This is a genomic window from Acinetobacter sp. GG2, from assembly GCF_000292385.1.
GTDB lineage: Bacteria > Pseudomonadota > Gammaproteobacteria > Pseudomonadales > Moraxellaceae > Acinetobacter > Acinetobacter seifertii.
In genome coordinates this window covers 115,343-230,685 of record NZ_ALOW01000038.1, presented here as the reverse complement: position 1 = coordinate 230,685, position 115,343 = coordinate 115,343, and the positions used below count along the sequence as shown (strand labels likewise).

103 protein-coding genes, 2 pseudogenes and 1 riboswitch (2 of these 106 running past the window's edge) are annotated in these 115,343 nt (G+C 39.2%); of the genes and pseudogenes, 64 read left to right on the top strand and 41 right to left on the bottom strand.

Annotated features, from left to right (window positions below; genetic code table 11):
* Nucleotides 1-142, top strand: the 3' end of a protein-coding gene (locus tag B554_RS0114315) for a YcbK family protein (RefSeq protein WP_004704772.1). 539 nt of this gene lie to the left of the window's left edge; only the last 142 of its 681 coding nucleotides appear in the window; its start codon lies beyond the left edge, outside the window; its stop codon occupies nt 140-142.
* Between the two features lie 148 nt (nt 143-290).
* Nucleotides 291-1,556, top strand: coding sequence for a zinc metallochaperone GTPase ZigA (zigA, locus tag B554_RS0114310; protein ID WP_025465230.1), 1,266 nt, complete (start codon nt 291-293; stop codon nt 1,554-1,556).
* A 33-nt stretch (nt 1,557-1,589) separates the two neighbouring features.
* Here the strand turns inward: zigA and B554_RS0114305 are convergent, their stop codons facing one another.
* Entirely contained in the window at nt 1,590-2,702 is a 1,113-nt protein-coding gene (locus B554_RS0114305; RefSeq protein ID WP_019458591.1) for an acyltransferase family protein, read from the bottom strand.
* A gap of 354 nt (nt 2,703-3,056) precedes the next feature.
* Between B554_RS0114305 and hutC the strand changes: the two genes are divergently transcribed.
* The 10 genes from hutC (at nt 3,057) to murI (ending at nt 15,242) form a co-directional block, all read left to right on the top strand.
* Complete coding sequence (gene hutC / locus B554_RS0114300; RefSeq protein ID WP_005066641.1) at nt 3,057-3,809, top strand: histidine utilization repressor; 753 nt, start codon at nt 3,057-3,059, stop codon at nt 3,807-3,809.
* A complete protein-coding gene (locus tag B554_RS0114295) occupies nt 3,806-4,381 on the top strand; it encodes a HutD family protein (RefSeq protein ID WP_019458590.1) in 576 nt (191 codons plus the stop codon). The genes hutC and B554_RS0114295 overlap by 4 nt, the downstream gene beginning before the upstream one ends.
* 251 nt (nt 4,382-4,632) lie before the next feature.
* On the top strand, nt 4,633-6,309 hold the full coding sequence (gene hutU / locus B554_RS0114290) for a urocanate hydratase (RefSeq protein WP_002054061.1): 1,677 nt from the start codon (nt 4,633-4,635) through the stop codon (nt 6,307-6,309).
* Between the two features lie 87 nt (nt 6,310-6,396).
* On the top strand, nt 6,397-7,935 hold the full coding sequence (gene hutH, locus B554_RS0114285; RefSeq protein WP_019458589.1) for a histidine ammonia-lyase: 1,539 nt from the start codon (nt 6,397-6,399) through the stop codon (nt 7,933-7,935).
* Between the two features lie 64 nt (nt 7,936-7,999).
* Nucleotides 8,000-9,412 carry an amino acid permease gene (locus tag B554_RS0114280; RefSeq protein WP_004704780.1) on the top strand — a complete coding sequence of 471 codons (1,413 nt, stop codon included), beginning with the start codon at nt 8,000-8,002 and terminating at the stop codon, nt 9,410-9,412.
* A gap of 51 nt (nt 9,413-9,463) precedes the next feature.
* Nucleotides 9,464-10,669 (top strand): imidazolonepropionase, encoded by a 1,206-nt coding sequence (gene hutI, locus B554_RS0114275; protein WP_019458588.1) that lies wholly within the window; start codon nt 9,464-9,466, stop codon nt 10,667-10,669.
* 10 nt (nt 10,670-10,679) lie between these two features.
* A complete protein-coding gene (gene hutG / locus B554_RS0114270) occupies nt 10,680-11,600 on the top strand; it encodes a formimidoylglutamase (protein WP_019458587.1) in 921 nt (306 codons plus the stop codon).
* A 253-nt stretch (nt 11,601-11,853) separates the two neighbouring features.
* Nucleotides 11,854-13,680 (top strand): DUF885 domain-containing protein, encoded by a 1,827-nt coding sequence (locus B554_RS0114265; protein ID WP_019458586.1) that lies wholly within the window; start codon nt 11,854-11,856, stop codon nt 13,678-13,680.
* A 99-nt stretch (nt 13,681-13,779) separates the two neighbouring features.
* Nucleotides 13,780-14,418, top strand: a complete 639-nt coding sequence (locus B554_RS0114260; RefSeq protein ID WP_019458585.1) for an HAD family hydrolase — start codon at nt 13,780-13,782, stop codon at nt 14,416-14,418.
* Between the two features lie 23 nt (nt 14,419-14,441).
* A complete protein-coding gene (murI, locus tag B554_RS0114255; protein ID WP_019458584.1) occupies nt 14,442-15,242 on the top strand; it encodes a glutamate racemase in 801 nt (266 codons plus the stop codon).
* On the opposite strand, the gene B554_RS0114250 is transcribed toward murI, so the two are convergent.
* On the bottom strand, nt 15,229-15,852 hold the full coding sequence (locus B554_RS0114250) for a LysE family translocator (protein WP_019458583.1): 624 nt from the start codon (nt 15,850-15,852) through the stop codon (nt 15,229-15,231). The two genes, murI and B554_RS0114250, sit on opposite strands and share 14 nt — an antisense overlap.
* Before the next feature lie 186 nt (nt 15,853-16,038).
* On the bottom strand, nt 16,039-17,256 hold the full coding sequence (locus B554_RS0114245; protein WP_019458582.1) for a hypothetical protein: 1,218 nt from the start codon (nt 17,254-17,256) through the stop codon (nt 16,039-16,041).
* Between the two features lie 1,004 nt (nt 17,257-18,260).
* Here B554_RS0114245 and B554_RS0114240 point away from each other — a divergent pair.
* Nucleotides 18,261-18,492, top strand: a pseudogene (locus tag B554_RS0114240) (hypothetical protein).
* 268 nt (nt 18,493-18,760) lie between these two features.
* Here the strand turns inward: B554_RS0114240 and B554_RS0114235 are convergent.
* The 12 genes from B554_RS0114235 to B554_RS0114180 form a co-directional block, all read right to left on the bottom strand.
* The gene (locus tag B554_RS0114235) at nt 18,761-19,570 is read right to left on the bottom strand and encodes an HNH endonuclease (protein WP_019458581.1); all 810 of its coding nucleotides are present in this window, start codon (nt 19,568-19,570) and stop codon (nt 18,761-18,763) included.
* Nucleotides 19,570-21,177 (bottom strand): AAA family ATPase, encoded by a 1,608-nt coding sequence (locus tag B554_RS0114230; RefSeq protein WP_019458580.1) that lies wholly within the window; start codon nt 21,175-21,177, stop codon nt 19,570-19,572. The genes B554_RS0114235 and B554_RS0114230 overlap by 1 nt, the downstream gene beginning before the upstream one ends.
* Nucleotides 21,178-21,205: 28 nt before the next feature.
* Nucleotides 21,206-22,828 carry a restriction endonuclease subunit S gene (locus B554_RS0114225; RefSeq protein ID WP_019458579.1) on the bottom strand — a complete coding sequence of 541 codons (1,623 nt, stop codon included), beginning with the start codon at nt 22,826-22,828 and terminating at the stop codon, nt 21,206-21,208.
* The gene (locus B554_RS0114220; protein WP_019458578.1) at nt 22,825-24,363 is read right to left on the bottom strand and encodes an N-6 DNA methylase; all 1,539 of its coding nucleotides are present in this window, start codon (nt 24,361-24,363) and stop codon (nt 22,825-22,827) included. The genes B554_RS0114225 and B554_RS0114220 overlap by 4 nt, the downstream gene beginning before the upstream one ends.
* 241 nt (nt 24,364-24,604) lie before the next feature.
* Nucleotides 24,605-26,443: a glutamine--fructose-6-phosphate transaminase (isomerizing) gene (gene glmS / locus B554_RS0114215; RefSeq protein ID WP_019458577.1), complete on the bottom strand. Its 1,839-nt coding sequence runs from the start codon at nt 26,441-26,443 to the stop codon at nt 24,605-24,607.
* A gap of 12 nt (nt 26,444-26,455) precedes the next feature.
* Nucleotides 26,456-27,820 (bottom strand): bifunctional UDP-N-acetylglucosamine diphosphorylase/glucosamine-1-phosphate N-acetyltransferase GlmU, encoded by a 1,365-nt coding sequence (gene glmU, locus B554_RS0114210; protein WP_019458576.1) that lies wholly within the window; start codon nt 27,818-27,820, stop codon nt 26,456-26,458.
* Between the two features lie 8 nt (nt 27,821-27,828).
* On the bottom strand, nt 27,829-28,362 hold the full coding sequence (locus tag B554_RS0114205; RefSeq protein WP_019458575.1) for a phosphatidylglycerophosphatase A: 534 nt from the start codon (nt 28,360-28,362) through the stop codon (nt 27,829-27,831).
* Nucleotides 28,340-29,257 carry a thiamine-phosphate kinase gene (thiL, locus tag B554_RS0114200; RefSeq protein WP_019458574.1) on the bottom strand — a complete coding sequence of 306 codons (918 nt, stop codon included), beginning with the start codon at nt 29,255-29,257 and terminating at the stop codon, nt 28,340-28,342. Before thiL ends, B554_RS0114205 begins: the two co-directional genes overlap by 23 nt.
* Nucleotides 29,258-29,272: 15 nt before the next feature.
* A complete protein-coding gene (gene nusB, locus B554_RS0114195) occupies nt 29,273-29,722 on the bottom strand; it encodes a transcription antitermination factor NusB (protein WP_004704812.1) in 450 nt (149 codons plus the stop codon).
* Between the two features lie 3 nt (nt 29,723-29,725).
* Entirely contained in the window at nt 29,726-30,196 is a 471-nt protein-coding gene (ribE, locus tag B554_RS0114190; RefSeq protein ID WP_001007829.1) for a 6,7-dimethyl-8-ribityllumazine synthase, read from the bottom strand.
* A gap of 11 nt (nt 30,197-30,207) precedes the next feature.
* Nucleotides 30,208-31,329 carry a bifunctional 3,4-dihydroxy-2-butanone-4-phosphate synthase/GTP cyclohydrolase II gene (gene ribBA, locus B554_RS0114185; protein WP_019458573.1) on the bottom strand — a complete coding sequence of 374 codons (1,122 nt, stop codon included), beginning with the start codon at nt 31,327-31,329 and terminating at the stop codon, nt 30,208-30,210.
* 238 nt (nt 31,330-31,567) lie between these two features.
* The gene (locus B554_RS0114180) at nt 31,568-32,875 is read right to left on the bottom strand and encodes a hypothetical protein (RefSeq protein WP_077165321.1); all 1,308 of its coding nucleotides are present in this window, start codon (nt 32,873-32,875) and stop codon (nt 31,568-31,570) included.
* A 59-nt stretch (nt 32,876-32,934) separates the two neighbouring features.
* Between B554_RS0114180 and serB the strand changes: the two genes are divergently transcribed.
* From serB to B554_RS0114165, 3 genes are all read left to right on the top strand, one after another.
* Nucleotides 32,935-34,158, top strand: coding sequence for a phosphoserine phosphatase SerB (serB, locus tag B554_RS0114175; RefSeq protein ID WP_004704817.1), 1,224 nt, complete (start codon nt 32,935-32,937; stop codon nt 34,156-34,158).
* Between the two features lie 409 nt (nt 34,159-34,567).
* Nucleotides 34,568-34,903: a ciprofloxacin tolerance protein AciT gene (aciT, locus tag B554_RS0114170; RefSeq protein ID WP_004704819.1), complete on the top strand. Its 336-nt coding sequence runs from the start codon at nt 34,568-34,570 to the stop codon at nt 34,901-34,903.
* A 253-nt stretch (nt 34,904-35,156) separates the two neighbouring features.
* Nucleotides 35,157-35,636, top strand: a complete 480-nt coding sequence (locus tag B554_RS0114165; RefSeq protein ID WP_019458571.1) for a hypothetical protein — start codon at nt 35,157-35,159, stop codon at nt 35,634-35,636.
* Between the two features lie 45 nt (nt 35,637-35,681).
* Here the strand turns inward: B554_RS0114165 and dtd are convergent, their stop codons facing one another.
* On the bottom strand, nt 35,682-36,125 hold the full coding sequence (dtd, locus tag B554_RS0114160) for a D-aminoacyl-tRNA deacylase (protein WP_019458570.1): 444 nt from the start codon (nt 36,123-36,125) through the stop codon (nt 35,682-35,684).
* Between the two features lie 168 nt (nt 36,126-36,293).
* On the opposite strand from dtd, the gene pncB reads away from it, so the two are divergent.
* From pncB to B554_RS0114130, 6 genes are all read left to right on the top strand, one after another.
* Entirely contained in the window at nt 36,294-37,508 is a 1,215-nt protein-coding gene (pncB, locus tag B554_RS0114155; protein WP_019458569.1) for a nicotinate phosphoribosyltransferase, read from the top strand.
* A gap of 150 nt (nt 37,509-37,658) precedes the next feature.
* Nucleotides 37,659-38,507, top strand: a complete 849-nt coding sequence (locus B554_RS0114150; RefSeq protein ID WP_019458568.1) for a sulfurtransferase — start codon at nt 37,659-37,661, stop codon at nt 38,505-38,507.
* Nucleotides 38,504-39,355 carry an archaetidylserine decarboxylase gene (gene asd, locus B554_RS0114145; protein ID WP_004704831.1) on the top strand — a complete coding sequence of 284 codons (852 nt, stop codon included), beginning with the start codon at nt 38,504-38,506 and terminating at the stop codon, nt 39,353-39,355. Before B554_RS0114150 ends, asd begins: the two co-directional genes overlap by 4 nt.
* A 409-nt stretch (nt 39,356-39,764) precedes the next feature.
* Complete coding sequence (locus B554_RS0114140) at nt 39,765-40,985, top strand: acetamidase/formamidase family protein (RefSeq protein WP_019458567.1); 1,221 nt, start codon at nt 39,765-39,767, stop codon at nt 40,983-40,985.
* 130 nt (nt 40,986-41,115) lie between these two features.
* Entirely contained in the window at nt 41,116-41,535 is a 420-nt protein-coding gene (locus B554_RS0114135) for a hypothetical protein (protein WP_019458566.1), read from the top strand.
* Nucleotides 41,536-41,574: 39 nt separating this feature from the next.
* A complete protein-coding gene (locus tag B554_RS0114130; RefSeq protein ID WP_019458565.1) occupies nt 41,575-42,771 on the top strand; it encodes an alpha/beta fold hydrolase in 1,197 nt (398 codons plus the stop codon).
* Between the two features lie 67 nt (nt 42,772-42,838).
* Here B554_RS0114130 and phoR read toward each other — a convergent pair whose 3' ends face one another.
* The 3 genes from phoR to B554_RS0114115 all read right to left on the bottom strand — a co-directional run bounded on the left by phoR (nt 42,839) and on the right by B554_RS0114115 (nt 45,844).
* Nucleotides 42,839-44,197, bottom strand: coding sequence for a phosphate regulon sensor histidine kinase PhoR (gene phoR / locus B554_RS0114125; protein ID WP_019458564.1), 1,359 nt, complete (start codon nt 44,195-44,197; stop codon nt 42,839-42,841).
* A 9-nt stretch (nt 44,198-44,206) separates the two neighbouring features.
* The gene (phoB, locus tag B554_RS0114120) at nt 44,207-44,917 is read right to left on the bottom strand and encodes a phosphate regulon transcriptional regulator PhoB (RefSeq protein ID WP_000650776.1); all 711 of its coding nucleotides are present in this window, start codon (nt 44,915-44,917) and stop codon (nt 44,207-44,209) included.
* A gap of 255 nt (nt 44,918-45,172) precedes the next feature.
* On the bottom strand, nt 45,173-45,844 hold the full coding sequence (locus tag B554_RS0114115) for a TetR/AcrR family transcriptional regulator (protein WP_004704841.1): 672 nt from the start codon (nt 45,842-45,844) through the stop codon (nt 45,173-45,175).
* A gap of 194 nt (nt 45,845-46,038) precedes the next feature.
* Between B554_RS0114115 and B554_RS0114110 the strand changes: the two genes are divergently transcribed.
* Nucleotides 46,039-46,872 (top strand): SDR family NAD(P)-dependent oxidoreductase, encoded by an 834-nt coding sequence (locus B554_RS0114110; protein ID WP_004704843.1) that lies wholly within the window; start codon nt 46,039-46,041, stop codon nt 46,870-46,872.
* Between the two features lie 56 nt (nt 46,873-46,928).
* Here B554_RS0114110 and B554_RS0114105 read toward each other — a convergent pair whose 3' ends face one another.
* The 5 genes from B554_RS0114105 to B554_RS0114085 form a co-directional block, all read right to left on the bottom strand.
* Entirely contained in the window at nt 46,929-48,296 is a 1,368-nt protein-coding gene (locus tag B554_RS0114105; protein ID WP_019458563.1) for an MATE family efflux transporter, read from the bottom strand.
* A 105-nt stretch (nt 48,297-48,401) separates the two neighbouring features.
* Nucleotides 48,402-49,556, bottom strand: a complete 1,155-nt coding sequence (locus tag B554_RS0114100; RefSeq protein ID WP_019458562.1) for a pyridoxal phosphate-dependent aminotransferase — start codon at nt 49,554-49,556, stop codon at nt 48,402-48,404.
* A gap of 27 nt (nt 49,557-49,583) precedes the next feature.
* Complete coding sequence (locus B554_RS0114095; protein ID WP_019458561.1) at nt 49,584-50,894, bottom strand: DUF445 domain-containing protein; 1,311 nt, start codon at nt 50,892-50,894, stop codon at nt 49,584-49,586.
* A 13-nt stretch (nt 50,895-50,907) separates the two neighbouring features.
* Complete coding sequence (locus B554_RS0114090) at nt 50,908-51,471, bottom strand: CC0125/CC1285 family lipoprotein (protein WP_019458560.1); 564 nt, start codon at nt 51,469-51,471, stop codon at nt 50,908-50,910.
* Nucleotides 51,472-51,531: 60 nt separating this feature from the next.
* Nucleotides 51,532-52,071 (bottom strand): DUF924 family protein, encoded by a 540-nt coding sequence (locus B554_RS0114085; RefSeq protein ID WP_004704852.1) that lies wholly within the window; start codon nt 52,069-52,071, stop codon nt 51,532-51,534.
* 168 nt (nt 52,072-52,239) lie between these two features.
* On the opposite strand from B554_RS0114085, the gene gshA reads away from it, so the two are divergent.
* The 10 genes and pseudogenes from gshA (at nt 52,240) to B554_RS19020 (ending at nt 63,430) form a co-directional block, all read left to right on the top strand.
* Complete coding sequence (gene gshA, locus B554_RS0114080; protein ID WP_019458559.1) at nt 52,240-53,817, top strand: glutamate--cysteine ligase; 1,578 nt, start codon at nt 52,240-52,242, stop codon at nt 53,815-53,817.
* Nucleotides 53,818-53,831: 14 nt separating this feature from the next.
* On the top strand, nt 53,832-54,347 hold the full coding sequence (locus B554_RS0114075; RefSeq protein ID WP_019458558.1) for a disulfide bond formation protein B: 516 nt from the start codon (nt 53,832-53,834) through the stop codon (nt 54,345-54,347).
* Nucleotides 54,348-54,513: 166 nt separating this feature from the next.
* Nucleotides 54,514-57,538: pseudogene (locus B554_RS0114070) on the top strand (type VI secretion system Vgr family protein); the annotation flags it as partial.
* A gap of 3 nt (nt 57,539-57,541) precedes the next feature.
* Nucleotides 57,542-57,829, top strand: a complete 288-nt coding sequence (locus tag B554_RS19175; RefSeq protein ID WP_019458556.1) for a hypothetical protein — start codon at nt 57,542-57,544, stop codon at nt 57,827-57,829.
* Complete coding sequence (locus tag B554_RS0114065; RefSeq protein ID WP_025465228.1) at nt 57,822-58,385, top strand: hypothetical protein; 564 nt, start codon at nt 57,822-57,824, stop codon at nt 58,383-58,385. The genes B554_RS19175 and B554_RS0114065 overlap by 8 nt, the downstream gene beginning before the upstream one ends.
* Nucleotides 58,385-60,331, top strand: a complete 1,947-nt coding sequence (locus B554_RS19255; RefSeq protein WP_019458554.1) for a LysM peptidoglycan-binding domain-containing protein — start codon at nt 58,385-58,387, stop codon at nt 60,329-60,331. Before B554_RS0114065 ends, B554_RS19255 begins: the two co-directional genes overlap by 1 nt.
* Nucleotides 60,328-61,053 carry an SH3 domain-containing protein gene (locus B554_RS0114055; protein WP_019458553.1) on the top strand — a complete coding sequence of 242 codons (726 nt, stop codon included), beginning with the start codon at nt 60,328-60,330 and terminating at the stop codon, nt 61,051-61,053. Before B554_RS19255 ends, B554_RS0114055 begins: the two co-directional genes overlap by 4 nt.
* Nucleotides 61,054-61,440: 387 nt before the next feature.
* Nucleotides 61,441-61,902 (top strand): hypothetical protein, encoded by a 462-nt coding sequence (locus B554_RS0114050; protein WP_019458552.1) that lies wholly within the window; start codon nt 61,441-61,443, stop codon nt 61,900-61,902.
* A 147-nt stretch (nt 61,903-62,049) separates the two neighbouring features.
* Nucleotides 62,050-62,790, top strand: coding sequence for a lysozyme inhibitor LprI family protein (locus B554_RS0114045; RefSeq protein ID WP_019458551.1), 741 nt, complete (start codon nt 62,050-62,052; stop codon nt 62,788-62,790).
* Between the two features lie 112 nt (nt 62,791-62,902).
* Complete coding sequence (locus tag B554_RS19020) at nt 62,903-63,430, top strand: hypothetical protein (protein ID WP_025465227.1); 528 nt, start codon at nt 62,903-62,905, stop codon at nt 63,428-63,430.
* Between the two features lie 60 nt (nt 63,431-63,490).
* Here the strand turns inward: B554_RS19020 and B554_RS0114035 are convergent, their stop codons facing one another.
* Nucleotides 63,491-64,834 (bottom strand): hypothetical protein, encoded by a 1,344-nt coding sequence (locus B554_RS0114035; RefSeq protein WP_019458549.1) that lies wholly within the window; start codon nt 64,832-64,834, stop codon nt 63,491-63,493.
* Nucleotides 64,835-65,045: 211 nt separating this feature from the next.
* On the opposite strand from B554_RS0114035, the gene B554_RS0114030 reads away from it, so the two are divergent.
* Nucleotides 65,046-65,627, top strand: a complete 582-nt coding sequence (locus B554_RS0114030; RefSeq protein WP_019458548.1) for a YqiA/YcfP family alpha/beta fold hydrolase — start codon at nt 65,046-65,048, stop codon at nt 65,625-65,627.
* A 14-nt stretch (nt 65,628-65,641) separates the two neighbouring features.
* Nucleotides 65,642-67,525, top strand: a complete 1,884-nt coding sequence (gene parE / locus B554_RS0114025; protein WP_019458547.1) for a DNA topoisomerase IV subunit B — start codon at nt 65,642-65,644, stop codon at nt 67,523-67,525.
* Nucleotides 67,526-67,641: 116 nt separating this feature from the next.
* On the opposite strand, the gene B554_RS0114020 is transcribed toward parE, so the two are convergent.
* The gene (locus B554_RS0114020; RefSeq protein WP_019458546.1) at nt 67,642-68,145 is read right to left on the bottom strand and encodes an ureidoglycolate lyase; all 504 of its coding nucleotides are present in this window, start codon (nt 68,143-68,145) and stop codon (nt 67,642-67,644) included.
* Nucleotides 68,142-69,152, bottom strand: coding sequence for an allantoicase (alc, locus tag B554_RS0114015; RefSeq protein WP_019458545.1), 1,011 nt, complete (start codon nt 69,150-69,152; stop codon nt 68,142-68,144). Before alc ends, B554_RS0114020 begins: the two co-directional genes overlap by 4 nt.
* 199 nt (nt 69,153-69,351) lie before the next feature.
* Between alc and hpxO the strand changes: the two genes are divergently transcribed.
* Complete coding sequence (gene hpxO / locus B554_RS0114010) at nt 69,352-70,509, top strand: FAD-dependent urate hydroxylase HpxO (protein ID WP_019458544.1); 1,158 nt, start codon at nt 69,352-69,354, stop codon at nt 70,507-70,509.
* A 53-nt stretch (nt 70,510-70,562) separates the two neighbouring features.
* Here hpxO and B554_RS0114005 read toward each other — a convergent pair whose 3' ends face one another.
* From B554_RS0114005 to puuE, 5 genes are all read right to left on the bottom strand, one after another.
* Nucleotides 70,563-71,288 carry an outer membrane protein OmpK gene (locus B554_RS0114005; protein WP_019458543.1) on the bottom strand — a complete coding sequence of 242 codons (726 nt, stop codon included), beginning with the start codon at nt 71,286-71,288 and terminating at the stop codon, nt 70,563-70,565.
* Between the two features lie 121 nt (nt 71,289-71,409).
* Nucleotides 71,410-72,777: a nucleobase:cation symporter-2 family protein gene (locus tag B554_RS0114000; protein ID WP_019458542.1), complete on the bottom strand. Its 1,368-nt coding sequence runs from the start codon at nt 72,775-72,777 to the stop codon at nt 71,410-71,412.
* Nucleotides 72,778-72,800: 23 nt separating this feature from the next.
* Nucleotides 72,801-73,124, bottom strand: coding sequence for a hydroxyisourate hydrolase (gene uraH, locus B554_RS0113995; protein ID WP_004704888.1), 324 nt, complete (start codon nt 73,122-73,124; stop codon nt 72,801-72,803).
* Nucleotides 73,121-73,624, bottom strand: coding sequence for a 2-oxo-4-hydroxy-4-carboxy-5-ureidoimidazoline decarboxylase (uraD, locus tag B554_RS0113990; protein WP_025465226.1), 504 nt, complete (start codon nt 73,622-73,624; stop codon nt 73,121-73,123). Before uraD ends, uraH begins: the two co-directional genes overlap by 4 nt.
* 99 nt (nt 73,625-73,723) lie before the next feature.
* Complete coding sequence (puuE, locus tag B554_RS0113985; RefSeq protein ID WP_019458540.1) at nt 73,724-74,689, bottom strand: allantoinase PuuE; 966 nt, start codon at nt 74,687-74,689, stop codon at nt 73,724-73,726.
* A 252-nt stretch (nt 74,690-74,941) separates the two neighbouring features.
* Here puuE and B554_RS0113980 point away from each other — a divergent pair, with 252 nt between their 5' ends.
* The 4 genes from B554_RS0113980 to dsbD all read left to right on the top strand — a co-directional run bounded on the left by B554_RS0113980 (nt 74,942) and on the right by dsbD (nt 78,606).
* Nucleotides 74,942-75,292, top strand: coding sequence for an HPF/RaiA family ribosome-associated protein (locus tag B554_RS0113980; protein ID WP_004704894.1), 351 nt, complete (start codon nt 74,942-74,944; stop codon nt 75,290-75,292).
* Between the two features lie 158 nt (nt 75,293-75,450).
* Nucleotides 75,451-75,996 carry an ankyrin repeat domain-containing protein gene (locus B554_RS0113975; protein ID WP_004704896.1) on the top strand — a complete coding sequence of 182 codons (546 nt, stop codon included), beginning with the start codon at nt 75,451-75,453 and terminating at the stop codon, nt 75,994-75,996.
* 12 nt (nt 75,997-76,008) lie between these two features.
* Entirely contained in the window at nt 76,009-76,776 is a 768-nt protein-coding gene (locus tag B554_RS0113970) for a transporter (protein ID WP_004704898.1), read from the top strand.
* Between the two features lie 18 nt (nt 76,777-76,794).
* Nucleotides 76,795-78,606, top strand: a complete 1,812-nt coding sequence (gene dsbD, locus B554_RS0113965; protein ID WP_019458538.1) for a protein-disulfide reductase DsbD — start codon at nt 76,795-76,797, stop codon at nt 78,604-78,606.
* Here the strand turns inward: dsbD and B554_RS0113960 are convergent, their stop codons facing one another.
* Complete coding sequence (locus tag B554_RS0113960; RefSeq protein WP_019458537.1) at nt 78,607-79,800, bottom strand: sensor domain-containing diguanylate cyclase; 1,194 nt, start codon at nt 79,798-79,800, stop codon at nt 78,607-78,609.
* A 176-nt stretch (nt 79,801-79,976) separates the two neighbouring features.
* The gene (locus B554_RS0113955) at nt 79,977-80,888 is read right to left on the bottom strand and encodes an alpha/beta hydrolase (protein WP_019458536.1); all 912 of its coding nucleotides are present in this window, start codon (nt 80,886-80,888) and stop codon (nt 79,977-79,979) included.
* 149 nt (nt 80,889-81,037) lie between these two features.
* Here B554_RS0113955 and B554_RS0113950 point away from each other — a divergent pair, with 149 nt between their 5' ends.
* Complete coding sequence (locus B554_RS0113950) at nt 81,038-81,475, top strand: DUF2147 domain-containing protein (RefSeq protein WP_004704906.1); 438 nt, start codon at nt 81,038-81,040, stop codon at nt 81,473-81,475.
* Between the two features lie 39 nt (nt 81,476-81,514).
* Here B554_RS0113950 and B554_RS0113945 read toward each other — a convergent pair whose 3' ends face one another.
* Both B554_RS0113945 and B554_RS0113940 read right to left on the bottom strand, forming a co-directional pair.
* The gene (locus tag B554_RS0113945; RefSeq protein WP_019458535.1) at nt 81,515-81,865 is read right to left on the bottom strand and encodes an arsenate reductase; all 351 of its coding nucleotides are present in this window, start codon (nt 81,863-81,865) and stop codon (nt 81,515-81,517) included.
* A 456-nt stretch (nt 81,866-82,321) separates the two neighbouring features.
* The gene (locus B554_RS0113940; RefSeq protein ID WP_004704909.1) at nt 82,322-83,146 is read right to left on the bottom strand and encodes an exodeoxyribonuclease III; all 825 of its coding nucleotides are present in this window, start codon (nt 83,144-83,146) and stop codon (nt 82,322-82,324) included.
* A gap of 38 nt (nt 83,147-83,184) precedes the next feature.
* On the opposite strand from B554_RS0113940, the gene pyrE reads away from it, so the two are divergent.
* Complete coding sequence (gene pyrE, locus B554_RS0113935) at nt 83,185-83,835, top strand: orotate phosphoribosyltransferase (protein WP_005130591.1); 651 nt, start codon at nt 83,185-83,187, stop codon at nt 83,833-83,835.
* Between the two features lie 183 nt (nt 83,836-84,018).
* Here pyrE and B554_RS0113930 read toward each other — a convergent pair whose 3' ends face one another.
* From B554_RS0113930 to B554_RS0113920, 3 genes are all read right to left on the bottom strand, one after another.
* A complete protein-coding gene (locus tag B554_RS0113930) occupies nt 84,019-84,546 on the bottom strand; it encodes a hypothetical protein (RefSeq protein ID WP_019458534.1) in 528 nt (175 codons plus the stop codon).
* A 409-nt stretch (nt 84,547-84,955) separates the two neighbouring features.
* The gene (locus B554_RS0113925; RefSeq protein ID WP_019458533.1) at nt 84,956-87,148 is read right to left on the bottom strand and encodes a TonB-dependent receptor; all 2,193 of its coding nucleotides are present in this window, start codon (nt 87,146-87,148) and stop codon (nt 84,956-84,958) included.
* 226 nt (nt 87,149-87,374) lie between these two features.
* Nucleotides 87,375-87,587 carry a DUF1737 domain-containing protein gene (locus B554_RS0113920; protein ID WP_004704920.1) on the bottom strand — a complete coding sequence of 71 codons (213 nt, stop codon included), beginning with the start codon at nt 87,585-87,587 and terminating at the stop codon, nt 87,375-87,377.
* Between the two features lie 161 nt (nt 87,588-87,748).
* Here B554_RS0113920 and gshB point away from each other — a divergent pair, with 161 nt between their 5' ends.
* The 8 genes from gshB to lpxC all read left to right on the top strand — a co-directional run bounded on the left by gshB (nt 87,749) and on the right by lpxC (nt 96,986).
* A complete protein-coding gene (gene gshB, locus B554_RS0113915) occupies nt 87,749-88,693 on the top strand; it encodes a glutathione synthase (RefSeq protein WP_019458532.1) in 945 nt (314 codons plus the stop codon).
* A gap of 237 nt (nt 88,694-88,930) precedes the next feature.
* Nucleotides 88,931-90,028 carry an undecaprenyldiphospho-muramoylpentapeptide beta-N-acetylglucosaminyltransferase gene (gene murG, locus B554_RS0113910; RefSeq protein ID WP_019458531.1) on the top strand — a complete coding sequence of 366 codons (1,098 nt, stop codon included), beginning with the start codon at nt 88,931-88,933 and terminating at the stop codon, nt 90,026-90,028.
* Nucleotides 90,029-90,039: 11 nt separating this feature from the next.
* Complete coding sequence (gene murC / locus B554_RS0113905; RefSeq protein ID WP_004704924.1) at nt 90,040-91,488, top strand: UDP-N-acetylmuramate--L-alanine ligase; 1,449 nt, start codon at nt 90,040-90,042, stop codon at nt 91,486-91,488.
* 38 nt (nt 91,489-91,526) lie between these two features.
* A complete protein-coding gene (locus B554_RS0113900; RefSeq protein ID WP_019458530.1) occupies nt 91,527-92,453 on the top strand; it encodes a D-alanine--D-alanine ligase in 927 nt (308 codons plus the stop codon).
* Nucleotides 92,454-92,455: 2 nt separating this feature from the next.
* Entirely contained in the window at nt 92,456-93,310 is an 855-nt protein-coding gene (locus tag B554_RS0113895) for a cell division protein FtsQ/DivIB (RefSeq protein WP_019458529.1), read from the top strand.
* Between the two features lie 60 nt (nt 93,311-93,370).
* Nucleotides 93,371-94,633, top strand: a complete 1,263-nt coding sequence (ftsA, locus tag B554_RS0113890) for a cell division protein FtsA (protein ID WP_004704928.1) — start codon at nt 93,371-93,373, stop codon at nt 94,631-94,633.
* Between the two features lie 164 nt (nt 94,634-94,797).
* Entirely contained in the window at nt 94,798-95,973 is a 1,176-nt protein-coding gene (gene ftsZ / locus B554_RS0113885; protein ID WP_004704930.1) for a cell division protein FtsZ, read from the top strand.
* Nucleotides 95,974-96,083: 110 nt separating this feature from the next.
* Nucleotides 96,084-96,986 (top strand): UDP-3-O-acyl-N-acetylglucosamine deacetylase, encoded by a 903-nt coding sequence (gene lpxC, locus B554_RS0113880; protein ID WP_019458528.1) that lies wholly within the window; start codon nt 96,084-96,086, stop codon nt 96,984-96,986.
* A gap of 97 nt (nt 96,987-97,083) precedes the next feature.
* Here lpxC and B554_RS0113875 read toward each other — a convergent pair whose 3' ends face one another.
* Nucleotides 97,084-97,527: a DciA family protein gene (locus B554_RS0113875; RefSeq protein WP_004704934.1), complete on the bottom strand. Its 444-nt coding sequence runs from the start codon at nt 97,525-97,527 to the stop codon at nt 97,084-97,086.
* Nucleotides 97,528-97,634: 107 nt separating this feature from the next.
* Here B554_RS0113875 and B554_RS0113870 point away from each other — a divergent pair, with 107 nt between their 5' ends.
* The 11 genes from B554_RS0113870 (at nt 97,635) to recJ (ending at nt 111,472) form a co-directional block, all read left to right on the top strand.
* On the top strand, nt 97,635-98,327 hold the full coding sequence (locus B554_RS0113870; RefSeq protein WP_004704936.1) for a M23 family metallopeptidase: 693 nt from the start codon (nt 97,635-97,637) through the stop codon (nt 98,325-98,327).
* A gap of 250 nt (nt 98,328-98,577) precedes the next feature.
* Nucleotides 98,578-101,295: a pyruvate dehydrogenase (acetyl-transferring), homodimeric type gene (gene aceE, locus B554_RS0113865; RefSeq protein ID WP_004704938.1), complete on the top strand. Its 2,718-nt coding sequence runs from the start codon at nt 98,578-98,580 to the stop codon at nt 101,293-101,295.
* A 2-nt stretch (nt 101,296-101,297) separates the two neighbouring features.
* Entirely contained in the window at nt 101,298-103,244 is a 1,947-nt protein-coding gene (locus B554_RS0113860) for a 2-oxo acid dehydrogenase subunit E2 (protein WP_019458527.1), read from the top strand.
* A gap of 149 nt (nt 103,245-103,393) precedes the next feature.
* Nucleotides 103,394-103,666: a hypothetical protein gene (locus B554_RS0113855; RefSeq protein ID WP_019458526.1), complete on the top strand. Its 273-nt coding sequence runs from the start codon at nt 103,394-103,396 to the stop codon at nt 103,664-103,666.
* A gap of 36 nt (nt 103,667-103,702) precedes the next feature.
* A riboswitch (yybP-ykoY riboswitch) is annotated at nt 103,703-103,899 on the top strand.
* A gap of 15 nt (nt 103,900-103,914) precedes the next feature.
* Entirely contained in the window at nt 103,915-104,490 is a 576-nt protein-coding gene (locus B554_RS0113850; RefSeq protein ID WP_004704943.1) for a TMEM165/GDT1 family protein, read from the top strand.
* Nucleotides 104,491-104,760: 270 nt separating this feature from the next.
* Complete coding sequence (locus B554_RS0113845) at nt 104,761-105,558, top strand: MBL fold metallo-hydrolase (protein WP_019458525.1); 798 nt, start codon at nt 104,761-104,763, stop codon at nt 105,556-105,558.
* 91 nt (nt 105,559-105,649) lie between these two features.
* Nucleotides 105,650-106,015, top strand: coding sequence for a YkgJ family cysteine cluster protein (locus B554_RS0113840; protein WP_019458524.1), 366 nt, complete (start codon nt 105,650-105,652; stop codon nt 106,013-106,015).
* 135 nt (nt 106,016-106,150) lie between these two features.
* A complete protein-coding gene (guaB, locus tag B554_RS0113835) occupies nt 106,151-107,617 on the top strand; it encodes an IMP dehydrogenase (RefSeq protein WP_002121951.1) in 1,467 nt (488 codons plus the stop codon).
* Between the two features lie 149 nt (nt 107,618-107,766).
* On the top strand, nt 107,767-109,104 hold the full coding sequence (gene glmM, locus B554_RS0113830) for a phosphoglucosamine mutase (protein WP_019458523.1): 1,338 nt from the start codon (nt 107,767-107,769) through the stop codon (nt 109,102-109,104).
* Nucleotides 109,105-109,114: 10 nt separating this feature from the next.
* A complete protein-coding gene (gene pdxH / locus B554_RS0113825; RefSeq protein ID WP_019458522.1) occupies nt 109,115-109,771 on the top strand; it encodes a pyridoxamine 5'-phosphate oxidase in 657 nt (218 codons plus the stop codon).
* Nucleotides 109,772-111,472: a single-stranded-DNA-specific exonuclease RecJ gene (recJ, locus tag B554_RS0113820; protein WP_019458521.1), complete on the top strand. Its 1,701-nt coding sequence runs from the start codon at nt 109,772-109,774 to the stop codon at nt 111,470-111,472.
* Nucleotides 111,473-111,513: 41 nt separating this feature from the next.
* Here recJ and B554_RS0113815 read toward each other — a convergent pair whose 3' ends face one another.
* The gene (locus B554_RS0113815) at nt 111,514-112,281 is read right to left on the bottom strand and encodes a putative porin (protein WP_004704957.1); all 768 of its coding nucleotides are present in this window, start codon (nt 112,279-112,281) and stop codon (nt 111,514-111,516) included.
* Between the two features lie 391 nt (nt 112,282-112,672).
* On the opposite strand from B554_RS0113815, the gene prfB reads away from it, so the two are divergent.
* The 3 genes from prfB to B554_RS0113800 all read left to right on the top strand — a co-directional run.
* Nucleotides 112,673-113,768 (top strand): peptide chain release factor 2 gene (gene prfB / locus B554_RS0113810; protein ID WP_099143691.1). Its coding sequence is split into 2 segments (ribosomal slippage): nt 112,673-112,744 and nt 112,746-113,768, totalling 1,095 coding nucleotides; the frame shifts between segments, so codons are not numbered across the junction.
* A gap of 199 nt (nt 113,769-113,967) precedes the next feature.
* On the top strand, nt 113,968-114,270 hold the full coding sequence (locus B554_RS0113805; RefSeq protein ID WP_002053977.1) for an ArsR/SmtB family transcription factor: 303 nt from the start codon (nt 113,968-113,970) through the stop codon (nt 114,268-114,270).
* A gap of 28 nt (nt 114,271-114,298) precedes the next feature.
* Nucleotides 114,299-115,343, top strand: the 5' portion of a protein-coding gene (locus B554_RS0113800) for an alkene reductase (protein ID WP_019458520.1). Its footprint extends 14 nt past the window's final position; 1,045 of the gene's 1,059 nt are visible here — the first part of the coding sequence; it begins with the start codon at nt 114,299-114,301; its stop codon lies beyond the right edge, outside the window.

Here is a 115,343-nt window from a genome sequence, read left to right as displayed (position 1 = left end):
ACTTTGTCAGTTCTGGGAAACCAAGGGACAAGCTCTTAATATGGGTCTGGGTGTTTATGCTTCGGGACAAATTCATATTGATAGCCAAGGCTTCCGATCATGGGGACCTGACCATCACTATAGAACCTCGATTTGTCAGTGACTATAAAAGCAATTCTTTCAAAGACTAAATGAGTTGGTTTGAATAAAAGCAGAATAAAAACTTGATCAATAGTTATGTTATAACATAACATTATTGTGGTTTAGAAATAGATTACGCCTGTGATCTGGCCATATTTCAATGGCCAGCCATGATCAGTTTAAATATTATTCGAAGAGATCAAGCCATGCACACTGCAATCGCCAACTCATTTGCCAAGCTTCCAGTTACCGTTTTATCTGGCTTTTTGGGTGCAGGAAAGACCACATTACTTAATCATATTTTAAATAATCGTGAAGGCCGCCGTATTGCCGTGATTGTTAATGATATGTCTGAGGTAAATATTGATGCGGCATTAGTACGCGAAGGTGGGGCGGAGCTTTCAAGGACAGATGAAAAACTGGTTGAAATGAGTAACGGCTGTATCTGCTGCACGCTACGAGAAGATTTACTGGTTGAGGTGAGACGTTTAGCCGATGAAGGGCGCTTTGACCAATTGGTGATTGAGTCAACAGGCATTTCAGAACCACTGCCTGTTGCAGAAACCTTTACCTTTGAAGATGAAGATGGAAACTCACTCAATGAGTTTGCTCGACTCGATACTATGGTCACAGTAGTCGATGCTTTTAACTTTCTTAAAGATTACAGCTCAGTCGACTCACTGCAACAACGTGGTGAGTCATTAGGTGAGCAAGATGAGCGAACTGTAGTTGACCTTCTGATTGATCAGATCGAGTTTTGTGATGTGATTGTGCTGAATAAAATTGACCTGATTAATCAGGCGCAGCAAGACCAGCTCATCGCAATTTTAAAAACGTTAAACCCGCGTGCCCGAATTGAAATTGCTCAATTTGGAAAGGTTGCCTTAGATAAAATTTTAAATACACAGCTATTCGATTTTGATGAAGCCGCACAAGCACCGGGCTGGTTAAAAGAGTTACGCGGCGAGCATACGCCAGAGACTGAAGAGTATGGCATTAGTAGCTTTGTTTACCGCGCACGTCGACCTTTCCATCCAGAGCGTTTTTATGATTTGGTTCAGTCAGAATGGCCAGGAGTCGTACGTTCTAAAGGCTTTTTCTGGTTGGCTGCTGACCCTACCTTGGCTTATTCATGGTCGCAAGCGGGTGCAATGGCTCGACACGGCCTAGCAGGTTATTGGTGGGCTGCTGTTTCAGAAGAAGATTGGCCGAGTGACCTAGCCAGCATTGAGCAAATTAAGAAAAATTGGGACGCTCGTACAGGTGATGCACGTCAGGAACTGGTTTTAATTGGTATGCAAATGGATGAGCAAGCTTTAATACAACGCTTGGATCGTTGCCTGTTAAGTGATGAAGAAATGGCTTTAGGGCCACAAGCTTGGCAGAACTGGTCGAACCCTTTTAAGCAAGATGATGAAACCATGTTGATCGCTTAATTAAAAAAGCCCCTATTTTCAAGGGGCTTATTTTTATGATTTATCTTTAATGAAAATCTTTCGAATATAGCTGTTAAGTGGGGTCGAATAATATTTTTCAATCGCTGCGCTAATAACAAAAGTTAGAACTAGATAGCCAATTAAAAGCATAATTTTGATGCTAGCGTCGGTTTGAGCCGGAACAAAGGCAACTTTCATAAGACCTAGCACAACCAGATGGAACAGATAAGTCTCATAACTTCGTTGCCCCAACCAGACCATCACCTTGGTCAATAGGTTATGCGCCTGTGTTTCGGAAGGATGCTGAAAACACAAAATCAGTAAGCCTGTAGCAAAAGCAAATAAGCTAATACCCCATGTACTCACTTCTTTAATTGGCGCATATAAATATAGCGCGGTCATGCTCAAAATAAGCAACCAAGAAAAAGGCTTTTTATAAGTCCAGTTTGGTCGGTAGGTATGAGAAAAAATCGCCGTTAAACAGCCAATCGCTATGCCATCAAAACTTGAAAAATAATGATATAAATAGGCGCCGCTTTCTTCTCCAAAATGTAGAGATCTGAAATACGGCCCGTATAAAATTACCCCAACCAGTACAGCAATGAAGACCTTATTACTACGTGTGAACAAGCACAATAATGGAAAAACAAAATAGAAAACTTCTTCTACAGAGAGTGACCACAACACACCCAAAGCATAGTTTACCCAACCGAATTTAATAATCAGGATATTCATCCAGAAGGTTAGAGCTGCAAATATGGTTAAGGGATAGGAAACCTCAATGCCATTGGGTGCTTGGTTGATAAAGGGTTTTAAGTCAAATGAACCAAGTATGCTTACCCCTAAAATGAGTAATATCAGACACGGTAAAATACGCGCCGCCCGTCGGATATAAAAATGCTTGAGGTTAATTGCGGAAAACTGTTTGTCTCGTTTTAACGTGTGATGGGTAATTAAAAAACCCGAAATCACAAAAAACATGGTGACGCCATAATTTCCGTTTCTTGCGATGACTGTGCTAAATGCTTCACCTAAGAAATCAAAACCTAACCATGTATCTTTAAGTTTATAAGGAATATTAAAATGATGTAAAAGAACCAACAGGATAGACATTCCACGCAGAATATCTATTTTATAATTACGCATTCGATGTGCTTCCAGCTTTATTAATATACTGTGTGGCAGAAGAATACTATTGATCAGTTATTTTAAATAAAAATTTTAAGCAGCATTTCGTAAACTAGAAAAGACGATACTTTTTACATCCTTGAATTGAGCACAGGCATAGCAGAAATAACTATTAAATAAATATTGATAAAGCCTTTATATATTTGAATTTCTCTACATAAAACTTTAAATTAGCTCTTATCGAGCTATGTTTATTTTTTAAACTTTTTAAAATCTATTTAATTCATAAATTAACATGTTGTATGTGGTTGTATATACATAGCATGTCAACTAAAATACCTTTTTGCCTGCCGCCTTTTTTGAGTATTTGTTATGCCCAGAACATCAAAACAAGAACATGCTGAGCTTTCGATTGAAGCTGATAGTCCAGTTCCTTTATACCAACGCGTAAAACAACTGATTTCACAAAAGATTTATGAAGGTTCATGGGCTGTAAATAAAAAAATTCCTTCGGAAAGTGAACTGGTTAATCAACTCGGTTGTAGCCGTATGACTGTAAACCGTGCGCTTCGTGAGTTAACGACTGAGGGTTTACTCGTTCGAATTCAAGGCGTTGGTTCTTTCGTTGCTGAAGGGCAAGGCCGAACTGCACTTTTTCAGATTAATAATATTGCCGATGAGATTATTGCACGAAACCATAAGCACCACGCTGAAGTTTTAGTCTTAGAACAAATTTATGCAAATGCAGAGCAAAGCGTGTTAATGCAGACTCGTGAAGGGCAAAGATTATTTCACTCGATTATTGTGCATTATGAAAATGATGTCCCTGTTCAGGTCGAAGATCGTTTAGTCGATGCAGCGCTTATTCCAGATTATCTACAACAAGATTTTAAAACCATTACCCCAAATGCTTACCTCATGGCGAAAGCACCTGTCTCAGAAGGTGAGCACATTGTCGAGGCAGTTTTAGCATCTCCTCAAGAGTGTAAATGGTTAAAGATCACCAAAGCTGAGCCGTGTTTACTGATCCGTCGCCGCACATGGTCAAACAAACAGTTGATTTCAAGTGCGCGTTTGATTTACCCGGGCAGCCGCTATTATCTCGAAGGGAAATTTAACCCATGATTGAATTGATCAGGGCCGATCAATATACAAAAATGCTTTGGAAAAACGGTGCCGGTTTCACTTTAGAAATTGCTCGAAGCCAAGGTGAAGCCGACTTTGAATGGCGCATTTCCATGGCTGATGTGACTACTTCCGGGCCATTTTCGCTATTTCCCAATAAGCAGCGCATTATTAGCGTACTTGATGGACAGGGCATGGTACTGCATGTCGATAACCTTCCTGCCAAAACGCTGAACCAAGGTGATATTTTTGCTTTTCATGGTGAGAGTCAGGTTCAAAGTGAACTGGTCGACGGTGCAATTCGAGATTTAAATTTAATTTATGATCCTGCAAAGTTTCATGCCCGTTTTCAGTGGTTGAATGATGCAGCGGAGCAGGCATTTATTAGCTCGGCTGACCTGATTTTCATTTTTAATCAGGGAAGTGAAACGGAAGTAAATGTTGATGATCATTCCGTTCAGCTTGCTGTTCACGAGACGCTAAAAATTGAGAAAAATACTGGCGTGACATTAGTCAATTTTCCCAAAAAACAACTCAAAAGCTGCTATGTCATTGAGTTAATTCAACGATAAAAAGACATCATTTACGACTTAAAAAGCACATGTCTTGTTAGAGGATATGTGCTTTTTTTATGCCTAATATAAAAATAAATTAATTTAATTCATAAGCTTATTCATTTTTTTAAAAAAAATATGAGTCACCCTCTTCACGCCGAAAAATATTTGTGTAGTATATGGATGTATATACAAGTTAATACATTACTATACAAATGCAGAGACAAGTGATGTTCTGCTGATGTAAGCTCAAAGGAAGGAGTCCGACTGTGACAACAACGACAACAAAATTTCGTGATGTAGAAATTCGTGCACCACGCGGCACTGAATTAACGGCTAAGAGTTGGTTAACTGAAGCCCCATTACGTATGTTGATGAATAACCTTGATCCGGACGTTGCAGAAAACCCGAAAGAGTTAGTTGTATACGGCGGTATTGGTCGTGCAGCACGAAACTGGGAATGTTTCGACAAAATTGTAGATACGCTAAAAAATCTTGAAACTGACGAAACTTTATTGGTTCAATCAGGCAAACCAGTAGGTGTATTTAAAACTCATAAAGATGCACCACGCGTTTTAATTGCAAACTCAAACCTTGTACCGCACTGGGCAAACTGGGAACACTTCAACGAGTTAGACGCAAAAGCACTTGCAATGTACGGTCAAATGACAGCAGGTTCATGGATTTACATTGGTAGCCAAGGGATTGTGCAGGGTACTTATGAAACTTTCGTTGAAGCAGGCCGCCAACACTACAACGGTGACTTAAAAGGCCGTTGGGTGCTTACTGCTGGTTTAGGTGGTATGGGTGGTGCTCAGCCTTTAGCTGCAACACTTGCAGGTGCGTGTTCTTTAAACATTGAATGCCAACAAGCAAGTATCGATTTCCGTTTACGTACCCGTTATGTAGACGAACAAGCAACTGATTTAGACGACGCTTTAGCGCGTATTGATCGCTATACAAAAGAAGGCAAAGCAATTTCAATTGCGCTTCATGGTAACGCTGCTGAAATTTTACCTGAGCTTGTTCGCCGTGGTGTACGTCCAGACATGGTGACTGACCAAACAAGTGCACATGATCCTCTCAATGGTTACTTACCAGTAGGTTGGACTTGGGATGAATACCGTGAACGTGCGAAAACTGAACCAGAAGCTGTGGTAAAAGCTGCAAAACAGTCAATGGCGAAGCACGTACAAGCGATGCTTGATTTCCAAAAAATGGGTGTCCCAACATTTGACTATGGTAATAACATCCGTCAAATGGCGAAAGATGAAGGCGTAGCAAACGCTTTTGATTTCCCAGGCTTCGTACCTGCGTACATCCGTCCATTGTTCTGCCGTGGTATTGGTCCATTCCGTTGGGCAGCACTTTCTGGTGACCCAGAAGATATTTATAAAACAGATGCCAAAGTTAAAGAATTAATTCCTGATGATGAGCATTTACATCACTGGTTAGACATGGCGCGTGAACGCATTAGCTTCCAAGGCTTACCAGCGCGTATTTGCTGGGTTGGTCTAGGCTTACGTGCAAAACTTGGTTTGGCATTTAACGAAATGGTTCGTAGCGGTGAATTGTCTGCACCAGTTGTGATTGGTCGTGACCATTTAGACTCAGGTTCGGTTGCAAGTCCAAACCGTGAAACTGAAGCAATGCAAGACGGCTCAGACGCAGTATCAGACTGGCCTTTATTAAATGCATTGCTCAATACAGCAGGCGGCGCAACTTGGGTGTCTTTACATCACGGTGGTGGTGTAGGTATGGGCTTCTCTCAACACTCAGGCGTTGTGATTGTGTGTGATGGTACAGATGAAGCTGCTGCACGTATTGCTCGCGTACTGACCAATGACCCTGCAACAGGTGTTATGCGTCATGCCGATGCAGGTTATGAAATTGCGATTAACTGTGCGAAAGAGCAAGGCTTACACTTGCCAATGATCACGCAATAAAAATACATGGAAGAACTAGCGGTGCTTTTTGCAATTGTGAAAAGCACCGTCTCAGCAGAATATAGTGCAAAAAATTAGGAAGCCAACATGGAATTACTTATCCAACCGGGAAAATTGACCTTAGCCGATTTACGTCAAGCGTACCTCAACCCGATCAAAGTTAAATTGGATGAAAGTGCTTCATCTGCAATTGATGCAAGTGTGGCTTGCGTTGAGAAAATTGTAAATGAAGGGCGTACAGCTTACGGTATTAACACGGGCTTTGGCTTACTCGCGTCAACCAAAATCGCTCCTGAAGATTTAGAAAAGTTACAACGTTCATTGGTTCTTTCGCATGCAGCAGGTGTAGGTGAAGCACTTGATGATGCAATGGTTCGTTTAATTATTCTATTGAAAGCAAATAGCTTGGCGCGTGGTTTCTCTGGTATTCGTCGTAAAGTAATTGATGCTTTGTTGGCTTTAATTAATGCCGAAGTTTACCCACACATTCCACTTAAAGGTTCAGTAGGCGCTTCAGGTGACTTGGCACCACTAGCACACATGTCTTTAGTGTTACTTGGTGAAGGTAAGGCACGTTATAAGGGTGAATGGTTACCAGCAGTTGAAGCTTTAAAAGTTGCAGGTTTAGAACCCATTTCTTTAGCTGCTAAAGAAGGTTTGGCACTTTTAAACGGGACACAAGTTTCAACCGCTTATGCATTACGCGGCTTATTTGAAGCGGAAGACTTGTTTGCTGCTGCAACAGTTTGTGGTGGCTTAAGTGTTGAAGCAATGCTTGGTTCACGTGCGCCATTCGATGCTCGTATTCACGAAGTACGTGGCCAACGTGGTCAAATTGATGTAGCTGCGGCTTATCGTGACCTTTTAACAGACTCAAGTGAAATTGCACATTCACATGAAGACTGTAGCAAAGTTCAAGACCCGTACTCTTTACGTTGCCAACCACAGGTGATGGGTGCATGTTTGACGCAAATCCGTCAGGCTGCTGAAGTATTAGAAATTGAAGCAAATGCTGTATCGGATAACCCACTCGTATTTGCTGAACAAGGTGACGTGATTTCTGGTGGTAATTTCCATGCAGAACCTGTTGCAATGGCGGCAGATAATTTAGCATTGGCGATCGCTGAAATTGGCTCACTGTCTGAACGTCGTATTTCGATGATGATGGACCGCCACATGTCACAACTTCCACCATTCTTGGTTGCAAATGGCGGTGTTAACTCAGGCTTTATGATTGCACAAGTGACAGCTGCTGCACTTGCGAGCGATAATAAGGCATTAGCACATCCTGCAAGTGTTGATAGTTTACCAACTTCTGCCAATCAGGAAGACCACGTATCGATGGCTCCGAATGCCGGTAAGCGTCTTTGGTACATGGCTGACAACGTTCGTGGCATTTTAGCTGTTGAATGGTTAGGCGCTTGTCAGGGTTTAGACTTCCGTGAAGGTTTAAAAAGCTCGCCTAAACTTGAACAAGCTCGTAAAATCTTGCGCGATCAAGTTCCTTACTACAGCGAAGATCGTTTCTTTGCTCCGGATATCGAACAAGCTAGCGAATTGCTTGCGAGAGGTTGCCTAAACAAGTTACTCATTCCAAAACTGCTCCCTAGTTTATCTGAAGTGTGATTGATAAAACGGTCACATGGAGTGGCCGAATCCAACTAAATTTCCTCAAGGATTGGAGATTAAAATGTCACAAAACTCCACACTACAGCGGGGTTTAAACACCCGCCATATTCGTTTCTTGGCATTGGGCTCAGCAATTGGAACTGGGCTTTTCTATGGTTCGGCAACTGCCATCAAAATGGCAGGGCCTTCAGTATTACTTGCGTATATCGTTGCAGGGATTGCAATTTATATCGTTATGCGCGCACTGGGTGAAATGGCTGTCCATAACCCTGTCTCTGGCTCATTCAGCCACTATGCATCTCAGTACATTGGTCCATTGGCTGGTTTTACCACAGGTTGGACTTATGTTTTTGAGATGGTGATTGTTGCAATTGCCGATGTCACTGCGTTTGGTATTTATATGGGGTTCTGGTATCCCGATGTACCGCGGTGGATCTGGATTTTGTCTCTCATTATGTTCCTAGGCGCAATTAACCTCATTCATGTAAAAGTCTTTGGTGAACTCGAATTTTGGCTTTCAATCGTCAAAGTCAGTGCCATTGTTGCCATGATTATCGGTGGTTTAGGCCTTATGTTTTATGGCTTCCATGTTGATCACAGCAATGTTGTACCGGGGCTTCAAAACCTATGGATTTATGATGGTTTCATGCCGCATGGTATTGCAGGTTTAGTGGCATGTTTATCTGTAGTTGTATTTGCCTTTGGCGGTATCGAAATTATTGGTTTAACCGCAGGTGAGTCACAAGACCCGAAAACCACCTTACCAAAAGCAATTAATGCTGTTCCAGTCCGTATTTTACTGTTCTATGTACTCACTATTTTTGTACTGATGTCGATTTTCCCATGGAACCAGATTGGTAGCCAAGGTAGCCCGTTTGTACAAATTTTTGAAAACTTAGGCATTAAATCTGCTGCAAATATTTTAAACGTTGTGGTGGTAACCGCTGCAATTTCAGCAATTAACAGTGATGTATTTGGTGCAGGCCGTATGTTGTACGGTATGGCAAATCGTGGTCAAGCACCGCAAGTGTTCAAGAAACTTTCACGTAATGGTGTGCCTTGGATGACTGTTGTGGTTATGGCTGGCGTACTGTTAATTGGTGTGGTACTGAACTACCTGATTCCTGAAAATGTATTTGTCATCATTGCATCAATTGCAACGTTTGCAACAGTTTGGGTATGGCTCATGATCTTGCTTTCGCAAGTGGCGATGCGCCGTAAATTATCTACTGCTGAAATTAAGGCACTGGATTTCCCTGTATTCGGCTGGCCATATGCACCTGCTTTTGCAATCGGGTTTATGGTGTTCATTTTAGTGATGATGGGCTACTTCCCAGACTCGCGTCCTGCAATTTATGTAGGTGCGGCATGGCTTGCTCTGTTAACCATTGCGTATCGCATTTGGGTAAAGCCGGAGCAAAGCTTGGGAAAGGAAAGTGAGCCTGTCCAGCAAAACATAGAAATGGAAAGCTAACAAATCAACTGCCCAATGGTTTTACTGTTGGGCAGTTTCGAGGATAGGCTAATGAAAAAACTTTGGCAGAACTGCCATATTGCGACCATGCAAAATGGGCAATATTCTTATATCGAAGATGCTGCAATTGTTACCGAAGGGCATCTCATCCATTGGATTGGAAAACAACAACAACTTCCTGCCGACACTTACTCCGAAACAGTTGACTTAAATGGCGCTTGGGTGACCCCAGGTTTCATCGATTGTCATACGCATAGTGTTTTTGGTGGTAACCGTAGCGTTGAGTTTGAAAAGCGCTTACAAGGCGTAAGTTATGCTGAAATTGCTGCAAGTGGTGGCGGTATTGCAAGTACAGTACGCGCAACGCGAGAAGCCAGCGAAGAACAATTACTGAAATCAGCCCTAAAACGTATTCGTTGCATGCAACAAGATGGTGTAACGACTATCGAAATTAAGTCTGGTTACGGACTCAACTACGAAAACGAGCGCAAAATGCTGCGTGTGATCCGTCAAATTGGTGAAGCTTTACCAATGACGGTCAAAAGCACGTGTTTAGCTGCTCATGCTTTACCGCCAGAGTACAAAGATCAAAGCGATGCTTATATCGAGCATATCTGTACAGAAATGCTGCCTAAACTGCATGCTGAAGGTTTGGTCGATGCAGTAGATGCGTTCTGTGAGCATTTGGCATTTTCACCCGCTCAGGTTGAACGTGTTTTTAAAACGGCACAATCATTGGGTCTACCCGTTAAGCTTCATGCTGAACAGCTCTCATCGCTAGGTGGTTCAAGCTTGGCAGCACGTTATCATGCTTTGTCGGCTGACCATTTAGAGTACATGACCGAAGATGATGTCAAAGCTATGGCAGAGTCGGGTACGGTTGCTGTGTTATTGCCGGGTGCCTTTTACCTATTACGTGAAACACAATACCCACCGATTGAAAGCCTGATTAAGCATGGCGCGCGTATTGCGCTCTCGAGTGATTTAAATCCGGGTACATCTCCTGCACTTTCTGTACGTTTAATGCTGAATATGGGCAGTACGCTCTTCCGTTTAACGCCTGAGCAAGCATTAGCGGGTGTCACCATTCATGCGGCACAAGCGCTCGGTTTAGAGCAAACGCACGGCAGTTTAGAGCAGGGTAAAGTCGCTGATTTTGTGGCTTGGGATATTGAACATCCATCTGAAATTGTTTACTGGCTGGGCGGCGATTTGCCTAAGCTAGTCGTTCAGCATGGACAAGAAGTTATTTTTTAGACGGTGGCATATGAATCACACATTTAAATGGCAAGGCCGTCATGATGGCGATGGTGAAGCACATCAACGTATCCACCATATTATGAATAAAACCCAACATGCCGAGTTTGCCCTGATTGGCTTTAGCTCTGATGAAGGCGTGAAACGTAACAAAGGCCGAGTTGGTGCTGCCGATGCGCCAGATGCGATTCGTACACAACTGGCTAACTTACCGATTCATCGCCCAGTGAGTCTGGTCGATTTGGGTACAGTGACTTGCGAATATGAGAATTTAGAGCAAGCACAAAGCGAGTTAGCAGAACAAGTCGCCAATAGCCTGCAAAATGGTTTAAAGCCGATTGTGTTGGGCGGTGGACATGAAGTTGCATTTGGTAGCTTTAGTGGTCTGTTCCAATATGTACAAGCCCACGCGCCAGATAAAAAAATAGGCATTATTAATTTTGATGCCCATTTTGATTTGCGTGAAGCAGAGCATGCCACCTCTGGAACACCTTTTTTACAAGCAGCTCGACTTTCAGAACAGCATCAAAAACAATTTAATTACTTATGTATTGGGGTTGCTAACCATGCCAATACTAAAGTTTTGTTTGATACGGCCGATGCGTTAAATTGTTCATATTTACGCGATCATGAGGTTAATATTTTTAACCTACCGAACGTGCTTGCAGCGGTAGATGCTTTTATTGCAAAAGTAGATTGCCTGTACGTTACGATTGATTTAGATGTCTTCGCGGCTGCGGTTGCACCGGGGGTCAGTGCGCCAGCCGTAAAAGGAATTGATTTAGCCACTTTTGAAGCAATTTTTAAGCATATTCAAGAGACTGGCAAAATCAAACTTTTAGATATTGCCGAGTGCAATCCAAAATTTGATTTGGACAATCGAACAGCAAAACTGGCTGCCTATATTGTTTATCAATATTTGTTTTCTTGAGAAACAATTTTTAATGTAGAAATGAAAAAGTGCACTGAGATCGCTCATGTGCGCTTTTTTTGACTTTCTGGTAAATTAAAGTCAAATATGGAATATAGATAGCAACTATAAATAATTTAATTAAAAAGAAAATTAATTTATAAAATCATTGAGTTAAAAAAATACTCGATTTTTACACTATTTTATAGGCTGCTTGGCACGTAATTTGTTTTGTCTATATTTTAAACTTCGTTAAATATGTTTGGATAATTAAATGAAAAACAGAACCTTACATTTTGCTTGTATCAGTGTTTTATTTTGGATGTCTCATTCGTCTAATGCTAAACCCCCCGAAATAAGTACAAATACTACCGAAAAATCACAAGCTAAACAAAACAGTAATGTCTCTGTTCGGGTGAAAGCTTTAAATCAGCTTTTACAAGAACAATGGGAATATACTTTGAAAAATAATCCTGAAACTGCCACGAGATTAGGCGATTTACGCTATAACGATCGATGGACCGAGTCTTCAAAAAATCAGATTGAGAAAGATAAAAAAACTACTCAAAATTTTTTAAAACGTTTTGAAGCAATCGATAGCACAGGATTTTCAGCAACTGATCAATTAAATAAAGATTTAATGATTTATCAGTTGAAAGAGACACTTAAAAGTTATGATGTGAAATTGTATGAGATGCCTTTCAATCAAATGTGGGGGCTACATTTACAATTTCCGGGATTTATTAGTTCGATTCCCTTTGATAATGCTAAACAATATCAAGACTATATTGCTCGTTTAAAACAAATTCCTCTTATTCTTGATCAAGGTATTCAGTTAGCGAAACAAGGACAAAAAGATGGTTTAATGCCACCGAAATATTTACTTGAAAAAGTGGCAAAGCAGATTGATAGCATTGCAACGCCAGCAGGGAAAGACAGTGTTTTTGCTTCTCCATTAAAGCAATTTCCAAATAACATTTCCAAAGCAGAACAAGAGCGTTTAAGCCGTGAAATACTACAGGCCATAGATCAGCAAGTTCGCCCCGCTTATCAAAAACTCGGAACGTTTATTCAGAAAGATTACTTACCCTATGGACGACAGCACGAGGGTATATGGAGTTTGCCAAACGGTGACGAGCTTTATCGTTTTTATGTAGAAAACAATACAACCACGTCGGAAAGCCCTGAAACTATTCATCAGCTCGGATTAAAAGAAGTTGCTCGTATAGAAGCGGAAATGCTGAAAATTGCTAAAGCACAAGGTTTCAATGATTTAAAAAGTTTCCAACAATCCTTAAAAACAAATCCCGCTGTTTTCCCAAAATCTCGTGAAGAAATTTTAGAGATTTATCGCGGATATATTGCCCAAATGCAACCAGAGTTGCCGAAGCTGTTTGGTTTATTACCCAAAAATAAAGTCGAAGTTTTACCTGTAGAGCAATATCGAGAAAAAGAAGCGGCAGGAGCGGAGTATCACCAAGGCACGCCTGATGGTTCACACCCCGGACAAGTGTATGTAAATACAGGGGACTTCTCTGAACGTTCCAAAATATCAATGGAAGCAACCGCTTACCATGAGGCAATTCCTGGCCACCATATGCAGATTGATATTGCCCAAAACCTGCCAAATTTGCCGATGTTCCGAAAGCAACCCAACCATACTGCCTATATAGAAGGATGGGCACTTTATGCCGAGCAATTGGGTAAAGACGTTGGTTTCTATAAAGACCCGCTTTCAGACTATGGAAGACTATCGAGTGAGTTGTTCCGTGCTTGTCGTCTAGTAGTGGATACTGGCGTACATTATAAAAAGTGGACCCGTCAGCAAATGATTGATTTTATGCGTGAACACTCAGCTTTAGACGAGCCTGATATTCAGGCAGAGGCAGACCGCTATATTGCTATTCCTGCCCAAGCATTGGCATATAAAATGGGCCAACTCAAAATTTTAGAGCTACGGGAGCTTGCGAAACAGGAGCTTGGAGATGGTTTTGATATCAAAGCGTTCCATGACATGATCTTAAATGCAGGAACACTGCCTTTAAATATACTCGATGCCCGTATTAAAAATTGGATAAAGGAACAAAAAGCGGCAGCTTAAAATAAAATCCGAAATTTAGGTCAGGTCCTCGTTGGGCCTGATTTAAAAATATATAAAAAACATAATATAATAATCAAAAATATACTTTTGAAATTAGAAATGGAAAAAACCTTAAAACAATATCATGCGATTATTTTTGATTTAGATGGCACTTTAGTCGATTCCTTTCATTTTTTTCTAAACGTTTTAAATCAACTTTCCGCAAAGTATAAGTTTAAAACGGTAAGCCTTCACGAAGTTGAGTACTACAAACAACTTACGCCTAGAGAAATTATGAAAGAGATGAATGTTTCTCGGTGGAAACTACCTTGGATTGCGAAAGACTTTATTCGTTTAATGAAAGAAAGAGATGAAGAAATTCATTTGTTTGAAGGTATGCGTGACCACCTAATTGAACTGCATAAGCAGGGATATACGCTCGCAATTATTACCTCGAACTCCAAAGAAAACTGTCAAAATGTACTGGGTAAAGAACTCTGTGAGCTTTTTAGCCATATTGATGGCGGCTCGTCTATATTTGGCAAAGCGAAGCGAATAAAGCGTGTTCTCAACATTTTGGATGTAAGTAAGAACCATGCCATTTATGTCGGCGACCAAACCACCGATGGCGAAGCTGCACATAAAGCAGGTATTGATTTTGCTGCGGTAGGTTGGGGATATACATCGGCTGAAAAATTAAAAACCATTCAGCCCAAAGTCGTGCTCACAGATTTGGCAACCATGAAAGAATTTTTCTAAATATATGAAATGCAGGATAAACCATGAATAATAATAACAACCCGATTGGGATGATTGACTCTGGTTTAGGCGGGTTGTCTCTCTTTAAGCATATTCGGGAGGCGCTTCCAAATGAAGACATTATCTATTTCGCCGACTCGAAATATGTCCCTTATGGAGACAGAGAAAGCGACTGGATTGTTTCACGAACCACGCATTTAATTTCAAATCTTATAAATGACGGGAATTGTAAAGCGATTGTGGTTGCTTGTAACACTATGACGGCTGTAGCGATTGAAACGATTAGAGCGCAAATTAATGTGCCACTTATTGCCATAGAACCCGCGGTAAAACCTGCTGTAGCCATCACACAAAGTAAGCATGTTGCTGTCTTGGCAACGGCAACCACGGTGAAGGGCAAAAACTTAAAAAGTTTAATTGAAACGTATGCGCAAGATATTAAAGTGTCTTTGGTGCCGTGTATTGGTTTGGCTGAAAAAATTGAAACGGGTAAAGCACATACAGCGGAAGTTAAAGATTATTTAAAAAATATTTTGGCGCCTTTAGTCGAGCAAAAAGTCGATACGATTATTTTAGGATGCACACATTATCCATTTGTTTCAGATACGATTCAGGAAATTGTAGGTCGTGATATTCAAATTATTGAGCCTTCGGAGGCTGTAACAGCGCAATTAATTCGGCAGCTCAATCAATATCATTTAAGTTCTGAAAGTCCAAATGAAGGGAACCATATTATTTGGACCAGTTCAGACGCGTTGGAAGTTGCGGATGTTAGTTTTTCTTTGTTGGGTACGCATTTACCTGTAGAAACTACTGATTTTTAAATCCAAGAAAAATGCCTAGCCCCATAAAAATGAGTCCACCCATCACTGACATAGATTTTTGGGGCTTCTTCGATTTAGTTAATTTTTGGCTAATATAATTGGCTAAAAACACACAAACCACATCAGCAGAAACAAAGATCAGATTCACAATCAACCCTAAAATAATGAACTGAGACCAAACTGGAAAATCTAATGAGGTATTAATAAATTGAGGTAAAAAGGCGATATAAAAAATAGCGGTTTTAGGATTTAAAACTTCGACCAGAATGCTCTGCTTCAAAGATAACTGACCATTTTCAACATTTTGCTGAACAGTCGGTGACGAGGTCGATCTAATTAATTTAATGCCTAACCAAACTAAATACAAAGCACCTAAAATTTTAATAAGATCATAGAGTTTTGGAATAATTTGAAAGATGGTTGTTAGGCCCAAAGAGGCTGCGATGATATGAAAACAGCCTCCTAAGAAAATTCCAAATGCTGCCATCAAACCAGATTTTCTACCACGTGAAAGCGTCTGCGCAGCGGTATACAGCATTGCTGGACCCGGAATATAAGCAAAAATAATTGTAGTAATTAAAAATGTAATGAATAACTCTAAAGAAATCATGTTTTACCTATCTTATTGTTGCTGTTTTTGAATGAATTTTAAACAATTTAAAGTATAAGAAATTTATAAGTATTTCAATTTTATAATCAGATTTACTTCTATAAAACTCAAAATCATCCAAAGAATGATTTTAAATTCTTTGGATGATTGAAAATAAGCTTATTTAGCTTTTGGAGTCACTGCTAATTAAGCTCTTTTAAGTTCCCAGCGTTGGTTTGGGTCATTAGATCGTTGACTAATACCTACAGATGAACCCCAGAGATGTGTCAGTACAGCATCTGGTTGGCCTTCTACAAAGATATAACCATCTTCAAATGCCCAACTAGTTTGGTACTGGCAACCCGCGCCTTGTAAGAAAAGATCGCCGCTATGCCAATTAACTGGTTTTATTTCTTTACCATTAGTACTGTTCAATGCGGTTTGAAGTTGTTCAAAAGACTCGTTTGACTTTAAGCTTGTCTGTAAAATCTTTTTGACCGTATCCAAATTTTTTTCATTCGTATGTAAATCTAGAGTTTTTCTAAGCTCTAAAAGGACTTTTACTGCTTCTTTTTTAAGATCCTGAGTATTTTCATATTCTTTATATACTTTTCCATAAAGCTCTTGCAGGTTCTCTTTTTTCATATTTTTTAGAAGAGCTTTGATATTGTCATGCTGTAAATACAATCGGAACTCTGAATCTCGATGCCCATCTTTAAGATCTAAGACATCTAATTGGACAGAGGCAAGAATGATTTTATAGAGTTGTTCATTATGCTGAGCGAAAGGGTTCTCAGGCAAATCTTTAAGTTCAGGAATATTTAAAAATAGCAAAGGAGAGCGAGCATATTCATTGAACTTTTGTTCGATGTGACGAATTGACTCATGAGCGAGTACCGCATTTAAATATTCATTCAGCTTAGTCTCATCTAGTTTACCAACAAGCTCCGATTTAATCGTTTCTTCGCCGTTACTATAAATAAATGTCTGTAATAAACGAACGATATCAAGACAATCACTGGTTTTTAAGTGGGTGAGTGTTTCTTCATCTTGATTTGGTAAAAGACTAAGGAAATGTTCTAAGTCTTTGTCTAATAATTTATATGCAATCGCATTTGTCTTAACATAAGCACCGAGCACCCAACTAGAACGAATATCTTTAACTTTGTTGTATAGCTTATTCTCTCGACCACTGCTATATACGCGGCTGTCAAAATACCAAAGCTCTTCTTCTATGTTTTTAACCTTGTCATGTACTGCAAATAGTCGATCATTTGTATGCGAGTAAGCTATCTTACCCGTTTCTCCAAGTGAACTTACAGCATCTTGTAAGCCATGGGTTTGTCCACCGTATGCGCTTGCGATACATGCACCTGTTTCTTTGTTAACGATTCTAAAGTTTCCACCTGGAAAGCCATTAGCCATGATAAGCCACTCCTTATAATTAGAAAGTTTTTGTAATAGTCGAAATTTATAGTTATTAGGCAAATTTCGAAGCGTGATTTATATCATGATTTTTCATGTAAAAAGACAAGTGTTTTTGTTGATTTTTGTATATAACATGCTGATTTATTTATATTTATTAGAGTGTCTTAATAAAATGCATAGACTATGCTTTAGAGCTTTATAAATTCAATAGAGCGATAGAGAAATAAGTTTTGGAAAAGATGCTAGAAGTGCTCGCTTATCGACTTATGGAGTAGGGCGCTCTATAAGATGTTTTATCCCTAGATATTTTTCATCTTAGACATATTTATATAAACTATTAAATTAGAATTAACGATTAATCTATTTTATTAACTAAATATATATAACCCAAGTTTATATTTTTTAAATTTAATTAAAAGCTATAAATATAAAACAAGGGTTAATATTATTTAAACATTAATTAAATTATTATATTTAAACTTTTTTGATTAAAATAAATTGACGTAATTAAAATCACCGATTATTATCTCGTTGCTGGCCTACATTGCCAGTCGGTTTTAGCAGACCGTACCCTAGCGTGTCGGGTTATACTTCCTCAGTATTACCCGTGTGGAACCTTTGTGCCCCCTTTTTCTCTATGGTAGGGCGGAAGGGGGACGCGTTCGCGCGTGCTGGTCGCTAGGTCAGTCTGCTAACCCTCTTTCGTTCTACCACCCTAAATTAGTTCGCGGTGATTTGGTGGTAGAACTCCATTTTTAAGGAGTTGGCCATGCCATTATTTAAACTCATTTTCTCTTTTAGTTAACTATTTTATTTATTTAAAAACATGGGTTTTTTGCGACCTGATTTTTTAAATTTATAAATTATTTCTATTTTAAAATGTTAATTATTTTATTTTCCTATATTGATGGGAAGATTAATTGTTATTTAAAAATTATTTTAATATTTATTTGAATCATATTTTTATTTTATTTAAATTTATAAATAATCATGAGAATAATATAAAACTTTATAAATTTATATTGGTTTTAAGCCTTTTGGTCGGTGCTTACAGTATTACAAATGATGATGCCAATGCTCAGCAGGAATTTAAAAGAATTTGTTCACCTCAAACCGTACAACGTTTAAAACGCACCAGTTTGCAAAGTCCTGTTCTCCCACAGGACTTTGCCCCTAACATGTTTAGCAGTATTCAACGCTGCGATAAAACTGAAATGGGCTAAATTCGCTTAGCTCCTTTATCTCTGTGTCGCAATGATCTCTCAAACTTTAAATCAGCGCAAAAGTAAATGTCCGTTGCGGCACGGGGGCCTAGGGGAGAGTTCTTTATTTTCTTTCACGGGAAAGGGGGGTAGCCGTATGAACGCAATAAAAAAGCCCGATTGTAGTAAATACAGATCGGGCTTTTTTATATGAGTTATCAAAACTATAACTGTGTTTGGACAGTATAGTTATAAACTAAGCTATACCGCCTTTGTTGAGCTCTTTACAAATCCTGAGTTTAATCTAAATTTAATATATCTTTTACCTCAGGAATTTCTCGGTGAGCGCGTAAGTAAACAATAGCAGCACGTGATAACATTTCAGTATTATCTACCATGCGTCGTAATCTAGCTTTGGCTGCTTTTACATCATCATTGTTCTTTATTTTCGTAACCTGTCGGTTTACCTCTAAGCGTATTAGATTCCTAGCTCTAGCTATTTTCTTTTCATGGAGATGGAATATTTCAATAGAATTTTCAACCTTCGTTTGTTGTTCAGGTGTCGCTGATGGACTGGCAATTGGTAGTCCATCATTATCAAACCAAAGTAACTTCTCATCATCTAGGTTGAACGGATCAAGAAAGTAAGGTCGTTCATTGTTCAACTTGATCTGATCCGCAGGTGTAAAAGCACGTTCCTCGGGGTTTTCAAGTGGGAAACGACATGCTTTCCCTCCCTCTGTTTCATCAAAGACTCTACGGCTATTGCAGAATGTGCAAGCACATCGATAGTTTTCCCAATCGAATGCTAACCACCAGTAACCCTCGTGTAGTTCATCATCTTCAACCTTATTTTTTGGTCTGAAATGATCAATCGGCATATCTGACCGGATTTCCTCAGCTTCACAATACCAACATTTGCGTTTTAACGAGTCAGGCAGTAAATCATAAAAATCACGCCAAACTTTCGAGGATGCAACTTTTTTTAATATCGCTTTTCTTGTCTCTTTATCTGGGGCTGCCATTAACTCAGTTTTTGCTTGCTCCGCTACTTCTCTCCATTCCTGAGTCAAGCATTCTTCAATCACATCCTTACAAATCCAACGCATTAATTACTTTCCTCATGTTTAGCATGGTACTTATTACGAAGGAAATCGAGGTAATCAGGATCATCTGTTGCTAGATTGAATCCTAAGTCTTCAAGCTCAAAATTGAGCCTAGCCAAGTATTGTTCTTCATCTTCTGGCGGAAATCCGTGCTCGCGAACTGTCTTCTCTTTCGATAATGTTTCCTTTGCCGCGAGAGCATTTCTATTTGTAAGTCTCTGGTTAGTGTCATCATCAAGAGTTGTTCGTAAACCAAACATATCACTACGCAAAATTAAGTTGATCCCCATCCCACGAGGATTTTCATCAGGCATCTTGGCGGATATTTGATTTTTATTATCACGTTTCATAACTTGAACTTGCTCTTTCTCCAGTTCTGCAATAGCTAGAGGGTGATGAGTTACCATTAGCAAATGACTGGTTTGGTGATTTGGTACAAATTCACGTAGAAACTTAAGATATTTAACAGCCCATGAGGGATTAAGATGAGTATCTGGTTCATCAAGTAAAAATAATGAATCTTTACCACCAGTGAACTTGAGTAGACCTAGTACTGTTAATAATTGCTGCTCACCTTCGCTTAGTTCACGGAAAGTAAGTGGGGCTTCGCTGCTCGATACCTTTACCCGAATATTAACTTCAGAAATAATTTCTGATAACAAAGTGCTTTCGAGCATTTTAAATAATTCGTCTGCTGTAAGATTTTTGGCTAAGGCAGTTAAAGCATTTACATCTGGTAAAAATAGGTGAAAAAACTCATTGCGAATATTATTGCCAGTTAAAGATGTATCTTCTTGGCGAGTCACTTTTATTGGTGATAATGTATGTTTTATGAGCTCATCCAAAAAGTGACGAACAACACCATAAGCTCCCCAAAATAGTTCTTCCTTTTTCTTAGCCCATTCTGGCTGACGCATAACAAAATGAATACTGTCTAATCTTTCTATGCCTAGATGTTCATGCAAAAATTTCCTTTCTGAGCTGTTTTGTTCAGATAAGAAGAAAGCAAGCAGTACGAATTGGCTGTGATTAGGTTTAGCGTAGAACAATGGTCGGATGTCACCTTTTAGATCTACTTTCTCATCTTTTTTAAGTAACTTACGATAAAAATTCGTACGATGTTTTTTAAAATAGTTCTCTAGTCGATCACTTGGACCTGAATAGTAGGCGAAAAGATAGTTAGGTAGATATGGTGCTTTACCGTCTTTATCTCGTTTAACTTTTGAAAAAGGAATAATTACATCTGAAGGTGTTTCATCAAACATGTCCTTTTGCTTTTCGTCACTTAAAAGGTCACGAGCATGTACTTCATATTGTTTTGCTAGAGTACCGCGATTTGGATCGGCATCAATAGTTATTTCCATCCAGCGATCACTAGGCTGATTCAGCTTAGGGGGCTCACCTAATCTATAAGTCAACTTATATGAGAATGGTGGGGCTTCTCCTAAATCAAGATTACGAAATATAGCTACCAACGCTTCAAGAACGTTGGATTTACCTGATCCATTACGTCCTACAACAACAGTCATTAGATGATTTTCATCAAAGTCTATTTTAACGTTTTCAAGATTTTTAAAACGTGAGCGAATATGCAATTTATCGACTTTCATAAACAGTCCTTAACTCTTATTTTATTTATTATTGGCTATCTTTAACTAATGCGAACCAATCTTGACTATTTCCATCACGCTCAAGCTTTACGATAGACTTTTCGATAACAAGAGCATTTCGAATGTCTAGAAAGAACTGTTCAAGTTGATCTGTGCTACTATCAAGCGGATAGCCAGCTGCCATTAACAACTGTTGACCACTAAGTGGTTTTCCAACTTGTTTTAAAGCATCAGTTACATTAAGTATCTGTTTAGTCATACAGTTTCCTGTCTTCTTTTTTTCAGTAGGGCGTTTTGGCTTAAGTTGTCTTGTTATAGCCTTTAGTTCTGCTTTAATATTTTCCAACAAAGCTTCAGCACTATTATCACCACTGATCAATTCAGGATTGGCAGCTCGCCAATCGACCGTAAGTTCTCCACGGAAAGCTTTAGCCAGAATAGATTGAGTCAGTTTATTAACCCTCATTAAAGCGGCATTGGATTTTTTTTCAATACTATCAGCAAAGGTAAAAAGTTCTTTCACACGGCGAACGATTTCGGTTTGGGTATTAACTGTTGGAAGCCAAATATCAAATTGGCGTAAATCGGATAAGTTTATTCGTTTTTGTGCAGAGCCAATTTGCTTATCTACAAATGCAGATTGAAAGTTTGGTGAAAGTAATTGAAGTAGGATATATTCAGGAATAATATCACTCTTTAACTTAATTACAGCCAAAGCTCTATTTACATTTGCTCCACTTAAATTAGGCGGAATAACAGCAGGTCTCCCAATTGTTGCCATTACTGATAAAACTATGTCACCTGGTTCAACAATGGTTCTTTTAAACTCTTTAGATAGTTCTTTTGAAATTTTAAAAACTTCCGTATCATTGTATTTCCCCCATTCCCCAATATCCATGACACGAAGCATTGGTACCCCATTGGGATCAAAACTGCCAGGCTTTAATACACCATAAGAAAGATGCTTTTTATCCTTGAGAATGTTCTCAAATTTTACTGTATCTTCTGCAATTGCTTCAGCCGATATAGCTGATGTCAACCTCCCACTAACAGCAGTTGCTAAGATAGCTTGACGGAAAGTTTGAAGAATATCAGGAATACGCTCAAGGCGGGCTTTGACGATTTCTACCTGCGCCAGTAGAACATCAAGTTTCTCAACAATAACTTTCTGTTCAGCTAAGGGGGGAAGTAAAAACGGTAGCATTTTTGTAGTAGATCCTGAAATTTCCTTAAAGGTCGTCCCTGACCCCATACTTTCAGCTACATCTTTAATACTTTTAAGATAATAATAAGCATATTCTGAATCAACACCATCTGGAAAAACGAAGTTCTTAAATCCTTGATTCGTTGAAATCTCATTTTTTGCAATGGCTACATATCCAATTGGTGCGCGACTGCTAAATAATAGACTTCCTTTAGGCAATATTTTTGCTGAACTTGCATCATAACCTTGTTGACTTAAATCTCTGGCGCCAAAGCTAATATATTTTTCAGAATACCCACTCAGGTCTGCTGGTGTTAACCAAGCAATCCCTGTACCAGCCTCCTTAAAATTTTCTGGATTACTAGCTGCAGGTGTTCCTCCTGCAACAATTTCTGCGATATCCCCAATTCTTAGCTCTAGCCAACCGCATGAATTGGTTGAAATCATGAATTTGCTCCTTCTAACGTAGCTAATAGTTCATTCAGTTCATTCATCGCGATTTCCAATTCTTCCTTTGCTTCTAACACCAAGGTCTCTAACTCTGGCAAATTAGTGATATCAACACTCTTTTTATCCTTTAGCCATGAAATATTTAGCGAATCACCTTTAGTGTTAGCAATCCATTCCCGGCTAAAACAACGCCAGCGAGAATGGGCTAGTTGTTCATTAATATCTTGATTTTCATTTTGGAGGTCTTTATCTACTTCAGTCTCTAAAGCGTCAAAGCTGTATTCACCTTCAGTTCGGATGCTAGTGCCATCAGGTTTATCTCCAAATACTTTTTCGAATGGCCCAAGATGTGGATCTATACCAAAGTCTTCTGGAATAAAGCCAATGTCAGAATTACCAAAGGGTGTACGTTTACCAAAACTAGGCATATTGGTACGCAAGTCATATATCCACACATTTTCAGTGCAGTTCTCTTGCTGATATTTGTCTTTAATAGAACCCTTAGTAAAGAATAAGACGTTAGTTTTAACGCCTTGTGCGTAAAATATGCCAGTAGGTAGCCGCAAGATAGTATGCAGATTACATTTATTCATTAAGTCGCGGCGTATCTCGGTCCCGACACCTATTTCAAACAATACATTATCAGGTAACACTACAGCCGCACGACCACCAGGTTTAAGTCCCAAATAAATATGCTGTAAAAAAGCGAATTGCTTATTTGTATTAGGGAATGGAATATCCTTACGTAAAGGACGTTGTCCACCAGCCTTGGTGCCAAAGGGGGGATTGGCTAAGATTATGTCGGCTTCTTCCAATTCAGCTACGTCATCAGTCAGTGCATCACCATAAATAATGTTTGCATCCAAATTGTGTAAAAAGGTATTCATTAAGCAAATTCGACGAGTATTTTTCTCTATTTCTACTCCTTGATATTTAGGGGGAGTAGTTTGATATTCTTCTTGTGAATATTTGGTTCGAATATAGCTATCAGCAGAAACTAAGAAACCACCACTTCCTGTCGCAGGGTCTTGAATTAAGTTACCAAGGCTTGGCTGTACTAATCTTATTATACTATTAACTAGAGAGCGTGGAGTGAAGTACTGTCCAGCACCCGAACGGGTATCCTGAGCACTTTTGTCAATTAAACCACTGTAAAGGTCACCAAATCCATCTTTTCCTACTTGATGCCATTCAATTTTGGAAATGCCATCTATAACAGCTTTTAGATTTTCAGAATGGGAAAAAACTGTAGTAGGGAATGCATAAATATCTCTTATAACTTCATTTTCAACATTTGCCCCTAAATGAGTAAGCAACTCTTGATAGAATCCCAATAATCCTTTCTCTTCATGAGATTCTAGATCAACCCATCGATAACCTTCAGGGATAAGTACTTCTGAACCATTTTCCTGTGCAATTTTAAGAAACAATAAGTAGCTAAGTTCTGACACATACTGATAGTAGGTAATGCCATCACCTCTTAGTATATTGCATAAACTCCATATTTTTTGAATGACAGTATCTTGTTTCATTGACTCAGTGGGGGCTTAACAGGTAGTAGTAATCTTATGTTATAACGACTCTTTAGACTAGTAGTCATATCGATAATAGAGCCTTATACAGGAACTTACTTTTCCATTTTTTATTTTTAGGTTTGTTTTATATCAATCCTTTTAATCAAGCAATAAAAAAGCCCGATATGCAGTTATACATATCGGGCTTAATCAATCAATTATTAAAGCAGGTGATGCCTTAATAATGATATTTTTTGAATTACTCTACAGTTACTGACTTCGCCAAGTTACGTGGCTGGTCAACGTCTGTACCACGTAATACAGCAACGTGATAAGACAATAACTGAACTGGTACGCTATAAATGATTGGTGCAAGCCATTCGTTTACTGCTGGAATTTGTACAACGTGTTGACGATCTTTTTCAACTACACCGCTATTTTCATCAGCGAAAACGAATAATTCACCACCACGCGCCTGAACTTCTTCCATATTCGACTTAAGCTTATCAAGCATTTCGTCGTTTGGCGCAAGAATCACGATTGGCATTTCAGTATCAACAAGTGCCAATGGGCCGTGTTTTAACTCACCAGCCGCATAACCTTCTGCGTGAATATATGAAATTTCTTTAAGCTTTAATGCACCTTCCAATGCGATTGGATAGTGTGTGCCACGGCCTAAGAATAAACAGTGTTGTTTTTCAACGAACAATTCTGATAAACGTAAAATTTCATCGTTATTTTTAAGCGTATCAAGAATGACTTTCGGGCTGTGCCACAATTCACGAGCAATCTCTTCAATCATGACATTGCTAATACGCTGTTTTACTTGTCCAATTTTTAAGACGAGTAGCATAAGCGCAGCAAGCTGAGTCGTGAACGCTTTCGTTGATGCAACACCAATTTCAGGCCCAGCAAGGGTCAATAAGTGGTGATCAGTTTCACGTACCATTGAAGACGTAGCAACGTTACAGATAGTCAAAGTTTGAATGCTGAGCTTGTTTGCTTTAGCACGTTTTTGAGTTTCACGTAATGCAGCTAAAGTATCGGCTGTTTCACCTGATTGAGAAATACAGACATAAAGCGTATTTTCAACAATTACAGGTGAGCGGTAGCGGAATTCACTTGCGATTTCAACTTGGCAAGGCACACCAATCAGTTGTTCAAACCAATATTTCGCAATCATGCCTGAGTGATAACTTGTACCACATGCAATAATTTGTACGCTTTGAACTTTGCTAAAGTCTGCTTCAGCATTTTGCAAGAAATCTTCGCGTAAGCTGTTGCCGTCAAGTGCTTGAGAAATCGTTTGTTTGATTGCTTCTGGTTGCTCATAAATTTCTTTGAGCATGTAGTGCTTGTATTCACCTTTTGAAGCATTGCTTACTGTTGCGTCAAGCTCTTTCACTGGACGTTCAACAAGTTCACCGTTTGCAAATACTTCAATTGAAGTACGAGTCAGGCGAGCAATATCACCTTCTTCTAAATACATAAAACGGTTAGTTACAGGTAAAAGCGCAAGTTGGTCTGAACTAATAAAGTTTTCACCAATACCTACACCAATCACAAGTGGTGAACCTTCGCGTACAGTGATTAACTCATCTGGGTAATCGCTATGGATAATACCCAGTGCGTATGCACCTTTAAGCTGAGGAACAACAGATTGTACTGCTTCAAGTAAGCTGTCAGTGCTTTTTAGTGCTTCTGCAACTAAGTGAGCGACAACTTCTGTATCTGTTTGAGAGGTAAACACATATCCTAAAGCTTGAAGATCATCTTTAAGCTCTTGATAGTTTTCGATAATACCGTTGTGAACGACTGCCACTTTACCCGACATATGTGGGTGAGCATTATTTTCAGTTGGTTTACCATGTGTTGCCCAACGTGTATGAGCAATACCAACTACCCCAGTGAGCTGGTGTTCAGCAACTGCATCGGCAAGATTAATCACCTTGCCTACACGACGCTCACGTAAAACTTCTTCATTATTCAGTACAGCAACGCCTGCTGAATCATAACCGCGATATTCAAGACGTTTTAAACCTTCAATTAGAATTTCGGTTACACAACGCTCTGCAACGCCTCCGACGATACCACACATACTTCAATCCTCTTATTTTTTAACCTTTTGGGGACGTTGATAATTTGCTTTAGAAATTTGTTGAGCACGTTCAAAGGAGAGACTTTGTTCAGCTACATCTTTCGTAATCACAGAACCCGCACCGACTGTTGCTCCATTTCCAATAGTCACAGGCGCAACCAGCGAGCTATTAGAACCGATAAACACTGCATCGCCAATAGTGGTTTTGTGTTTATTTGCACCATCATAATTGCAGGTAATTGTACCTGCCCCAATATTTGAGTCAGCACCGATCTCGGCATCACCTAAGTAGGTGAAGTGGTTAGCTTTACTACCAAGACCAATGGTTGTGTTTTTGACTTCAACGAAGTTACCAATGTGTACTTCGTTCGCCAATTTAGCGCCCGGGCGTAAGCGTGCAAATGGACCAATTTGAGTGTTTTCACCCACAATTGCACCATCAAAAACACTATAGGCTTGAACTTTGGTTCCTGCTGCAATTTTTGTATTTTTCAAAATACAACCAGCACCGATTTCTACAAAGTCACCGAGTTCACAGTCACCTTCGATAATGACATTTACGTCAATACGAACATCGTGTCCAACTTTCACAGAACCACGTAAATCAAAACGGGCAGGGTCGGCAAAAGTTACGCCTTGTTGCATAAGTTCTTTTGCTTGCTGTTGCTGAAAATCCCGTTCAAGTGCCGCAAGTTGTAAGCGGTCATTAACCCCTTCAACTTCAAAAGCAAGTTCTGGTTGAATAGAGGCAATTTCTAAACCATCTGCAACCGCCATAGCAACGATGTCAGTTAAATAGTATTCGCCTTGTGCATTTTCATTAGAAAGCTTAGGCAACCATTCATGAAGTTTTGCATTGCTTACACAGTAAATACCTGTATTGATTTCTTGAATTTGGCGCTGAGCATCAGTTGCATCTTTATGTTCAACAATCGCTTGAATTTTGCCGTCTTGGCGAACAATACGGCCATAACCTGTTGGGTTATCGACATGTAAAGTAATCATGCCAATACCAGTTTTACTTGATACTTCAACAAGTTGTTCTAGCGTTGTTTGACGAACTAAAGGAACATCACCGTATAAAATTAATGAAATACCGTCTTTAGGAAGTACCGGTAAAGTCATTTGTACCGCATGACCTGTACCTAATTGTTCTGCTTGTTCAACCCATTGAATGTTTTCTTGTGCAAACGTCTGCTTTACGTGATCGCCGCCATGTCCATAAATGGTAATGATATTTTCTGCTAATAGTTGTTTTGCTGTCTTAATAACATGTCCTAGTAGCGGGCGGCCAGCTAAAGGCTGTAATACTTTAGGTAGTTGTGAACGCATTCGCGTTCCTTTGCCTGCAGCAAGGATAATGACGGTAGTTGACATGAGTAAACCTACTTAAATGGCGTTACGCCCCAGAAAGTAATAAATATGATGATACATAGTGCCGCCCAAAGCCCTGCAATGATGTCGTCCAGCATAATTCCGAAGCCGCCAGCAACTTTCTGGTCAGCCACACGGATTGGCCAAGGTTTCCAAACATCAAACAGGCGGAATAAGCAAAAACCAATTAGTGCCCATTGTAACGACATTATATTAAAAAATATTAAAGGCAGGAGAGTAATAGATTGACCTGCAAATTCGTCCCACACAATTCGACCATCATCGTGTACGTCTATAACCTTTGCTGTTTGACCGCAAATATAAATACCCACCAAAGACATGATGAGAATAGCGATTAAACTTAAGTTAAATCCGAGAGATAGCCAAATAGGAATGAAAAGTAAGGCAAAAGCAGAGCCAAAAGTACCCGGTGCTTTAGGGGCGAGACCAGATCCAAAACCAACCCCACAGAAAACGATGCAGCGGTTGAACCAAGACATGTTCTTAAAATGAATCGGCGGTTTATGCAAAGTGTTGGTATCCATGAATTTGCAGCGGGTAATCTGAACCCAAATGCTCAAAAGTTAGTTTTGTTTGTTCAACGATCTGTCCAATCATTGTAATCTTAACGTCCAGTTGTTTTTGCAAAAGTTTTCCATAATTTTGCGGTGTTATTGTAAAACATAATTCGTAGTCATCACCACCTGCAAGCGCATATTGCCAACGTTGTTGTTCTTTTAATTGTTGCAATACTGGGTCAACAGGTAATTTTTCTAAGGCAAGTCGTGCTCCAACCTTAGATGCTTTTAAAATATGTCCTAAATCTTGCGCTAAACCATCTGAAACATCAATCATGCTAGAGGCAAGTCCTTTAAGTTCTTGCCCAAGCTGACAACGTGGTGTCGGATAATCGAGTCTTTGCTGCAGCGGATGTCCCAAATGCTGAAGACCATAAGCTGCATCTCCAACTTGTCCGCTCACACAAACATAGTCACCGACTTTTGCGCCTGAACGTAACACGGCTTTGCCGGTTTCTATCCAGCCCATTGCGGTAACGGTAATAGTGAGATGTGGACCTTGGGTGGTATCTCCACCAATTAAGGCAACACCGAACTGATTACAACAATCGTAGATTCCCTGACTAAAACCTTCAAGCCACTCATGGTCAACTTGAGGTAAACTGATTGCAAGTAAAATACTATGGGGTTTAGCACCCATTGCAGCAATATCTGAAAGATTTACAGCAACGCTTTTCCAACCAATAGCATGAGCAGAGGTGTCTAGAGGGAAATGACGGCCAGCAACCAGTGTATCTGCACAAATCACTAATTGTTGATTTGGAGGGGGAGTAATTAAGGCTGAGTCATCACCGATACCAAGTGCGACATCTGAATTTGATTGTCGATTAAAATATTGGTCAATAATTGAAAACTCAGCCATAGAACATCAAGCCTATTAATCTGCTTGCTGTTTTTCTGCGCTACGCAGTGTCGAACTCAGACGGTCTAATACACCATTGATGTACTTATGACTGTCTGCTCCGCCAAAATGCTTAGCGAGCTCGATTGCTTCATCAAGTACCACACGGTATGGAATTTCTAAATGATCACGTAACTCGTAAGCACCTAAACGTAAAGTCGCAAGTTCCACGCCATCAAGTGCACTAAGTTCCCGGTCAAGTACCGGAATAAGTAATGCATCAAGTTCTTCACGTTGAGCAATGACTTGAGTCAGTAGTTCGTGATAATAGCCTAAGTCGACCTTGTGCATTGCATTTTCCGCACGTGTACGTGCTTCAATTTCATGTACAGGGTTGTGACTCATTTGCCACTCATAAATACCTTGTACAGCAAAACGACGTGCTTTGCGTTTTGCTGCATAAGCGGCTTGCAGTGTTTGAGACATGCTTTAAATTGCCTTTAATAAATTAACCATTTCAATTGCAGTTAAAGCAGCTTCGCTACCTTTGTTTCCTGCTTTTGTACCTGAGCGTTCGATTGCTTGCTCGATGCTGTCAGTAGTTAATACACCATTGATAACAGGCAAGCTGCTTTCTAACGCAACTACACCTAAACCTTTCGCACATTCACCAGCAACAAAGTCAAAGTGTGGTGTGCTGCCACGAATTACTGCACCAAGTGCAATAATCGCATCAAACTGGTTTGATGTAGCTAATTTTTTAGCAACGATCGGGAGTTCCCATGCGCCAGGAGCGTGAATAACAGTAATGTTATCTTCATTTACGCCATGACGTTTTAATGTGTCGATCGCGCCTTCTAATAAGTGTTCAACAACAAAGCTGTTAAAACGACCCACTAAAATCGCATAACGACCTTCGCTTGCGAGATGTAATAAACCTTCAATACGGCGAATTGCCATAGCAACCTCGATTATTTCGTTGTGATTTGATCAGCAGTGATATATTCCACTACTTCTAAATTAAAGCCAGATAAAGCATTGAAACGTAATGGTGAGCTAAGAAGCTTCATTTTTTCAACACCTAAATCACGCAAAATTTGAGCACCGACACCAATCGTTTGATATTGATGTGAAAGTGCTGCATTGGATTTCACCGGTTTTGGCTTATTTAAATCATCCAACGCTGGTCCCAAGTCTTGCAAATGATCTTGGCCGATCCATACTAAAACACCGCGATCACTCGCTGCAATTGTCTGTAGTGCACGGTCTAGATTCCACGCAGGTTCACCATCAGCTTTATTGAGCTTAAGCAAATCGCGAATTGGACTGAAACCATGAACACGTACTGTTGTAACACCTTCTTTTGGCTCGCCTTTAACCAAAGCCAAATGAATGTCCGGATTACCAATCTCACGATAACGGTAAAGTTCAAATGCACCATATTCAGTTTGAATGGTTTTTTGATCCAAACGTTCAACCGTTTGCTCATTGGTCATACGGTAGTGAATTAGGTCGGCAATTGTACCAATTTTTAGACCATGCTTCTCAGCAAAAATTTCTAAATCTGCACGACGTGCCATTGTGCCATCTTCATTGATGATTTCACAAATGACTGAAGCTGGTTCAAGACCTGCTAAACGTGTTAAATCACAGCCTGCTTCGGTATGGCCTGCACGATGTAAAACACCACCTGGTTGAGCCATGAGTGGGAAAATATGCCCCGGCTGTACGATATCGCTTGGTTTTGCATGCGCTGCGACAGCTGTTTGAATTGTATGCGCACGCTCTGCTGCTGAAATACCTGTTGTAATACCTTCGGCAGCTTCGATTGATAACGTAAAGTTTGTGCTGTGCTGAGCGCCGTTTTGATCAACCATCAAAGGTAGATTTAACTGTTTACAGCGCTCACGGCTTAACGTTAGGCAAACTAGACCACGTGCATGGGTAATCATGAAGTTGATATCTTCAGGACGCACATGCGTTGCTGCCATGACAAGATCACCTTCATTTTCGCGATCTTCGTCATCCATCAAAATAACCATTTTGCCTGCACGAATATCGGCGACAAGATCTTCAACACGACTCAGCGGCATTCGCTTTCACCTTTTTTTGTCGTAAGACAATTTCTATTTAATAAATTTTGCATAGTTTACGCTGTTTAGAGAATTTTGCCTATGATTCTGATTTATCCAAATTTACATCTCAACATAATAGATCTGGATTTACTTATCTCAATAAAGCATAAGAAAATAAAATTCTTGATTATAAATACCATGAATTTAAATAAAAAAACCTAGCCTTTAGGCTAGGTTTGAATGCGCACAATGACTTTTAAGATGCCGCACTGCTCGGGCTATCATTTTGTGGAATTGATTTTTTGCCCATCAAAATTTCAGTTCGAATATTTTGGGCAAGCTCTGCACATTCAGCATTCATACCATTAATCATAAATGCATGACGAGTCATAATATTGCTCGGGTTTGGCATTGCAACAAGCTGATAACTGTCTTGAATTGCTTTAAGCTGATCATTATCTAGATAAAGCGCAGACTCTTTAGCATGCAGATGTTGTGCTAAACGCTGAGCTGCTTCTTTGGCATCAATTTGCATTGCTTCTACTGCATGACACACAGCACTACGCGTTTGTAGTGCAAAGCGTTTATCTTCACGGTAACGTTTATATAAAACGTCTGATAGTAATTGGAAAACTGTTCCCACCATAAGAAGACATTCTACAGCGTGCTGATGTGAGGTTGAGATTGCGAGTGTTGCGCCTTCTGCATGAAACTCATCTACGACCTCAATATCTGTAGTCTTTAAATGATAATGCTTTGTGCATAGCTCGATACTTTTATTTAAGAAGAGCTGGCAAAGTTTGAAATAAGGTATAGAAACAGACTGGTTAACACTACTTAATAACTGTTTAGGGTCATAAAACTGAATGTTGAGTGCCAAACTATCTTGGTTTGTAGATTCTGTGCTTTTTTCTGGTTGTGGGCGAACAAGTGGTTTCGCTTTAGCTTGTTGCTGAGCTTGTGCAACCAAAGTTACTGTATTTTGTTTTTCAAGCGCGAGAGCTTGAGTTAACTCTTGAATCTCATGTTTTAAACGATTTTCTTCGTTAATACGTGCTAGGTATTCACTACGGGTTGGACGAGCGATGGCACGATAAGCAAGCCATAATAAAACATGTAAGAATAACGAAGCTAAAATCGCCAGCCATTGGGTACGAAGGATTTCGCCAATACTTGGTTGAATAAGCGTAATTTCAATAGAACCGACTTTCTTCTCGTTTTGAAGAGCATCACGAACAAAAACTTCGCCTTCGCGAGTTTTTGACATGCCGCTTGTCGCTAGGACTTGTTTATTGGCATCAAGAATGCGAATAGATGCCACACTTGGATTGGTCGCATAGCGATTGGCAATAAGAGCCAAAGATACCGTATTGGCAGGTTCAAGCTCAGATAAGCTGTCTGCTACGAGTTGGCTGGTCATGAGCTGACCTTGGCTCGCACGGTTTTCATTGAGCTGGTGTGTCGTTGCAATCACCAATAAAAAGGTATGCAATGCAAAACTAATGATCAGTAGGCTAGCAAATAGCCCTTGTCTAGGCGCAATCAAGTTAAACTTCCAAGGCAATTATATTGAAATTCGATTATGATTCTTACAATAGTTGTCACTCAGACTAGAGTCAATTCATGCGAGAAATCATTCTTATATCCTTTTTAGGACCGGACCAACCAAACCAGTTTACCCGATTAATGCAAGTACTATCCGTACATTCATTGCAAATACTGGATGTAGGTCAGGCCGTTATTCATAATCAACTGACATTGGGCATCGTGGTCGCTTCAGATAATGAAACTGCGACAGCGTTGGCAATGAAAGAGATTTTGATTTTAGCACATGATATTGGCTTAACAGTGCGCTTTAAACCAATCTCGGGCGCAGAATACGATCAATGGGTAAGTGAAGGTGGGCGAACCCGTTATATCGTCACGGCTTTGGCACCAGAGCTTACTGCTGCACACTTACAAGCCGTTACACAAATTGTGTCTAGCCAAGGCTTTAACATCGAAACTGTAACCCGTTTATCAGGTCGTGTAGACATTGAAAAGGACAGTACATTGCCTCGTCGCGCTTGTGTACAGTTCGGTTTAAGCAGTGGTCCAACTTTAGATGCACAAGCAATGCGTGCTGCATGTTTACTTCTTTCAAGCGAATTAAATATTGATGTTGCTGTTCAAGAAGACAACGCTTATCGACGTAACCGCCGTTTAGTGTGCTTCGATATGGACTCAACCTTAATTGAGCAAGAAGTGATTGATGAATTGGCGATTGAAGCAGGGGTAGGCGCACAAGTTGCTGAAATTACTGAAAGAGCAATGCAAGGTGAACTTGATTTCCAGCAAAGCTTCCGCGCACGCGTTGCTTTATTAAAAGGTCTGGATGCTGCTGTTTTACCTAAAATTGCTGAGCGTTTAACAATTACCGAAGGTGCAGAACGCCTTATTTCAACGTTAAAAGCACTTGGATATAAAACGGCTATTTTATCAGGCGGTTTCCAATACTTTGCTGAATATTTACAAGGTAAATTAGGTATTGATGAAGTTCATGCCAACGTTTTAGACGTACAAGATGGCGTTGTAACTGGTGAAGTAAAAGGTGTAATTGTTGATGGCGCACGTAAAGCTGAATTATTACGTGAGCTTGCCAACAAACTTGATATTTCATTAGAGCAGGCAATGGCTGTCGGTGATGGCGCAAATGATTTACCAATGCTTGCGATTGCCGGACTTGGCGTAGCGTATCGTGCTAAACCGCTTGTTCGCCAAAATGCGAATCAGGCGATTTCAAGCGTTGGTTTAGATGGTGTACTGTATTTACTCGGTATGCATGACAAAGATTTGAACCGTGCTTAAATAATACTGAACAATCAGTAAGCGCTGCTCAAGAGTAGCGCTTTTTTTATGCAGAATAGTCATAAAAACAAGCAAGTTATGACAAAATTATGCACAGAAAAAAGGCAATAAAAAAAACTGAAAAAAACTTATTTTCAGATAAAAAAACAGCATAGTTTTTTGTAATGACACGCCAGAATTGATGCCATATAGGACGTAGAACTTTTTGAAATTTAGAAAAATGTAATGACAAAAGAATGTTGCGACAAAGTGTGTCGCATCGACAAATAACAGGTCTTTTTTTCTAAAAAAAAACATCCATAATGCTTTCTAAGCTTCAACACAAATCATGAATTAAAGTTGTTTTTGGAATGAGGTCTGAAGTTCAGACCGAATGTTTTTAGACGTTTTCATTAAGACGGAGGTTTCTATGGTAACAGCGAATTTTGCCGCTATCGCCGGATTCAGCTTAATTGCTGTCGCGCTTGTTGCTGTTTTCTTTTCTCCTTACCGTCGTTGGCTTGGTTTTATGCTTGCAGGGATGTTTTTTTGGGGGCTATTGGAAGTGGTCCGCTTTGGAGTTCAAGTCACTTTTGAAATGCCAGTCACATATAGTTATTTAACTGCACTAAGTCTAGCGATGGTAATGGTCACATTTGTTTTATTACGTGAGGATAAACAGGCACAAAAGGCTTTGGCAAATCGCCAATATATAGAACATACGCCAGTATATGAAGATGACCAACAGCAATGTTCTAGCCGATAATTAAAGTATTATCTAACGCTAAAAAGGTATGCACAGCATGCCTTTTTTATTTACGAAAACATGATTTTTATTATACAAAGCATTTATTAAAAAATAGCCAGTTATGCTACGATAGCGTGGTCTGTTGACGTTTCATATATAGATTGCGTTGCCAATTAGAATATCATCAGTCGATGCACAAAACAGTCAAAGGGAAGCCCTTGTCGAGTTTTGCCCCAAGATTTTCATAAAAATACAATAGGCGTGAATGTTCATGAAACTTTCTTCTATACCTGTAGTTAAGTTACCACTTGTTGATGTTAGTACAGACCCGTTGGATTTATTGGTAGCAGGTTTGGCACTTCGTATGAAACAGTTGGCACGTACAAGTCCTAAGTTTATTGAACTAGTTCATGACCGTGCATTTCGTATTCAAATTGGTACTGACTTAGGTGTTGCTCGCCAAATTATTATTAACCATGGTCACATCGACACAGTCGCGGGTTCACCTGAAAAAGCTGACTTTATTTTGCAATTTGCAGATAGTGAACAAGGTGTAAAAACATTATTAAAAGGCGACCCAACTGCATTTATGACAGGTATGCAAAACGGTAGCATTAAAATGGAAGGCGATTTCAGCTTGCTTGTTTGGTTTAACCAAGCAGCTAAGCTCATTCCACCTAAGTTACCAAAACCAGTAAAAGAAAAAGTACGTCAGGCGCGTGCTTTTATTAAAGAGAAAACTGGACGTTAATTGCCAGAAATAAAAAAAACTCCCATTTGGGAGTTTTTTTTATATTTATGCTTCAACTTCCAGATTGAAAGTGACTGGTCCATCATTTATGAGATGTACTTTCATGTCGGCTGCAAAAATTCCTGTTTGAACTTCTTCAAACTGTGAACGGGTATATTCAACCAACTGTTCATAGAGTGCTTTTGCATCGCTAGGTGGCATAGCTGGGCCAAAGTCGGGACGTAAACCTTTTTGGGTTTGAGCCATCAGGGTGAATTGAGAAACAAGCAGAATCCCACCATTTGCCTGAGAGACGTTCCAGCCCATTTTGCCTTGCTCATCATCAAAAATACGATATTTCAAAATTTTATCGATAAGCTTCTGACCCATGGCGAAGGTATCATCTCGGCCTATTCCTAAAAAAACCAATAAGCCATGCTGGATTTCGCCGGTCGTTTCACCGTCTACGACCACTTTAGCTTCAAGAACTCGTTGTATTAAAGCGCGCATTGTTAGAGAGATTTTCTGCAATTGTTTGAATTGATGCAGTTTAGCAGAAATTAATTTAAATGATTTTTAAAAGGAAATTTCATGGAGTTGCAACAATGGTATAAAAGCCCATAATTCATCTATAAAAATATGCTTTAATGCAAAGAAGCAAGCGAATAATCATTGACTATGTCTCCAATTATCCATTCTTTACTTGATACAGACTTGTACAAATTTACGATGCTACAAGTGGTTTTGCACAAATTTCCGCAAACTCATAGCGTCTATCATTTTCGTTGCAGAAACTTAGAAGATACTGTTTATCCATTAGTGGATATTTTGGATGACTTAAATGAGCAACTCGACCATTTATGTAATCTCAAATATAAAGAAGACGAATTGCAATACTTAAGAAAATTGCGTTTTATTAAAAGTGATTTTGTCGATTATTTAGAATTATTCCAACTCAAACGTCGTTTTATTCAAGCCAGTATAGATGCCGAAGGCCGTCTAGATATTCGTATTGAGGGGCCGATGGTTCAGGCCATGATGTTCGAGATTTTTGTGCTGGCGATTGTAAACGAGTTATATTTTAGCCGCATTCGAACAGATGAAGTTTGGGCCGAGGGCGAACGCCGTTTAAAAGCAAAACTCGAATTAATTCAGCAATACGAAAAATCTCAACAGCCGAATGATCCTCCATTTTTAGTTTCCGACTTTGGTACACGCCGTCGCTATAGCTTTGAATGGCAAAAACATGTCGTGGCTGCATTTCATAAAACTGTCCCACATGTGTTCCGTGGTACAAGTAATGTCTTGCTTGCTAAAGAATTAAATATCACGCCAATTGGAACCATGGCGCACGAATTCCTACAAGCGTTTCAGGCCCTTGATGTGCGCTTACGTGACTTTCAAAAAGCTGCTTTAGAAACATGGGTACAAGAGTACCGTGGAGACTTAGGAATTGCTTTGACTGACGTTGTTGGTATGGATGCTTTCCTCAGAGATTTTGATTTGTATTTTGCTAAACTATTTGATGGCTTACGTCACGACAGTGGTGACCCATATGAGTGGGGCGATAAAGCCTACGCGCATTATCGTAAGTTAAAAATTGATACTAAAACCAAAATGCTCACCTTTAGTGATGGACTCAATTTGCCAAAGGCATGGGAGCTTCACCAATACTTTAAAGATCGTTTTCAGGTGAGTTTCGGTATTGGAACCAATTTGACCAACGATATGGGGCAAACAGCGCTCAATATTGTGTTGAAACTGGTTGAGTGTAACGGTCAGTCGGTTGCCAAAATTTCGGATAGCCCAGGAAAGACCATGACCGACAACGATACGTTCTTGGCCTATTTGCGTCAGGTTTTCCAAATTGAAGAGCTTGATGAAGCTGTTTAATGACAATGTCGTTTGACGACTTGGCAAAGACTTGGCGCTTAAGAATGTTTATATCTGATTTTTTGCTAAACGGTAGCAGAAAATCAGAGTTTGATAGATATAAGCTTATGCTAAGATGAAATTAAGCTGGTATAAAAAGTAACCATGACGATGACCCCTCCTGATTTTAAACTTGATTTACTCATAGAAGCCGAAGAGCTAGTGCCTTATTTAGGCAATGAATATATCCGTATTGTGGATTTGAGCCGTGCATCTGTTTATGAGCAACTTCATATTCCACATGCCATTCATTTACAGCCTAAATGGTTGGTGGCTCAACATGAAGAAGCCACTGGTATCTTGCCTGATGAATCGGGTTTACAAGCGCTGATTGAAAAATTGAATATTTCACCAAATCATCACGTTGTGGTCTATGACGATGAAGGTGGGGCATGGGCTGGGCGTTTAATCTGGAATTTACATTGCTTAGGATTTACGCGTACCAGTTTAATTAATGGTGGTATTCATGCATGGTTAGGAGCAGGCTTACCCACAACGGCAGAAGTCGAAAAAGTTTCTCCTGTTACCGATTTAATTCAAATTGATTTATCGCATGCTGCTCAGTACCGAGTGAACTATGAGGAACTAAGAAAGCAAGTCGAGCAAGAAAGTGTTCAGTTATGGGACTGTAGAACAATTGATGAATATAGTGGTATCCGCTTAGCAGCGCGACGCGGTGGTCACATTCCAAATGCCCTTCATTTTGAGTGGAGTACTGCACTTAATCGTCAAAATCATCTAAAATTGCATCCGCTTGAACGCACGCGGCAGCGCCTTGAACAACTTGGGTTCGATTTACAGCAACCTGTAGTGGTGTACTGCCAGTCACATCACCGTTCCGGTTTGGCCTACATTTTGGCTAGACTTTTGGGTTGGGAAGCAAAAGCCTATGATGGTGCGTGGAGTGAATGGGGCAATCGCCTCGATAGTCCTATTATTACTGGAGAATCACCGTCGTGAGTTTCACATCTCGATTAAAAAAAGAATTATTTATTAAGGCACAAAATCTTGTTCCTCAACATCAATTGAGCCGTGTAGTGGGTAAAGTTGCTGCGAGTGAAAATCCAGTTATAAAAACTGCTGTTATTCAAGCATTTAAAACTAAGTACGGGATTGATTTATCGATTGCTGAACAAGGCAATGCACTGAAATATAAATCTTTTAATGACTTTTTTACCCGTGCTTTAAAAGATGGCGTACGTTTGGTCGACGAAAATGCAGATAGCATTGTTTCACCAGCAGATGGCGCTATTTCACAAATTGGTAAAATTACTGCTGGCGAAGTTTTTCAGGCAAAAGGCCAAAGCTTCTCTGTAGAGAAACTCATTGGCGACCCACAACTTGCTCAACCTTTCCAAGAAGGTGAGTTTGCAACAGTTTACCTCTCGCCACGCGACTATCACCGTGTTCATATGCCATTTGCAGGTACATTAACTGAAACGTTGTATGTACCGGGTGAGCTATTTTCAGTAAATCAGGTGACCGCTGAAAATGTACCGGGATTATTTGCCCGTAATGAACGCATGGTGTGTTTGTTTGATACTGAGCTTGGACGTATGGCCGTTGTTTTAGTCGGCGCTATGATTGTTGCTGGTATTGAAACTGTAGCAACAGGCAAGGTAAAGCCTTCGGGTCGTATCGAATTACAACATCATCAGTTAAAGCTAGAAAAAGGTGCTGAGCTTGGCCGTTTTTATTTAGGTTCTACGGCTGTTATCTTATTTGAAAAAGATAAGGTCGAGTGGGAAAAGCGTTTTAAAGCTGAGTCTGTTGTTGTGATGGGCGAACGTATGGGTCATACAGTTTAATAAGCTATATAACTTATATAAAATATGAACCCTGAATAAAGTTATTCAGGGTTTTTAAATTTAAGTGATGTAAAATTATAATATATTATTATGTTCTTGTTTATATTATTTTGAAATAATATTATTAGTGGTCTAAATTAGGACATTATATGCACTAGACATATTTATGTATGATAGAAATGATCAAGAATATTTAACGTTCGTAAATAAAAATGAAAATAGATATTTGGTTTAGACTTAAGTCGTACTTTTAATTTTATTTGAAGATAAGTATTTAAATCTAAAAAAATTATTTATTTTTTATAAACATTAAATTCCTTTTACATATTATAAAAAATTAGCTTTGGCATAATGTTTGCTAACTATTCAGGACTTTACTCTAACTTTCATATATTTAGGTTCTGAAATCATGTTAAATGTTAAACAGCTGACAGCTTCGGTTTTATCTGTACTTTGCATTTCACTCACTCATGCAGATGATTTTAAAGTTTTAAACCAAATTTCAAAACAGCCTACTCAAATTCAAACTGGAGAATATAAAGGTAATTATTATGTTCCTTCTACTTTAAATACGATTACATGGGGATATTTACCAAATCGAGATGCTAAACCTGTGCTTACTGTTCCGTCGGGTAGTGTTGTAACGTTTGATACGGTTTCTCATGAAGGTTTGCTTGAAGACCAAGGGCGTAACGCTGAAAAGTTCTTTAAATCGAAAGGTGTAAAATCTAATGAAATATTGGAAGAAGCAAAAACAATTACCCAGTCAAATTTAAAGCATGATTTTCATAAAGATGGGCCACATATTGTGACAGGTCCTGTTGCAATTGAAGGCGCACAGCCTGGCGATATTTTAAAAGTTGAAGTACTTAAAGTTGAGCCGCGTGTACCGTACGGTGTTATTTCAAATCGACATGGTAAAGGTGCTTTAGTGGGTGAGTTTCCTAAGAAAGCAAAGCAAGAAAATGCATCGGCTGAGCATCCTGAACGCTATGGAAATGTATCGATTTTCACCCCAATTGAAAAAAATGCTAAAGGTGAGTACGAAGGTGTATTAAAAACAGAATCGGGTAAATCAATACGTTTCCCGCTGTATCCTTTTATGGGAATTATGGGGGTAGCAGCCAATACGTCTGAGCCTGTTCACTCTGTACCACCCGCAATGTATGGCGGAAATATTGATATTAATGAACTAGGTGCAGGTTCAACAGCCTATTATCCTGTTCAGGTCAAAGGCGCATTATTCTATACGGGTGATAGCCATTTCGCGCAAGGGGATGGAGAGGTGGCATTAACGGCACTCGAAGCTTCAGCACGTGCAACACTAAAATTTACCTTGCTTAAAGCTGGTAAAGACAAAATACCGGGCAAGGAGCTAAAACAACCTTTAGCTGAAAATGCTGAGTTTTGGATTACGCCGGGACTTGACGAAGATCTAGATGAGGCGATGAGGAAATCTACACGTGAAGCCATCCGTTTCTTAAACCAAGAATATGGTATTGATGAAGCGACGGCATATGCGTATTTAAGTGCTGCAACAGATTTTGAAGTTTCACAAGTTGTAGATAAAACTAAAGGTATTCACGCAAAAATCAGAAAAGCTGATTTTAAAGAGTTTGAGAGCAAATAATTAGATGATCTGTGCTTGGTATTTAATATTTTAAATATCAAGCTAAATCTCATTTTAACTATTAATAAGTTTTATATATTTTATAGTTGAGTATAATAAGTCTCATATATATTTACTACTATAAAATCTAATGAACTTACTTCCGAACGTCTCACTATATCTTGCTGCGGTATTAACATTCTGCGCTGCATTACTTCATTTTATTTGTGTGTTCTGGGGAGCAAATGGTTTTCGGTTTTTAGGGGCTGGAAAAAGTATTGTCCAGATGGTTGAAAGAGGTGATTGGTATCCGAATTTTATGGCAATTTCGGTTGGTTTTATTCTTTGTATTTTTTCTTTTTATGCTTTTTGTGCAGCAAGTGACTTTATCAGTTTGCCATTTGAAAAAATTATTATTTCTCTCGTTGCCATTATATTTATTTTGCGTGGTTTGGCATTTCCGTGGTTAAAGGCTAGATTTAGTGGGAATAGTGATCTATTTTGGTATATAAGTTCTTTCATTTGCCTCTTGTTGGGTTCGTTATATGCAATAGGGGCATATTTTTTATAAGTTCAACTTGAAATGATTAGAAAGTAGAGGAGTAATCCCTTGATTAAAAAAAGTAATTCGTTTTTTAAAATTTTATTTAGTAGTGCTTGTTTAGTGTCTGGCTCTGCTATGACTGCGTCAATTACAGATTTGAACAAGCAAATTGTGAACGATAAACCAGGTTCAATACTGTCTATAGCACAGCAAGATGTAACGAATTTATTTCCTCACGCCGATCAGCGTTTGTTAATAAATTATCGTAGTCGAGGTGTGAACGGTGAACCTATCGTTACCTCAGCATTTATTTTACTACCGAAAGGAACACCGCCTAAAAATGGCTGGCCTATACTTGCTTGGGCACATGGTACGACAGGAGTTGCTGACACCTGTGCACCTTCGGGTGACTATGTGGGTGGCCCAGTTCATTCATATCAAGAAGTTGCTTCTAAAGCTTTAGATAGTTGGCTTGCACGAGGCTACGCAGTTGTTGCACCTGATTATCAGGGTTTAGGTACACCGGGTGGGCATCCTTATATGAATGCAAAAAGCCAACTGCATACGGTGGTCGATGCCGTACGAGCATTACATGTGTTGAAGCCAAAAGATTTCAATAAACAGTGGTTAGTCATGGGACATAGCCAAGGTGGGGCTGCGGCAATTGCAGTATCTGCTTATGGCCAAAAAGATGCGCCTGAACTGGATTTAAAAGGAGCGATTGCGCTTGCGCCAGGCGGTTATCAATATGAAGGTATTGCAGAATATGTGAAAACTAATCCGAACCCAGAACCTAGTGTGGCTGCTTTTTTCCCGATTGTATTATTGGGCGCACAAGCAGCCGAACCAAGCATTGTTCCTGAAAACTTAGTCAGTCCAGAAATGAACACTGTGCTGACTCAAGGACGTAGCCGCTGTTTATCTGAACTTCAATCTGATTTGAAGAAATCTCCTTCGAGCATATTTAAAGCTGATGCAGACTTAAAACCTCTTTTGGCTTATCTAAAACAGCAGTCCATTGAAAATATGGTGCCGACTGTACCGTTAATGATCGTGCAGGGTTCTAAAGACCATTTAGTTGACCCGAGAGGAACATATGCTTATTACCAACAGTTATGTAAATTAAAAAAACCAACCATTTATCAAACGATTGATGGCGGAGATCATCGAGATGCACTGCGTCAAAGTAATACTTTCGTTACCAACTTCTTAAACGTTATACAGAAAAACCAAAGTAAGTCGTATTGCTCGACTTCTAAATAGACAGAGTGTGATTTTCACAAAAAAGCCGACTTTTCATAAGTCGGCTTTTTATATATGAGGGGTAATTTTAGGTCATGTTATATAGTCTTTCTTTTGGAAAAACTGCGGTAAATGTTGACCCTTCATTTTCTTTAGATTGCACGTCTAAATAAGCGCCGTGTTGCATCAGCACGTGTTTTACAATCGCCAAACCTAAACCCGTTCCACCTGTTTGACGACTACGGTCGCTGTCTACACGGTAAAAACGCTCAGTCAGCCGCGGCAAATGTTTAGGGTTAATCCCAATGCCTGTATCTTGTACGCTAAAGTAAGCATGTTCACCATCGTCGTGCCAACCAATGGTAATCGTTCCACCTTTTGGTGTGTACTTAATGGCATTGGTAATTAAGTTACTAAACGCACTGGCAATTTCCATGTCGGAACCAATGAGGTCACAGTGGCTATCAATATGTAAATTAAGCGTGTGTCCATAGTCGGCATTGTAAGCCTGAGCATCATCAAAGAGTTGATTCATTAAACTCGGCATTTCAATAATCTGATTTTTTGCAATTTTTTTGTTGTTTTCTAAATTCGATAACAGCAATAAATCATTCACTAACGCATTCATACGTTTGGTTTGTGATTGCATTTGGTCAAATGCACGTTTCCAGCGTGGACTAATATCTTCTTGATCGGTAAATGTTTCGATGTAGCCACTGAGTACAGTTAATGGCGTACGTAGTTCATGCGAAATATTGTCGACGAAGTCTTTACGCATTTGCTCAAGGTTATGCATACGAGTCACGTCATAAGCCACAAGTAAGCGGCTTTCACCACCAAACCGTGTGAGTTTGACTTGCACATAACGATCATCATCAAAGTTGGAATGTAGCTTAATGCCGTCAGGTGCCTGATCAATATTGTTAAAATATTCAATAAAAGTAGGCTGGCGCAAAATCGTTAATAAGTTGCGACCACGGTCGAGTGGACTGATCCCCAATAAACGCTCTGCGGCAGGGTTCCACCATTCAATTTGATGTTGATCATCAATGAGTACAACGGCTTCAGCAAGGGCAACTAAAGAGGATTGAGCACGGTCAATCAGCCCAACCATTTCGGCTTGAACAATACGTTCCTGACGCTGAGCACGATACACATTAAACAATAGTGCCCCCCAAATTCCACTTAAGTTGGGAGGAACATCGTAAGGATTATTGGCAATCCAATCATTGACCAAATATAAAGAACGTAACTGGAGTGCAAAAAACACCACGAAGGCGACAAAAATACAGCTCCAGAAATACCCAACCCCTAAACCGACTAAACCCGCAATAATCAGGAAAAATAATAAAAGCCGTAAATCTTGTTTAGCGAACGTCCATAAACTACTGTAACGAGAAAGTTTTTGTTCACGTACCTGTTCAGGGACGGGGTAGGGTTCATACATAAATTTTGGTTAACCTGCGGCTAAATCTGCACGTGTAGAGAAACGATAACCTGTACCACGTACTGTCTGAACAAATCGGTCAACACCAAAAGGTTCTAAGACTTTACGTAAACGACGAATATGTACATCGATGGTACGATCTTCGATGTATACATTACCGCCCCATACCTGATCGAGCAACTGTGCACGTGTATATGCACGCTCCGGATGGGTCATAAAAAATGCAAGCAAGCGATATTCAGTTGGTCCCATATCTAAAATGCTGTTGCCAAAGCTTACACGTTGGCTTACAGGATCAAGAATTAAACCATTGGCATCAATTGTTTTTTCACCGCTTAATGCATTTGCACGGCGTAGAACTGCTTTAATACGAGAAACTAGTTCACGTGTTGAAAATGGCTTAGTCATATAGTCGTCTGCACCGGCATCTAGACCTTGTACTTTGTGGTCTTCTTCTCCGCGAGCGGTGAGCATAATGACTGGAATTTCTGCTAAATTTTCATCGCGTTTTAAGCGGCGGCATAAGTCGACACCACTCACCCCTCCAGGTAACATCCAATCGAGCAAGATAAGCGCCGGACGTTGGTCGACGATAATTTGATGAGCCTGTTTAGCATCTTCAGCCTGTAAACATTGAAAGCCTGCCATGTCCAAAGAAGTATGGATCATTTCACGAATAGGAAGCTCATCATCGACAATTAAAATGTAGTCATCTTTCACAGCGTAATACCTTGTAGATTTTAACGGTGAACCGTTTTGTAGTTATGACAGGCTTATTACAAAGATTAATTATGACAATTTCATTGCAGAAAAGTCTATAAAATCGAATTTAGCAATAATTTGTGACAAAAATACGGCAAGCACATGACCGAATGATGACAGGAAAACATAAATTTTCTTAAAATCATTCAAGGTGTTATCAGTTTGCTTTCCTATAGGTTTCTTAGGTCAAAGTCGTGTCAAAAAACTTTAATATTATTTTGAAACTTGTGCCAATAAAGATAAGAAAACAATACGGCAAGCTGTCAAAACTTGCTCCAGAGACTGCTCAAAGCCTCCCATCACCCAGCGAATCGCAATTTGTGTCACGTATCCGTTTAAGCCAGTTGCGATTAAAGATAGCTCATTTTCATGATGTTGAATTTGCGGCATGGTCAGCATAACGAAAGCTTGAATCATACGATCAAACTGAGCAAGTGTTTCCTGAATGGTGGCCTGATTATGTAATTCTTGAACCAGAACTGCATCAACATAGATGATACGAGCTAGTCTTGGATCGTCTTTTAAGGTTGTCAGCAGTGCTCTTAAACCCGCATCGACCATTTTTTCTGGATCTGGCGCAGCTTTAATCACAGCTTGCATTAAGTTTTGTTGTAACTCTTCAATCATTTTTAAAAAGATAGTTTGGAATAAATCCTCACTCTTTTTAAAAGATTCATAAAAATAGCGCTCGGTGAGTTTTGCTTCTTGGCAAACATCTTTTACCGTCACTGAAAAAAAGCCGAGAGTTCCATAAGTTGCAATACCTGCTTCAATCAGTTTTTCGCGGCGTGCCTCTTTACGCTCAGTAAGAGATAACCCTTTGAACTGACGTTCTTTACTCACAGTTTTTGTTTTCTTTTTGCTGGTTGAGTCGTTTGTCGCCATAAAAAATGGTTTCCTGATTTATCGGTTTTTCGGCAAATATGGGCCTATGATAAAGCCGTCAGCAGAATTGTGCCAATCTATCTGAAATTACAGTGTACTATATTGACAATGAATATTGTCAAAATTATATTAAAAGAGTCTAAAGTGCACATGCAATGAACCGATTGTGCAAATCGAAAAACAAAGGATGGACAATGAAAAATTTTAAAAACAAAGTCGCTGCAATTACGGGCGCAGGTTCTGGCATTGGGCAACAACTAGCAATTCTCTTGGCAAAACAAGGCTGCCATCTTTCTTTGAGTGATATTAATGAAAAGGGCTTAGAGAAAACTGTTGAGCTATTAAAACCCTACAGCAACATTAGCGTAACAACTAAAAAGCTGGATGTTTCTGACCGAGAAGCTGTAAAACAGTGGGCACAGGAAACTGTGCAAGATCATGGTTCTGTTAATCTCATTTTTAACAATGCCGGGGTTGCCTTAGGTTCAACTGTAGAAGGCGCGACCTATGAAGATTTAGAGTGGATCGTTGGAATTAACTTCTGGGGTGTGGTTTACGGTACTAAAGAATTTTTACCGTTTATTAAGCAAACTCAAGATGGTCATATTATTAATATTTCTAGCTTATTTGGTTTAACTGCTCAACCTACTCAGTCTGGCTATAATGCCACTAAATTTGCGGTGCGTGGTTTTACCGAGTCATTACGCCAAGAGCTAGATATTGAAAAATGTGGCGTAAGCTCGTTGTGCGTACATCCGGGTGGTATCCGTACCAATATTGCGAAAGCTGCAAAAATGAGCGATAGCTTGAACACCTTGGGTATGGATCCGACAAAATCGATTCAAAATTTTGACAAGCTATTGCGTACCCCACCAGAAGAGGCGGCTCGTCAAATTCTGGATGCAGTTTTGAAAAATAAGCGCCGTTTACTCATTGGTAGTGATGCAAAAATTCTAGACGCATTCCAGCGTTTATTCCCGACAGGGTACCAACGTGCTTCAACCATTGTGACCAAATTAATGAAATAACTTTTAATGTAAAAAAGCCATCATTTGATGGCTTTTTTTATAAGGCTTAATGCATTCTAAATAAGAACTTTGATCTTCTTTTTCTTCCAAATAAACTGATAATACAAGCCTTGAACAATACAGAGGCTGACAAATGCCAAGGCATAAGCAAACCAAATCCCTTTAAGTCCCCACATTGAGCTAAACCAGTAAGCACATGGAATTTCAATAAATAAAATAGCCGATATGTTTAATAGCATTGGGGCTGTTACGGTACCACTGGCACGCATGATGGATGCAAAAATGGCACCTGCACCAAAGAACAAAATTGCCCAAAGTACAATAAATAAAAGTTGCTGCCCTAACACCACCACAGTTGGGTCGGTAATGAATAAAGCCATTAAATATTTTGAAAATAGATAGCCCAGTGCGATTAGGGCACCTGTAAATAAAAAGTTCATACCTAGAGCCGTGCGGGTAACACGTGCAAGTAGGTCTGATTTACCTGCACCAATGGCTTGTGCTGCAAAAATTGAAGCTGCAATTGAGATTGATAAAGCAGGAAACTGAATATAGTTGAGTACTTGGTTCACAGCACCATATGCAGCTGTCGCATGAGCGCCAAAACGGTTGACTAAACCTACAATCACGAGTCCTGCCATAGAGGTGGTAATCATTTGAATACCAGTTGGCACACCTAGGCGCAAAATGATTTTGCTTAAGTCTGGGTTATGACGAATATGCTGCAAAAGTTGGCGGTTCGGTCGAAGCGGATGCTTTTTCTTGTTTAGGTAAATTGCCAGAAAAATTAGAATCGCAATATAACTAATAATAGACGCTATAGCCGGTGCAATAATACCGAGAGCAGGAAAACCAAAATAACCCTTAAGCAATATAGGGGTAATAATTACGCCAACTACACTAGTTAAAGCAAGTGCCAGTAAAGGTGTCGTACTGTCACCTACACCGCGTAAAATAGAGGTATAGATAATATAGACAAAGAGAAGTGGACTACCTGCCAACATCCACTGCACATAAGGCAACGAGAGATGCATGACCTTTGGGTCGGTGCCTAAAATCTCTAAAATATCATGGGCAAAAAACACACCAATAATTGCGGTAATGATACCGCCAATAATGGTCATAAACAGAGTAGACCCTACGACACTTTGAACTTTTTCTATATCCTGCGCACCCCATGCTTGCCCGACTAAAATAGTCGTACCCGTTGAAATTCCGATAATAAAAGCCAGCAGTAAAAACAAAATGGGGAAATATACAGAAACTGCGGCAATTGCATCGACCCCCATCATTTGGCCAACAAAAATGGTGTTAATGGTGCCGGACAAGTTCTGCAAAATATTGGTTGCAATGAGTGGCAATAAGAAAACAAAAAATGTTTTCCATAGATTTTGCTGATGAATTAAAGACTGTCTTGGTGGCATGTATTCTCCATCGCCCATCTCTTTGATGAGCGGGGCAGATATTCAACTTAGCATATTTAGAGGAAATTTCTTGTAGTGTTTTGCTATGCTAAGTTTCTAAATTTATTAACATTCATTCAAGATTTCTCCTGCTTTTTGCAATGTTTCATCATTTTTAGCAAAGCAGAAACGAATGAGGCGTAAAGACTCCGGCGCTTGTTGGTAAAACACCGAAACTGGAATGGCCACAATTTTATGTTGCTCGGCAAGAAACTGGCACATTTCAACATCGTTTAAATCGGGTCTAATCTGGCTGTAGTCAAGGTTTTGGAAATAAGTGCCTTGAGACGGTTTAAGTAAAAAACGGCTATTATGAATTGCGTGATTAAATCGATCCCGCTTAGTTTGATAAAACTGTGAAAGTTCCCGAATATGTTCCGGATGCTGTTGCATATATTGCGCTAAGGCAATCTGACAAGGTGTCGTGCCACAGAAATTCGCATATTGGTAAATCTGACGGAATAAACCCATTAATTTAGGTGAAGCCACACAGTAACCTGTTTTCCAACCTGTCACATGAAAGGTTTTCCCAAAAGAACCAATCACAAAACTACGTTCTCTAAGCTCTGGAAAATGCAACGCACTAAAGTGTTGCTGACCGTCAAAAACTAAGTGTTCATACACTTCATCAGATAAAACCACAATATTTTTATCTCGAATCAGTTCAATAAGCTCTAACCAGTCCTGTTTTTCCCATATGGTGCCAGTTGGATTGTGGGGCGTGTTCACCACAATCATACGGGTTTTGTCATTGACCAGATCTTTAACTTGCTGCCAGTCAACCTTAAAGTCAGGTGCTTGCAGAGCAATATGAACAGCTTTGCCACCTGCTAGTTGAACAGAAGGGCTGTAGCTGTCATAACTCGGGTCAAAAATAATGACTTCATCACCTGCATTGATGCAGGCTTGTATAGCACAGAAAATAGCGATGGTCGCGCCAGGTGTAATCGTGATTTGTGTGACAGGATCAAGTTGAAGTTGGTCGCGCTGTTGAAACTGTAAAGCAAGCTGTTCACGCAGAGCGAGAATGCCATCACCTGGTGGATATTGATTGTGCCCAGCCAAAGTTGCCTGTGAGAGGGCTTCGAGCAAAGCAGGAGGTGCAGGAAAGTCAGGGAAACCTTGTGAAAGATTAAGTGCACCCAAACGCTGTGCCATTGCCGTCATGGTACTAAAAATAGTGACCCCTTGTGCGGGCAATTTTGACTGAAGCTGTAGCATGTTGTTCTCTTAAAGAAATGATTAGGGTTATAAAATCGATTCAATTGCTGCGCGGATTACACCTAGAGTTAAACCGATAAATGCGCCAACTACAACGCCGTTTACGCGAATCATGTGTAAGTCGCCACCGACTTCATTTTCAATTTTTCCAATCATTTCACGTGAGTCCCATTCATGAATGCGTTCACTCACATAGCGTATGATTTTATGGCTATATTGATCGGTAAAAGTCAGTGCAAGCCCTGTCATTTCTTTGTTGAGAACTTCACGTACTTTGGTATTTTGAACAAGGTTTTCACCCAATTGCTGAATGGCAGCTCTCAGGTTCATTGCAATGCCAGAGTCTTCTTTCATTAAATCTTCTTTAATGGCATCACATAAAATTGTGACAGCACCACTAATGAAATTTAGAACTTGTGGACTATCTAACAGTGCATCTTTACCGCTATTTAGACGTTGGCTCGCAACACTATCTGGTTTTGCCAGCTCAAGCATGAGAGAGTGAGCAACAGTTTCAATTTCTTGCCGCCATGGGTGTTCAGGGTCAGCTAGCATTGATTCTACTTTTTCAATCAATGAGTCGATGGTGCGCTGCTGAACATCAATACCAATCCAGCTTGCACCCTTTGCCAGTGACCAGACTCCCAGCGCTTTAAACATTTTTCGGGTCAATTCACGAGTTTTATCAGGGTTCTGTACGACCCACTCATGCGCGATATCGAGACCACGCTGCAATACGTCTTGGTGGAAGTCATTTTCCAAGACTGCACGTAACATTTCGCTGGCAAGTTTATTGACTTGCGTATTGCGTACCCATTGCACGCTGTTGTTTTGCACAAAATTGGCAATTTGCTCTTGGCTCACAAACTCAAAAATTTTCGGTACCGTTTGTTGAATGAGCTGTACCACTTGTGTGTTGTTTTGTGGGCTTGCTAGCCATTGTCCAATGGCGAGGCTTAGGTCAGTTTTTTCTAAGCTTCGTTCAACCACTTGAGGTGACAGGAAGTTTTCCTGCACAAATCGGCCCATTGACTCTGCAATACGAGCCTTATTGCGCGGAATAATTTCGGTATGATCGCGCAAAAATTTAGGGATAGGAAGCTTACCAAATGGGTTTCGAAACAGAACGGTAATGGCATACCAGTCTGCAAGTCCACCGACTACGCCAGCTTCCGCACCTAACATTAAAATATGAATTAAGTTTGTGTACTCTGGCAAAAAGCGATTGGCAACCAATAAGCCAATCCACAACACTACAACAATAACCAGCGCCATCGTCGCAAAGTATTTGCTGCGCTTCAGATTGGGTGCATGGTGTACTTCTTCTGCCATATTCATACGGTCATCCTATTCATTTTTGTTTTACTGGCGGCTCAGGCGGTGGCAACAACTCTCCTGTCGGACTTAAGCCATATTTTTGTCCGATAGATTTGAGGATTAATGTTGCATCAAAAGCGTCCTGCGGAGCCTGCTTTTGATCCCGATAACATTCAATAGTATACGACACTTGAACAGGGTCGATATTGACCACTTGTGGGAAATCATAGAATGGATCATGCCAGAAACCCGGATAACGACGCCCATAACCATACGGATAAAAGCTTAGCGCAGCTGGGTAAACCACAGCCTGACGAGGTGGTTTTTGGCTTTGATTACTTGGGTCATTTTGTACTTTAAAAAAGCGGAAGCCTTTTTGTACAGTCGTTTGTGCTGATTTCACCAATGTAATTTCTTCAGCTGTTCCATAGCTCATGTTTGAGTCAGCTTGGAAGCTGATTCGGAACGTTTGTGCATTTAACGGATAGGCTGAAAACTGGCCAAGTTGATCGAAAGTTTTTGGTTTGCTAGGTATGGTAGAACAAGCACCTAGAGTTAAGGCAGTGCCTAAAGCTAAACAAAGAGAGAGATATTTCATGGTGAACTCCCAGCTGAGCATGGAAGAATGGATAACTCAGCATTAAAAAATAGAGCAGTCTTAAAAACTGCTGTTCGGTTCTAATAAAAATTCGGTTTCCTCTGGTGTTGAAACACGTCCGAGGATGGCATTGCGATGAGGATAACGTCCAAAGCGATCAATAATCACTTTATGCTTTTTCTCAAAGCTTAAATTAATTTCATTGCCGAGGCGTTGAAATAATTTTAAAGCAAACTCATGGATCAATTTTGATTCACTATGCATAAATGGCATATATAAAAATGAGCGTTGGTCAGGATTAAGCTGTGCATCGAGTTGCAAGCTAATTGCTTCTTGTGACAAAGCTAAAGCGAGGCTGTCATAAGCAAAAGATTCAGGTTGATCACGATAAATGTTGCGAGAAAACTGATCTAGCACAATAATCTCTGCAAGACGACCTTCTGCTGTTTTTCGCCAAGACCAAAGTTCTGCTTGAGTTGCCTGACGATGAATGTCTGCAAATTGATCACGGATTTTTTTGTCAAAATCATCACTTTTTGCAAACCAAAGTGAACGGTGTTCAGGTGAAAACCAGAAGTTTAAAATGTCTTGATCGTTCATGATATTGACAACTCTTTAGCAATTATTCTTCAATAAAATCACAATTCTTTCGTGTCTTAAATAACAAGATTGTGATAAAAATTGCCAAACTGAAATGATGTGATCATATCAACATCCATATCATGTCACGATTTTGTATATAGTGATCTTTTATAAGCGAGCAAATGCATGAGTCAACCCACTACACCATCTCAATCAGTTATTCCTGCTTGGGTGGATTCGTCGCTACTACAAGGCATGTTACGTGGAATAGAACGTGAAAGCCTACGTATGCAAAGTAATGGGTTCTTATCACAAGAGTTACATCCAAAGGCATTAGGTTCAGCTTTAACACATCCAAAAATTACGACTGACTATTCAGAAGCGTTGATGGAGTTTATTACTTCACCACAGCCAACGATTGGTGATGCCTTGCATGAACTCACCGATATTCATGCGGTTGTACACCGTCATTTAGAAAATGGTGAAAAGCTCTGGCCGTTGTCTATGCCATGTATGCTAGATGACAACGAAGAGCGTATTCGTTTAGCTCAATACGGTACTTCTAATATTGGTCGCTTTAAAACGCTTTATCGCCGTGGTTTGGGTATTCGTTATGGTCGCCGTATGCAGACGATTTCGGGGGTACACTATAATTTATCTTTTCCAGATTCTCTTTTTTCTGCTTTGCAGGCACATGAAACTGACGAAAAATTAAAATCACTCAGTCTGCAAGATTATCGTAGCCACCGCTATTTTGGTCTTATCCGTAACTTTATTCGTTTAACGCCACTGGTAATGTTTCTAGTCGGGGCGAGTCCTTCGGTTTGTCGTTGTTTCTTGACCGGACATCAACATCATTTACTGCCTTTAATCAAAGGGTCATACTATTTACCGTATGCTACAGCACTCCGTATGGGACGTTTAGGCTACCAAAACTCAGCACAAAAAAGTTTAGGTATTCACTACAACAACCTATCTGGTTATCTGGCTGGTTTACAAAAAGCAGTACATTCTCCTTACCCGCCATTTAGCCGTTTAGGGTTAAATGATGCCTCTGGTGAACCGTTGCAAATTAATGACCATGTTTTACAAATCGAGAATGAATATTACAGTCTCGTGCGTCCAAAACAGGTACCTCACGCAGGTGAAACACCATCTCAAGCCTTGCAAAATCGAGGCGTGGGTTATGTTGAACTCCGTGCAGTAGATGTAAATCCATATTCACCAATTGGTGTAAATGAAACAACGGCTGGTTTCCTTGAGGCATTGGCGCTTTATTGCTTACTCAGTGATAGCCCTGAGTTGTTGTGTCCTGAGCAAGATTTGATTGAGAAGAACCAGACAGAAGTGGTTAACCGTGGTCGAGCGCCAAACGCAACCATTACTGATTTAAACGGGTCTTACCATATTGAGGACTGGGCACGTCAGCATATTTCGAACATGCAGGCTTGTGCCAAATTACTTGATCAGACCTATGCAACAACTCTGTACAGCTCGGCTTTGACCGTAATGAAAGAACGCATTGATGAAGTAGATGAAACATTATCTGCGCATGTGATTGATGACACGTTAAAGCATGGTGGAACCTGGAGCTTTGGCAGTCATATGGCACAGATGCATGCTGAAAGTTATGAAAAGCATGAAATCAGTGCAGAGACTTTACAATATTTTGAACAATTGGCTGCACAATCTTTACAGCAGCAAGAACAACTTGAGCAAGATAGTCAGATCAGTTTTGATCAATATCTTGAACAATATAGATAAAAACGAGGTTTTACATGCGATTAAGTTACCGTTTGGTGAGTGGACTGCTTGTACTGGCAAGCATTGTCGGCATGTCTTTTGCGTTATATTTGGAACATGTAAAAGGTTTAGAGCCATGTCCGCTCTGTATTTTTCAACGTGTTGGCTTAATGGCAATGGGTTTTGTGGCGCTCATTGCATTTTTGCATAACCCAGTTTCCAATGCAGTTAAACGCTTCTACGCATTTTTAGCAGGCATTGCGATTTTATGGTCAGTCGGCGTGGCAGGCCGTCATGTCTGGATACAACATTTACCACCAGACCAAGTACCAAGCTGTGGACCGGGTTTAAATTACCTGATTGATGCTTTACCGATGAAAGCTGTTTTACAAGAAGTGCTTTCTGGTTCAGGTGAATGTGCTGCTATTGATTGGACCTTTTTAGGTCAGTCTTTGCCAGTTTGGTCATTAGTGTATTTTGTTTTGCTATTACTGGTTTGTTTATGGCAATTATTCCGTTTTTATCCAGTATTTAAGACGGCTAAAAACTAAGTTTAATATGATTAAAAAAAGCCCAACTCAAGTTGGGCTTTTTTTAATCACTTTAGAATAAGTGAGAATATAAGAAAAATTGATAAAAATAACGCATAATTTTATAGACAGATAGTTCTGTTTTTTATAAAGTGCACCCGTTTATATATCCTTACGATTATAAAAAATGCTTTTTAATATATTTAGTGTCTTGGAAAAAATAGGGCTAAATGCTCAGAAACGTGCTATCCATGTACAGTTCTCTAATGAACTACTCAATAACCAAATATTCTTACAACGTATAGAAGGCCAACATCAGCTGAATGGTGGCCTAATGGCAGAGTTGATTTGCCTTTCAACCAATGCCCAAATTGCATTGAAGCAATTTATTGGTGTTCAAGTCGCTGTTGATCAGGTCACAGATTCGGGACAATTGTTCCGAACAACAGGTATTGTGACTGAAGCCAGTTATGGACAAAGTGATGGCGCCCTAACGCTTTATAAGCTGACTATAGAAGATGCGACAAATTTATGGCACAAACGCCGTAATAGTCGTGTTTTCATGAATAAAAGTATCGTAGAAATTACCGAAGTTCTATTTAAAGAGTGGCAAGAAAAAAGTCCACTGTTTGCTGCGAGTTTAAGTCTAGACTTGGGTGGGTTAAGTCAAAACTATGATATTCGACCTTTCACCATGCAGCACAATGAGTCTGACTATGACTTTCTTACGCGCTTATGGCGAAGTGAAGGCATTAGTTGGCTCATTGATGAGTCAGAACTTTTTGTTCCGCATTTTACTGCGCCCATACAAGCTCAAAAACTAAGACTCATTGATGACAATAGCCAGTATCAGGCTTTAGAGCGTCGTAGTATTCGCTATCACAGAAGTAGCGCAACCGAATATCAAGATAGTATTACTGGTTTTGTTGCAGTGCGAAGTTTGCAACCGACAGCGGTACATGTGCAGCGCTGGCAACCCGATGCCCTTGCACAAGAAGAGGGTAATGGTTCGGTTGTTACCACGCATACACATTCGGATAACTTCGACTCAGCCACTTTAAGTCTTGAGCAAGCATGGCACGTAAGCCCCGCTTGGATGCAAGATTTAAAAGGAGAAGATCAGGCAACCGCTTCGGGTAGTAGTCAGTTAGAAAAACTAAATCAGCACTTCACCGACATGCATGCGAGTCGGGCTAAATACTTTAAAGCTTATAGTAGTGTCCGCGATAGCCAAGTCGGTTATTGGTTTAATCTACGCGAGCACCCTGAAATTGATCAGCATCAAGGGGCAGATCAAGAGTTCTTGATCATTGCTAAAAACTTCTATAACCAAAATAACTTGCCTAAAGATTTACATCAGCAGGTTAGCCAGTTATTAACCCAAAGTCGTTGGGATCAACATGGTTATGATGATATAGAGCGTCAAGGTAATGAACTGACTCTAATACGCCGTCAAATCAAAACTGCACCTGAATATAATCCAGAACAGCACCGCCCCATTGCCTACCCACAAAGAGCGAAAGTCGTGGGGCCACAAGGAGAAACCATTCATGTCGATGAATGGGGGCGCATTAAAGTACGTTTTCTATTTACCCGTAGTGATGATCATGGCCATGACGGTGGTGCAGGGAGCAATGATAACGATACCGACTCGGCTTGGGTGGATGTGCTGACTCCTTGGGCAGGAGAAGGCTATGGCGCACGTTTCTTGCCACGTATTGGTGAAGTGGTTGTCATTGACTTCTTTGATGGCAATATTGACCGTCCATTTGTGACTGGGCGCATCCATGAAGCACAGCGCTCACCAACCAAGTTCGATATAAAAGGACAGCTTCCTGCAACTAAAAAACTGAGCGGGATTCGCAGCCAAGAAATCAATGGAAGTGGCTTCAACCAATTACGCTTTGATGACACAACTGGACAAATTAGTACCCAACTCCAAAGTAGTCATGCGGCAACACAGCTGAATTTGGGTAATTTAAGCCATCCGAAAGAACAAGAGACGAGCCAAGGCCGTGGTGAAGGCTTTGAGCTGAGAACAGATGCTTGGGGAGCTGTGCGTGCGGGTAAAGGCATGCTGATTAGTACCTATGCACAAGAGCAGGCGATTGCTGACCATTTAGAGGCTGCACAAGCACAATCTTTACTTTCACAAGGCTATGAAAGCATGAAAATGCTCAGTGAAGTTGCAGCCAAGCAACAAACTGATGCTTTGAATGTGATTAATCGCTTACCTAAATTCATCCAGTCGCTTGAGCTAAAAACCACAGGTCAGGCATTAAATAGTACGGTGAATCTATTTAAAGAAGGGATTAATAACGATCCTATCCACGCTTTAAAAGACTGTGGCGGCTTTATTCAAGACATTGGTGCACTAGGTGGAAATGCAAAAGGCGTTGTAGATGAATTTAATGCTTTCTTTACCGATGCCAAAGATGCAGTGGAAAACTTAAAAGCGTTCATCGAAAACGTTGAAGAACATGGTGCCGATATCGTTAAAGGTAAGCTTGCAAGCATTAAAGATCGCATTCATAAAAATCCATTTGAGAGTATTAAAGAGGTCGGAAAAGTCTTAGCCAATGTCGAGACTAAAGACTTTGACATGATGAGTGTATGTGGAACTTTTAGTAAAGGCAGTAAATTGGAAGTATCACCTTCTAAAGCATTGAGTTCTTTACAAGGCTTTATGGAGGGTTATACCCAAGGTTTAGAAAGCAGTTCCGATACTAAACAGCAAGAACAAGGAAAAATCTTTAGACAAGCGCTTATGTTATTAGCATCGCCAAATGGCATTGCTTTGACGACGCCTGAAAATATTATTTTACAAGCTTCGCAAGATATTGCTGAAAGTGCCAGCGGCTCAATTAATTTGAGTGCACAGAAAAATATTATTGGGCATGCACAAGACAAAATTAGTTTGTTTGCCGCGCAAAAGGGTTTAAGTGCGTTTGCTGCTAAAGGACCAATCAAAGTACAAGCGCAAACAGACGGTATTGAAATGCTCTCAAGAAAAAATATTAAAATTCTCTCTGTTGAAGATAAGATTGAAATAATTGGACAGAAAGAAATTGTACTAAATGCTGGTGGTAGTCAATTAACAATTTCAGATAAAGGAGTTTTTTATTAATACACCTAGATTATTTCATGCTAAAGCAGGTCAGCATAAATTTGATGCAGGTGCTATTGTAAATTATTCTTTTCCAAATTTACCGAGTATGTATTATGGTAATTTTAATGTTAAGGATAAAAATAATAATCCTATAAGTGGTCAAAAATATAAGATGACTCTACCAAGTGGAAAAGAAATTCTAGGATTTACAGATGAAAATGGTAGTACAGTTACTGGATATTCTGGCGAAGATAATCAAAAATTAAAATTAGAAATTATTGAGGATCTACATCAAGATATCTGGTATCAACCAAAATCTACATATGAATATGAAACAATTGATGACTTAGAAATACCAGTAAATTTTGATAAAGAGGTTGATGAAAATGAATAAAATATATATTAGTTTATCGATGGTTTTTATTTTTAATATAAGTGGTTGTGCTACAGTAGCTCAAAGTGCTCCTATATATGAGAAATATGAATCTCAAAATTTAAAATGTGGTGAAGCTAATATTAAAGTAATCTCTTATTGTTATGATCCTGAAAAAGGGCTTGAAGATAGAGGTAGTGGTGGTATTGTCAGAGAGTGTAAAAGTAGTGTAATTAATATAAATAATAAGAAAGAAATAAATATACCAGTAATGGCAGAAAGCCAAAAACAATTATTAAAAAAACAAGGATATGATTTTTCAGGAAATCTTGAAGAAGGAAAGTGGAGCTTAGTTAGTTTTGCATGTATTGAAAATAATCAAAGTTCTTTTCTTTTATTAAATCAAGCAACTTCTAATAATATAAATATGATGGATCATAGTAAAGGATCATTGTGGGATAACCCAGTGCTATTAGATCTTAAAGGTAATATAATTAAAAATGGAAATAAGGAAATACTAAAAAATAGTAAAAAAGGAAAAGCAATTTCAGCTAATGCAGTTTATGGGAATGAATAATGGGTGATATTTATCAATTACTAAAGCCAAAAAAGGGATATGCATATACTAAGGAGCAAATAATTGACGCCTCATTAGTAAATTTACCTATACCTACAGGGAAAAAGTTAAAAGGTAATTCTAGAATCATTGGTGATGTAGATGAGGAAACCTTCAAAATTATCGTTGATACAATTATTTCTTTATGTTCTAGATTCAATTTAGAATACCAAGAAATAGCTTATACACTATTAATTTGTTTAGCTGAATCTGGTTTCAATCCAGATGCGGCCGCTGGAACCACAAGTGCATCAGGTCTTGCTCAATATACAAGATCAACAGCAGATGCTTTTAAATCAAGATCAAAATCAATACTAGGTTTTGAAATAGACATGAGCGGAACAAATGTCTTTGATGCAAATATAGGTTGTCATGGTGTTTTAGTCGCTTTTTTATTTAATAAAAATTTAGCCCTAAAATGGGGTTTTAAACCTGATGATGATAAATATTGGCAATTGATTTATATGCTTCATCATGATGGTCCTGGTTATTATGAAGATGACCGAGGAAAAGAACGAGCATTGAGATTTAAATGGCGAAAAGATGCTGTAGATACTTATGAGAGAGTTTTTAAGAAAAATTTACTTTTATTAACGACTTTATTAAAACAAAAAGTTGAAACAAAGTTAAAACTTACTGATCATGAGGGTAAAGCAATTGAAAATAAAAATTATGTTATAGCTACAGTTAAAAGCTCTGATAGAAAAAAACCTACGCATTTGTCAATGAATAGAAATGAAAAGAAAGAGGTAAATGTAGTATTTGGAAAAACCAATTCCAATGGTGAGTCATCTCCAGTTCATTCGAGAATTGGAGATGAGATTATTACTCTTTTATTACCTGATAATTTTAAGAATTTAATTAATACAAAATCAGCTGGCAATTATGTAGTTAAAAAGGGCGATACTCTAGAAAAGATTGCAAAAAGAAATGGTACTAGTGTCGAGCAGCTTGCCAAGGATAATAATTTAAAAGATAAAAATAAAATATCTATTGGGCAACAACTTAAAGTAAAATCTGATGTAAAATATATAGTAAAGCAAGGAGATACTTTAGAAAGTATTGCAAAAAGAAATGGTACTACTGTTGAGCAGCTTGCCAAAGATAATAATTTAAAAAATATTAATAGAATAGCCATTGGACAAGAACTTAGAGTACATAAATTCCTAAGACATAAACCATCTAATAGTGCTTTAAAGGATATTTTTGGTTCTTTAGGATTAGATAATATAAATTTAGATTTAATAACATTTTCCAAAAATCATACAGCTAAGCCTAAAGGCAGTTCTAGTAATACAACTAGTAAAAGTAAATCAAATTTAATAGAGTTGAGAACACCGGTAAGTGCTGAAGCTGTAAAGCCAAAAAAACAAACTAAACCTGTTATAGAACAAAATAAAACGCAATCAAACGGGAATAATAAGACTGTAAAAGTAGATGTAACAGATGGCATGGCTGTTATTTATACATTTCAAGATACTGAATATGGACCACATGATGCACCAAAGGTCGGTTATACAGTTTTTTATGATCACTTAGGTAATAAATTATACAGTTTTAAAACTGGTAGTAGAGTATCAAGTAAATCTAAAAAAAATGCAGATGGCCCTTTTAGTGGTTTCTATACATATATTGCTGGAGGAAAGCGAAATAGTAAGTTGGGAGCTGCCTATGGAACTACAAAAATTATGACCACAGATAGCCGTGCAAGATGGGTACATGGCGGGGGAAGTGGTTTAAGTGATCCATATGCTGAGAAACAAGGTTGGAGAGTCACTATGGGTTGCACAAGAGCACAAAATATAGATGTTGAAAATTTGGCAAAAAAAATTACAGAATTTAAAAAGCAATATCCTAAAATAAAGATCAAATATATTCGAGATAGTAAAGGAACTTATCCTAAATGAAGAAACAACTTAAGTTTATAATTTTTACTTTTCTAATGACTGGTCCTATAGTATCTTCATACGCTGACTTTGGTTTTATTCAAGATAAGGATGGATACGTTAATGTACGAGGAAATTCAAGTTTAAATTCTAAAGTTACGACCAAATTAAATAATAATGAAATTGTTTCTTGTGTGATGGATGAAGGGACAAATAATTTTTGTTTAGTTAATGCAAGCAATGGTGTAACTGGATTTGTCTATAAAAATAGAATAAATAATTTTAGTGGTTACACTTCTATTAAGCTATCTCAATATTCTAGAGAAAAGGTTGTCTATAGTGATAAAAATATAATAGTAGAAGTGTATGCAAAAAAAGCTATTTTAGATCCTAAACTTTATAAAACTTTTAAAGGTGAATATAAGTATTTCAATAATAAACAATTCTTTGGTACTGATGGTAGTTTACCTAATAATGATTTTTTACAACTTGATAAAATCATAATTAAGGATAAAGATAAGAAAATAGAAATTGGTAAAAATGATATAGAGCAATACTTTTTTCCTAAAAATGGTATAGATGGTGACAAGAACGAGCTTGCTGATTTTAAAATATATTATTTAAATAATAATATTTATATTTTAAATACTTTTAATAATGGTGGTGCAGCAGCTTACAATATTGTTTTAAAAGTAAAAAATGGAAAAGTAGTTGCTAATAAAGCTTGGAAGGTTGAAATTTAAAATATTTTCTTTCTTCTACAAAAGCTAATTTATTAAAGGAGCCCAACAAAAGTTGGGCTTCTTTACGCCTCTAAAATCCCTTCCAAATCTTTGAGTGTATAGTTCCATTCATCAATTATGAGTTTGAATATCTTCTTGTACATAATCATGTACATGAGGAAAAAACTAGCAAGAAATTTTTTTAGAAAAATTAGGTGGCACTGAATTTAAAAATACTTTAAGCTAAAAAATATTACTTTATGTGAGTTTTAATAAAAGTATAAGATAAAATGTGTAATTCTAAAAATATATGCAAAATATAATTATAGATGAGTTAAATAAAAATATTGTTATGATGTTTTTTTGTAAGTTTTCTTATAAAATAAAGCACCAGCTTAGGTGTAATTTATGAAATACAAATTATTTACATTTATTTTTCTATCTATTTTATGTAGTGTTACAAATGCAAGTAACGATGATAAATGTTTTGAAGACTCAAAAAGTTTAATCACAAACTTATATAAAAACTATCCTGTGGATGGAAATAAAATTATTGAGAGTGCTGATAGAAAAACTATTTCTAGGTTTTTTTCTAATCAATTAACAAATATGTTAGTAAAAGATTATGCTTGTAGAAGTAATTTAAATGGTGTATGCAATATAGATTTTAATATTTTAAGTAATGCACAAGATGATATAGGTAAATTTAGTATACTACAAGCTACAGATAATATTGTTACTGTTAAATTTAATACGCCTACACATGGTGAGTTTATTGATTTTTTGATAGAAAATAAAGGAAAATGTAAGATTATTAAGAATATAAAATACGATAATAATACTAATTTGATTAAGATTTTGCAGCAATAATATTTATTTCTATTTAGTGTATACTAGTGTAATATATAAATTATGGTTGGGTAAAACAAGAAACTTTAATATATTTTTGATGTTGTTGTAAATTTTTTATAAAATAGAAACTTGTCTGAATTTTGATTTTTATTGAAGGTATATATAGTGAGAAATAGTTTCACTAAGTTTTCTAATATTTTATTAGTCTCTAGTTTGAGTATCTATTCAAATGCTGCAGATTATAAACCACAACGGTTAGACGAGAAAACAATATATAGTAATAGTGAGCATGATCTAAATAGTATATATTCAGATATAAAAAGCTATATCAGTGATAATAATAATGAAGTTAAGTATCTGGTAGATACTCAACGCTCTTGGTTGAAAAATAGAAATTTAAAATGTAAATTTAATGGGAAAGAAGCAAGTAGTGAAAACTATAAATGTTTAAGTGATTTTAATAATTCTAAAATAAAAGATTTGAAAAAGTCATATTTGGACCTTGATAGTTTAGAGGGAAATCTAATAAAACCATTTAAATACACAAATGGTATTGTGAAAGAGTTAGAAACAGGTGGATGTTATTGTAGTGAAAGTACAATTAAAATTTTAAAAAACAAAATTTATATATATAAAGCTTGTGATCAAGGGTTAAAGGAGCCACGTATATATAATATTGTTGGTAAGAAAAAAGACAGATTTTCTGTGGAATATCAAATTGATACGAATAATAATAAAGTTCCGGAATTTAATTTAGCAATTGTTACTCACGGTAAAAATGTTTGGAATATAGCTCCGAAAATTTTTAGAAAAGAAGATTTAATAAATTTAAATTTTGGAATTAATTATACAACTGATATGAATATAAAAAATAAGAAAAATGATTGTCATAATGATGAAGAGTAATTGTCCGTTGTTAAAATTTTGATTGCATTTGATAATAGTAATATCAGCTTAAAATATGATATTGCTATTATTATAAAATAGAAATTCGAAGCGAATAATGAGTTTATTTAAAATTAAAAAATATTTTAATGTTATTGTGTTTATCATATCATTTCTAATATATTCTCAAAATTTATTTGCAAAGGATCAATGTAATATTGACCAACAAGTAAACTTAAACATATTCAAGAAAAATGATTATAAATTCTATAACTATATATGTGAATCTTCAGAAGGTTTATATCTTAAAGGTTATTTAGGAGATAAAGATAAGAAGATATTTGTTGATAATTACTCTGATTTTGCAGCTAAAGAAAGTCCTAGACTTTTAGCTGTCAGCATATACAAACCCAACAAAAGAAAACCTCCAATATTGATTACTATTAATTCAGCATATTACTGTTGTACTCCACAAATAGAAGGGAAGATTTATCAAGTTAAGCTATATCAAATTAGTGAAAATAAGATATTAAATCTGAAAAATATAACAAATATATTAGGTAGTAATGCAGAGGGTTTTGAAGGAATTGCAGAAGGGAAAGTCTATTATAAATATAAAACCATATCTGAAATCAAAAAATGGTTAGATAAAAATTATTGATTGGTTTATAACCTTGAAAAATATAAAATTTAAAACAGCCCAACAAAAGTTGGGCTTTTTTTACGTCTCTACAATTCCTTCTAAATCTTCAAGCGTATAGTTCGGCATATCAATAATATGGGTTTGAATACCGTCTTGCACATAATCATTCACATGAGGATATAACCAGCGAGTAATCTGCTCAGCAACACTCGAATGATACTGAATTTCAAAGTGATTTAAGCCATAAAAAACGGCTTTATGTGAGTCTGGAACTTTAAGCTGAAAACGTGGATTTGGATGTTCGCCAAGTGCACTTTTCACACTCACCAAATAGTCGCCAATCACGGTAAGCGCTTTATTACGCACCTTTTCAAACTCGAGTGTTCCTGCCACTAAAAAGGTATTGATATGGGAAGGTAGGGGAGCTGGAGCACGGTTGTCATCCATCATGCCTATACGGGCATCCATATATTCCCAGTCATCGTCACGAACACTACCGTGGCGTAGGTCTAAAATGCCATTACTACGAATATTGACTAACTGACCCAGTAACCCAACAAATGGGAATGCCCCGAGCTTATCTTGTATAGCAAAGCCAAAGCGCTCTAGTACTGCACCATGGTGTGGAGAACCAATACAGACTAAGTTCTCGACCATATGAATCCATTGGTACATATTCTGTTTGCCGTAAAACAGCGCGCTACGGGAAACCAGCCCACCCATACTATGACCAATGATATCAATACTGGTAATTCTTGGATTACGTTGTACCAAATCTTCTAACAAGTTAGAGAAACTGCGGCCATTGGCTGAAATGCGGCGACCTGTGTTGTAGTTTAAATACAGCATGGTATTGCTATCACGCTGCGCGAGCAGACGCTCACCAATACCGCCATAGTGTGCATTTGACCAAGTCAGGTGGTTCATACATAGACCATGAGCCAAAATCACAATACGGCCTGCAAGTTCGCCTTGCTGGATTGCACCGTAGTGGTCGTATAGCACCATGGGTAAGGCAAGGGGACTATGTTGTTTAAGTAAATAGTCTCCAAAAATACCATTTAAAATACCCACCAAGAAATGTTGGCTCGGGGTGAGTGGTTTTTCGTGAAGTGTGGGATATTTTTCAATTATGTGACGTAAACTTGGCGCTAAAAAATGGCTACCATATTTTTGTAAAGCGCCATAAGAAAATTGATATAGCTTTTGCACAAATGGTCGTTTTTGAAAGTTTTTTGCATTTTGGGCACTAATACCAAAAGCATTTTTTAATACTTCAATATTAATGACTTGTATTAATTCATGTACACCATTTAAGCTGGTGCTGAACAGTTGAGCTAAACCTTCTAGTACGTCGGCCTGACTCGGTGGCGTACGATCCCATTTACAATAAGTTTCATGTAACGGTGTTAAGCTCGGCATATCTTTTCCCCATTTACGTTATAACCGACGTTTTAAGCTGTACTTTTTATCAACGGCAGCTAACGTTTCCATCTTAGTAGTTTAAATAACACATGTTTTTAAAATACTGATGAATGGTAAGTTGAATCGTTTTTCTTGTCTGACAATAGTGTTTTTATATACAAACTGAGAACAAAAATGTGAGTTTATTCTCAATTTAAGAGGGAAATATATGAATATTATCTACCTCCATGGCTTTAATAGCAGCTCTTCTTCGATTAAAGGGCTGAGCCTTAAGCAGTATTGTAGCGAATTGGGCATCAATGTGCATTTGCCAGATTTAAATAGATCTCCAGATCAGGTCGTAGCGCAAGTTTCAGAGCTAATCGAGTCTTTACAAGATGTGGCGTTAGTCGGCAGTAGCCTCGGCGGTTTTTTTGCGACATATTTTGTCGCGAAATATAATATTCCGGCTGTACTGATTAACCCTGCTATGCAACCATGGAAGTTGTTTGATAAGTTATTTCAAGTTGAAAGCATGCCTTATAAGGTGAATGATCAATGGTCAATTGATCATGTTCAGTTACGACAGTTAGAACAACTGGAACTGAAACAACCTGAAAATGCCGACAAAATACTCGTCTTACTGCAACAAGGCGACGAAATTTTGGATTATCGTCAAGCACAACGCTATTATAGTGCTGCAACACCATCCTCATTGATTTTGACGGATGCTCATGGCAATCATGCCATGGAAGATTTTGAAGAAAAATTACCCTTAGTGATCGAATTCTTTGCGCACACCATCAAATAAGGAAAACGTACAACGTGACACAATATACGGCTCAATCGCTTGAAGTCCTTTCTGGTTTAGACCCTGTTCGTCGTCGTCCGGGAATGTATACCGATACGACTCGACCTAACCATTTAGCCCAAGAAGTTATTGATAATGCTGTCGATGAAGCATTAGCTGGTCATGCTGACAAAATCTGTGTCACGGTTTATAAAGATGGTTCATTGTCGGTTGAAGATAATGGCCGTGGTATGCCAGTCGATATTCACCCTGAATATGGCCAAAGTGGTATTGAAATCATTCTGACCAAGCTCCACGCAGGTGGTAAATTCAGTACCGATAACTACCAGTTTTCAGGTGGTTTGCATGGTGTGGGGATTTCGGTTGTAAATGCTTTATCAACACGTGTTGAGGTCGAAGTTCAACGTCAGGGTAATGTATACCAAATGGCTTTTGAGCAAGGTGAACCTGTTGCGCCTTTAGCAGTGCTAGAAGGTAAAGCACCAAAACGTGCGACTGGTACAACGGTACATTTCTGGCCTGAAGCTAAATATTTTGATAGTCCAAAATTTGCGTTAAAAGCACTCAAACATAATTTAAAAGCGAAAGCTGTTTTAGCAGCTGGTTTAAAAATTATTTATATCGATCAAATTAATGATGAAAAAATCGAATGGCAGTTTGAAAATGGCCTCGTCGATTATTTGATGGATGAATTACAAGACCGCGAAATTTTGCCAAACCCTGCATTTGTAAGTAGTGGACAAGCAGACCGCGCAGCCTGTGAGTTTGCGATTTGCTGGAATGTAGAAGGCGGTGAGCAGGTTCAAGAAAGTTACGTCAACTTGATTCCAACTGCACAAGGCGGTACGCATGTGAACGGTTTACGTTCAGGCGTGACCGAGGCGTTACGTGAGTTCTGTGAATTGCGTAACTTGTTACCGCGTAATCTTAAACTTTCGGCAGAAGATGTTTGGGATGGCGTGAACTATATCTTGTCGCTCAAGTTCCAAGAGCCACAATTTTCTGGTCAAACCAAAGAGCGTCTTTCGAGTCGTGAAGCATCAAATATTGTTTTAAATATTGCTAAAGATGCATTTGCGCTCTGGCTCAACCAACATGCTGAAATTGCTATGCAACTGGCGGAAATGGCGATTTCTAAAGCGGGCCGTCGTTTAAAAGCAGCCAAGAAAGTCGAGCGTAAAAAGATTGTTTCTGGCCCAGCTTTACCGGGTAAATTGGCAGACTGTGTTGGTCAAACGCGTGAAGAAAGTGAGTTATTCATTGTCGAGGGTGACTCTGCGGGCGGGAGTGCCAAGCAAGCGCGTGATAAAAACTTTCAGGCCATCATGCCAATTCGTGGAAAAATCCTAAACACATGGGAAGTCTCTTCAGATGAAGTACTCGCTTCTCAAGAAGTTCACGACATTGCGATTGCGATTGGTGTAGATCCGGGTAGTGATGATTTGTCAGAACTACGCTATGGCAAAATCTGTATTTTGGCCGATGCCGACTCGGACGGTTTACATATTGCGACTTTGCTTTGTGCCTTATTCGTTAAGCACTTTCCTGCATTGGTGGAAGAAGGTCATTTATTTGTAGCAATGCCACCACTGTTCCGTATCGATATTGGTAAAGATGTCCATTACGCACTCGATGATGATGAACTTGAAACCATTTTGAAAAATGTCAAAGGCAATAAAAATCCTCAAATTACTCGATTCAAGGGACTAGGTGAGATGAACGCGATTCAGCTTCGCGAAACAACCATGGATCCTAACACTCGTCGTTTAGTACAGCTTGATCTGGATGATGCACATTTAACAGCTGGTTTACTCGATAAATTGCTTGCGAAAAAACGTTCCGCAGATCGTAAGCAGTGGCTTGAGCAGAAGGGTAACTTAGCCGATATCACTGTTTAAAATAGAATTAAAAAATCCCCGCTCAATTGGCGGGGATTTTTATTTTAGTTACAGATGATTCGGTGTATTTATATAATCAATTTAAAATAGACAAGTCTGTATAAATTACTCTTTATTTAAAACCTAATTTCTATAGATTGTGGAAACTGAAAAACATCACAATTTGCTCCACTTCCGATGCGATCTACTACTGCAAAATCACTTGGTGACTCAAAAGTAAGCAAAGGGTGATGCCATGTGCCTGCCCGATAATTGATACTTTGCTTTCCATTTGAAACGAAAGCACAGAGCTTGGAAATATCGGGAGTGTTTTCATCTAAAGCGGGCGCGACAATAATTAAAAACTTTTGTTGCTGTAATGGAATAAATGCCTGAGAACCTTTCGGATGACGCTCTAGCATTGAAATTTCCAGAGGTAATACACTGGTCTTAATATTACGGAAAATACTAATTCCTGCCTTTGCTTCACCTTCAATTTCAGTTTCAGCGAGCGCATGGTAGCGCTCGGTGTGGGCATCATTAATATGAAAAAAGTCATGCCCGTCGCAACAAATGACTTCTCCGAAGGGTTGAAAGTTTTCAATAGTTAAGGGCTGAATTTGAACAGTATTCATGATCATGATTTAGCAATTTTCCCCCATAAACGAACACGGCTAATACCACCGTCTGGAATCATGTTAATGCGAATATGAGAGATCTTTTCATGCTGTAAAATCTCATTCACATATTCATGAATATGATCCATTTGCATTGCTTGAGCTTCAAGTAAATAAGACCAGAACATACTTTGTGGAATTAACTGTGCATCGGTTGCATTTTCAAGGTAAACCGCTTGTATAGATACTTGGGCAGGGAAGTTCCCTTTAAAATGAGCTGTATCAATTTCAAGTTTCTCAATTTTTCCGCTTTTACCCAACGCAAGAATACACCAGTCATAACCCGGTGCGCGGCGGCGTTTGGTTTCCCAACCATCGCCCATGTTGATACCACGACCAGGGTTAATCAAATTACGTGGGTGTCCAAAGTGCGCATCGCTATAGGCAATTACGCGACCACCATTTTCAAGTGCTAATAAATCAAGCGTTTGCTCACTATCAGTCACCTGAATGTGAACATCTCCATAAACACGCAAACGAGCAACACCGCCATCTGGGAAAATATTGAGGCGTATATGGGTAAAAAGTGCATCATTATTGACCATAAAAATATGATGCTGACTTGGCCCTAGCTCAGTATTTTCTAGAACATTCTCCCATTTTGCACCTGTTAGGTCTCCATTTGGTGCATAACACGCTTCTAATGAGGCAGATGCAGGATAATTTCCTGTAAAAAAGCTGGTATCAATATCAATTGCATTGATTTTTCCACTCACTCCGAGCTTCACAATACACCAGTCATATCCCGCGTGACGCTTACGGCGCGTTTCCCAACCGTCCATCCATTTACCGTTGTCATCAAATTTATCTTCAACAAAAATAGGTGCTTCAAATTGCAGCATACGCTTTGCTTCTGCAAAGAAATCATCTGAACACTCAATGACTTGTGCACCAATTCGGACATCTGCCAAATTGGTTTTTGTGTTCAAAATTTCAGGAAGTTCAAAAGCTGGAGCGTGTAAAGTTGCCATAATGGGGTATCCGTATTTCTTGTTAAAAACATGATTTTTCATTTAAAACTATCAACATACAGAGCACGTTGAGACGAGTTTTATACTTAAATATATAAGCATGGGGCATGCCAGTTTTGTGGAAAAGCTAAATAAATTTTGAACGATGGCATGTTTTTAGCATAAGCACCCTATAGGTGAATATCTATAGGAGAGTGTTATGAATGTGGTGATTATTGGTGCGGGAATGGGAGGTCTAACCACAGGCATTGCATTAAAAAAATTTGGTCACCAAGTTCGTATTTTTGAGCAAACTGAAAAGATTCTTCCAGTCGGCGCTGCTATTTCGTTGTGGTCAAATGGTGTGAAATGTCTGAACTATCTCGGATTAACTGACAAAATCGCCAAACTTGGCGGACAAATGGACGACTTGGCCTATGTCGATGGTTTAACTGGAGATGTGATGACACAATTCAGTTTACTGCCATTAATAGAAGAAGTAGGACAACGGCCATATCCGGTTGCACGTGCCGATTTACAAAATATGCTGATGGATGAGTTTGGCCGAGACCAGATTTATCTAGGCAAAAAAATGGTTAGCCTTGAAGACAAAGCTGATTATGTCGAAGTACATTTTGCAGATGGCAGTTCAACACAAGCTGACTTACTGATTGGGGCGGATGGTACTCATTCAATGACTCGTGCCTATGTGTTGGGTCAGCAAGTACAGCGCCGTTATGCTGGTTATGTAAACTGGAATGGTTTAGTTGAGATTTCTGAAGATTTAGCGCCAGCTCAGCAATGGACGACTTATGTCGGAGAAGGTAAGCGTGCCTCACTTATGCCAGTTGCAGATGGTAAGTTTTACTTCTTTTTAGATGTGCCTTTGCCAGCAGGCTTAGACAATAATCGAGATGAATATAAAAAACTTTTAAAACAATATTTTGCTGATTGGTGTCAGCCTGTACAGCAACTCATTGAGCGCTTAGACCCGCAAAAGACCAATCGGGTAGAAATCCATGATATTGAACCGTTTGCCCAATTTTATAAAGGCCGCGTGGTGATCTTAGGCGATGCTGCACACAGCACTACACCTGATATTGGACAAGGTGGCTGCCAAGCCATGGAAGATGCGATTTATTTAGCGCGTTCTTTGCAAATAAATACTTTGGGTTTAGAGGACGCTTTACGTCGTTATCAAAACAAGCGTAATGAACGGGCCAATGAGTTGGTTCTTCGTGCCCGTAAACGTTGTGATGTGACCCATATGAAAGATGAAACTGTGACCCAAGCTTGGTATGCAGAATTACGCCGTGAACAAGGCGGACATATTATGCAGGGGATTATTAGTAATATTGTGGGTAATCCACTCGACTAAAACAAAAACAGCAAGGATTTTTCCTTGCTGTTTTAAGCTTCTAAATAAAAATTTTAGAAGTGGTATTTAACCAAAGCACTCACGTTATTTTCATCTCGGCCTTGTAGACCAAATTTATTATTCCATACAGAGTGTTCAATACCGAGGTATAGACGTGTGTCAGGAGAAATGTGTTTACCTACATTCCATTTCCACTGAGTTGTCCAGTTTAACTCGCTAGCATGGTCACCTTCAGCAGTTGACCAATCTAGGAAGCCATCAACCAAGAATTCTTCAGATGCAATGTTAAATGGAATACCATAAACGAAAGTCATTTGATAATCGTCGTCAGTTTTCTCATTATTTGCACGGTAGAAGTTTAAATTCGCATATTTAAAATATGGAATATCTAAATCAACAGCAAAACCATATAAGAAGTTATCAAAGTTATTGCCGTTTTCGCTGTTACTTTCCCAAGTGGTACTAATGAGTACATCTTTAATTGGGCCATAAGCTAGTTTTCTGCCAGACACTTCGCCCAAGCTTAAACGTGGTGATAACTCAAAATATGTACTTTTATGATCGTCTTCACCGCGCATACGGTCCATGAAGAAAAACACATCAGCATATTTAACTTTTGCAGCATATTCCAAAGTAATCGTAGTTTCTTTGTCGTCTACAACTTCATAGTTTTCACCATAAAGTCCAGTCACGCTAAAATCTTGCCAAATTGGTTTTGCCTGAACCATGGCAGTTGCAGATAACAAGGCACAAGTCGCCGCAAGTTGCTTTAATTGCATTTAAATGATCTCCCCCCAAATAAAGCACGCTAAGGATACAGGGTCTTAAGCAAAAATGAAGCCAAATTTGATCAACGGTTAAAAAAAGGCCCACCGAAGTGGGGCGCTAAAAACCAATCTATTAATGTGTATTTCTAGTATTTATGGTTTGGCTCAAATGAGGGGTAGATGAGCTACGAAATGAAGGCAAATGATTAAATAATAAATTCAATAAGATAGCAAAGATGCAAGTCGAACTAATACCCGAATGGAACAAAGTTTGTACCCAAACTGGAAAATGTGCATAAAACTCATGGTTAATAATTGGGATCATTCCTGCCGATAAAGCAGTCGCGACAATGATCAAATTTTTCTGATCGTTATAATTTATTTTTGCTAAAGTGCGAATTCCGCTCGCTGCAACTGACCCAAATAAGACCAAACCTGCACCACCAAGTACAGGCATAGGAATTGCTGCAATTAGACGCCCCATAACAGGCAATAGCCCCAAAATAATGAGAATAACACCGCCTGCAGCCACAACAAAACGGCTTTTGATGCCTGTAATCGCAACTAACCCAACATTTTGGGCAAAAGCGCTTTGCATGAACGAACCAAAGATAGGTGCCATAGCACTTGAGAACATATCTGCACGAACACCATTGGCGATACGTTTAGAATCGACATCGGTTCCTACAATGTCTCCTACAGCAATAATATCGGCTGTGGTTTCCGTCATAATCACCAAGGTGACGATGAGCATTGATAAAATGGCACTCAGTTCAAAGGTAGGCAAACCAAATGCAAAGAAATGTGGAAATTGCAGCCATGCACCTGAGCTGACCTGACTAAAGTCACCGAAACCCATAAAGTAAGCCAGTATCGTACCAGCCACGATTGCTAATAATATAGATAAGCGACGAATGCCAGCTTGTGGCAGCATATTTAAAATAATCACAATGCCTAAGGTGAGTAAGGCCAAAGAAATATTTTCTACGCTTCCCCAGTTGGGTGCTTTATCGTTGCCACCCATCATCCAGCGAATCGCAACGGGTAACAGAGATAGCCCAATAATCGTGATGACGCATCCAGTCACAACAGGGGGGAAAAAACGAATGATTTTTGAAAAGTAAGGTGCAAGGCAAAGTCCAACTAGAGAGGCTACAATGACCGCCCCATAAACCGCAGGCAGGCCACCGCCCGTGGTAATAATAGCGACCATGGTTGCCACGCCAGCAAAAGACACCCCCTGAACTAAAGGTAGTTTTGCGCCTAGATATTTGGTTCCTATGGTTTGTATGAGTGTTGCCAATCCACCTACAAATAGGGCTGCTGCAATGAGCATTCCGACTTGTGCCGAGCTTAAACCTGCAGCAGTTCCAATAATAAGCGGCGGAGCCACAATGCCACCATACATGGTCAGCACATGCTGTAAACCGTAAGCAAAACTTTTCGAGATTCCTAAATATTCATGCTCTGGAGAAATCGCATTCTTTTCTCGATCATTCATATTTTTCTCCTATTTTAATTCAGTTAGCTACCACGATAAGTAGAGTAAGCAAACGGGCTAATGAGTAGTGGAATGTGATAGTGCTGCTTGATGTCTTCTATAAAAAATTGAATGCAAACACGCGGGAAAAAAGTTTTGACTTGCTTCGCCGAAAAATAAGGTGCAATTTCAAATTCAAGTTGATATGGCCCTTCAGTTAAATCTTTGATACCAAAATCACTTACTCGACCATCTTTATTGGTGGTTGCGGTTGCAATCAGTTCATGGGTTGCTGCATGAAATAACTTCACTTCGACTTCTGCAGCGGGTTTACCTAAATTTGTATCTAAAATATGAGTGCTGATCATGTTTGTATTTCCTGAGATAGACGTAATAGAGCAATTGCTGCGAGTTGCTCATGTACAATGACTTTTTCTATAGCTAAGTTGTTTTGAAGACGTTGATTAAGTTTTTTTAAAATCTCATCGCTACTAAGGCCGGCGGCTTTAATTAAAAAAATGAAGCCAAACTTCTGTTCATAATCGAGATTGCCTTGTAGTAGAGCTTGTTGTGTTTGCTCATCTAAGGAAATGCCAGCTTGCTCTTGAGCTGAAAAATTTTGTTCTTTTGCATTAAGCTGTTTTTTTGCTTGCCGTTCACCAATTTTTGGATGAGTTGCTAAAGCATTTTCAATCTCTTCCCATGACCATGTGTGGCTCAATTGTTCCGCATATCCTAAAAGAACAGAGGTTGATGAGTAGGGGCGTTCTGAGATAATTTTTTCGGCCCAAGCTGGAATATGGACGCAGTTATTTAACAGAGTCTTGAGTTGATCGGGTGGGGCTTGGTTAAACTCGGCAAAAAACACTGTCATTCCTAAACTCAATATAGTGATATAGAGTTTTAGCAATAACAGTGCCAAAAGTGGTTAATATTTCGCTAATGAATTAGCAAAATGAATAATCAACTATCGAGTTATGTGATTTTTATACCAATACTCAGCTATATCCTGACGGCGACAGACCCAGACACGATCGTGCATTTCAATATAGTCGAGAAACCTTTGTAACGCTTTAAAACGACCTGGATGCCCCAAAATACGGCAATGCATTCCAATCGACATCATTTTTGGTGCAGTTTCACCTTCTGCATACAACACATCAAAACTATCTTTTAAATATTGAAAAAACTGTTCAGAGCTATTAAATCCACCCGGTGAGCAGAACTTCATATCGTTACATTCGAGGGTATAAGGAATAATTAAATGCGGACGGGATGAACCTGCCTCATTGGTAAGGGTCGTCCAAAAGGGTAGATCATCGCCATAATAATCTGAGTCGTATTGTATTTGCGGAAACTCTGCGAGTAACTGACGGGTATTAGGACTATCGCGTCCGGTGTACCAGCCTATAGTTTTATTTTTAAACAAGTTTTCTAAAACAGATAAAGCTTGTTTCATATGCTGTTTTTCGACTTCAATGTCAGTGTATTGATAGTGAAGCCATCGGTAGCCATGAGAAACCACATCATAATCAGCTTCTTTAATCGCTTCGACAATATAAGGGTTGCGCGCCAACGCCATAGCAACGCCAAAAATGGTCATTGGGAGCTTGCGCCGTTGGAACTCACTATGAATGCGCCAAAAACCAGCACGTGAACCATATTCGTACATAGAGTCCATCGACATATGCTTGGCTGGATAGCTTGCAGCACCAATAATCTCTGATAAAAACTGTTCCGAACCCTCATCGCCATGCTCGATATGCTTTTCGCCACCTTCTTCATAATTCAGGACAAATTGCACTGCAACCTTAGCATTGTTGGGCCATTTCACCTCTGGAGGCTGTCCGTGATAACCGATTAAATCACGTGAATAAGGAGACTTCTGAATCTGCTCAATGAGTTCTGCTCCATATAGATAAGATTCGGTCACAATTGCTCTCCTTTTGTTCAATTTTTCATAAAAATTTAAAAAATCAGCTTGCATATTTTTATAGATGGACTGATATTGAAGATATGAAGATCTTCAAAATAAATTAAAAGCAGTACGTTTAAGTCAGGAGATAACAAACCATTACACCATCAAAATGTACAATTGAAGTCAGTTCATGCATGCTTAAAACATGCCAACATAAAAAAGTTTTGCATAGAAAAGATCCACAGTAAGAAAGAGAGGATGGTATTTATGAATATTGAAATCCGCACAGATAAAAACATCCATAATAGTGAACGTTTAATTACTTATGTACGTGCAGAACTTACTCAAGAATTCCAACGTCATAGCGAACGTATTACGCATTTTTCGGTTCATTTTAGTGATGAAAATGGGGACAAAGGTGGTGACAAAGATATCCACTGTATGATTGAAGCCCGTCCTGCTGGTTTAAAACCAGTTGCAGTGCACCATAAAGCAGGAAATATTGATGCTTCAATTCATGGCGCGATTGAAAAACTAAAACGCAGCCTTGAACATACGTTTGAGAAAAAGGAACACCCGAGAGGTGGTCAACCTGAATTCATTGATGATGAAGCTTAAAAATAGCTAAAAAGCCCTTCGGGGCTTTTTTTATGGAATATTAAAAACAAGAATAAAAACTCTTCACAACTTTTGGTTTGCAATGCAATAGCATTGACCTCTAAAATCTTTATCAGAGATTAGGCATAATAGTCCTAATATATTTTTGAGAGATGGTCATGTTAACCACCCAGCAGCAGGCTTTAATTCAAGCCATAGAAGAATTAGAACTTACGCAAGTACAAAAATTACTTGCTGAGGGGCTTGATCCGAATTTCATTGATCCGGAACAAGGGCCACCCGTGTCAATTATCTGTGATGGAATTTTTAAATGGTGGGAAGACGTTTCAGAAGCTTATGAAGCGGGTACTCCTTTATCAAAACAAGAAAAGCAAGATGCATTACAAGTTTATCTGGATATCCTTGATGCCTTAATCCAAGCTAAAGCAAATGTTCATCTTTGGGATGCAGAAGAATTTTATGGCCCACTATGGGATGCTGCAAGTTCGGCATGCGCACCAGCGGTTCAACGTTTACTTGATGAAAAAGTTGACCCAAATACACGTGATGAAGAAGGACTTACCATTTTATCTTCAATCAGCCAGTTGTTCTTTGATTGTGATTTTGATGAAATAGATTGGTCAGAAGCGCTTCAAGAAGAGCGTGAAACATTAGAATTGTTGCGCCATCATGGGGCAAAAATGTCAAAAGAACTAACTACTTGATTGGATAATAGAATGAGAACATTTCAAATTTTAACTTTTGCTCTGACCACTGTTGCCGCAGGAAGTACTTTTGCTGCTGAGTTCTCGTTTGACCGTCCTGGTTCAGGCTTTGGAACAGGCATCACTCCAGTAGGGCAGTTAGCTTGGGAACAAGGCTTACCAAGTGCAACTTATACAGAATCAAATGTTGATGGTGTGAGAGAAAAGACCGTAACCGTCAATGAAGATATGTTATTCCGTACAGGTTTGGCTAAGGACCTAGAATTACAATTAGGTTGGCAAGGTCCGGCTTGGACTCAAACTAAACGCGCAGGTAAAAAGACAGATACCTCTGGTTTAGGTGATGTAAGCATCGGCTTAAAAAAAGCGATTGATTTAAATGATGAAAATTTAACAATGGCTGTATTGGCTCAAGCGCTTATTGCAACAGGTAATGATGAATTTACTGCACATGACGATATTTATAGTTTAAGTTCGGCAGTGGCTTATCAATATAATGATTTGATCAATACAGCAATTACCATGCGTTACGAAGTGCAAAACAGCAACTGGGCTGTGACTGCTATTCCAACCATCAACTATAAAATTGCCGGCAAACTTTCTGGTTATTCTGAGTTTGTATATCGTAAAGCTGAAAGCGAAGACTATCAATATAGCCTAGGCACAGGTTTAGTTTATGCAGTTAATAAGCGTACTCAGCTTGATGCAAGTGTTGGAGTAGATCTAGATGGTCAATATAAAGGCTACCGCGGTGGCTTGGGTATGGCATTCTTATTCTGATAAAACTAACTTGAATAGATGTTAATGAAAAAGCTTTTTTCTCAGGGAATTATTTATTTTCTAGCTGCGGCTACGTTGGTATTTAGTCAGTTTGTTTTTGCAGAAGATAAGCTACTTTCACCAGAACAGGCTTTTTCATTTTCGGTTGAGTCGCCACAATCGCATACTGCGAAATTATCGTGGCAGATTCAGCCGAACTATTATTTGTATCAGCATAAATTTACCGTACAACAGGGTACTCAACCTTTAACTTTGAATTTGCCTAAGGCAGTTTCTCAATATGATGAGAACTATGGGCAAAGTCAGGTTTATTATCATCAAATCAATTTCCAGATTAAAACCAAGCCTTCAGAGCACTACACTGTAACTTGGCAGGGCTGTGCCAAAGACCGTATTTGTTATCCACCCCAAACCATCGAGTTTCAAACCGATGCAGACGGATTGGTTGGTGTGCAAAACCAAGCAGGAGCAGCACCGAAACGCTTATTAGATTTGGCAAATACACAAGCATCGTCTCAAGAAACTCTAACTAATCAAACAAGTTCAGAAACTAAAGCAGATGCGACTACTCCACAAATTGCAGAAGACCAGATTTGGTCGGCGAAATTAATTGAACACTCACTTTGGTATGGTGTTTTATTATTTTTAGGCTTAGGCATGTTGCTCGCATTTACACCATGCTCTTTACCCATGTTGCCGATTTTAACGTCATTAATTATTCGAGAGCATAAAGGTTTAAAGGCTTGGACTATTGCACTTACTTTTGTATGTAGTATGGCATTGGTTTATGCAGGTCTAGGTTTAATTGCTTCTTCAGCAGGCCTAAATTTCCAACGTTGGTTGCAACAGCCCGCCACGCTTATCGCGTTTAGTTTGTTATTTGTGGTTTTTGCCCTAAATCTGTTTGGGTTGTTTGAGATTCGTTTACCGCAAACATGGTTAAATCGACTTGATCGCATTCAGTCCATGCAACAAGGTGGTACTTTAGTTGGTGCAGGAGTCATGGGCGTAGTTTCTGCGCTATTAGTTGGTCCATGTATGACCGCACCTTTGGCTGGAACTTTATTATTTATTTCTCAAACCCAAAACCAATGGCAAGGTGCTTTGCTTTTATTTTGTTTAGGTTTTGGAATGGGGATTCCTTTACTCATCGCTAGTGTTTTAGGTGCAAGATTTTTACCTAAAGCTGGCGACTGGATGCATCAGATTAAAGTAATTTTTGCTTTTCTGATGTTGGGTCTAAGTCTTTATTTTATTCGCCCTTTATTGCCAGATTGGGGCATGCAAGTGCTTAGTTTATTGCTAGGCCTCGCTTTTATTGCCTACGCACTTTATCAGTTCTTTTGGAAAAAAGGGCAGTTACAATGGCTCTATGCGCTTCTAATTTTATTGGTTACTCCGTTTGTTGCCTATAACCAGTATCAACATATTCAAAATCGCAGTTTGCAAAGTTCCGACCATATGGCTGAATGGCACATTGCGACAACAGCAGCAGACTTTCAGAAAATTTTAGCAGCAGCGCCTGCTGATCGGGCTATTGTCGTTGATGTCTATGCAGACTGGTGTGTGGCTTGTCAGCCTATTGAGCATCGTATTTTAAAAGCACCAGAAGTTCAGTCAGCTCTTGCGCCTTACTATCTCATTAAGCTTGATTTGAGTCATTATGACCATTCACATGAGGCTCTACTCAAGCAGTGGAGTATTTTAGGGCCACCAACTTATCTGTTTTTAAATGAGCATCAACAAGAAATACGTTCTTTACGTTTAACTGGTGCATTTAGTCAGCAAGAGCTGTTACAACAGCTTGCAAGCTTATCGAAAGCTAAATAGTTAAATTGATTCTATATGTGGTATTTGTTGAAAAGTGCGCACTTGATTGCGCCCTGAAGCCTTTACCGCATAAAGTGCTTCATCTGCTTGTCGAATGACGAGGTAGGGATCGTTTGCAAAAGCGGAACTACTAATTCCAAAACTTGCACTTACATGAATCTGAATATTTTGATTGTTGAAAATAGAAAGCTCTTGTAAGGCAAGTCGGCAACGCTCTGCAATTTTTTCTGCTTGAGTAATATCGGTATGAGGGAGTAATAAAATAAATTCTTCTCCACCAAATCGACCAATAATGTCTTCATTACGCAAGTTCTCAGAAAGACATTGAGCAATTTCAATTAAGACCTGATCACCCTGATGATGCCCATAGACATCATTAATTTTTTTAAAATGGTCTATGTCGAGAAGGACTAAAGCATAATCGAATTGTTGCTCGTGAAGGGTTTCAAGATGCGTATTTAAACTGCGTCTATTTAATACATTAGTTAATGGGTCAATTTGGCTTAAGCGCTGAATATAAGTTTCTCGTTGTCGCCACTGGGTCAGTAATATTTCAAATAAAATAAAGCAGGCCACTAAAATCGGCATAATAAAAAATAGCATGCTTCCTAACCAAAATGGATTGGTTTGGGCATGTCGAATTATGGTGAAGTTAAATAAAGGAGCGTAGGGAATAACGCCATTCATACTTAAATAGGTACATACTGCTAAAATAATAGTTGCTGGTATAAAGGCGCTATAAACAATTTTTCTTTCAAATAAAACCAGACCTACACCAATGGTGCCTACATATCCAACCATTGTGGCAGGGCTGATACTGCCAATTAAATATCCATCATGACACAGCATAAGCATGAAGACTTGTACACTAACAAAAGGAACAATTTTTTGAGCCCTTTCTTGGTCTTTGTAGCGATAACAAGGAATAATCAGCAAAGCTAATAAAAATAAGGTCAGTAAATTCAGCCAGAGTTGTGACTCTACGAGCGGTAAATTTGCCCATTGCCAAACGCTAGGCGTTATTAAAATATAAGCTTTCCATAAAATCCAACTGAAATTCATTGCACATGCAAGTGTAAGCATCAGTGCGCTTTTTTCTAATGGGGTCCAATTAATAATATGGTTGTTATGGATGAATTCGAGAACCACCTGTTTTATTTTATTTATAGAATAAGTGATGAAACGAATTTTCATAATAATAGATGAACTCCTAAATAGAGATGTTTCCTCTTCAGATCATCCTAAAATGGGAGAGTTGGAATGATTCATAACCTAAACATATCATGATTCAATTATTAAACCTTAAGATTAGGGTTTTTATAAAAAATGAAGTGAAAAGTATTTAAAACTTGTCACTTCATTTATTTCAATTAAGTTTTGTCGAGTTCATGTGCAAACTCGGCAATATCTGCCATCGCTTGTTTTGCTTCTTCAAACCAAGCATTAAACATCTGGAAGTTATGCCACATGCCTGTGTAAAGTTTAAAATGTACTTTGACACCTGCTTCTTCAGCTTTTTCTCTAAAGCGCTTCGCGTCGTCTAATAAAATTTCTTTAGAACCCACCTGTACTAAAGTCGGTGGCAAACCTGTTAAGTTATCGAAAATAGGTGAAACACGCGGGTCATCTGCTCCAATATGATTGCCAATATAATGTTGAATACCGATTTGCAGGGCTTCAAAAGAAAGTAGGGCATCATGTTTTTGGTTAAATCTTAAAGATTCACTGGTTAGGGTTAAATCTAAAAAGGGAGACAATAAAATTAAACCACTTGGCATCAGTTCAGGTTGTTCTTTTAAGCGTAAGCAAAGTGCTAAAGCTAAATTGGCCCCACATGAGTCACCCGATAAAATAATATCTTTGGGCTGAATACCTTGAACTAATAACGCTTGATATACATCATATAATGCCTCAATCGCTTCAGGGTATGGGTGCTCAGGAGCAAGAGGATAGTCCACGTGAATAATTTGCATTTGAGTACGGGCCGCTAAATCCGTCATGAATGCATGATGGGTTTTCACACTGCCCAGAAAAAAAGCGCCGCCGTGAATATGAAAAATAAGCTGCGTCGCTGAATCCTGAGCTTTAATCTCTTCACCCTTTACACCAGCAAGTCGAATCGGACGAACAGTTACGTTTTTTTGTTTTGGAAATGCTCGGCAAAGTTGTTCAAGCATCGGACGAAGGGCAGTTGGAGGTAAATTCAACTGACTTGGTTTACGAATCGCTGTTTTTAGAAATGTTTCAGTTAAATAGTATTTTAAAACGTTTGGTATATTCATATAGTATCCGCTTATGTTAATAACTTGTTTCCCTATAAATTTTATTTTTCAAGGTTACAAGGTTACACGAAACAGTCACATTCAAAAATTGCAATATCGTTGCGAGTTTTGAATACTGAAGTCTTGAAAGACCCAAGGATATTACAAAAATGAAAAAGATTGCTTTAGCTTTAGGACTTGTTGGTATGGCTGCATTTGCAAATGCGGCTGATCCACTCAATGGAACGGTATGGAAAACGATTGATGACCAAACCAATAAGCCCAAAGCCGTAGTAAAGTTTACGGAACAGAAGGATGGAACCTTAACTGCAACCATTCAAAACATTTTGACACCAGGTGAAGAAAACTCCTGTACAAAATGTGAAGGGCCGTATAAAAACAAACCGCTTAAAGGTGTGACCATTGTACATAATCTAAAAAATGTAGGTGGCACCAGTTATGAAAACGGTACAATTTTAGACCCTAAATCTGGCAAAACTTATAAATTAAAAGGTGAGTTGGCCGAGGGTGGTAAAAAGCTTAAATTGCGCGGTTATATTGGCGTGTCAGCATTAGGCCGTAACCAAACATGGATTCGTGCGAACTAAATCTGTAAATAAAAAAAACGAGCCAAATGGCTCGTTTTTTTATGCACTTAGATTTTGATAGGCAGTTTCATCAAAACCTACCAGAAAACCTTTAGACGTCTGTAGAACTGGTCGTTTAATTAAGCTTGGTTGAGCAATTAAAGCTTCAATAAGATGATCTTCACTGCTTAATGCACGCGTCTGTTCTTCTTCAGATAGTTTTCTCCACGTGGTGCCTTTTTTATTGAGAACAGTATCTTGTCCTATTTCTTTTAACCAGATTTTGATGGTGTCGGCATCGATTCCTTGTTTTTTATAATCGTGAAATTCGTAGCTCAAACCTTTTGCTTGTAAGGCATCAAATGCTTTTTTCATTGAATTACAGTTTTTAATACCATAAATTTTTAACATTTTATCGGACCATGTCAAAAAGAAAGAACACACAGCCTAACCCAAAATGCTTTTAAGGACTACTTTATACAGATAGTTTTAAAACAAATGAAAAATAATGATTAAAACAATAAACAATGTCATGTTACTGTCATAAGACGAGGTAATAATGAGCCCAACAAGAAGAATCTAGAAAACTAAAAGAACTTAGCGCAAAAAATAAGAGATAGAAAAGAGAAAACCCGCATTTAATCATCCTGATCATGCGGGTCTCATTTCAACGTCCATTGTCACATCCTTGCAAATAAACTTATCATAAGTTTATTTTATCTTCCTACGGCGTCCTATCCTTTTGCGTCATCCTGACTGCTTCCCTGTGCCGTGGGGCTATAATGCCGTTAAACGTGTGTAAGAAAAATACTCAAAAACGACATGTGCTGTAAGCAAAAACGACAATGTAAGTGAACATGTGTTCACTTATTCTTGAATTTTATAGTCAACAATAACTGGAGCATGGTCACTAAACCATTGATCTTTATAAACCCATGCGTTTGTTGTACGTGTTTTCCAGTCTGGTGAACAAGCTTGATAGTCAATACGCCAACCTACATTTTTCGCACGCGCTTGACCGCGATTTGACCACCATGAATACAACTCGGCTTCTGTTCTTACCACACGGAAAGTGTCTACATAGCCAAGTTCATCATAAATATGGTCAAGCCATGCACGCTCATGCGGTAAACAGCCAGACGACTTCTGATTACCCGACCAGTTTTTAATATCAATTCGTTTATGAACGATATTGTAATCGCCACAAATAATGATGGACTTATTTTCATCACGCCATTGTTTTAAGATTTTTGCGTATTCACCCAAAAATAAATCTTTACGTGCTTGCGCTTCTTCACCACTTGAGCCTGAAGGTAAGTATAATGATGCAATATGTACGGGATGTGACAAACCTAAATCGAATTCGGCAGAAATGAAGCGGCCTTGACTATCGGCCAATTCAAACCCTAAACCATCTTTAATAGAAACGAAGGGTAAGCGGCTATAAATTGCAGTACCTGCATAGCCTGCACGCTCTGCTGGAAACAGATGGGTATGCCATCCTTCGGGTCTAAATTTTTCAGTCCATTGTTCATGGGTAATGCGGCTTTCCTGCATGCATACGACATCGGCATCGGATTGTTCTAACCATTCAAGTAAGCCTTTCGTTACTGAAGAACGTAAGCCATTTACGTTAATGGAAACGACTCGAAGAATTTTTACATCACTTGGATACTGATCCTTTGGTATCATGCGAAAATTTAACCTCAATTGTGAATTTGGAGCACCTCATGACAACGCCTGTGTCATTTAACCCGCAAGCATTTATCGAACTCGCATTATCACGCGGTGTGCTTAAATTTGGTGAGTTTACTTTAAAATCTGGACGTGTGAGTCCTTATTTTTTTAATGCAGGCCTACTCAACGATGGTGAAGCTTTATCTCTTTTAGCACAAGGCTATGCCGATAAATTAACACAATGTGAAAATGTTGATGTGATTTTTGGGCCAGCATACAAAGGTATTCCATTTGTAGCTGCGACTGCTGTTGCTTTATCGCAAACACATAACAAGAGTGTGCCATGGGGCTTTAACCGTAAAGAAGCGAAAGATCATGGTGAAGGTGGTGTTTTAGTTGGTGCTGCGGTTGAAGGTAAAAAAGTCTGGATTATTGATGACGTAATTACCGCAGGTACAGCGATTCGCGAAGTGGTAACGATTTTGAAAAATGCTGGTGCAACTATTGCGGGCGTTTTGGTGGCATTAGATCGTCAAGAGCGCGGTCAAGGTGAGCTTTCTGCAATTCAAGAAGTTCAAAAAGAATTAGAAATACCTGTGCACGCACTGATTACCATGAAAGATTTAATGGATTATTTAGAGGCGAAAGGCGAAAAAGAAGCGCTAGCAAACATGCAAGCTTACCGTGAGAAATATGGTATTTAAGAGCTAGGTGTGGAAAAGGAAGCCGTGGCTTCCTTTTTTTATAATTTAATCAAATTATTGATGCGTTGAATTCTTAAATCGCTTTGATTAAAATATTAATGCTAAAAGGAAAAGTTTCAGCATTTTGCATAAGACATATCATGTTAATTTTAGGTAATTTTAAAAATAGAGCTATTATCAAAATTATTTACTATTTAACAATGAAATTTTGATATTACGTGGAAAATCAGGAAATAACACATACAACATATGAGGGTTCTTCTGGAAACCTGAACCATCAAGATATTTCCATTCTTTAGATGCAAGCGGACGTACTGCTAACATAAAAGATTTGCTTCCAAGTTGTTGTTTACCATTAACTATTAATGTTACCTGTTTGGGAACAAAGCAAAGTTCATTATTACCAACAATATAATTATTTTGAGGCGGACTAGTTTCAACTTTGGAAACGACTATATTCTTTTCTCTAAAAGAATTGGCTGCAAGTTCCAGTAAATTTTTATAAGCATCCTTTCCTCCAATGTAATTAATTAAAGAGGAATCAGTTTTACTTTCAATATATCGTAAATTTCCAGAATTAAATGCTGTACTTACTTCAATAATATTTTTTGAAATAACTGTTTCATAGTCTTTCTTACATTGAAGGTTTGCTGCAAATGTTGAGTGCGAAAGTGCAAAAAAACTAATACATATTAATTGTTTTAATTTCATTTTAGTCAAAGTTTCCATATAACTTATTTACAATTTTGGATTGTACTATGAAGTGAATAAATTTATTCTGCAACTTTTAAGAGAGTATCTAAAACAAAAAAATTCTAAATAAAATGAAGAAAATATCTCTATTTAACATAATGACTGTTTATTCTGAATACTATAATTTTGGTTATTTAAAATTAACTAGTTAAATATTTTTAGTTACCTAAGAAAAGCAAAAAGCCGACCTTCCCATCATACTTCTTACACTCCAAGAGGGTACCCAAATTTTCATTGATTCTTATTCGGTTATCACTAAAGGCGAAAAAGAAGCGCTAGCAAATATGCAAGCTTACCGTGAGAAATACGGTATCTAAAAAGAAAAAGTCATACCTCTAAAATAGAGGTATGCCTTTTTAATATTTAATTAAAACTGATAATTTAAACGCAATAACACATTGCGTGGTGTACCTGGCATGCTGTCTGAGCGCCAGTATTCTTTATTGGTTAGGTTATTTATCGCAAGTGTGACATTCCATGGGGCTGCACTATAGCCAATCGCTGCATCGACACGGTTAAAGCCTTCCATTTTTACTTGATTATTAATATTTGGATAATAAGACCCGACATAGGTCACGCCCACTTCAGTATACCACTGTTCAGTTGGTAAATAACGAACAAATAAATTACCTGTGTTCTTAGATGTGTTTGCTAAATAGTTACCTTCACGCTCAGGATTTTGTTTGTCTTCTTTTACTTTTGCATCGGTATAACCATAACCACCGCGAACAAACACATTATCAAGTACACGGCCAATAAAGCTAAATTCGAGACCACGCGATTGATGCTGACCCGCAGTTGCCCATACATCTGGTTCACTGTCTGGGTTTGGTTTATAGCGAATATTATTTTTACGAATATCAAAGACAGAAAATTGAGTATTTAAACGGTTATCTAACCATTCACTTTTTACTCCAACTTCATATTGCTCGTTATATTGAGGCTCTTTATCCATTTTTGTGACATCGGTGCTGCCAGTAACTTGGTTAACACCCATTTGCCCGCCAAATGGTGCAAAACTCTTAGAGTAAGACGTATAAAAGCTATGTTCTGGAACGGGTTGCCATACCAAACCCACATTTGGGCTAAAGCTACTGTCTTTTACATTACGATGATCATTGTTAAGTTTGTTGGTAGTCGAAAAGTCAAAGTAATCATAACGTAGACCCATCATAAGTTTAAGTTGGTCATTTAGACCAATTAAATCCTGAACAAATACTCCATAAGTGGTGCCTTCATTGTAGTTATGTTGGCTAATCAAAAGAGGGCCATTACCTCTGCTATATTCACGCTCACCAGTGAGCGGATTAACATAACCATAAATGGCTGAACCGTTTTGAGTCTTATTGGCTAGACGTGGTTCTCGTTGCTCATAGGTCCAGTCTGTACCGACCATAATTTGGTGCTCAAGCGAGCCTGTTTTAAACTTGCCCTTAATATCAAATGTATTGGTCGTGGTCTTATTGCTGGTTTGTTGCCAGTAGTAAATTTGATTGATATAGCCTTTTTTAGTGGTGCATGCTTTATCTTTTAAATCTTTACCATCTAACCCACAATAAGTTCCAAAGTAAAAGTGGTCAAAGTTCTGCTCTGCTTGGCGGTAGCTAGCTGCCCAGTGGAAGTTCCAGTCAGGTGCATATTGATAATTCACATCGGTGCGGACTACTTGCAAAATATCATCAACATAATCGCCATCTTGGGCAAATCCTGTTTTGATAGATGTACCTGTAGGTAGATTGTCACGCGTTGGTCCGCGGTCAGGCACTCGACCTAATTTGTCATAGGTATATTGTGTGGTCCAAGTGAGTGTCCCATCATCATTTTTATAGGTAAAGCTTGGAGAGAGCATCTCTATTTTATTTTTAATACCTGAGCGGAAGCTACCTGACTCGCCATATTCTCCAGTCAAACGTACTGCTAAATTGTCATTAAGTACTTGGTTGATGTCAGCCGTTGTTCCATAGTTGTCGTAAGAACCTGCATATGCACCAACTGAACTTTTAGAGTCAAAATTGGCGAACTTACTCACCATATTCACAACCCCGCCGCCAGCACTACGGCCATATAAAACAGAGGCGGGGCCTTTTAAAATCTCAATACGTTCGATATTGGCTGTACTGCGACGTACTTGTCCGCTTTCACGTATGCCATCACGGTAAATATCACCTGTGTCTGCACCAAAACCACGAATCGTGATGCCATCACCACGCATATCGTAACTGGTTGATACGCCAGGGGTGCCTTGTAGCATAACGCTTAAATCATTTGATCCATAAATTTTATATTTCTGAATATCAATGGTATCAATGGTTTGAGGAATATCTTTTTTGTCTAAACCATTACGTGTGACATTGGCTTTGTCGTAGTCGATATAACTTTTGATGGGGTCGAGTTCACTCATCGCTTCAATTTTTATAGTCGGCATGACTGCTGCAACTTTTGATGATGAGTCAGCTAATTCCTCTGCGTAGACACCTTGAATATTCAAGATCATTAAGCTGAGTAAGCTAAGCGGAAACGAATTTTTAATTTGGGGAGAAGATATAGAAATTTTTAACATAAAAACAAAGTCTGTTAACAAAAATAAAAGTATAAATGATAATTATAATCATTTAATTATTTAGAATAAAAGAACTATTGCCTATGAAATTATCGAGGTGTGCTTTTAGTTATTGATTTTAAAAATATAATTTTTATGTTAAAGGGCGAGTATAAGGTAAGTATTAGTTTTATTTATAAATGAGATTTTGAAGAGGGTGCATCATTATTGAAAAACACCCTTAGAGTTAAGCATTGTTTTTAAGTACATCTAAAATATCCATTTCTGGATCATAGTTTTCATCAATCGTTTTGCAAATGGCTTGGCCCACAATCACTTGAGTACCATTAAAGGTCATGGTTGGTGCTCCATATAATTCCCAGCCATGATTGAGCGCTTTAGTCACTCTTGCGCAAAAAGCAGAGTCATCGGGGCCAGTTAAATAGCGATAAAGTTTCATCTTTAGCCTTTAAAAAATAATATTTTATGACCTTAGTTTAACTGAATTTACCTTAACTCAAGATAAAGAAATAACCGATAAGGTTTTACTGAAATTAAGAAAAACCAGTGAAAAATCTCAGTTATACTCATGCTAATTTAAATTTTAAGAAGAGCTTGAGCATGCGTGTACTTGTCGTCATGGATCCGATTGAAACCGTAAATCTGAAAAAGGATTCAACCATGGCAATGTTGTGGGCGGCGAGCCGTCGCGGACATGAATTAGGTTATGCATTACAGCAAGATTTATATATCGATCAAGGTAAAGCTTACGGTCTAATCTCTCCTTTAGAAGTATTTGAAGATTACAGCCATTACTATGAGCTTGGCGAAAAGAGAAAAGAATCTATTGCGTCTTACGATGTTGTACTCATGCGTAAAGACCCGCCGTTTGATATGAATTTTGTCTACACAACTTATGTGCTTGAGCAAGCTGAGCGTGAAGGCTCATGGATTATTAATAAGCCTCAATCACTGCGGGATTGCAATGAAAAACTTTTTGCTACGCAGTTTCCAGAGCTACAAGTGCCTACACTTGTAACGTCTCAACAAAGTTTAATTCGTGAATTTATTAAAGAACATGGTGATGTGATTGTTAAGCCACTTGATGGTATGGGTGGGATGGGAATTTTCCGTTTATACCAAGACGGTGTAAATATTGGTTCTACCTTAGAAATGCTGACAGAATTAGGTACTCGTCCAATTATGGCACAGCGTTATATTCCTGAAATTGTAGAAGGGGATAAACGCATTCTAATGGTGAATGGTGAGCCTATTCCTTACTGTCTAGCCCGTATTCCGCAAAATGGTGAAGTGCGCGGTAACTTGGCGGCAGGTGGTTTAGGTCAAGCACGACCACTTACTGAAAATGATAAGCAGATTGCAGCGAAAATTGGGCCTTTCTTACGTGAAAAAGGATTGGTATTTGTTGGACTTGATGTAATTGGTAATTATGTCACTGAAATTAATGTCACCAGTCCAACCTGTATTCGTGAAATCGATGCTCAATTTGGTACATCGATTGCCGATGATCTATTTGACGTATTAGAAGCTGGTCGTCCTGCTTAATCATCTACTTTGGGTGATTTCCTAAGCGAATATTGGGAAATCACCTAAAAATATATCAATTAATAAAACCACAATATGAAATACGCTGGCGCTTTGTAGGCATATTTTCAAAAAAGCACATCTTTCTGTTATAAACGAGTGAAATTCGCTTTTCGTTAATGAAGCTTTAGGATTAAAATAAACGGCTACAAAAATAGATGACAATTTCCATTGTTTTTTGAGTTGAAGAATTAGACCGTGACAGATTCACAGCAAAGCAAACCTAAACATGTCATGATGATGGCTGCCGGTACTGGTGGACATGTTTTTCCAGCCCTCGCCGTAGCCAAACAACTTCAACAACAAGGTTGTCAGGTTTCATGGCTAGCCACGCCAACAGGTATGGAAAATCGATTATTAAAAGATCAAAATATTCCAATATATCAAATTGATATTCAAGGTGTGCGCGGAAACGGAGTCATCCGTAAACTCGCCTCGCCTTTTAAAATTTTAAAAGCAACTTTTAGCGCTATGCGTTATATGAAACAGCTCAAAGTTGATGCAGTCGCTGGCTTTGGTGGTTATGTTGCAGGACCGGGTGGTCTGGCGGCTCGCTTATTAGGTATTCCTGTTCTCATTCACGAGCAAAATGCAGTTGCCGGTTTTACCAATGCGCAGTTATCACGTGTAGCTAAAGTAGTATGCGAAGCATTTCCTAAAACTTTTCCTGCCAGCGAAAAAGTGGTCACTACCGGAAATCCAGTACGCCGCGAAATTACAGATATTTTAAGCCCAAAATGGCGCTACGATGAGCGTGAACAAGCGGGTAAGCCGTTAAATATTTTAATTGTAGGTGGTTCTTTAGGTGCCAAAGCACTCAATGAACGTTTACCCCCAGCTTTAAAGCAACTGCAGGTTCCACTGAATATTTTTCATCAGTGTGGTCAGCAACAAGTTGAAGCAACACAAGCATTGTACGCAGATGCACCTGCAAATTTAACTGTACAGGTTTTGCCATTTATTGAAGACATGGCGAAGGCATATAGCGAAGCAGACCTGATTATTTGTCGTGCTGGCGCTTTAACTGTGACAGAAGTTGCAACCGCTGGTGTTGCAGCAGTTTTTGTACCGTTACCTATCGCGGTAGATGACCACCAAACTGCAAATGCCAAATTTCTGGCCGATGTCGGTGCTGCAAAAATTTGCCAGCAATCGACCATGACACCAGAAGTTTTAAATCAATTGTTTACTACGTTGATGAACCGCCAATTACTTACAGAAATGGCAGTGAAAGCGCGTCAACATGCCCAACCAAATGCAACTCAGCATGTGGTTGATCTTATTCAAAAAATGTAATCGGATTTACTATGTCTCCAACAACAGCTGCAAACCAAGCAAAAAAATTGATTAAAGTGCCTGAAATGCGCCGTATCAAACACATTCATTTTGTGGGTATTGGCGGAGCAGGTATGTGTGGTATTGCTGAGGTGTTAGCTAACCAAGGATATAAAATTTCCGGTTCAGATATTAAAGCTTCTAAAACTACGCAACAATTAGAAGAAAATGGCATTAAGGTCTATATCGGACACGAAGCAGAAAATATTAAAAACGCTAATGTGCTTGTAGTTTCAACTGCTATTGATCCGGAAAATCCGGAAATTAAAGCGGCAATTGAACAACGTACTCCGATTGTACGTCGTGCAGAAATGCTCGGTGAACTTATGCGTTACCGTCATGGTATTGCCGTAGCAGGTACACATGGTAAAACCACAACAACGAGTTTGTTAACCACAATGTTGGCTGAAGAAAACCTTGATCCAACTTATGTGATTGGTGGTTTGCTTAATAGTACTGGTGTAAATGCAGCGCTTGGTGAAAGTCGTTTTATTGTTGCAGAAGCTGACGAATCAGATGCCTCATTCCTTTATTTGCAGCCAATGGCAGCGATTGTAACCAATATCGATGCTGACCATATGGACACCTATGAAGGTAGCTTTGATAAGTTAAAAGATACTTTTGTGCAGTTCCTACATAATTTACCGTTCTATGGTTTAGCGGTAGTTTGCGGTGATGATGCGAACATTCGTGAAATTTTACCACGCGTAGGTCGTCCAGTTATTACGTATGGTTTTAATGAAGATAATGACATCCGTGCGATTGATGTAGAGCAAGATGGCATGCGTTCGCACTTTACGGTATTGCGTAAAGGACGTGAGCCGCTTCGTTTAACGATCAATCAACCGGGCATGCATAATGTTTTAAATGCTTTGGCTGCAATTGGTGTTGCAACTGATGAGGGTGTTTCAGACGAAGCCATTAGTCGTGCATTAAAAGGCTTTAGTGGTGTTGGGCGTCGCTTCCAAGTACAAGGTGAATTTGAGCTTGGTGAGGGTAATGTGAAATTAGTCGATGACTATGGACATCATCCTAAAGAAGTAGAAGCAACTATTAAAGCAGCTCGTCAGAGCCATCCAGATCGTCGTTTAGTGATGCTTTTCCAACCTCATCGTTACTCTCGTACACGTGATTGTTTTGACGACTTTATTGAAGTTTTATCTCAAGTCGATCAATTATTATTACTCGAAGTTTACCCTGCTGGTGAAAAACCAATTGTTGGTGCAGACAGCCGTACTTTAGCGCGTAGTATCCGCTTGCGTGGTCAGGTTGAACCGATTTTGATTGATCCCGTTGACGGTAATTTACAAAACATCATGCAAAATGTGTTACAACCAAATGACTTGTTATTAACGCAAGGTGCAGGTAACGTGGGAGCAATTTCAGTAGAACTTGCACAGCACCATTTGTATGTGAAATAAACAAAAAAGTATTGAATTATCGGGTTAAGGATTTAAACGTGTCAAATGCTACAAAATTCGGCAAAGTTGCTGTGTTGTTTGGTGGAAAATCGGCTGAGCGTGCTGTTTCTTTAGATAGTGGTCAGGCAGTTTTGGACGCTTTGTTAAGTTCAGGTGTTCAGGCTGAGGCATTTGATCCGCAAGACCGTAGTGTAACTGAACTTGTAAACTATGATCGCGCATTTATTGTATTGCATGGTCGTGGCGGTGAAGATGGTCAGATCCAAGGTGTCCTTGAGTGGTTGAATATTCCATATACAGGAACTGGTGTACAAGGTTCTGCTATTGGTATGGATAAAGTTAAAACCAAGCAAATCTGGCAAGGTAGTGATTTACCTACAGCACCATATCGAATTATTACCAAAGAAACTGACCTCGATTCAGTCATTGCGGAATTGGGTCTACCAGTCATTATTAAGCCTGTGCATGAAGGTTCAAGCGTAGGCATGAGTAAGGTTGAGAAAGCAGAAGATTTTGCGGCAGCAATTGAAAAAGCAACTCAGCACGATGCAGTGGTAATGGCAGAAAAATGGATTACTGGTCGTGAATTTACGATTTCATTTTTAAATGGTCAGCCTTTACCTGTTATTCGTTTGCAACCACCTGCAGATGTTGCTTTTTATGACTATGAAGCAAAATATCAACGTAATGATGTCGAGTATGGTATCCCTTGTGGTTTAAGTGATGCAGACGAGAAAAAATTACAAGCTTTAAGTTTGCGTGCTTTCCAAGCAGTAGGCGCAGAAGGTTGGGGTCGTATTGATGCAATGCAGGATGAGCAAGGTACTTTCTGGCTTTTAGAAGTGAATACTGTGCCAGGTATGACAAGTCATTCGCTTGTACCTAAGGCTGCTAAAGCAATTGGTTATAGCTTTGAAGCGTTGTGTGTTGCAATTCTTGAGCAAACATTGGAAGGTACAGCTTAAATATGGCACAACTTCCGGCTTCCATGCGCCGTAAACGTGCGGCAATTACATCCATTCATGAAAAACCGCCTACGCGTAAGCAAAAGCTTGCCAACGCTGGCGGATGGATGTTGCTGGTTATTGCTTTTTTAGTGCTGGCAGTCGGAATTTACGGGCTATATAAGGTTATTACCGATGCAACTGTTGCAAAACTTGAAGTTGTGGGTTCAACGACTCCAGTTGAATCTCAGCAAGTAATGCAATATGTGCAGCCGATTGTAAAAGATAATTATTTTACGTCTGACTTAGAACAGATTCGTGATAAAGCATTAGAAATTTCATGGGTAGACCGAGTCGTTGTATCTCGTGCTTGGCCCAATGGTATTCGTGTTCGTATCATGCCTAAACATGCGATTGCCCGTTGGGGAACAGGCCGCTTATTAAGCGATGGTGGCGACGTATTTAGTGAGGCAGAACCGAAACTTCATCCTGAGCTGCCGTTGTTACATGGCCCGGTAAGCCAGTCTAAAATGATGATGCGACGCTATAATGAAATTAATCAGTTATTCCATCCTGTTAATTTGCGTTTAAAAGAGTTATATCTAACAGAACGAATGACTTGGTTTATGCAGTTTGATTCTGGTTTACGCATTATTGTTGACCAAGACCAAACAATGAATAAATTGCAACGTTTAAGTCACTTGGCACAATCTGACCTAAAACCTGTGTGGACGAAAATCTCAGCCATTGATTTGCGATATCGTAATGGATTATCTATTCAATGGAAGAATGCAACTCCACCTAAAATTGTGAATGGTCAGTTTGTTGTAACGAGTGATGACACAAGCATTGCAGGTGGTACAAAAGCAAAGCCATAATACGTGGCTTTAAAATAGGCAATTTGCCTGGTATTAGACAACAAAGAAATGGTATGAGTGATGAGTGAAGCTGTTCCCTCAGTTGTTGCGATTGACATTGGGACGCATAAAGTTTCAGTTTTGATTGGAAAAATTCATGCACCGGATAACATTCAGGTTATCGGTATGGCAACTGCTCGCAATCGAGGCATGAACAAAGGAAAAATTGTAAGTCTCGATAAAGTCATTGCTGCGATTAAGAACGCCGTTTCTGAAGCGGAAAATATGGCTGAATGTCGCATTCATAGTGCTTGGGTATCTATTCCAAGTACCGAGCTGCAAAGTTTCTATGCTTCTGGACGCACGCCTGTTGCTAACCCCGCACATGTGATTACAACCAATGAAGTTGTACGTGCATTGGAGTTAGCAAAAGCAAGCCATGTGACCTCTGATTATTATTTAGCGAGTGCGGTCCCACTTGGGTTTGAGTTGGGTGACTCTGCTGAATGGGTTCAAAATCCAATTAATATGACTGCTCATAGCATGACTGGTCACTATCAACTCATGATGATGCCAATCGCTACTATGCAGAACCTTGATCGTGCCATGAAAGGTGCGAACATTGGTGTTGAAAAAATGGTAGTTTCTTGCTTGGCAACCGCTGAAGCAAGTTTGCTCAAAGATGAAAAAGAGTATGGTGTTTGTCTCGTTGATATTGGCGCAGGCATTACCAATTTAGCAGTTTATTTAGATGGTCGTTTAGCTTTAGCGCGTACATTACAGCGTGGTGGCGAACATGTGACACGTGATATTGCTGCTGTGTTACAAACAACGACCGACGAAGCTGAACGGATTAAAATTTTACACGGCTGCGTTGATCTAAGTGCTGTTAAGCCTGACCATATGATTCAGGTACAGGGTATTGATGGTCCTCAAACCATTAGCCGAATTGAGTTGTCAGAAATTATTATTGCTCGTTACGAAGAGATTTTCGGTCAAATTCGTGAAGAACTAGAACAAAGCGGTGCAATCCATGGTCTGTATCATGGTGTTGTATTGACAGGTGATGCTTGCCAGATTGAGGGTATGGTAAGTTTAGCGCGTCGTATGTTGGGTGTGTCTGCTCATTTAGGTAATCCACCGTTACAGGTGTATGCTGATGATCAGCATCAAGCTGCGTTACGTCGATCAATGTATGCGACAGCAGCTGGTTTGCTTATGTTTAGCCAAAGCGAATTACAAGAAGCTGTTGAGGAACCTGAAGAGGGTAGTGACCGTTCGGTATGGGAACGAATGGTGAATGGTTGGAATGCGTTTAATAGCAAACTTAAAGCCATTTTTTAGGATGTATGGATTTATTGGTAGAATTGTTAGGAAGTTGTAAGAGAAAACCACTGTACTTGACAAGGTTTGTATTGCACAGCATTCTTAAAATTAGTTGTTTTTGAAAATCAAGGCAGTATACGGGCTGAAGTGACTGCCATAATGTATTAGGAACCCTAAAGGTCATGGCCTCATTTGAATTTATAGAAGATGAACTAAACGATGGCAACGGTCAAGCCCGTTTCACTGTATTTGGTGTAGGTGGCGGTGGCGGTAATGCCGTTCAGCACATGGTACAGTCTGATATTCAGGGTGTTAAATTCGTTTGTGCCAATACAGATAAACAAGCACTTGACTGTATGAATGCTCCTTTCAAAATTCAGTTAGGTGAGCAAAGTACACGTGGTCTAGGTGCAGGCGCTAACCCAGAAGTGGGTCAAGTTGCAGCAGAAGAAAGTCGTGAAATTATTCGTCAGCACCTTGAAGGGACTGACATGGTGTTTGTAACCGCTGGTATGGGTGGTGGTACAGGTACTGGTGCAGCTCCGGTTGTTGCTGAAGTTGCTAAAGAAATGGGGATTTTGACTGTTGGTGTGGTAACGACTCCATTTAACTTTGAAGGTCGTCGTCGTCAAAAGTCAGCTGAACGCGGTATCGAAGCGTTAGAAGCACATGTTGATTCATTGATTATTATTCCTAACCAGCGTTTGTTAAGCGTGTATGGTGATATTTCAATGAAAGATGCCTATAAAAAGGCAGATGATGTATTGTTAAACGCTGTACGCAGTATCTTTGATCTTGTTGTTAATCGCGGTCACATTAACCTTGACTTCGCCGATTTGAAAACTGCAATGAGTACTCGCGGTTACGCAATGATGGGTGCTGGTTTGGGCCGTGGTGAAGACCGTGCGCGTCAAGCTGCTGAACAGGCAATCCGTAGTCCATTACTAGATAACGTAAATATTATTAATGCCAAAGGCGTGTTAATTAACATTACGGGTGGTGATGACATCACGTTACGTGAAACAGAAATCATTACTGATGTGGTTAACCAAATTGTTGACCTTGATGAAGGCGAAATCTTCTACGGTACAGTATTTGATCCAGATGCGCGTGATGAATTACGTGTAACTGTGATTGCAACTGGTTTGACTCGTAATGCTGCTGATGCAGAACCGAGAAAGCGTAATACAGTGAGCCATACATCAACTCAATCTGCACAATCTGTAGATGAAGATGATGTTCCTGCAATTAATAAACGCCAAAATGCTGAAACTGATGTAAATAATGCGCCAAGTTCATCACCGCGTTCTTCGCCAATGAGTATTCAAGATTACTTGAAAAATCAGCAACGTAAGTAATTCGGTCTTTGATCTATTAAAAGGCAGTGTTTAAACACTGCCTTTTTTTATTTTTGATCAATGACTAAATATGCTAACGTATAGCGGTTTTAAAAAAGAAGTTACAAAGCATGGTGAAACAGCGTACTCTCAATCGTGTGGTAAAAGCGAGTGGAATAGGTCTTCATAGCGGTCAAAAAGTGATGATCAATTTCATTCCACATACCGTGGATGGAGGTATTGTATTTCGCCGTATCGATTTGAATCCACCTGTTGATATTCCTGCTAATGCATTGCTTATTCAAGAAGCATTTATGTGTTCGAACCTTGTTACCGGTGATATTAAAGTAGGTACGATTGAGCATGTAATGAGCGCGATTGCGGGTTTAGGAATTGATAATTTAATCGTAGAAGTATCAGCATCCGAAGTGCCAATTATGGATGGTAGTGCTGGACCATTTATTTATCTATTAATGCAAGGTGGCTTGCGCGAGCAAAATGCCCCTAAAAAATTTATAAGAATATTAAAACCAGTTGAAGCTTTAATTGAAGATAAAAAAGCAATTTTTCGACCACATAATGGTTTTCAGCTCAACTTTACCATTGATTTTGATCATCCTGCATTTGCAAAAGAATACCAGTCTGCGACAATCGATTTTTCAACCGAAACGTTTGTGTATGAGGTCAGTGAAGCACGAACTTTTGGTTTTATGAAAGACTTAGATTATCTCAAAGCAAATAATTTGGCTTTAGGTGCAAGTCTGGATAATGCCATTGGTGTAGATGATACAGGGGTTGTGAACGAAGAAGGTTTACGATTTGCTGACGAATTTGTTCGACATAAAATTTTAGATGCAGTGGGTGATTTGTATTTACTTGGTCATCAAATTATTGCCAAGTTCGATGGCTATAAATCGGGACATGCTTTAAATAATCAGCTGTTACGCAATGTTCAAAGTGATCCGAGTAATTATGAAATTGTAACATTTAATGACGAGAATGAATGTCCAATTCCATATGTGAGTGTGACATAAGTCATTGTCTTTATTTGTCTATGTTATAATGTAACAATGGATAGTGTGATTTTTATCACAAAATAAGAACGATTCTAATTAAGAAATGGAAAGCTCATCATTTTTTATTGCTTGCCAAACGTAGTAAAGCTTGGCTAAGCTTAGGGTCGCTCACGAAGTCGGCGGCACTACGTAACATTTCTTGTGTTTCCGGGGGGATGGATTTAGAAGGCTCAGATGATGAGGGCGCTGTAGAAATAGTTTTATTTCTCAAGCGAACTTGTATTCTTTGTAAGTCTTTTAGTCCTTCAAGTTGAGATAATTTAGATATATATTGGCTCTGTAAATAGCTGAGTTGACTAATCATTGCCTGATTTTCACCAGTAATAATTAAAGTGCCATTTTGATAACACACGACCTGCCATTGTTCCGGTTGGGGCAATAAGGGTTGGATTATTTTCGTAAGTCTTTGCCATTGCGCGACTTGCGTTGTTAGAAACGTAAGGTTTCCTGTTTTTATGTGTTTTCCGGATTGTTGAAAAACGTTATCGGGTTTAGACATTGATCATTCTCGAATGGTTTCTTGTCTCCATCTTAAGCGTTCATTTCGACTGATATCAAGGAAGAGATCATAAGGAACTTGAGTAAGAACAGTTTCAAGAGGTTTTTATGCACACGCGTCGTATTTTATTAGCATTTTCACTAGCCGCTTCGGCAGCATCGGTTGCTTTTGCAGATTATCAAAATATTAACCAATCTACAGATTCAGATCGATTGGAACAGTTATCAAAAACATTATCTCAAGGTTCATATACGCATCCTGATGATTTAGATCTTCCGGCAAGTGCAAAAGTTTCAGTCACTTTACGCCCAAAAACAGTTGAGCTCAACAATGACTCACTGGCAAAAAAATATGGTAATACAACCGCTAAAAACTCTTTTAATACCTCTTCTTCAAATCCTTATTCTTGGTTAGTTTCTCATCCTCTTCCTGATAGCGTACGTGTTTCTTCTAACTTTGGTGGTCGTACCATGGGTGGCCGTGCAGAGCATCACGGTGGTTTAGATATGTCTGCGCCAAGTGGCACGCCAATCTATGCAACAGGTCCTGGTATTGTAACTAAATCAGGTTGGGGTACAGGTTATGGTCAGTATGTAGAAATCAACCATGGTAATGGTTATTTAACACGCTATGCACACGCTTCACGTTTAATGGTTCGTGTGGGTGATCAGGTTTCTGCTGGTGATCATATTGCTAATGTGGGTTGTACAGGTCGTTGTACTGGACCACATTTACACTATGAAGTAGTAAAAGATGGTCAACGTAAGAATCCATCAACTTACTTAGCAATGTTGCCTTAAATCGTATTTGTTAAAAATTAGGATTATTAAATTTTTGAATCTGAAATGAGATAAAACCTTTCTTAACGCAATTATCGTATAAAAAAACGCCTATATTGGCGTTTTTTTGTTATTTTGAGTCATGCTCGGTCAATGACTATTCATTCAGAAAATAATAGGGCCCCCTCACATTCACCCGTGGCAATAACTTGAGAGGGGCAAAACGTGGTAAAAATACAAAGTAGATTAGAGAACAAGGAACAGGTGAATTATGGCGTTTTACGGTGACTCCGACGCACAAGAAACCCAAGAATGGCAAGATGCATTCGATTCAGTTTTACAACATATGGGAACTGAGCGAGCGGCATTCTTGTTGGAAAAACTTTACCAACAAGCAATTGCTAAGCATGTTCCAATTCAACGTCTCAATACACCTTACTTAAATACAATTTCTGTTGAAGAACAACCTGCAATGCCAGGCGACCAAGATATGGAACGCCGTATTCGTGCATTGATTCGTTGGAATGCCTTAGCAATGGTTCTTCGTGCGAATAAAACAGGTGATGATTTAGGTGGTCACTTAGCGAGTTTCGCATCAAGTGCAACATTATATGACGTAGGTTTTAACCATTTCTTCCGCGCAAACAGCAATAGCTTTGGCGGAGATATGATTTATTACCAAGGACACTGTGCTCCTGGTATTTATGCACGTTCATTCCTTGAAGGACGTTTAACTGAAGAGCAGTTAAGTAATTTCCGCCGTGAAGTTGGCGGTAACGGTTTACCAAGCTATCCACACCCATATTTAATGCCGGACTATTGGCAATTCCCAACTGTATCAATGGGTCTTGGTCCAATTATGTCGATTTATCAAGCACACATTCAAAAATATTTGATGAACCGTGGCTTGATCAAAGAAGAAGATCGTAAAGTCTGGGCATATCTTGGTGATGGTGAGATGGATGAGCCAGAAAGTACTGGTGCAATTTCACTTGCTGGTCGCGAAAAGCTTGATAACCTCATTTGGGTGGTGAACTGTAACTTACAGCGTCTAGATGGCCCTGTACGTGGTAACGGTAAAATCATTCAAGAATTAGAATCTTTATTCCGTGGCGCAGGCTGGCGTGTCATTAAAGTAGTATGGGGTCGTCATTGGGATCCGCTACTTGCAAAAGACAGCACAGGCGCTTTAAAAGCGGTAATGGAAGAAACTGTTGATGGTGAATACCAACGCTACCAAGTAAAAGGTGGTGCATATACACGTGAGAAATTCTTTGGCAAGTACCCAGAAGCTGCTGAACTTGTAAAAGATTTAAGCGATGAAGATATCGATAATCTCAACCGTGGTGGTCATGACCCATATAAAGTTTTTGCTGCCTATGCAGAAGCAATGAAAGCTAAAGGTCAACCAACAGTTATTCTTGCAAAAACTGTTAAAGGTTACGGTTTATCTGAAGAAATTGAAGCGGTGAACAAAACTCACCAAATCAAGAAAATGCAGATCGACTCTTTGAAATATGTACGTGACCGTTTTAACCTTCCATTTACAGATGATAAATTAGAAGAGCTCCCATTTTACCGCCCAAGTGAAAACTCTCCAGAAATGAAGTACATGAAGGCGCGTCGTGAAGCATTAGGTGGTTACCTTCCTGCACGTCGTAAAGAGAGTGAAATTTTAGCGATTCCTGAATTGTCTGTATTTGATGCTGTATTAAACGGTTCAGGTGGTAAAGAACAATCTACTACGATGGTAATGGTTCGTTTAATTGCTGCTTTACTTAAAGAAAAAGCAATTAAAGACCGCGTAGTCCCAATCGTTCCAGACGAAGCACGTACTTTCGGTTTAGAAGGGATGTTCCGTCAGCTCGGTATTTATGCCGCTCACGGTCAAAAATATACTCCAGAAGACCAAGAACAGTTAATGCATTATCGTGAAGCAAGTGATGGTCACATGCTTCAAGAAGGGATTAACGAAGCTGGTGCGATGAGCGCATGGGCTGCGTTAGCGACAAGTTATTCAACGAATAACTTGCCAATGATTCCAATGTACATGTACTACTCAATGTTTGGTTTCCAACGTATTGGTGACATTGCATGGGCAGCTGGTGATGCACAAGCTCAAGGTTTCTTGTTAGGTGCAACTGCTGGTCGTACTACATTGAACGGTGAAGGTTTACAGCACCAAGATGGTCATTCACATATCTTGGCAAACACGATTCCAAACTGCGTATCTTATGATCCATGTTTTGGTTATGAGTTAGCTGTAATCGTTCATGACGGTTTACAACGTATGTATGTGAACCAAGAGCGTGTGTTCTATTACCTAACTGTAATGAACGAAAACTACGAGCATCCTGCAATGCCTGAAGGCGCTGAGGAAGGCATTAAGCGTGGTATGTACTTGTTCGAAAAAGATGAAAAAGCAACTGTCCAATTACTTGGTTCAGGTGTAATTCTTCGTGAAGTGATCAAAGCTGCGAAAATCTTGCGTGATGAATACCAAATCCACTCAAACGTTTGGAGTGTCACAAGCTTCAATGAGTTATCACGTGATGGTATGGCATGTGAAGAATACAACCGCTTACACCCACTTGCTGAAGAAGTGAAAGAATCTTGGGTATCTAAGCAATTACGTGGTACAGAAGGTATTGTAGTTTCTGCTACAGACCATATGCGTGCGTACAGCGAACAAATCCGTGCTTATCTTCCAGATGGCCGCCCATTTGTTGCATTAGGTACAGATGGTTATGGTCGTTCAGATACGCGTGCTAACTTACGTAGTTTCTTTGGTGTTGATGCTGCACATATCGTTGTTGCTACTTTGAAAAAATTAGCTGACGAAGGTGAAGTAGATGCACGTTTAGTGAAAGATGCAATTTCTAATTTTGAGTTAGATACTGACCGTCCGGTTGCATGGGCTCCACAAGCACATCCGGAAGTTCAGCCAGTTGCTGAATACAATGAAACGCAAACAGGTGAGGGGAACTAAGCATGCAAATTAAGACCCCTGATATTGGTGTAGATAAAGCAGTTGTTGCTGAAATTTTAGTAAAAGTTGGTGACAGCATTGCTGAAAATGACAGTCTTGTTTTGCTTGAGTCTGATAAAGCCTCTGTTGAAGTGCCTAGCACTTCAGCAGGTGTGGTAAAAAGCATCTTAATCAAGGAAGGCGATAGCGTAACTGAAGGTACGGTATTGTTTGAACTTGAAGCTGAAGGTGCAGCACAAGCTGCTCCAGAACCAACACCAGCTCCTGCGGCTGAAAAGCCAGCTGCTCCAACACCTGCACAACAAGCTCAAGCTTCAGCTCAACCTGCTGCCACTACATCAACTGCAACTGTTGACGTAACTGTCCCTGACATTGGTGTTGAAAAAGCATTAGTTGGCGAAATCCTCGTTAAAGTGGGTGACCAGATTGATGTTGAGCAAAGCATCGTTGTAGTTGAATCTGACAAAGCAACTGTAGAAGTACCAAGCAGTACTGCTGGTATTGTAGAAAGCATTCAAGTTAAAGAAGGCGATACAGTTAAAGAAGGTGTTGTGCTCATTAAAGTGAAAACAACGTCTGCATCAAGTGCGCCAGTTGAAGCTCCTGCTTCTACAGCAGCACCTGCACCAGTTCAACAAGAAACTGTAGCTGCGGCTGCTACTCAATCTGGTCCAGTTGATATTAACGTTCCTGACTTGGGTGTAGATAAAGCAGTTGTTGCTGAAATCTTGGTACAAGTTGGCGATAAAGTGGATGTAGACCAAAGCCTTGTTGTGGTTGAGTCAGATAAAGCGACTGTTGAAGTTCCAAGTACTGTTGCGGGTGTTGTGAAAGCGATTCACTTGCAAGCAGGCCAACAGGTTTCACAAGGTATATTGCTTGCAACAATTGAAGCTGAAGGCCAAGCACCTGCTGCGGCACCAGCGGCAAAAGCAGAAGTAGCTCCAGCTCCACAGGCAGCAGCTCCTGCTCCGACTCAGGCTGTATCTGCTCCAGCGTCTGGTAGTGATAAGTTAACCAAAGAGCAAGAAGCCGAAAACGCTAAAGTATATGCAGGCCCTGCTGTACGTAAGCTTGCTCGTGAACTTGGTGTGATTTTGTCACAAGTTAAAACTTCTGGTGAGCATGGTCGTGTTGTTAAAGAAGATATCTTTGCCTATGTGAAGACTCGTTTAACTGCGCCACAAGCTGCACCAGTTGCTGCGGCTGCACCAGCGGTTTCGGGTTTGCCAAAGCTGCCTGACTTCACTGCGTTTGGTGGTGTGGAAGAAAAAGTACTGACGCGTTTGCAGCAAGTATCAATTCCGCAATTGTCGTTGAATAACTTTATTCCGCAAGTTACTCAGTTTGATTTGGCTGATATCACTGAGTTAGAAGATTGGCGTAATGAACTGAAAGGCAACTTCAAAAAAGAAGGTATCAGCCTGACGATTATGGCATTCATTATCAAAGCAGTTGCGTACTTGTTGAAAGAAGAGCGTGAGTTCGCAGGTCATTTATCTGATGACGGTAAATCAGTGCTCTTGCGCAATGAAATCCATATGGGAATTGCGGTAGCAACACCTGATGGTTTAACTGTGCCAGTCCTTCGTAACCCAGACCAAAAATCAATTAAGCAAATTGCAGTTGAATTGGGCGTGTTGGGTCAAAAAGCACGTGATAAGAAATTAACACCGAAAGACTTACAAGGTGCGAATTTCACCATTTCAAGCTTAGGCGCAATTGGTGGTACAGCGTTTACACCACTTGTAAACTGGCCACAAGTTGCAATTTTGGGTATTTCACCTGCAACGATGCAGCCAGTATGGAATGGTAAAGACTTTGATCCGCGCTTAATGTTGCCGTTGTCATTGTCTTATGACCACCGTGTAATTAATGGTGCAGATGCTGCTCGCTTTACAAATAAACTTACGAAACTTCTTAAAGATATTCGTACTTTGTTAATCTAATGCTTTGAAATAATTAACTAAAACCTCGCTTCGGCGGGGTTTTGTTTTTGATATCTCTTTAATTAAATTTTGGGTTAATCTACAGATTAAGCAAGGCTTATTGAGCGTGAGGAGAAATTTCTCGTTATTAGGTAAAGGAGAAATAGTAAATGTTGGGTTTCCTGAAAATTATGTTGCCCTTACTGTTGATTGTATTTTTATTGATGGGAATATGGGTCAGTATTTTACATTTCCCGTGGGAATGGATGACTTATGTGGTGATGGGTTTTGAGGTGTTTGTAGCTACCTTGATTTTACCCTTTGAATATCAGACAGGAGTAAGTAATAACAATATTGGTTTCATTCATATAAGTGCCTATTTTGCAGTGTTATTAGGTATTGCACGCTTATTTGTTTGGGCGTGGGTAAAATTTGTTGCTTGAATGTTTGAAAAATAGAGTGACTTGATTATAATAAATACATACTTCATTGGGGAGTAGCCGCTATTTACAGCAAATGTGAATAGGTGATGGTCAACATAATTGTTCAACAGAACATGGTCATCATAGCTTAAACGTCTCATCGTTCCTGAGTTGGCAAGACCTTTGATTTACCACTCTGCAATCATTTTATGATATTTGGCTAGCAGGAGGGGTAGGTCATAGGCATTTATGCTAGCCAGAGAACTAATATGCAAGAATTTCTGATTTCTACATCGATTGTTGCCCTCGCTGAAATGGGTGATAAAACTCAACTATTGGCTCTGCTACTATCTGCGCGTTTCCGTAAGCCAATTCCTATTTTAATTGCGATTCTTTTAGCCACACTCATTAATCATGGTATTTCTGCTGTGCTTGGGCAGTGGATTACGACCGTTCTCAGTCCTGAAATTTTAGTTTGGGTGCTCGCTGTTGGTTTCATTGGTATGGCATTCTGGATGCTTATTCCAGATAAGCTCGATGATGAAACTGATAGTATTAATAAATGGCAAAAATTTGGTGTTTTTGGTGCAACCTTTATTTTATTTTTCTTAGCTGAAATTGGTGATAAAACACAAATTGCAACTGTGGCTTTAGCTGCACGCTATGACAGTATTTTCTGGGTAATGCTAGGTACAACAGTTGGTATGATGATTGCCAATGCTCCTGCTGTATTTATCGGTAATAAACTGGCAGAACGTTTACCTATCTCGCTTATTCATAAAATTGGTGCTGCTATTTTCTTAATTGTAGGTGTCTCTACACTAGTACAACATTATTTCTTTTAACACATTTTAAGCTGCCATAAAAAACGCACTCAATTCGAGTGCTTTTTTTTATAGGTCATTTTAGTAGTTAAACTTCAAAATACATTTATTTAAGAAAGTTTTAGAAGATTATGCAATTTCTTGATGATTCATTTATAGAATAAGAAAAGTAAAATCAATTTTAAAATATTATGAGAAATATCAATCAATTCATTGCAAGTACTTTAGAATCCCTTTATTTTAGTAGGGATATAAAAATATCTAATATTTAAAGTTTTTTTGGGGAATTGTATGGGGTTTGAAAAAACAACATCGCAGATACTATTTGATAATGGCGTACATAAATGTATTAGTTTTACCAGTTTGGTTAAAGGGGAAGGCATACAAGCCAATCAATTTTTAATTATTGATCATGAACGAGCAGCTGTAATCGATCCAGGTGGTGATTTGACCTACGTTCCATTAACGATGGAACTTAATAAATATACTCGTCTTAAAAATCTGGATTATGTAATTGCTTCACATCAAGACCCAGATATTATTACTTCAATGCCTCGTTGGTTAGTTTATACCGATGCTAAGGTGGTTGCCTCTAAATTATGGGCACGATTTTTACCTCACTTAAACTCGTCTTTTATGAGTGAGCGTATGAAAGGTAATTGGGAAGATCGTCTCATTGAGCTGCCAGATCGTGGTCAAGTGATTCAATTAGGTGAATCAAAGCTTGTCATGGTTCCTGCACATTTCCTACATTCGGTGGGTAATTTTCAGTTTTATGATCCAGTTGCCAAAATTTTATTTTCTGGCGATATGGGGGCTTCTATTGTTGAAGATGCAAGTCAGCCTCTCAAAGATTTTGATGCCCATGTGCTGAAAATGAAGGCTTTTCATCAGCGCTATATGTGCTCAAATAAAGTCATTCGTTTATGGGTTAACATGGTTCGTCAAATGGATATTGAAATGATTGTGCCTCAGCATGGTACTCCATTTATTGGCAAAGAAATGATTAAGCAGTTTTTAGACTGGATTGAGACCTTGCCATGTGGTGTAGATTTAATGACTGAGCAAATTTTTAGCTGTCCAACATAAAAAGTTAAGTTCAATATCTTGAGTCCAATTTGAATTTTTTTTAGGATTTTGCGTCACAGAAAAAATTTTGATGACGAGAATTTGAATAAAAATGTTATCTCAAGTTGCGACTCCAGATGAGTGCCTTCGCTGTGGGGCATGTTGTGCACATTTTCGAGTTTCATTTTACTGGGCTGAGGCCGAATTAATAGATGAACATCTCGTTGAACCTTTGACACCCGTTTATTCGTGTATGCGTGGAACCAATCAAGCTCAGCCAAGATGTCAGGCTTTGAAGGGCGAAATTGGTAAAGAGGTGGGCTGCTCTATTTATGCTGTCCGTAGTTCTACCTGTAAAGAGGTGCAGGTTGCTGATGAACAGTGTAACAAAGCACGCTTGGCGTACCAGTTGATTCCTCTGATTGAAGTAAACCCAGCAGATTCAGAAAATGATCATGACTATGATCAGGTGAGTTAAATATGAACTAACACGATAATAAGTGAGAAATATTTAGAGTAGGTGAATATCTATTGCTGAAAAAGGCAAAGATAATATGAAAATTGCATTGAAATTTGTTTATAATAGCTCACGGAATTTACCAGTGAGATTGTTATGCTGACCATCGTTCAAGAAGCGCTAACCTTCGATGATGTCTTATTACTTCCTGCCTACTCTACTGTTCTCCCAAAAGATGTCTCTCTAAAGACACGTTTAACTCGCGGCATTCATTTAAATATCCCATTAGTTTCAGCTGCAATGGATACAGTGACTGAGTCACGTATGGCGATTGCGATGTCACAAAATGGTGGTATCGGGATTTTGCACAAAAACATGGATATTGCTGCTCAAGCTGCAGAAGTACGCCGTGTGAAAAAATTCGAAGCGGGTATGGTGAAAGACCCTATCACTGTAACGCCTGAAACTACAGTACGTGAACTGATTGCAATTACCAGCGCTAATAACATTAGTGGTGTACCTGTTGTTAAAGACGGCAAGGTTGTTGGTATTGTGACAGGCCGTGATACGCGTTTTGAAACTAACTTGGAACAACCTGTTAGCAACATCATGACAGGTCAAGATCGTTTGGTCACTGTACGTGAAGGCGAGTCTAAAGAAAATATTCAAGCATTATTGCAAAAACACCGTATTGAAAAAGTCTTGGTCGTTGGCGAGAGCAATGAACTTAAAGGCTTAATTACGGTAACTGACTTCCGTAAAGCTGAGAGTTATCCAAACAGTTGTAAAGATGATCTTGGTCGTTTACGTGTTGGTGCTGCGGTAGGTACTGGTGCTGATACACCAAGTCGTGTGGAAGCATTGGTTGAAGCTGGTGTTGACGTTATTGTTGTTGATACAGCACATGGTCACTCTGCTGGTGTAATTGAACGTGTACGTTGGGTGAAACAAAACTTCCCTCAAGTACAAGTGATTGGTGGAAATATTGCAACTGGTGATGCTGCATTGGCATTATTAGATGCAGGCGCAGATGCTGTAAAAGTAGGTATTGGTCCTGGTTCTATCTGTACTACACGTATTGTAGCAGGTATTGGTATGCCTCAAATTTCTGCAATTGACAGCGTTGCTAGCGCACTAAAAGATCAAATTCCTTTAATTGCAGATGGCGGTATCCGTTTCTCTGGTGATATGGCTAAAGCGATCGGTGCTGGTGCAAGCACAATCATGGTCGGCTCACTTCTAGCTGGTACTGAAGAAGCACCTGGTGAAGTTGAATTCTTCCAAGGTCGTTACTACAAAGCATATCGTGGTATGGGTTCATTAGGTGCAATGGCTGGAGCTACTGGTTCTGCTGACCGTTACTTCCAAGACTCAAAAGCGGGTGCTGAAAAATTAGTACCAGAAGGTATTGAAGGTCGTGTTCCATATAAAGGCCCAATGGGTAATATCGTTCATCAAATGATGGGTGGTTTACGTTCATCAATGGGCTATACAGGTTCAGCTGTGATTGAAGATCTTCGCCAAAATGCGAAATTTGTGAAAATTACTTCAGCGGGTATGTCTGAGTCACATGTTCATGATGTAACGATTACTAAAGAAGCTCCAAACTATCGTGTTGGTTAGATTTTAGTAACTAAATCAACTAAGAAAGCCGTCAGTACACTGACGGCTTTTTGTTTTTGGTGTAAAGTAAATCTAATGAAAAGAGATATGGCAAAATAGCCATATATGAAATGAGCCGCGGCCGAAGTGGCGTAAAAATGAGATAAGCTATGAGTTATTTTGGAACGGATGGTATTCGTGGAAAATTTGGGCAAATGCCTATTACTCCAGAGTTTGCTTTAAAACTCGGATTTGCCGCAGGGAAGGTATTAAAACGAACGAGTCAAAAAAATAAACCACTTGTTGTATTAGGAAAAGACACTCGTTTATCTGGTTATATTTTGGAATCTGCTTTACAGGCTGGCTTAAACGCTGCTGGTGTATATGTTCATTTATTAGGTCCATTACCGACACCTGCGATTGCACATCTTACTCGTGCATTACATGCCCATGCAGGTATTGTAATTTCTGCATCACATAATCCGTATTATGATAATGGGATTAAATTTTTCTCAAGTGAAGGTAAAAAATTACCGGATTCATTACAAGAAGAAATTAATAAAGAATTAGAAAAGGATTTATTCATTGAGGACACTGCAAATTTAGGTAAAAGTGTTCGTGTAAATGATGCAAATGGTCGCTATATCGAATTTTGTAAATCTACTTTCCCTTACCACTTCGATTTAAATAATTTAAAGATCGTGTTGGACTGTGCACATGGTGCAGCCTATAGTGTTGGCCCTTCAGTTTTTCGTGAACTAGGTGCTAAAGTTGTTGCTTTATACAACGAACCAGACGGTTTAAACATTAATGAGAACTGTGGTTCAACACATCCAGAACACTTACAAAAAGCAGTGGTTGAGCATGAAGCAGATTTAGGTATTGCCTTTGATGGTGATGCTGACCGTGTTGTGATGGTTGATAAGTTTGGTCACTTAATTGATGGTGACCATATCTTGTACATTTTAGCCACTCAGGCGAAAAATAAGCCAGTAGGGGTTGTTGGTACGGTCATGAGTAATATGGCACTTGAAATTGCACTTGAAAAAGCAAATGTTGGCTTTGTTCGTGCAAAAGTTGGTGACCGTTATGTATTGCAAGCTTTAGAAGAAAATGGTTGGGTGATAGGTGGTGAGCCTTCCGGTCATATTTTAACTTTGGACAAGAGCACAACTGGTGACGCGATTATTGCAGCACTTCAAGTGTTAACTGTAATGGTTGAACAGAATAAAGCGCTCCATGAACTAGTTCAGGACTTTGAATTATTCCCACAAGTGCTGGTAAATATACGTTTAGAACAAATGCTTGATCCGTATTCTATTCCTGCATTGGTTACCGAATTTGATAAAGCAGAAGCACAGCTTAAAGGTCGTGGTCGTATCCTGATTCGTAAGTCAGGAACTGAGCCAGTCATTCGCGTCATGGTTGAAGGTGATGACGAACAAGAAGTGAATGCTTTGGCTGAACATTTAGCAAATGCAGTTCGTTCACAAGCACAAGTCGCATAAGGTGTATGGCATGAGTGATGTCATTAAAGATTTAAGCGAATTACGCTTAAGTTATGAACAAGGTGAGTTGTACGAGACGCAAGTCGCTAGCAATCCACATGAGCAATTCTTAGGTTGGTTTAATTATGCTTTAGCTGCGAACTTGCACGAACCGTATGCAATGTCGTTAGCAACTGCAAGTGCTAGCGGTCGCCCGCATGTCAGAACTGTATTATTACGTGGTGCCACAGAAGCAGGGTATGATTTTTATACCAATTATGACAGCCAGAAAGGGGCAGATTTGGCAGAAAATCCATATGCTGAACTGTTATTTTATTGGCCAAGTCTAGAGCGTCAGGTACGTGTGGGTGGGCATGTTGTGAAGATTCCTGAACAGGAATCTACCGACTATTACCATAAGCGTCCACGTGATAGCCAGATTGCAGCTCATATTAGTACGCCTCAAAGCGGAAAGATCGAAAGTCGAGAGTTATTGCAACAGCGCTTCCAAGACTTGCAACAACAAATTCAAAGCCGTGAAATACTCGATAAGCCTGAGTTTTGGGGCGGATATCGTCTGCAACCGGACTATTATGAATTCTGGCAAGGGCGACCAAATCGTTTACATGACCGCTTGAGTTATGAAAAAATCGACGGTCAATGGACGTTGCACCGACTGATGCCTTAAATGACAAAAATACAAATTAAACAAAGACCTTTATTGACACGCCCTGAACAGTTTCAGGGCGTGCCTCCGTTTATTGCCGAGATTTTGGCAAGACGTGGAGTGCAATCTGAACAAGAACTAGAGCTAAAACTTAAGAACCTGCTTGCGCCAGAGCTCAAAGGAATGGATGCTGCTGTCGCATTAATGGATCAAGCCATTGATGAGCAGAAAAAAATAGTTATTGTGGGGGACTATGATGCCGATGGTGCAACTAGTACAGCTTTAATGATGCTCGTGCTTCGCGATATGGGAGCACAAGTCGACTATTTAGTTCCAGACCGATTTAAATACGGTTATGGCCTTACTCCTGCTATTGCTGAACTTGCACATCAAACTTATCAACCTGATTTATTAATTACAGTCGATAATGGAATTTCCAGCCATGCTGGTGTTGAAGCAGCACATGCTCTAGGCATGCAAGTCATTATTACCGACCATCATCTAACGACCAAAGAGACCCCACTTGCTGAGGCGGTGGTGAACCCGAATCAATTGGGATGTGAGTTTCCAAGTAAAGCGCTTGCTGGTGTTGGTGTTGCTTTTTATGTACTTGCCAATTTGGCGAGTTTACGTAGTAGACAAGGCAAAAGCACAAGCAAAGTCACTCAATATTTAGATTTAGTCGCTTTGGGCACTTATGCCGATGTGGCTGTTCTAGACTATAACAATCGTATATTGGTCGATGCAGGCGTAAAGCGCATTCAGCAACATCAGTGTCGAGTAGGAATCTTAGCCTTACTCGATATCACAGGTCGGGAAGCTACTTCAATACGTGCTCAAGACTTAGGATTTGTTCTTGGTCCGCGTATTAATGCAGCAGGGCGTATGGAGAGCATGCGTATTGGGATAGAGTGTTTATTGGCCGAGACAATGGAAACAGCATACCCCATTGCTCAGCAATTAAACCAGCTAAATATAGATCGTCGTCAAATTGAAGGGGAGATGAAGCAACAAGCTTTATCGGCCTTAGATACTTTGCAACTTTCACAGCAAGATATTCCTGCGGCGCTTGTTCTATTTGAAGAAAACTGGCACCAAGGTGTAATTGGTATTGTTGCGGGGCGTTTAAAAGAGCAGTTCCATCGACCAACGATAGTTTTTGCACCTGATGAAGATGGCATTCATATTAAAGGTTCTGCGCGTTCAATTGACGGTGTGCACATTCGAGATACCATTGAGCAAGTTGCCGAACAACATCCTGAGTTGGTGAGCCATTTTGGTGGGCATGCTGCAGCAGCAGGTTTGACGATACGTAAAGAAAACTTTGAGGCTTTTAAAACAGTATTTAGTAACTGTGTGGCTTCAATGGATGAATCTATCTTTCAAGCGACCTTATGGACTGATGGTGAGCTACCTGTTTCTGCTTTGCAGTTAGATACCTTGAACTGGATTGAACAGTTAGGCCCGTGGGGACAAAAATTTCCACTGCCTCAATTTGAAGGATATTTTAAAGTTATCGATTTCCGTTGGCTCAAAGATACACACTTAAAACTTAAATTGGCTTTAGATCAATATAGTTTCGATGCAATTGCTTTTAACGCAGCAGGCCGCTTCGAGTTTGATCCTATGCGTGACCATGTACATTTAGTCTATGAAATAGACCGTAATGTTTTTAATGGTAATGTGAGGTTACAGCTGCGAATTGTGCATTTAAAACAATAAAAAATCCGCTCAATTGAGCGGATTTTTTAATCTAGGTAAGATTAGAAGCGGTATGCTGCACGAACACCATAAGTGTTGTCGTTATCACCGAAACCAATACGACCTTCAACACTTACTTGCTGATTCAAGAATTTTTTAGCATTAATGCCCCATTCGTCTTTATCAGTTAAGTCATTGTTGTAGTAGTCCACACCTAAACTTAAAGTTTTATCGATGTAGTAGTCGCCACGAACTTTATATTCGTCAAGGTCACCAAACGCGCCATAAGCTTCAAGGTTTACGTCATGTTGACCAACTTGAGTTACGTATTTTGCACGAACGGTAGGGTCTGCACCGTCTTTACCGTCTTTTTCGTCATAACCTTTAACACCTAAAGCAAGTAACAAACCAGGTGCTGGTAAGTAACCTACTTCAGCCGCATAAGTTGTAACTTTCTGGTCGTAGTTTGTGTTGTCGATTTCGCGTTCATTTCTGCCTACATCACCGCTAAGGTAGAAGTCAGTATTAGGAACATAGTATTCAACACCTACGCCGTATTGAGTATCTTTAGTACCGCTGTTATCGCCATAGTTAACGTGTGCGTTAACATTGCTTGCACGGTTTAAGAATGCTGCTTCAGCAAGCGGTGCATTACGTGTTTGAACAGGGTTGAAATAATATGTACCATCAACACCAAATTTGCTTACGCTGCTGCCGTTATCTGGATCAAGATAAGTGTAAGAACCACCAACTTCAGCTTGGTAAGCGTTTGCTGCGCCACTTACTGCAAGCGCAGATAAAAGAGCTGATGCAATTGCTAGTTTTTTCATGGAATCTCTCCCCTCTAAAAACGATTTTATAAATGTTTTGTTACAACTTTTAGTCTAGAGCAAAATCATTTAGCGTCAATCTTGTACGAGTAACTGTACTGTAACCATGTGCTTTTTTTGTAAATTTAATTAAATTAAGTTATTGATTTAAATTAATAAACACATAATGTTTTATTTTATTAAAATTGAGGATATTTTGTGTAGAAACTTAAAAATGCTGGAAAAGTACCCAATTTTGTATGGGGATGTTACGAATAAAGCTTAAAATCTTCTGAAAGAAATAAAAACTTTTTAAATTGAAAATATGAGTTAAAGATTAAAGCAGGTTCGAAGATAACCATAGCTATGATAAAATATTCGACTGTTTATCTGCTTTTATGGGAACACTCGCGTGGAAATTAATCCTTATCTAAACCAATTGAAAGACTTAACTGATCGTAGCCAAACACTACGGGGGTATCTTTGACTACGATCTGAAAAAAGAGCGTTTAGAAGAAGTTTTACGTGAGTTAGAAGACCCTGCGATCTGGAATGATCAAAACCGTGCTCAGGCAATGGCAAAAGAAAAAGGCGAACTAGAAAACGTTATTAATGTATTAGATGGCTTATCTACACAGCTTGAAGATGCGAAAGCAATGCTCGATTTAGCTGTTGAAGCTGATGATGAAAGCTTGCTGGTAGATGTGCAATCTGAACTTGGCGCTGCCGAAGAAGAATTAGCAAAACTTGAATTCCGCCGTATGTTTAGCAACCCAATGGACCCGAATCCTTGCTATGTCGAGATTCAAGCAGGTTCAGGTGGTACAGAAGCACAAGATTGGGCTTCAATGTTATTACGTATGTATATGCGCTGGATTGAACGTCACGGTTTTAAAGCAGAACTTATGGAAGTATCTGATGGTGACGTTGCAGGTATCAAATCTGCAACGATTCGTGTTGAAGGTGAATATGCATATGGCTGGTTACGTACAGAATCTGGTGTACACCGTTTAGTGCGTAAGTCACCATTTGACAGTGGTAACCGCCGTCATACTTCATTCTCTGCGGTGTTTATTTCACCGGAAGTTGATGACAATATCGAAATCGATATTAATCCTTCGGATGTTCGTACTGATACTTACCGTGCATCTGGTGCAGGTGGTCAGCACATTAACAAAACAGATTCAGCAGTTCGTTTGACGCACATTCCATCTGGTATTGTGGTTGCATGTCAAAACCAGCGTTCACAACATGCGAACCGTGATCATGCATGGAAACAGTTACGTGCAAAATTGTATGAACTAGAAATGCAAAAACGTAATGAAGCTGCTCAAGCACTTGAAGACTCGAAGTCTGATATTGGTTGGGGTAGCCAAATTCGTTCTTATGTACTTGATGACTCTCGTATTAAGGACTTACGTACAGGTGTTGAAAATTCAAATACTGGTGCAGTTCTTGACGGTGACCTTGATCGTTTCATTGAAGCGAGTTTAAAGCAGGGGTTATAAGAGTCTTTCGAACTTTTAGTTCTTTAAAACTCTTAAATTTTTAGCGATTAAAACGGCAAAGCAGTTCAGTGATCGGAAGTTAATCGGAAAAATACGATATGAATATCGAAAAAAATGGATATGAATATCGAAAAAATGCGATATTATGTTTTCGAAATGCTGAACGAAGCTTTGTTCGTTTAAAAGACGTGTTGAGCCTATGGATATTGATGCAATTAGCAAAGCCCTAGCCAATCCTCTGCGTCGGCAGATTCTGCAATGGTTAAAAGAACCTGCGCATTATTTACCGGTAGAAGAGTGTGGTGGTAGTTTTGAAAAAGGGGTTTGCGCAGGTCATATTGAACGTTTGGGTAAAGTAGCTCAGTCTACAATGTCCAATCATTTGTCTGTATTACAGCAGGCCGGTCTCATTCAGGTCCAAAAATATGGACAATGGTCTTATTTTTCACGTAACGAAGCTTTGATTCAGCAATATATCGAACATTTAAAACAAACACTTTAAAACCAATAAAGTGTAAGTCGAGGCGATCATGGCTGAACTCAATACTCCCTTAACAGTTGGTGATTTTGAAATTAAAAATCGACTGGTAATGGCCCCATTAACACGTGCACGTAGTGGCGAAAGCCGTGTTCCAAACGACTTAATGGTGGAATATTATCAGCAACGTGCAAATGCTGGTCTCATTCTCACGGAAGCAACAGTGATTGGTTCAAAAACTGTGGGTTATGCAGACACCCCTGGACTATGGTCACAAGAGCAGGCACAAGCGTGGAATAAGATTATTGACGCAGTTCATGCGCAAGGTTCAAAAATTGTAGTTCAGCTTTGGCATGTGGGCCGTATTTCAGACCCTGAACTTTTAGATGGTGATATTCCAGTTGCACCAAGTGCGATTCAACCTGCGGGTGAAGTGAGTCTATTACGCCCTAAACGCCCATTTGTAAAACCGCGTGCACTTTCAATTGAAGAAATTCAAGAAGTTGTAGCTCAATATAAACATTCAGCAGAACTGGCTAAAGCAGCAGGTTTTGACGGTGTTGAGTTGCATGCTGCAAATGGTTATTTAATTGACCAGTTCCTTCAAAGTAATACCAACCAACGTGATGATGAGTATGGTGGTCCGGTTGAAAATCGTGCTCGCTTGTTATTAGAAGTGGTTGATGCCTTTATTGAAGTGTGGGGCGCTGGCCGAGTAGGTGTACACATTGCACCGCGTGGCGACTCTCATGATATGGGTGATGAAAATCCATTAGCGACATTCGGTTATGTGGTTGAACAATTGAGTCAACGTAATGTAGCTTTCATTTTCTCTCGCGAATACGAAGCTGCCGATAGTATTGGTTCGCAATTACGTGAAAAATTTAATGGTGTGTGGATTGCCAATGAAAATCTGACACCAGAGTCGGCAAAACGTATTTTACGTGAAGGTCAGGCAGATGCAGTATCTTTTGGTAAGGCTTATATTGCGAACCCAGACCTTTTACAACGTTTAGAGCAAGGTCTACCATTAAATGAAATTCAACCAACGACTTTATATGCTAAAGGCGCTGAAGGTTATACAGACTACCCTGCTT

Coding starts and splice junctions, on each gene's coding strand:
- B554_RS0113970 (WP_004704898.1), top strand. CDS start 76,009: ATGAGAACATTTCAAATTTTAACTTTTGCTCTGACCACTGTTGCCGCA.
- B554_RS0114105 (WP_019458563.1), bottom strand. CDS start 48,296: ATGCCACCAAGACAGTCTTTAATTCATCAGCAAAATCTATGGAAAACA.
- B554_RS0114245 (WP_019458582.1), bottom strand. CDS start 17,256: ATGGCTAATGGCTTTCCAGGTGGAAACTTTAGAATCGTTAACAAAGAA.
- B554_RS0113805 (WP_002053977.1), top strand. CDS start 113,968: ATGGATATTGATGCAATTAGCAAAGCCCTAGCCAATCCTCTGCGTCGG.
- dtd (WP_019458570.1), bottom strand. CDS start 36,125: ATGCGCGCTTTAATACAACGAGTTCTTGAAGCTAAAGTGGTCGTAGAC.
- B554_RS0113930 (WP_019458534.1), bottom strand. CDS start 84,546: ATGAAATTAAAACAATTAATATGTATTAGTTTTTTTGCACTTTCGCAC.
- B554_RS0114035 (WP_019458549.1), bottom strand. CDS start 64,834: ATGCCGAGCTTAACACCGTTACATGAAACTTATTGTAAATGGGATCGT.
- B554_RS0114260 (WP_019458585.1), top strand. CDS start 13,780: ATGGAAAAAACCTTAAAACAATATCATGCGATTATTTTTGATTTAGAT.
- hutH (WP_019458589.1), top strand. CDS start 6,397: ATGGAATTACTTATCCAACCGGGAAAATTGACCTTAGCCGATTTACGT.
- B554_RS0114050 (WP_019458552.1), top strand. CDS start 61,441: ATGAAATACAAATTATTTACATTTATTTTTCTATCTATTTTATGTAGT.
- B554_RS0113850 (WP_004704943.1), top strand. CDS start 103,915: ATGCAAGAATTTCTGATTTCTACATCGATTGTTGCCCTCGCTGAAATG.
- zigA (WP_025465230.1), top strand. CDS start 291: ATGATCAGTTTAAATATTATTCGAAGAGATCAAGCCATGCACACTGCA.
- B554_RS0114235 (WP_019458581.1), bottom strand. CDS start 19,570: ATGCGTTGGATTTGTAAGGATGTGATTGAAGAATGCTTGACTCAGGAA.
- thiL (WP_019458574.1), bottom strand. CDS start 29,257: ATGGCTGAGTTTTCAATTATTGACCAATATTTTAATCGACAATCAAAT.
- aceE (WP_004704938.1), top strand. CDS start 98,578: ATGGCGTTTTACGGTGACTCCGACGCACAAGAAACCCAAGAATGGCAA.
- B554_RS0113975 (WP_004704896.1), top strand. CDS start 75,451: ATGTTAACCACCCAGCAGCAGGCTTTAATTCAAGCCATAGAAGAATTA.
- B554_RS0114055 (WP_019458553.1), top strand. CDS start 60,328: ATGAAGAAACAACTTAAGTTTATAATTTTTACTTTTCTAATGACTGGT.
- nusB (WP_004704812.1), bottom strand. CDS start 29,722: ATGTCTCAAACACTGCAAGCCGCTTATGCAGCAAAACGCAAAGCACGT.
- B554_RS0114280 (WP_004704780.1), top strand. CDS start 8,000: ATGTCACAAAACTCCACACTACAGCGGGGTTTAAACACCCGCCATATT.
- B554_RS0114265 (WP_019458586.1), top strand. CDS start 11,854: ATGAAAAACAGAACCTTACATTTTGCTTGTATCAGTGTTTTATTTTGG.
- hutG (WP_019458587.1), top strand. CDS start 10,680: ATGAATCACACATTTAAATGGCAAGGCCGTCATGATGGCGATGGTGAA.
- hutI (WP_019458588.1), top strand. CDS start 9,464: ATGAAAAAACTTTGGCAGAACTGCCATATTGCGACCATGCAAAATGGG.
- B554_RS19175 (WP_019458556.1), top strand. CDS start 57,542: ATGTATTATGGTAATTTTAATGTTAAGGATAAAAATAATAATCCTATA.
- B554_RS0114205 (WP_019458575.1), bottom strand. CDS start 28,362: ATGGATACCAACACTTTGCATAAACCGCCGATTCATTTTAAGAACATG.
- B554_RS0114020 (WP_019458546.1), bottom strand. CDS start 68,145: ATGATCATGAATACTGTTCAAATTCAGCCCTTAACTATTGAAAACTTT.
- B554_RS0114230 (WP_019458580.1), bottom strand. CDS start 21,177: ATGAAAGTCGATAAATTGCATATTCGCTCACGTTTTAAAAATCTTGAA.
- dsbD (WP_019458538.1), top strand. CDS start 76,795: ATGTTAATGAAAAAGCTTTTTTCTCAGGGAATTATTTATTTTCTAGCT.
- B554_RS19255 (WP_019458554.1), top strand. CDS start 58,385: ATGGGTGATATTTATCAATTACTAAAGCCAAAAAAGGGATATGCATAT.
- B554_RS0114140 (WP_019458567.1), top strand. CDS start 39,765: ATGTTAAATGTTAAACAGCTGACAGCTTCGGTTTTATCTGTACTTTGC.
- B554_RS0114135 (WP_019458566.1), top strand. CDS start 41,116: ATGAACTTACTTCCGAACGTCTCACTATATCTTGCTGCGGTATTAACA.
- B554_RS0113955 (WP_019458536.1), bottom strand. CDS start 80,888: ATGAATATACCAAACGTTTTAAAATACTATTTAACTGAAACATTTCTA.
- guaB (WP_002121951.1), top strand. CDS start 106,151: ATGCTGACCATCGTTCAAGAAGCGCTAACCTTCGATGATGTCTTATTA.
- pncB (WP_019458569.1), top strand. CDS start 36,294: ATGTCTCCAATTATCCATTCTTTACTTGATACAGACTTGTACAAATTT.
- B554_RS0113875 (WP_004704934.1), bottom strand. CDS start 97,527: ATGTCTAAACCCGATAACGTTTTTCAACAATCCGGAAAACACATAAAA.
- aciT (WP_004704819.1), top strand. CDS start 34,568: ATGGTAACAGCGAATTTTGCCGCTATCGCCGGATTCAGCTTAATTGCT.
- ribBA (WP_019458573.1), bottom strand. CDS start 31,329: ATGCCGCTGAGTCGTGTTGAAGATCTTGTCGCCGATATTCGTGCAGGC.
- B554_RS0114075 (WP_019458558.1), top strand. CDS start 53,832: ATGCGATTAAGTTACCGTTTGGTGAGTGGACTGCTTGTACTGGCAAGC.
- uraH (WP_004704888.1), bottom strand. CDS start 73,124: ATGATCAGCACTCATATTTTAGATACAAATTTAGGTAAACCCGCTGCA.
- B554_RS0114115 (WP_004704841.1), bottom strand. CDS start 45,844: ATGGCGACAAACGACTCAACCAGCAAAAAGAAAACAAAAACTGTGAGT.
- pdxH (WP_019458522.1), top strand. CDS start 109,115: ATGAGTGATGTCATTAAAGATTTAAGCGAATTACGCTTAAGTTATGAA.
- B554_RS0114250 (WP_019458583.1), bottom strand. CDS start 15,852: ATGATTTCTTTAGAGTTATTCATTACATTTTTAATTACTACAATTATT.
- B554_RS0114220 (WP_019458578.1), bottom strand. CDS start 24,363: ATGAAACAAGATACTGTCATTCAAAAAATATGGAGTTTATGCAATATA.
- B554_RS0113925 (WP_019458533.1), bottom strand. CDS start 87,148: ATGTTAAAAATTTCTATATCTTCTCCCCAAATTAAAAATTCGTTTCCG.
- ftsA (WP_004704928.1), top strand. CDS start 93,371: ATGAGTGAAGCTGTTCCCTCAGTTGTTGCGATTGACATTGGGACGCAT.
- B554_RS0113895 (WP_019458529.1), top strand. CDS start 92,456: ATGGCACAACTTCCGGCTTCCATGCGCCGTAAACGTGCGGCAATTACA.
- B554_RS0113920 (WP_004704920.1), bottom strand. CDS start 87,587: ATGAAACTTTATCGCTATTTAACTGGCCCCGATGACTCTGCTTTTTGC.
- gshB (WP_019458532.1), top strand. CDS start 87,749: ATGCGTGTACTTGTCGTCATGGATCCGATTGAAACCGTAAATCTGAAA.
- B554_RS0113980 (WP_004704894.1), top strand. CDS start 74,942: ATGAATATTGAAATCCGCACAGATAAAAACATCCATAATAGTGAACGT.
- B554_RS0114090 (WP_019458560.1), bottom strand. CDS start 51,471: ATGAAATATCTCTCTCTTTGTTTAGCTTTAGGCACTGCCTTAACTCTA.
- phoR (WP_019458564.1), bottom strand. CDS start 44,197: ATGTATGAACCCTACCCCGTCCCTGAACAGGTACGTGAACAAAAACTT.
- B554_RS0114000 (WP_019458542.1), bottom strand. CDS start 72,777: ATGAATGATCGAGAAAAGAATGCGATTTCTCCAGAGCATGAATATTTA.
- B554_RS0114005 (WP_019458543.1), bottom strand. CDS start 71,288: ATGCAATTAAAGCAACTTGCGGCGACTTGTGCCTTGTTATCTGCAACT.
- B554_RS0114100 (WP_019458562.1), bottom strand. CDS start 49,556: ATGCTACAGCTTCAGTCAAAATTGCCCGCACAAGGGGTCACTATTTTT.
- glmS (WP_019458577.1), bottom strand. CDS start 26,443: ATGTGTGGTATCGTCGGAGGCGTTGCAGAGCGTTGTGTAACCGAAATT.
- B554_RS0113815 (WP_004704957.1), bottom strand. CDS start 112,281: ATGAAAAAACTAGCAATTGCATCAGCTCTTTTATCTGCGCTTGCAGTA.
- B554_RS0114095 (WP_019458561.1), bottom strand. CDS start 50,894: ATGAATATGGCAGAAGAAGTACACCATGCACCCAATCTGAAGCGCAGC.
- serB (WP_004704817.1), top strand. CDS start 32,935: ATGCGAGAAATCATTCTTATATCCTTTTTAGGACCGGACCAACCAAAC.
- pyrE (WP_005130591.1), top strand. CDS start 83,185: ATGACAACGCCTGTGTCATTTAACCCGCAAGCATTTATCGAACTCGCA.
- B554_RS0113940 (WP_004704909.1), bottom strand. CDS start 83,146: ATGATACCAAAGGATCAGTATCCAAGTGATGTAAAAATTCTTCGAGTC.
- murI (WP_019458584.1), top strand. CDS start 14,442: ATGAATAATAATAACAACCCGATTGGGATGATTGACTCTGGTTTAGGC.
- glmU (WP_019458576.1), bottom strand. CDS start 27,820: ATGTCAACTACCGTCATTATCCTTGCTGCAGGCAAAGGAACGCGAATG.
- B554_RS0113855 (WP_019458526.1), top strand. CDS start 103,394: ATGTTGGGTTTCCTGAAAATTATGTTGCCCTTACTGTTGATTGTATTT.
- recJ (WP_019458521.1), top strand. CDS start 109,772: ATGACAAAAATACAAATTAAACAAAGACCTTTATTGACACGCCCTGAA.
- B554_RS0114150 (WP_019458568.1), top strand. CDS start 37,659: ATGACCCCTCCTGATTTTAAACTTGATTTACTCATAGAAGCCGAAGAG.
- alc (WP_019458545.1), bottom strand. CDS start 69,152: ATGGCAACTTTACACGCTCCAGCTTTTGAACTTCCTGAAATTTTGAAC.
- B554_RS0113945 (WP_019458535.1), bottom strand. CDS start 81,865: ATGTTAAAAATTTATGGTATTAAAAACTGTAATTCAATGAAAAAAGCA.
- hpxO (WP_019458544.1), top strand. CDS start 69,352: ATGAATGTGGTGATTATTGGTGCGGGAATGGGAGGTCTAACCACAGGC.
- B554_RS0113960 (WP_019458537.1), bottom strand. CDS start 79,800: ATGAAAATTCGTTTCATCACTTATTCTATAAATAAAATAAAACAGGTG.
- B554_RS0114295 (WP_019458590.1), top strand. CDS start 3,806: ATGATTGAATTGATCAGGGCCGATCAATATACAAAAATGCTTTGGAAA.
- B554_RS0114165 (WP_019458571.1), top strand. CDS start 35,157: ATGAAACTTTCTTCTATACCTGTAGTTAAGTTACCACTTGTTGATGTT.
- B554_RS0113870 (WP_004704936.1), top strand. CDS start 97,635: ATGCACACGCGTCGTATTTTATTAGCATTTTCACTAGCCGCTTCGGCA.
- B554_RS0114110 (WP_004704843.1), top strand. CDS start 46,039: ATGAAAAATTTTAAAAACAAAGTCGCTGCAATTACGGGCGCAGGTTCT.
- hutC (WP_005066641.1), top strand. CDS start 3,057: ATGCCCAGAACATCAAAACAAGAACATGCTGAGCTTTCGATTGAAGCT.
- murC (WP_004704924.1), top strand. CDS start 90,040: ATGTCTCCAACAACAGCTGCAAACCAAGCAAAAAAATTGATTAAAGTG.
- glmM (WP_019458523.1), top strand. CDS start 107,767: ATGAGTTATTTTGGAACGGATGGTATTCGTGGAAAATTTGGGCAAATG.
- B554_RS0113840 (WP_019458524.1), top strand. CDS start 105,650: ATGTTATCTCAAGTTGCGACTCCAGATGAGTGCCTTCGCTGTGGGGCA.
- B554_RS0113950 (WP_004704906.1), top strand. CDS start 81,038: ATGAAAAAGATTGCTTTAGCTTTAGGACTTGTTGGTATGGCTGCATTT.
- B554_RS0114305 (WP_019458591.1), bottom strand. CDS start 2,702: ATGCGTAATTATAAAATAGATATTCTGCGTGGAATGTCTATCCTGTTG.
- B554_RS0113845 (WP_019458525.1), top strand. CDS start 104,761: ATGGGGTTTGAAAAAACAACATCGCAGATACTATTTGATAATGGCGTA.
- B554_RS0114085 (WP_004704852.1), bottom strand. CDS start 52,071: ATGAACGATCAAGACATTTTAAACTTCTGGTTTTCACCTGAACACCGT.
- ftsZ (WP_004704930.1), top strand. CDS start 94,798: ATGGCCTCATTTGAATTTATAGAAGATGAACTAAACGATGGCAACGGT.
- B554_RS0114065 (WP_025465228.1), top strand. CDS start 57,822: ATGAATAAAATATATATTAGTTTATCGATGGTTTTTATTTTTAATATA.
- B554_RS0114030 (WP_019458548.1), top strand. CDS start 65,046: ATGAATATTATCTACCTCCATGGCTTTAATAGCAGCTCTTCTTCGATT.
- B554_RS0113860 (WP_019458527.1), top strand. CDS start 101,298: ATGCAAATTAAGACCCCTGATATTGGTGTAGATAAAGCAGTTGTTGCT.
- ribE (WP_001007829.1), bottom strand. CDS start 30,196: ATGGCAATTCGCCGTATTGAAGGTTTATTACATCTCGCAAGCGAAGGT.
- gshA (WP_019458559.1), top strand. CDS start 52,240: ATGAGTCAACCCACTACACCATCTCAATCAGTTATTCCTGCTTGGGTG.
- B554_RS0114225 (WP_019458579.1), bottom strand. CDS start 22,828: ATGATTTCAACCAATTCATGCGGTTGGCTAGAGCTAAGAATTGGGGAT.
- lpxC (WP_019458528.1), top strand. CDS start 96,084: ATGGTGAAACAGCGTACTCTCAATCGTGTGGTAAAAGCGAGTGGAATA.